This is a genomic window from Streptomyces caatingaensis, from assembly GCF_001187435.1.
Taxonomy (GTDB): Bacteria; Actinomycetota; Actinomycetes; order Streptomycetales; family Streptomycetaceae; genus Streptomyces; species Streptomyces caatingaensis.
The window spans coordinates 1-115,343 of the sequence record NZ_LFXA01000011.1 but is presented as its reverse complement, the minus strand read 5'-3'; the positions used below and the strand labels follow the sequence as shown (position 1 = coordinate 115,343).

At 72.1% G+C, this 115,343-nt stretch carries 94 protein-coding genes, 4 pseudogenes and 2 riboswitches (1 of these 100 running past the window's edge); of the genes and pseudogenes, 43 read left to right on the top strand and 55 right to left on the bottom strand.

Features of this window, described 5'->3' with window-relative positions; genetic code table 11:
- Positions 1-822: the 5' portion of a cysteine desulfurase family protein gene (locus tag AC230_RS17970; RefSeq protein ID WP_049717294.1), read on the bottom strand. The gene continues 348 nt to the left of window position 1, outside the view; the window shows 822 of its 1,170 coding nt (coding positions 1-822); it begins with the start codon at positions 820-822; its stop codon lies off the left edge, out of view.
- A gap of 231 nt (positions 823-1,053) precedes the next feature.
- Between AC230_RS17970 and AC230_RS17965 the strand changes: the two genes are divergently transcribed.
- Positions 1,054-1,638 carry a TIGR03086 family metal-binding protein gene (locus tag AC230_RS17965; protein ID WP_078871348.1) on the top strand — a complete coding sequence of 195 codons (585 nt, stop codon included), beginning with the start codon at positions 1,054-1,056 and terminating at the stop codon, positions 1,636-1,638.
- Between the two features lie 60 nt (positions 1,639-1,698).
- Here AC230_RS17965 and AC230_RS17960 read toward each other — a convergent pair whose 3' ends face one another.
- The 9 genes from AC230_RS17960 to AC230_RS17920 all read right to left on the bottom strand — a co-directional run bounded on the left by AC230_RS17960 (position 1,699) and on the right by AC230_RS17920 (position 11,076).
- Entirely contained in the window at positions 1,699-2,376 is a 678-nt protein-coding gene (locus AC230_RS17960) for a trimeric intracellular cation channel family protein (protein ID WP_049717293.1), read from the bottom strand.
- A 9-nt stretch (positions 2,377-2,385) separates the two neighbouring features.
- The gene (locus tag AC230_RS17955) at positions 2,386-3,435 is read right to left on the bottom strand and encodes an ABC transporter ATP-binding protein (protein WP_049717292.1); all 1,050 of its coding nucleotides are present in this window, start codon (positions 3,433-3,435) and stop codon (positions 2,386-2,388) included.
- Positions 3,432-4,484, bottom strand: a complete 1,053-nt coding sequence (locus tag AC230_RS17950; protein WP_049717291.1) for an ABC transporter ATP-binding protein — start codon at positions 4,482-4,484, stop codon at positions 3,432-3,434. Before AC230_RS17950 ends, AC230_RS17955 begins: the two co-directional genes overlap by 4 nt.
- Positions 4,481-5,479, bottom strand: coding sequence for an ABC transporter permease (locus tag AC230_RS17945; RefSeq protein WP_049717290.1), 999 nt, complete (start codon positions 5,477-5,479; stop codon positions 4,481-4,483). Before AC230_RS17945 ends, AC230_RS17950 begins: the two co-directional genes overlap by 4 nt.
- 132 nt (positions 5,480-5,611) lie before the next feature.
- Positions 5,612-7,384: an ABC transporter substrate-binding protein gene (locus tag AC230_RS17940; protein WP_049717289.1), complete on the bottom strand. Its 1,773-nt coding sequence runs from the start codon at positions 7,382-7,384 to the stop codon at positions 5,612-5,614.
- A gap of 51 nt (positions 7,385-7,435) precedes the next feature.
- Positions 7,436-8,422 (bottom strand): ABC transporter permease, encoded by a 987-nt coding sequence (locus AC230_RS17935; protein ID WP_049717288.1) that lies wholly within the window; start codon positions 8,420-8,422, stop codon positions 7,436-7,438.
- A gap of 241 nt (positions 8,423-8,663) precedes the next feature.
- Positions 8,664-9,422, bottom strand: a complete 759-nt coding sequence (locus AC230_RS17930) for an enhanced serine sensitivity protein SseB C-terminal domain-containing protein (RefSeq protein ID WP_241833267.1) — start codon at positions 9,420-9,422, stop codon at positions 8,664-8,666.
- Positions 9,423-9,547: 125 nt separating this feature from the next.
- Positions 9,548-10,303, bottom strand: a complete 756-nt coding sequence (locus AC230_RS17925; RefSeq protein WP_049717287.1) for an enhanced serine sensitivity protein SseB — start codon at positions 10,301-10,303, stop codon at positions 9,548-9,550.
- A 119-nt stretch (positions 10,304-10,422) separates the two neighbouring features.
- Positions 10,423-11,076, bottom strand: a complete 654-nt coding sequence (locus AC230_RS17920) for an AAA family ATPase (RefSeq protein ID WP_049717286.1) — start codon at positions 11,074-11,076, stop codon at positions 10,423-10,425.
- Positions 11,077-11,233: 157 nt separating this feature from the next.
- Positions 11,234-11,332, top strand: a riboswitch (glycine riboswitch).
- A riboswitch (glycine riboswitch) is annotated at positions 11,333-11,442 on the top strand.
- Positions 11,443-11,484: 42 nt separating this feature from the next.
- Between AC230_RS17920 and gcvT the strand changes: the two genes are divergently transcribed.
- From gcvT to AC230_RS17900, 4 genes are all read left to right on the top strand, one after another.
- Complete coding sequence (gene gcvT / locus AC230_RS17915; protein WP_049717285.1) at positions 11,485-12,615, top strand: glycine cleavage system aminomethyltransferase GcvT; 1,131 nt, start codon at positions 11,485-11,487, stop codon at positions 12,613-12,615.
- A gap of 84 nt (positions 12,616-12,699) precedes the next feature.
- Positions 12,700-13,077 carry a glycine cleavage system protein GcvH gene (gcvH, locus tag AC230_RS17910; protein WP_049717284.1) on the top strand — a complete coding sequence of 126 codons (378 nt, stop codon included), beginning with the start codon at positions 12,700-12,702 and terminating at the stop codon, positions 13,075-13,077.
- A gap of 33 nt (positions 13,078-13,110) precedes the next feature.
- Entirely contained in the window at positions 13,111-14,373 is a 1,263-nt protein-coding gene (glyA, locus tag AC230_RS17905; RefSeq protein WP_049717283.1) for a serine hydroxymethyltransferase, read from the top strand.
- Positions 14,374-14,607: 234 nt separating this feature from the next.
- A complete protein-coding gene (locus tag AC230_RS17900; RefSeq protein WP_049717282.1) occupies positions 14,608-15,990 on the top strand; it encodes an L-serine ammonia-lyase in 1,383 nt (460 codons plus the stop codon).
- Positions 15,991-16,038: 48 nt separating this feature from the next.
- Here the strand turns inward: AC230_RS17900 and AC230_RS17895 are convergent, their stop codons facing one another.
- Positions 16,039-17,067 (bottom strand): AraC family transcriptional regulator ligand-binding domain-containing protein, encoded by a 1,029-nt coding sequence (locus tag AC230_RS17895; RefSeq protein WP_049717281.1) that lies wholly within the window; start codon positions 17,065-17,067, stop codon positions 16,039-16,041.
- A gap of 279 nt (positions 17,068-17,346) precedes the next feature.
- On the opposite strand from AC230_RS17895, the gene AC230_RS17890 reads away from it, so the two are divergent.
- Positions 17,347-17,655: a hypothetical protein gene (locus AC230_RS17890; RefSeq protein WP_049717280.1), complete on the top strand. Its 309-nt coding sequence runs from the start codon at positions 17,347-17,349 to the stop codon at positions 17,653-17,655.
- Between the two features lie 21 nt (positions 17,656-17,676).
- On the opposite strand, the gene AC230_RS17885 is transcribed toward AC230_RS17890, so the two are convergent.
- From AC230_RS17885 to AC230_RS17860, 6 genes are all read right to left on the bottom strand, one after another.
- A complete protein-coding gene (locus AC230_RS17885; protein WP_049717279.1) occupies positions 17,677-17,892 on the bottom strand; it encodes an EF-hand domain-containing protein in 216 nt (71 codons plus the stop codon).
- A gap of 60 nt (positions 17,893-17,952) precedes the next feature.
- Complete coding sequence (locus AC230_RS17880; protein WP_049717278.1) at positions 17,953-18,627, bottom strand: N-acetylmuramoyl-L-alanine amidase; 675 nt, start codon at positions 18,625-18,627, stop codon at positions 17,953-17,955.
- Between the two features lie 379 nt (positions 18,628-19,006).
- Positions 19,007-19,510 carry an ATP-binding protein gene (locus AC230_RS17875; protein WP_049717478.1) on the bottom strand — a complete coding sequence of 168 codons (504 nt, stop codon included), beginning with the start codon at positions 19,508-19,510 and terminating at the stop codon, positions 19,007-19,009.
- A 310-nt stretch (positions 19,511-19,820) separates the two neighbouring features.
- Complete coding sequence (locus AC230_RS17870; protein WP_049717277.1) at positions 19,821-20,588, bottom strand: enoyl-CoA hydratase/isomerase family protein; 768 nt, start codon at positions 20,586-20,588, stop codon at positions 19,821-19,823.
- Positions 20,589-20,671: 83 nt separating this feature from the next.
- Positions 20,672-21,904: a L,D-transpeptidase gene (locus AC230_RS17865; RefSeq protein WP_049717276.1), complete on the bottom strand. Its 1,233-nt coding sequence runs from the start codon at positions 21,902-21,904 to the stop codon at positions 20,672-20,674.
- Between the two features lie 165 nt (positions 21,905-22,069).
- Positions 22,070-23,197 carry a L,D-transpeptidase gene (locus AC230_RS17860; protein ID WP_241833266.1) on the bottom strand — a complete coding sequence of 376 codons (1,128 nt, stop codon included), beginning with the start codon at positions 23,195-23,197 and terminating at the stop codon, positions 22,070-22,072.
- Between the two features lie 346 nt (positions 23,198-23,543).
- On the opposite strand from AC230_RS17860, the gene glgX reads away from it, so the two are divergent.
- The 6 genes from glgX to AC230_RS17830 all read left to right on the top strand — a co-directional run bounded on the left by glgX (position 23,544) and on the right by AC230_RS17830 (position 35,700).
- Positions 23,544-25,871: a glycogen debranching protein GlgX gene (gene glgX, locus AC230_RS17855; RefSeq protein WP_049717274.1), complete on the top strand. Its 2,328-nt coding sequence runs from the start codon at positions 23,544-23,546 to the stop codon at positions 25,869-25,871.
- A gap of 34 nt (positions 25,872-25,905) precedes the next feature.
- A complete protein-coding gene (locus tag AC230_RS17850) occupies positions 25,906-27,765 on the top strand; it encodes an ABC transporter ATP-binding protein (protein WP_049717273.1) in 1,860 nt (619 codons plus the stop codon).
- A complete protein-coding gene (locus AC230_RS17845; protein ID WP_049717272.1) occupies positions 27,762-29,612 on the top strand; it encodes an ABC transporter ATP-binding protein in 1,851 nt (616 codons plus the stop codon). Before AC230_RS17850 ends, AC230_RS17845 begins: the two co-directional genes overlap by 4 nt.
- A 326-nt stretch (positions 29,613-29,938) precedes the next feature.
- A complete protein-coding gene (locus AC230_RS17840) occupies positions 29,939-32,215 on the top strand; it encodes a M4 family metallopeptidase (RefSeq protein ID WP_049717271.1) in 2,277 nt (758 codons plus the stop codon).
- A 291-nt stretch (positions 32,216-32,506) separates the two neighbouring features.
- A complete protein-coding gene (locus tag AC230_RS17835) occupies positions 32,507-34,051 on the top strand; it encodes a M4 family metallopeptidase (protein WP_049717270.1) in 1,545 nt (514 codons plus the stop codon).
- A gap of 101 nt (positions 34,052-34,152) precedes the next feature.
- A complete protein-coding gene (locus AC230_RS17830; RefSeq protein ID WP_241833265.1) occupies positions 34,153-35,700 on the top strand; it encodes a M4 family metallopeptidase in 1,548 nt (515 codons plus the stop codon).
- A 210-nt stretch (positions 35,701-35,910) separates the two neighbouring features.
- Here the strand turns inward: AC230_RS17830 and AC230_RS17825 are convergent, their stop codons facing one another.
- From AC230_RS17825 to AC230_RS17815, 3 genes are all read right to left on the bottom strand, one after another.
- Complete coding sequence (locus AC230_RS17825) at positions 35,911-37,725, bottom strand: FG-GAP repeat domain-containing protein (RefSeq protein WP_241833264.1); 1,815 nt, start codon at positions 37,723-37,725, stop codon at positions 35,911-35,913.
- Between the two features lie 227 nt (positions 37,726-37,952).
- Entirely contained in the window at positions 37,953-38,990 is a 1,038-nt protein-coding gene (locus AC230_RS17820; RefSeq protein WP_157868597.1) for a hypothetical protein, read from the bottom strand.
- A gap of 446 nt (positions 38,991-39,436) precedes the next feature.
- On the bottom strand, positions 39,437-40,168 hold the full coding sequence (locus AC230_RS17815) for a hypothetical protein (protein ID WP_049717267.1): 732 nt from the start codon (positions 40,166-40,168) through the stop codon (positions 39,437-39,439).
- A gap of 809 nt (positions 40,169-40,977) precedes the next feature.
- Between AC230_RS17815 and AC230_RS17810 the strand changes: the two genes are divergently transcribed.
- The 5 genes from AC230_RS17810 to AC230_RS17790 all read left to right on the top strand — a co-directional run bounded on the left by AC230_RS17810 (position 40,978) and on the right by AC230_RS17790 (position 44,510).
- On the top strand, positions 40,978-41,889 hold the full coding sequence (locus tag AC230_RS17810) for an NADP-dependent oxidoreductase (protein ID WP_049717266.1): 912 nt from the start codon (positions 40,978-40,980) through the stop codon (positions 41,887-41,889).
- Positions 41,890-41,933: 44 nt separating this feature from the next.
- The gene (locus tag AC230_RS17805; protein WP_049717265.1) at positions 41,934-42,461 is read left to right on the top strand and encodes a hypothetical protein; all 528 of its coding nucleotides are present in this window, start codon (positions 41,934-41,936) and stop codon (positions 42,459-42,461) included.
- Between the two features lie 456 nt (positions 42,462-42,917).
- Complete coding sequence (locus tag AC230_RS17800) at positions 42,918-43,319, top strand: hypothetical protein (RefSeq protein ID WP_049717264.1); 402 nt, start codon at positions 42,918-42,920, stop codon at positions 43,317-43,319.
- Positions 43,316-43,765 (top strand): thiol-disulfide oxidoreductase DCC family protein, encoded by a 450-nt coding sequence (locus AC230_RS17795; protein WP_049717263.1) that lies wholly within the window; start codon positions 43,316-43,318, stop codon positions 43,763-43,765. Before AC230_RS17800 ends, AC230_RS17795 begins: the two co-directional genes overlap by 4 nt.
- A gap of 94 nt (positions 43,766-43,859) precedes the next feature.
- Positions 43,860-44,510, top strand: a complete 651-nt coding sequence (locus AC230_RS17790; protein WP_241833278.1) for a TetR family transcriptional regulator — start codon at positions 43,860-43,862, stop codon at positions 44,508-44,510.
- An 11-nt stretch (positions 44,511-44,521) separates the two neighbouring features.
- Here the strand turns inward: AC230_RS17790 and AC230_RS17785 are convergent, their stop codons facing one another.
- Positions 44,522-44,947 carry a hypothetical protein gene (locus tag AC230_RS17785; protein ID WP_049717261.1) on the bottom strand — a complete coding sequence of 142 codons (426 nt, stop codon included), beginning with the start codon at positions 44,945-44,947 and terminating at the stop codon, positions 44,522-44,524.
- Positions 44,948-45,108: 161 nt separating this feature from the next.
- Entirely contained in the window at positions 45,109-47,736 is a 2,628-nt protein-coding gene (glgP, locus tag AC230_RS17780) for an alpha-glucan family phosphorylase (RefSeq protein ID WP_049717476.1), read from the bottom strand.
- Positions 47,737-47,877: 141 nt separating this feature from the next.
- Between glgP and AC230_RS17775 the strand changes: the two genes are divergently transcribed.
- The 5 genes from AC230_RS17775 (at position 47,878) to glgB (ending at position 57,139) form a co-directional block, all read left to right on the top strand.
- On the top strand, positions 47,878-48,783 hold the full coding sequence (locus AC230_RS17775; RefSeq protein WP_049717260.1) for a helix-turn-helix domain-containing protein: 906 nt from the start codon (positions 47,878-47,880) through the stop codon (positions 48,781-48,783).
- A gap of 508 nt (positions 48,784-49,291) precedes the next feature.
- Complete coding sequence (locus tag AC230_RS17770; RefSeq protein WP_049717259.1) at positions 49,292-51,295, top strand: alpha-1,4-glucan--maltose-1-phosphate maltosyltransferase; 2,004 nt, start codon at positions 49,292-49,294, stop codon at positions 51,293-51,295.
- Positions 51,292-53,010 (top strand): maltose alpha-D-glucosyltransferase, encoded by a 1,719-nt coding sequence (gene treS / locus AC230_RS17765; protein ID WP_049717258.1) that lies wholly within the window; start codon positions 51,292-51,294, stop codon positions 53,008-53,010. Before AC230_RS17770 ends, treS begins: the two co-directional genes overlap by 4 nt.
- A 350-nt stretch (positions 53,011-53,360) precedes the next feature.
- Positions 53,361-54,800 (top strand): maltokinase N-terminal cap-like domain-containing protein, encoded by a 1,440-nt coding sequence (locus AC230_RS17760; RefSeq protein WP_049717257.1) that lies wholly within the window; start codon positions 53,361-53,363, stop codon positions 54,798-54,800.
- A gap of 32 nt (positions 54,801-54,832) precedes the next feature.
- Complete coding sequence (gene glgB / locus AC230_RS17755; RefSeq protein WP_078871344.1) at positions 54,833-57,139, top strand: 1,4-alpha-glucan branching enzyme; 2,307 nt, start codon at positions 54,833-54,835, stop codon at positions 57,137-57,139.
- A gap of 42 nt (positions 57,140-57,181) precedes the next feature.
- On the opposite strand, the gene AC230_RS33060 is transcribed toward glgB, so the two are convergent.
- Together AC230_RS33060 and AC230_RS33055 are read right to left on the bottom strand one after the other, a co-directional pair.
- Positions 57,182-57,466 carry a hypothetical protein gene (locus tag AC230_RS33060; RefSeq protein ID WP_049717256.1) on the bottom strand — a complete coding sequence of 95 codons (285 nt, stop codon included), beginning with the start codon at positions 57,464-57,466 and terminating at the stop codon, positions 57,182-57,184.
- Positions 57,459-57,680, bottom strand: coding sequence for a hypothetical protein (locus tag AC230_RS33055; RefSeq protein WP_198535553.1), 222 nt, complete (start codon positions 57,678-57,680; stop codon positions 57,459-57,461). Before AC230_RS33055 ends, AC230_RS33060 begins: the two co-directional genes overlap by 8 nt.
- A gap of 299 nt (positions 57,681-57,979) precedes the next feature.
- Between AC230_RS33055 and AC230_RS17740 the strand changes: the two genes are divergently transcribed.
- Positions 57,980-59,914: a hypothetical protein gene (locus AC230_RS17740; protein WP_049717254.1), complete on the top strand. Its 1,935-nt coding sequence runs from the start codon at positions 57,980-57,982 to the stop codon at positions 59,912-59,914.
- Positions 59,915-59,968: 54 nt separating this feature from the next.
- On the opposite strand, the gene AC230_RS17735 is transcribed toward AC230_RS17740, so the two are convergent.
- Positions 59,969-61,312: a cation:dicarboxylate symporter family transporter gene (locus tag AC230_RS17735; protein WP_049717253.1), complete on the bottom strand. Its 1,344-nt coding sequence runs from the start codon at positions 61,310-61,312 to the stop codon at positions 59,969-59,971.
- A 174-nt stretch (positions 61,313-61,486) separates the two neighbouring features.
- Between AC230_RS17735 and AC230_RS17730 the strand changes: the two genes are divergently transcribed.
- Both AC230_RS17730 and AC230_RS17725 read left to right on the top strand, forming a co-directional pair.
- Positions 61,487-63,136 (top strand): sensor histidine kinase, encoded by a 1,650-nt coding sequence (locus tag AC230_RS17730; protein ID WP_049717474.1) that lies wholly within the window; start codon positions 61,487-61,489, stop codon positions 63,134-63,136.
- Complete coding sequence (locus AC230_RS17725; protein ID WP_049717252.1) at positions 63,133-63,825, top strand: response regulator; 693 nt, start codon at positions 63,133-63,135, stop codon at positions 63,823-63,825. Before AC230_RS17730 ends, AC230_RS17725 begins: the two co-directional genes overlap by 4 nt.
- On the opposite strand, the gene AC230_RS17720 is transcribed toward AC230_RS17725, so the two are convergent.
- The 5 genes and pseudogenes from AC230_RS17720 to AC230_RS33795 all read right to left on the bottom strand — a co-directional run.
- Positions 63,801-65,240, bottom strand: a complete 1,440-nt coding sequence (locus AC230_RS17720; RefSeq protein WP_422125605.1) for a glycosyltransferase — start codon at positions 65,238-65,240, stop codon at positions 63,801-63,803. The genes AC230_RS17725 and AC230_RS17720 overlap by 25 nt on opposite strands.
- 238 nt (positions 65,241-65,478) lie before the next feature.
- Positions 65,479-67,707 (bottom strand): ABC transporter permease, encoded by a 2,229-nt coding sequence (locus AC230_RS17715; RefSeq protein WP_157868596.1) that lies wholly within the window; start codon positions 67,705-67,707, stop codon positions 65,479-65,481.
- Complete coding sequence (locus AC230_RS17710) at positions 67,704-68,408, bottom strand: ABC transporter ATP-binding protein (protein ID WP_049717249.1); 705 nt, start codon at positions 68,406-68,408, stop codon at positions 67,704-67,706. The genes AC230_RS17715 and AC230_RS17710 overlap by 4 nt, the downstream gene beginning before the upstream one ends.
- Positions 68,409-68,532: 124 nt before the next feature.
- Positions 68,533-68,880, bottom strand: a complete 348-nt coding sequence (locus AC230_RS33800) for a hypothetical protein (protein WP_049717248.1) — start codon at positions 68,878-68,880, stop codon at positions 68,533-68,535.
- Between the two features lie 513 nt (positions 68,881-69,393).
- A pseudogene (locus AC230_RS33795) lies at positions 69,394-69,594 on the bottom strand (GntR family transcriptional regulator); the annotation flags it as partial.
- Between the two features lie 509 nt (positions 69,595-70,103).
- On the opposite strand from AC230_RS33795, the gene AC230_RS17700 reads away from it, so the two are divergent.
- From AC230_RS17700 to AC230_RS17690, 3 genes are all read left to right on the top strand, one after another.
- Positions 70,104-71,357, top strand: coding sequence for an extracellular solute-binding protein (locus AC230_RS17700; protein ID WP_338399809.1), 1,254 nt, complete (start codon positions 70,104-70,106; stop codon positions 71,355-71,357).
- Between the two features lie 53 nt (positions 71,358-71,410).
- Positions 71,411-72,217: a carbohydrate ABC transporter permease gene (locus AC230_RS17695; protein ID WP_049717472.1), complete on the top strand. Its 807-nt coding sequence runs from the start codon at positions 71,411-71,413 to the stop codon at positions 72,215-72,217.
- A gap of 228 nt (positions 72,218-72,445) precedes the next feature.
- Positions 72,446-73,354 carry an MmyB family transcriptional regulator gene (locus tag AC230_RS17690; RefSeq protein WP_049717247.1) on the top strand — a complete coding sequence of 303 codons (909 nt, stop codon included), beginning with the start codon at positions 72,446-72,448 and terminating at the stop codon, positions 73,352-73,354.
- Here AC230_RS17690 and AC230_RS17685 read toward each other — a convergent pair.
- From AC230_RS17685 to AC230_RS17670, 4 genes are all read right to left on the bottom strand, one after another.
- Complete coding sequence (locus AC230_RS17685; protein WP_049717246.1) at positions 73,333-74,382, bottom strand: beta-ketoacyl-[acyl-carrier-protein] synthase family protein; 1,050 nt, start codon at positions 74,380-74,382, stop codon at positions 73,333-73,335. The two genes, AC230_RS17690 and AC230_RS17685, sit on opposite strands and share 22 nt — an antisense overlap.
- Positions 74,383-74,470: 88 nt before the next feature.
- A complete protein-coding gene (locus AC230_RS17680) occupies positions 74,471-75,298 on the bottom strand; it encodes an MmyB family transcriptional regulator (protein ID WP_078871342.1) in 828 nt (275 codons plus the stop codon).
- Positions 75,299-75,845: 547 nt separating this feature from the next.
- Positions 75,846-76,304, bottom strand: coding sequence for an MmpS family transport accessory protein (locus AC230_RS17675; RefSeq protein ID WP_049717245.1), 459 nt, complete (start codon positions 76,302-76,304; stop codon positions 75,846-75,848).
- Positions 76,305-76,440: 136 nt separating this feature from the next.
- A complete protein-coding gene (locus tag AC230_RS17670) occupies positions 76,441-77,226 on the bottom strand; it encodes a VOC family protein (RefSeq protein ID WP_049717244.1) in 786 nt (261 codons plus the stop codon).
- 253 nt (positions 77,227-77,479) lie between these two features.
- On the opposite strand from AC230_RS17670, the gene AC230_RS17665 reads away from it, so the two are divergent.
- On the top strand, positions 77,480-77,908 hold the full coding sequence (locus AC230_RS17665) for a CBS domain-containing protein (protein ID WP_049717243.1): 429 nt from the start codon (positions 77,480-77,482) through the stop codon (positions 77,906-77,908).
- A gap of 33 nt (positions 77,909-77,941) precedes the next feature.
- Here the strand turns inward: AC230_RS17665 and AC230_RS30360 are convergent, their stop codons facing one another.
- Positions 77,942-78,229 (bottom strand): SDR family oxidoreductase, encoded by a 288-nt coding sequence (locus tag AC230_RS30360; protein ID WP_053161233.1) that lies wholly within the window; start codon positions 78,227-78,229, stop codon positions 77,942-77,944.
- Between the two features lie 296 nt (positions 78,230-78,525).
- On the opposite strand from AC230_RS30360, the gene AC230_RS17655 reads away from it, so the two are divergent.
- From AC230_RS17655 to AC230_RS17640, 4 genes are all read left to right on the top strand, one after another.
- Positions 78,526-79,377, top strand: coding sequence for a carbohydrate ABC transporter permease (locus AC230_RS17655; RefSeq protein ID WP_049717242.1), 852 nt, complete (start codon positions 78,526-78,528; stop codon positions 79,375-79,377).
- Between the two features lie 178 nt (positions 79,378-79,555).
- Complete coding sequence (locus tag AC230_RS17650) at positions 79,556-80,341, top strand: ABC transporter ATP-binding protein (protein WP_049717241.1); 786 nt, start codon at positions 79,556-79,558, stop codon at positions 80,339-80,341.
- A gap of 61 nt (positions 80,342-80,402) precedes the next feature.
- Positions 80,403-82,934, top strand: a complete 2,532-nt coding sequence (locus tag AC230_RS17645; protein WP_049717240.1) for an ABC transporter permease — start codon at positions 80,403-80,405, stop codon at positions 82,932-82,934.
- 171 nt (positions 82,935-83,105) lie between these two features.
- Positions 83,106-84,086, top strand: coding sequence for a DUF1259 domain-containing protein (locus AC230_RS17640; RefSeq protein ID WP_049717239.1), 981 nt, complete (start codon positions 83,106-83,108; stop codon positions 84,084-84,086).
- Here the strand turns inward: AC230_RS17640 and AC230_RS17635 are convergent.
- Together AC230_RS17635 and AC230_RS31215 are read right to left on the bottom strand one after the other, a co-directional pair.
- Complete coding sequence (locus AC230_RS17635) at positions 84,083-84,745, bottom strand: pentapeptide repeat-containing protein (protein ID WP_049717238.1); 663 nt, start codon at positions 84,743-84,745, stop codon at positions 84,083-84,085. The genes AC230_RS17640 and AC230_RS17635 overlap by 4 nt on opposite strands.
- 395 nt (positions 84,746-85,140) lie before the next feature.
- The gene (locus tag AC230_RS31215; RefSeq protein ID WP_078871374.1) at positions 85,141-85,428 is read right to left on the bottom strand and encodes a DUF397 domain-containing protein; all 288 of its coding nucleotides are present in this window, start codon (positions 85,426-85,428) and stop codon (positions 85,141-85,143) included.
- Between the two features lie 90 nt (positions 85,429-85,518).
- On the opposite strand from AC230_RS31215, the pseudogene AC230_RS34690 reads away from it, so the two are divergent.
- Together AC230_RS34690 and AC230_RS17630 are read left to right on the top strand one after the other, a co-directional pair.
- A pseudogene (locus AC230_RS34690) lies at positions 85,519-85,662 on the top strand (RHS repeat-associated core domain-containing protein); the annotation flags it as partial.
- Between the two features lie 94 nt (positions 85,663-85,756).
- Positions 85,757-86,206: pseudogene (locus AC230_RS17630) on the top strand (alpha/beta hydrolase fold domain-containing protein); the annotation flags it as partial.
- 4 nt (positions 86,207-86,210) lie between these two features.
- On the opposite strand, the gene AC230_RS17625 reads toward AC230_RS17630, so the two are convergent.
- A complete protein-coding gene (locus AC230_RS17625; protein ID WP_049717236.1) occupies positions 86,211-87,236 on the bottom strand; it encodes an ATP-dependent 6-phosphofructokinase in 1,026 nt (341 codons plus the stop codon).
- Between the two features lie 263 nt (positions 87,237-87,499).
- Between AC230_RS17625 and pta the strand changes: the two genes are divergently transcribed.
- The 3 genes from pta to pyk all read left to right on the top strand — a co-directional run bounded on the left by pta (position 87,500) and on the right by pyk (position 92,368).
- Positions 87,500-89,596 carry a phosphate acetyltransferase gene (gene pta / locus AC230_RS17620; protein WP_049717235.1) on the top strand — a complete coding sequence of 699 codons (2,097 nt, stop codon included), beginning with the start codon at positions 87,500-87,502 and terminating at the stop codon, positions 89,594-89,596.
- Between the two features lie 41 nt (positions 89,597-89,637).
- Positions 89,638-90,855 carry an acetate kinase gene (locus AC230_RS17615; RefSeq protein ID WP_049717234.1) on the top strand — a complete coding sequence of 406 codons (1,218 nt, stop codon included), beginning with the start codon at positions 89,638-89,640 and terminating at the stop codon, positions 90,853-90,855.
- Positions 90,856-90,940: 85 nt separating this feature from the next.
- On the top strand, positions 90,941-92,368 hold the full coding sequence (pyk, locus tag AC230_RS17610; RefSeq protein ID WP_049717233.1) for a pyruvate kinase: 1,428 nt from the start codon (positions 90,941-90,943) through the stop codon (positions 92,366-92,368).
- A gap of 165 nt (positions 92,369-92,533) precedes the next feature.
- Here pyk and AC230_RS17605 read toward each other — a convergent pair whose 3' ends face one another.
- The 6 genes from AC230_RS17605 to AC230_RS17580 form a co-directional block, all read right to left on the bottom strand.
- Entirely contained in the window at positions 92,534-92,824 is a 291-nt protein-coding gene (locus AC230_RS17605) for a hypothetical protein (RefSeq protein WP_157868594.1), read from the bottom strand.
- 8 nt (positions 92,825-92,832) lie between these two features.
- Positions 92,833-97,185: a ricin-type beta-trefoil lectin domain protein gene (locus AC230_RS17600; protein ID WP_053161231.1), complete on the bottom strand. Its 4,353-nt coding sequence runs from the start codon at positions 97,183-97,185 to the stop codon at positions 92,833-92,835.
- Between the two features lie 318 nt (positions 97,186-97,503).
- Positions 97,504-98,688, bottom strand: coding sequence for a hypothetical protein (locus AC230_RS32615; RefSeq protein WP_206743348.1), 1,185 nt, complete (start codon positions 98,686-98,688; stop codon positions 97,504-97,506).
- A 143-nt stretch (positions 98,689-98,831) separates the two neighbouring features.
- Entirely contained in the window at positions 98,832-99,335 is a 504-nt protein-coding gene (locus AC230_RS17590) for a DUF6114 domain-containing protein (RefSeq protein ID WP_049717231.1), read from the bottom strand.
- A gap of 117 nt (positions 99,336-99,452) precedes the next feature.
- Positions 99,453-100,109, bottom strand: coding sequence for a DUF6230 family protein (locus tag AC230_RS17585; RefSeq protein ID WP_049717230.1), 657 nt, complete (start codon positions 100,107-100,109; stop codon positions 99,453-99,455).
- A 562-nt stretch (positions 100,110-100,671) separates the two neighbouring features.
- A complete protein-coding gene (locus AC230_RS17580) occupies positions 100,672-101,637 on the bottom strand; it encodes a tetratricopeptide repeat protein (protein ID WP_049717229.1) in 966 nt (321 codons plus the stop codon).
- 215 nt (positions 101,638-101,852) lie between these two features.
- Between AC230_RS17580 and AC230_RS17575 the strand changes: the two genes are divergently transcribed.
- Positions 101,853-102,503 (top strand): TetR/AcrR family transcriptional regulator, encoded by a 651-nt coding sequence (locus tag AC230_RS17575; protein ID WP_049717228.1) that lies wholly within the window; start codon positions 101,853-101,855, stop codon positions 102,501-102,503.
- A 21-nt stretch (positions 102,504-102,524) separates the two neighbouring features.
- Here the strand turns inward: AC230_RS17575 and AC230_RS17570 are convergent, their stop codons facing one another.
- The 9 genes from AC230_RS17570 to AC230_RS17530 all read right to left on the bottom strand — a co-directional run bounded on the left by AC230_RS17570 (position 102,525) and on the right by AC230_RS17530 (position 110,343).
- Positions 102,525-103,400, bottom strand: a complete 876-nt coding sequence (locus AC230_RS17570) for an SAM-dependent methyltransferase (protein ID WP_049717227.1) — start codon at positions 103,398-103,400, stop codon at positions 102,525-102,527.
- Positions 103,401-103,431: 31 nt separating this feature from the next.
- The gene (locus AC230_RS17565; protein WP_049717226.1) at positions 103,432-104,574 is read right to left on the bottom strand and encodes a serine hydrolase domain-containing protein; all 1,143 of its coding nucleotides are present in this window, start codon (positions 104,572-104,574) and stop codon (positions 103,432-103,434) included.
- Between the two features lie 84 nt (positions 104,575-104,658).
- Positions 104,659-106,359 carry a coenzyme B12-dependent isobutyryl-CoA mutase large subunit gene (locus AC230_RS17560; protein WP_049717225.1) on the bottom strand — a complete coding sequence of 567 codons (1,701 nt, stop codon included), beginning with the start codon at positions 106,357-106,359 and terminating at the stop codon, positions 104,659-104,661.
- Positions 106,360-106,479: 120 nt separating this feature from the next.
- On the bottom strand, positions 106,480-106,818 hold the full coding sequence (locus AC230_RS17555; protein ID WP_049717224.1) for a DUF3817 domain-containing protein: 339 nt from the start codon (positions 106,816-106,818) through the stop codon (positions 106,480-106,482).
- Positions 106,819-106,873: 55 nt separating this feature from the next.
- Positions 106,874-107,494, bottom strand: a complete 621-nt coding sequence (locus AC230_RS17550; RefSeq protein WP_078871340.1) for a MarR family winged helix-turn-helix transcriptional regulator — start codon at positions 107,492-107,494, stop codon at positions 106,874-106,876.
- A 163-nt stretch (positions 107,495-107,657) separates the two neighbouring features.
- Positions 107,658-108,131 carry a MarR family winged helix-turn-helix transcriptional regulator gene (locus AC230_RS17545; RefSeq protein ID WP_049717223.1) on the bottom strand — a complete coding sequence of 158 codons (474 nt, stop codon included), beginning with the start codon at positions 108,129-108,131 and terminating at the stop codon, positions 107,658-107,660.
- Positions 108,132-108,233: 102 nt separating this feature from the next.
- Positions 108,234-109,010 (bottom strand): AIM24 family protein, encoded by a 777-nt coding sequence (locus tag AC230_RS17540; RefSeq protein ID WP_049717222.1) that lies wholly within the window; start codon positions 109,008-109,010, stop codon positions 108,234-108,236.
- Complete coding sequence (locus tag AC230_RS17535) at positions 109,007-109,657, bottom strand: AIM24 family protein (RefSeq protein WP_049717221.1); 651 nt, start codon at positions 109,655-109,657, stop codon at positions 109,007-109,009. The genes AC230_RS17540 and AC230_RS17535 overlap by 4 nt, the downstream gene beginning before the upstream one ends.
- Positions 109,657-110,343, bottom strand: a complete 687-nt coding sequence (locus AC230_RS17530) for an AIM24 family protein (RefSeq protein ID WP_078871339.1) — start codon at positions 110,341-110,343, stop codon at positions 109,657-109,659. The genes AC230_RS17535 and AC230_RS17530 overlap by 1 nt, the downstream gene beginning before the upstream one ends.
- A 101-nt stretch (positions 110,344-110,444) precedes the next feature.
- On the opposite strand from AC230_RS17530, the gene AC230_RS17525 reads away from it, so the two are divergent.
- Both AC230_RS17525 and AC230_RS17520 read left to right on the top strand, forming a co-directional pair.
- A complete protein-coding gene (locus AC230_RS17525) occupies positions 110,445-110,789 on the top strand; it encodes a DUF3817 domain-containing protein (protein WP_049717219.1) in 345 nt (114 codons plus the stop codon).
- Positions 110,786-111,094, top strand: a complete 309-nt coding sequence (locus AC230_RS17520; protein ID WP_049717218.1) for an MTH1187 family thiamine-binding protein — start codon at positions 110,786-110,788, stop codon at positions 111,092-111,094. Before AC230_RS17525 ends, AC230_RS17520 begins: the two co-directional genes overlap by 4 nt.
- 21 nt (positions 111,095-111,115) lie before the next feature.
- Here AC230_RS17520 and meaB read toward each other — a convergent pair whose 3' ends face one another.
- Together meaB and AC230_RS17510 are read right to left on the bottom strand one after the other, a co-directional pair.
- Positions 111,116-112,072, bottom strand: a complete 957-nt coding sequence (meaB, locus tag AC230_RS17515; protein ID WP_049717217.1) for a methylmalonyl Co-A mutase-associated GTPase MeaB — start codon at positions 112,070-112,072, stop codon at positions 111,116-111,118.
- A gap of 11 nt (positions 112,073-112,083) precedes the next feature.
- Positions 112,084-113,301 carry an acetyl-CoA C-acetyltransferase gene (locus tag AC230_RS17510; RefSeq protein ID WP_049717216.1) on the bottom strand — a complete coding sequence of 406 codons (1,218 nt, stop codon included), beginning with the start codon at positions 113,299-113,301 and terminating at the stop codon, positions 112,084-112,086.
- Between the two features lie 145 nt (positions 113,302-113,446).
- On the opposite strand from AC230_RS17510, the gene mce reads away from it, so the two are divergent.
- Both mce and AC230_RS17500 read left to right on the top strand, forming a co-directional pair.
- Entirely contained in the window at positions 113,447-113,887 is a 441-nt protein-coding gene (mce, locus tag AC230_RS17505; protein ID WP_049717215.1) for a methylmalonyl-CoA epimerase, read from the top strand.
- Positions 113,888-114,056: 169 nt separating this feature from the next.
- Positions 114,057-115,343: pseudogene (locus tag AC230_RS17500) on the top strand (hypothetical protein); the annotation flags it as partial.

The following is a 115,343-nucleotide window of genomic DNA, read 5'->3' as shown; positions in this document are numbered from 1 at the left end:
CCGGTCGCGCAGGGCGCCGACGGCCCGCGCGAACTCCTCGCGGCGCTCCGCGGCGAGCGTGCCGGCCACGGCGAAGGCGGCGATGCCGGGGACGTCGAGCGTGCCGGAGCGCACGTGCCGCTCCTGGCCGCCGCCGTGCAGCAGCGGCACGGGCGCGTACCGGCGGCCCAGCAGCAGGGCGCCGACGCCGTACGGGCCGCCGATCTTGTGGGCGCTGACCGTCATCGCGGCCAGCCCGGAGTCCGCGAAGCGGACGTCGAGCTGGCCGACGGCCTGCACCGCGTCCGCGTGCAGCGGGACGTCGAACCCGGCGGCGACGTCGGCCAGTTCGCGGACCGGCATGACGGTGCCGATCTCGTTGTTGGCCCACATGACGGTGGCCAGCGCGACGTCGGACGGGTCGCGTTCTATCGCCTCGCGCAGGGCGTCGGGGTGCACGCGCCCGTACGCGTCGACGGGCAGGTACTCGACGGTGGCGCCCTCGTGCGCCGCGAGCCAGTCGACCGCGTCGAGGACGGCGTGGTGCTCGACGGGGCTGGCGAGGACGCGGGTGCGGGCGGGGTCGGCGGCCCGGCGCGCCCAGTACATCCCCTTGACCGCGAGGTTGTCGGCCTCCGTGCCGCCCGCGGTGAGGACGACCTCGCTGGGGCGGGCGCCGAGGGCCTCGGCGAGGGCCTCGCGGGACTCCTCGACGGTGCGGCGCGCGCGGCGCCCCGCGGCGTGCAGCGAGGAGGCGTTCCCGGCGACGGCGAACTGGGCGGTCATCGCCTGCACCGCCTCCGGGAGCATCGGAGTGGTGGCGGCGTGGTCGAGGTAGGCCATGGTGGGGACGATTCTACGAGCCGGAGCGGGGCGCCGTACCCGGCGGTTCCCCTCTCGGCGGCGGGCGCCCGGCCCGCGCGGGGCGGCCCTCCGCCCGGCCCCGGGCACCACCCCGCGCACCGCCCCCGGGAAGTTGGCCGAAAAGCACAGGACATCGGGGCGTCCCGCGGAGGCAGGCTTCCTGCGGCCGGGTTCCCGGCCGCCCGCCCGTACACCCGAGGAGAGCCGCCCGTGTCCGACGCCCGGCCCGTGACCGACCCCCGCCCGCAGCTCCGGGGCGCGATCGACCAGATGAACACCCTTGTGGCGGCCGTGGGGACCGATCGCCTCGGCGAGCGGACGCCGTGCGGCGACTTCGACGTGCGGGGGCTGCTGCGGCACCTCCTCGGCGCCTGGACGAAGTTCGCGGAGGGCGCCGCCGCCGGCGGGATCGAGCCAGGCCTGCCGTCCCTGCCGGAGGTGGCCGACGGCGCCTGGGCGGAGGTCTTCGCCGAGGCCGGCGCCCGGCTCGCCGCGGAGTGGGACGACGAGGCGCGGCTCGCCGGCCCGTTCAAGGCGCCGTGGGGCTCGGCCCCCGGCCGCGCCGCCGTCGCGTTCTTCGTCCTGGAGACGGTGACGCACGCCTGGGACCTCAACGAGGCGCTCGGCCGCCCTGTCGCGCTCGACCCGGAGCTGTCCGGCTTCGCGCTCGCCACGGCCGAGGCCGCGATCCCGGCCGAGGGCCGCCCGGGCGCCTTCGCCCCGGCCCGGCCCGCCCCCGAGGGCGCGGACGTGCACACCCGGCTGGCCGCCCGGACCGGGCGGGACGTGAAGTAGCGGGCCGCCGCCGGGCGCGGTTCCGCGGGCGCGCGAGCCGGCGGGACCGCGCCGCGGGGGCTATTCCCGGGCGGTCTCCAGTTTCTCCTCGGTGGCCGCGGAGCGCCGGTGCCAGGCGCGCGGGGCGCGCCAGTGGTACCGCATGGCCAGCAGCCGCAGGCCGCAGCCGACGAGGACGGGCACCGCGTTGGTGGGCCCGTGCAGCGCGCCCTGCCGCAGCATCAGCGCGGCGACCGCGGCACCGGCCATGGCCGGGACGGCGTAGAGGTCGCGGTCCCAGCGCAGCAGGGACGGCACCTCGTTCGCCAGGACGTCGCGCAGGACGCCGCCGCCGACGGCCGTCGCCAGGCCGAGGGTGGCGGACTGGGTCAGGCCCAGGCCGTGCCCGTACGCCTTGACGGTGCCCGTCACGCAGAAGAGGCCGAGGCCGGCGGCGTCGAAGGCGTTCACGGCGGTGGTGATCCGCTCCACCTCCGGGTGGAGGAAGAAGACGATGAGGGTGGCCAGCAGCGGGGTGAGGAAGTAGCCGAGGTCGGTGAACGCGGCCGGAGGGACGGCGCCGATGACCAGATCGCGGAAGAGCCCGCCGCCCAGGGCCGTGACCTCCGCCAGGACGGCCATGCCGAAGACGTCGAAGTTCTTGCGGACGCCGAGGAGCGCCCCGGAGATGGCGAACACGAAGATTCCGGCGATGTCCAGCCAATGCTGGACGGACGGCGTGAACAGGTCGGTGAGCACGCGACATTCTTACCGGCCGGGCGGGGTGCCCCCGTCCCGCCCCGGCCCCGCCCCGGAGGGGGTGTCCCGGGCGGGGGCCGCGTCCCCCTCCGGATGGTGGCACGCCACCACGTGCCCCGGCTCCGGCGCCCGCAGCGGCGGTTCCTCCGTCCGGCACACCTCGGTCGCCTTCCAGCACCGGGTGTGGAAGCGGCACCCCGCCGGCGGCGAGATGGGCGACGGCACGTCGCCCTTGAGCAGGATCCGTTCGCGCCGGGCGCGCCGCCGCGGGTCCGGTACGGGCACGGCGGAGAGGAGCGCCTTGGTGTACGGGTGGAGGGGGCGCGCGTAGAGCGAGGAGCGGTCGGTCAGTTCGACGATCTTGCCCAGGTACATGACCGCGATGCGGTCGGAGACGTGCCGGATGACGGACAGGTCGTGGGCGATGATGACGTACGTCAGCCCGAGCTCGTCCTGGAGGTCGTCGAGCAGGTTGACCACCTGCGCCTGGATGGAGACGTCCAGGGCGGAGACCGGCTCGTCCGCGACGACCAGCTTCGGCTTGAGCGCCAGCGCCCGGGCGATGCCGATGCGCTGCCGCTGCCCGCCCGAGAACTCGTGCGGATAGCGGTTGTAGTGCTCGGGGTTGAGCCCCACGAGCTCCAGCAGCCGCTGGACCTCCCGTTTGACGCCGCCCTCGGGCGTGATGCCCTGGAGGCGGAAGGGGGCGCCGACGACGGTGCCGACCGTGTGCCGGGGGTTGAGGGACGAGTAGGGGTCCTGGAAGATCATCTGGATGTCGCGGCGCAGCGGCCGCATGCCGGCGACCCCGAGGTGGGAGATGTCCCGGCCCTCGAACTCGACGGTTCCGGCGGTGGGTTCGAGCAGCCGCGTCACGAGCCGTCCCATCGTGGACTTGCCGCAGCCGGACTCGCCGACGACGCCGAGCGTCTCGCCGGCGCGCACGTCGAAGTCGATGCCGTCCACGGCGTGGACGGCGCCGACCTGCCGGCGCAGCAGCCCCTTGGTGATGGGGAAGTGTTTGGTCAGGCCCTCGACCTTGAGCAGGGTTTCCGTCATAGCTTGGGCGCAATCTCCTCGGTCCAGATCCGGTTCCGCTCGTCGGCGCCCAAGTGGCAGGCGAAGACGTGCCGTTCGTCGCCCGGCGCCGGCCGCAGTCCGGGCCGTTCGGTGCGGGTGACGCCGCCGGCGGGCAGGTCCGCGTAGGGGCAGCGGGGGCTGAAGGCGCAGCCCGGCGGCACGTTGATCAGGCTGGGCGGGGAGCCCTTGACGGGGATGAGGCGTTCGGTCTGCTCACGGTCGATGCGGGGCATGGAGCCGAGCAGGCCCCAGGTGTAGGGGTGCTGGGGGGCGGAGAAGACGCGCTCGGCCGGGCCGCGCTCGACGCAGCGGCCGCCGTACATGACGAGGACGTCGTCGGCGAGTTCGGCGACGACGCCCAGGTCGTGGGTGATGATGACGACCGCCGACCCGAACTCCTTCTGGAGGTCGCGGATGAGGTCGAGGATCTGCGCCTGGACGGTGACGTCGAGGGCGGTGGTGGGCTCGTCGGCGATGAGGAGGGCGGGGTTGTTGACCAGTGCCATGGCGATCATCGCGCGCTGGCGCATGCCGCCGGAGAACTGGTGGGGGTAGTCGTCCACGCGCCGGTCCGGCTGCGGGATGCCGACGCGGTCCAGCAGGTCGACGGCGCGCCGGCGGGCGGTGCGCCGGTCGGCGCCGGGGTGGTGGACGCGGTACGCCTCGGCGATCTGCGAGCCGACCGTGAAGTAGGGGTGCATGGCCGACAGCGGGTCCTGGAAGATCATCGCCATCTCACGGCCGCGCAGCCGGCGCACGGTCTCGGGGTCGGCGGAGAGCAGCTCGGTGCCGTCCAGCCAGATCTCGCCGGAGATGCGCGCCTTGCGGCGGCCGTACTGGCCGACGGTGTGCAGGCCCATGATCCCCAGCGAGCTGACGGACTTGCCGGAGCCGGACTCGCCGACGATGCCGAGGGTGCGGCCCTTCTCCAGCGAGAAGGAGAGCCCGTCCACGGACTTCACCAGGCCGTCGTCGGTGGGGAAGTGGACGCGCAGGTCGCGTACGTCGAGGTAGGGGGAGGACGTCACGAGAGCCTCACTCGGGGGTCGATCACGGCGTACAGCAGGTCCACCACGAGGTTGGCGACGACGACGGCGGAGGCGGCGACGAGGACGACGCCGAGGATGACGGGGAGGTCCTTGTTGCTGATGGCGGTGACGGCGGCCTGGCCGAGGCCGGGGAGGTTGAAGGCGCTCTCGGTGAGGATCGCGCTGCCGACGAGGGCGCCGAGGTCCATGCCGAGGATGGTGGCGATGGGGGTCATCGTCGAGCGCATGGCGTGCTTGCCGATGACCGTGCGTTCGGTGAGTCCCTTGGCGCGGGCGGTGCGGATGTAGTCCTCGCCGAGGACCTCCATCATGGTGGCCCGGGTGAGCCGCGCGTACATCGCGGCGAAGAGGAAGGCCAGCGCGACCCAGGGCAGGACCAGCCCGTCGAACCAGCCCGCCGGGTCCTCGCTCAGGGGTACGTACTCGGCGGTGGTCCAGCCGAGCCGGAACTTGAAGAGGGCGAGGAGCAGCAGCGCGGTGAAGTAGATCGGCAGCGAGACGCCGGCCAGGGCGGTCGTCATCGCGGCCCGGTCGATCTTCGTGCCCCGTTTGAGGGCGGAGACCACGCCGGCCGAGACGCCCACCAGCAGCCATACGACGCAGGCGCCGCCGGCCAGCGAGAGGGTCGGGGGCAGCCGGTCCAGGAGGATGGGCCAGACCGGCTGCTCGGTGCGGAAGGAGAAGCCGAAGCAGGGTGCCGGGCAGTGGTCGGTGGTGCCGCCGCCGGTGTAGTCGCGGCCGGTGAACAGGCCGGTGACGAAGTGCCAGAACTGCACCAGCACGGGGTCGCTGAGACCGAGCTTCTGGCGGATGCCCTCGATCGTCGCGGGGTCGGCCTGCTTGCCGACGTAGAGGGCGGCGGGGTCGGCCCCGGTGAGACTGGGGATGGTGAAGAAGATGAGGAAGGTCACCAGGGTGACCACGAGCAACATCACGATGACGGCGAACAGCCGTCTGACGAGGTATGCGAACACTGCGGTCGGCCCGGCGGCGGCCGGGCGGCCCCCGTCACCGGGGGCACCCGGCCGCCGCGCTCGGCCCTCACCTGCCCTTCGGGGCCTGGCGGCGGATGTGCCGGCGGGAGCGGAACGACGGTCGCCGCACGGTCACTTGACGACGCCCAGGGCGGCGTAGTCGTAGCGGCCGTTGTAGGCGTCGGTCGTGTAGACGTTGGTCAGCCGGGAGCTGCGCCAGATGATGTTCTTCTCGAAGGTGAAGGGCAGGTAGTAGGCGCCCTCCATGACCTTCTTGTTGGCCTCCTGGTAGATCTTCCCCGCCTTGACCGGGTCGGTCTCCGCGATCGCGTCGTCGATGAGCTTCTCGATCGCGGGGTCGTTGATCTCGGGGTAGTTCTGGTTGGCCGACTCCTGGATGAACCGCCCGTCCACGATGGGCTGGAGGTAGCCCTGGCCGCTGGGGAAGTCGGCGCCCCAGCCCTGGACGATGATGCCGTAGTTCTTGGCCTTGACGTTCTTGGGGGCGCCGATGACGGTCGCGTACTGGGCGCCGTCGTACGGGTCGACCTGCGCGTCGATGCCGATCTTCTTGAGGGACGCCTGGAGCGACTCGGCGGTGGCGACCTCCTGCGGCTTGTTGTTGCGCACCGCGATGGTGGTGGTGAAGCCGTCCGGCTTGCCGCACGCCTTGAGCTCCTCCTTGGCCTTGGCGGGGTCCGCCTTGCCCTGGGCGATGCCGTACGGGTCGTAGCCCTTCTCGAAGCCCTGGACGGCCGGGGGCAGCATGCCGGTGCCGATGTCGCCGCCCGCCTCGGGGCCGCCGCGCGCGGTCTGCAGCGAGGTGTGGTCGGCGCCGTAGATGACGGCCCTGCGGCAGTGGACGTTGTCGAACGGCGCGACGGACTGCGGGAAGGCCGCGTAGCGGATGAAGCCCGTCTGGGGGTTGTCGACGTTGCCCTTGGCGGTCTGGAGGGCCTTCTGCCGGCCGGCCGACCCCATGCCCGTGGCGTTGAGGTCGAGGTCGTAGTTGCCGGCGATCAGGTCGCTGTCCATCGCGTCGGCGTTGGTGGTGAGCTTGACGGAGATCCTGTCGGGCAGCGCCTTGCGGACGGGGTCGGAGTTCTTGTCCCACTTGTCGTTGCGGACCAGGACCAGGCTCTTGTTGGGGTCGTACGACTCGAACTTGTACGGGCCGCTGGAGAACGGCCGCAGCGCGTACTTCTCCGCCTTGTCCATGTCCTGCCGCACCGGGGCGGCCGCGGGGATGGCCAGCATCTGGAGGAAGTCGCCGTTGGGCCGGGCCAGATGGAAGACGATGGACCGGTCGTCCGGCGTCTCGATCGCCGACAGCCCCAGCTTGTCCTTGCTCGTGTCCTTGTAGGGGCCCTTGTACTTCTTGTCCGGGTCCAGGACCTGCATCAGCCAGGTCGGCCCGCCGGATATCTTGTCCTGGGCCCAGGTGCGCTCGATGCCGTACTTGATGTCCCGGCTGGTGACCGGCTTGCCGTCCTCCCAGGTGCTCCCGGGCCGCAGGGTGAAGCTGTAGGTCTTCTTGTCGGCCGAGATCTTCCCGGTGTCGGTGGCCAGGTCCGGCACGACGGCCCGGCTCTCGGCGCCGGGGCCGGGCTTGGGGGTGACGAGCGTACGGGTGTAGTAGCGCATGAAGTCCCAGGCGAAGCCGTAGTAACCCCGTTGCGGATCCCACGAGTCGGCGTCCTGGGTGGCGATGAACTTCAGCTCGCCGCCCTTCTTGTCGGAGGGGCTGGCGACCTTCCCGACGCCGGCGTCGAAGCCGGGCCCCTTGCCGCCGCCCCCGCCGCTCTTGCCGCCGCCCCCGCCGCAGGCGGTGACGCCGACCAGGGCCGCCACGACCAGCGTCGCACCGGCGACCGTTCTGCGCCTCGAAGTCCCTTGAGTGGTCAAGATGTCGCGACCTCCGTGGTCGGTGGTGGAGTGGTGGGTGACGGACCGCCGTCAGCGCGAGCCCCTGGGGTCGAGCGCGTCCCGTACGCCGTCGCCGAAGAGGTTGAAGGCGAGGACGGTGACGAAGATGGCGAGGCCGGGGAACACCATGAACATCGGGTCGCTCTCATAGGTGTTGACGGCCTTGGAGAGCATCTGCCCCCACGACGAGGTCGGCGACTTGACGCCGGCGCCGAGGAAGCTCAGCGCGGCCTCGGTGAGGACGTTGGTCGGGATCATCAGCGTGGCGTAGACGGTGATCGGCGCGACCAGGTTGGGCAGCAGCTCGCGGAAGAGGATGTACGTCCGCCCGGCGCCCAGGCTGCGCGCCGCCTCGACGTACTCGCGCTCCCTGAGCGAGAGCGTCTGCCCGCGGACGATCCGGCCGACGTAGGGCCAGCCGAAGAAGCCGATCACGGCGACGAGCACCGCCATCCGCACGCCCGAACCGCTCAGCCCCCACAGCTCGTTGGGGACGACGGAGACGAGGGCGATGATGAACAGCAGCTGCGGGAAGGCGAGCAGGGCGTCCATGACCCGGCTAATCAGGGTGTCCACCCAGCCGCCGAAGTAGCCGGCCACGATGCCGAGCACGGTGCCGATCGCCACGGCCACGACGGCGGCGAGGAACGCGACGAGGAGCGACACGCGGGCCCCGTAGACGACGCGGCTGAAGACGTCCCGCCCGTTGACGGGCTCGACCCCGAAGAGGAAGTCGCCGTCCATCCCGCCCCACGCCCCCTTCGGGGTGCCGAGCAGGGCGTCGATCCGCTCCTCGTGGTACTCGTTCGGCGGGTGGCCCAGCAGGTCCACGATCAGCGGCGCGAAGACCGCCACGAGGATCAGCAGGACGACCACGACGCCGCCGGCCAGGGCGAGCCGGTCGCGCTTGAGCCGGGTCCAGGCGATGCGCCAGGGCGAGCGCCCCTCGATGGCCTTCGGGGGCACGTCGGCGACGACGGCCCCGGCCGCGCTGGTGTCGGGAAGTGGTGCCGTCATCGCTGCGGACCCCTCTCGGCCGGGGCACCGGCCCACGCACAGGCCGCCCGCGGGGCGGCATGGTTGACATCACTGGGGGAAGTGGCGCTGTCGTGCGGCGGACCACCGGCGGGTCCTTGGAGCGGGAGTCTTCAACGCCCCCGCGATCACCCGCCAGCCCCGGTCCGCAAAGGATGCGCAACCGTGATGTGCGATGGGGGCTTCCGTTATCCGGAGCCCCGCCGGGGACGCCCCCGGGGGATCAGTGCGGGTATCCGTACCCCGCCAGCGGCGCCCGCGGCGCCCCCGTCTCCTGGCCGTAGAACGGCCGCGCGTGCGCCCGCATCCACATCCCCACGGGGTCGTACTCGTCCGACAGGGCGACGGTCGAGACGGGCAGCCCCTCCGGGGCGGCGCCGAGGGCCTGCCGCATCATCGACCGCACCGACTCCACGGCCCCCTCGGACGTGTCGTACAGGTCGAGCCCGATCGCCAGATACGCCGCGCCCACCGCGGGCTGCACCCACGCCCGCCGCAACGACCGCACGGCAGGCGTGTGTTGCGCGTGCCGCGCGAGCAGCGCGTAGAACTGCGGGATCTCCAGGACCGGTTCCGTGATGCGCAGCGGCCCGGCCGGCAGCCGGTCGAGTCCGCCGGCGATGCGCCGCAGGTCGAGCCAGGGGATGCCGACGCCGCCGCCGGGCGCGTGGGGGTTGAGCCACAGGCCCCAGCGGCCGGGGAAGAGGGAGGCGGCCAACGAGCGGCCGGGGACGACCTCGTGGGCCCGGTTCCAGCCGCTGGCGGCGAGCTCCCGCTCGGAGGTGACGCAGGGCGCGTAACCGAGGCCGTCGACCTCCATGTTCCCGTACTGGGCGTCGGGCGAGCCCGCGTGCCCGTGCCAGAGCAGCATCCACAGCCGGCCGTCGGCGACCGCGCGCAGCAGCGCCTCGTAGACGTCATAGCGTCCGGGCGCCACTTGGCGCAGCACCTGCTCCACGCCGCTCTCCGCGCCCGCGCTCACCTGACCCCGCCCCTTCTGCGGGCCGACGCGCACCCCGCGCCCGCCCCTTGCCTCACGGCGCGGTCGCGCCTCCCGTACGGTCGTCCAACCAGCTTACGAGCCCGCGGCGGCATGCAGGAGAGCAGTCAGCGGTCACGGTCGTAGAACGGTCCGACGCGGTCGCGCAGCCAGTCGACGACGGGATCCCGGGCGACGTCGAGGAGGACGAGCCGGACGGGCCAGGGCACGGGCACCTTGCCGAGGGCGCGGCCGAGGGCGTCGAGGGCGGCGGCGCGGCTCGCGTCGTCGGGGAGGTCGAGCTCGACGCCGACGAAGAGGGCGGGGGCGCCGCCCTCGACGCTCGCCAGCGCGCGGCGGGCGGTGCGCACCGCGCGGACGGCGGCGAACTCCAGCCCGGCGGCGGCGAGGAAGGCCGTCGGCTCGTCCTGCCAGTCGGGTTCGAAGAGGCGGACGCGGCCGCCGGTGGGCTCCCCCTCCAGCCGCAGCCGTCCCGCGCGGCACAGCTCGGCGACGGCGGCCGGGGGCAGCGGCGCGCCCACGGTGCCACCGGGGTTGAGCACGATGCCGGCCTGCGGCGGCAGTCCGCGGGCGAACTCGACGGCGGGCGCGACGGCGAACGGCATGTGGTCGCCGGCGCCGCGCAGGAACTCGGCGTGGGAGCTGAAGACGGGGACGTAGGCGCCGCCGTCGAGCTCCACGGTGGGCAGGTCGAGGTCGGCGCTGCCGGGCCCGCCGCCGTTGGGGAGGGGGATCCATACGCTGCTGCGGCCGAGGACCTCGACGATGCGGGCCCCGGCGCCGGGGTCGCCCAGTCCGGCGGCGAGGGTCCGCTCCAGTTCGTTGGCGGGCCAGTCGGGCCCGTGCTGCTCGGGGATGCTCATCCGTTCCAACCGTCGTCTCGTGTCCCTGGGGTCGCCCCGCGGGCCCGTGGTCCCGGCCCGGGGGCGGGAGTTGGCCCCGGGCGGACGCGGCGACCGCATCGCACCTTAACCGCCGGCCCTCACCCGCCGCCCGGCCGCCCGGCCGGGGCCGGGGCGCCGCCGAGGACGACGGCCCCGAGCGCGTCGGCCGCGGCGCGGTCGAGGAGGACGACGGAGGCCGCGCCGGCCGGGGCCCGGCCCGCGGCGGCCTCGCTGACGAGCCGTCCGAAGGCCCGGCGGTGGCGGGCGAAGGCGCCGGCCGAGACGGTGCGTCCCCTGGCGCGCTGGCCGGCGAGCGCGGTCTCCGGCGGCACGACGAGCAGCAGGACGTGCAGCCGCGTGCCGCGGCGGCGGGCCTCGCGGGCGAGGCGGCGGCGCACCCGGCCGGTCCGTCCGCAGTCGTGCACGATCACGCTCGCGCCGGAGCGCAGGGCGGCGCGCAGCCGCAGGTGGTGGGCGAGGCGGACGAAGGGGCGGTAGAGGCCGTACGGGAGGCGGGCGGGCAGGCGGCGTTCCAGGCGGGCGCGCGCGTCCTGGGAGTCGACGCGGACGACGGGCCGCCCGCGGCCGTCCAGCCCGGGCGCCACCCGCCGGATGAGGGTGGACTTGCCGCTGCCGGGCAGCCCGGAGACGACCAGCAGGTCGCCGGGCCCGTACCGGAGCAGGGGCGGGGCGGGCAGGGGGCCGCGCAGGTCGCGCACCGGCGCCGCCGCGCCGTCGTCCTGCGTCCGCACCGTCCCCGCCCTCTTCCCGCCCGCCCGTCGCGGTCGGTGTACCCGAACGCGGTAAAGGAAAAGTAATGCAATGCGATGGGGTCCGAACGGCCCATCGCACGCCCGTACGTGCAATGATGTGCGCGCCACCTGCACGACCAACTGCATACCGGCCGCTCGAATCCGCGCGGGAGAGTTCCGGCACGTCGCCGTGCCGGGCGCCGAAGGAGCAAGTTCCTCCCTTGAATCTCTCAGGCCCCGATACCGCACGGGCGAGGCAGATCTGAAAAGCGGGCCGCCGCGCGCGGCCCCACCCAAGGTGCAAGCCGGCCGCTCCTGACGGGCGTCCCGGTGAACCTCTCAGGTTCCGATGACAGATGGGGAGGCTGACTGAACGACGCCTCGCGACCGCCTGCCCGGGAGTTCCGTATGTCCCCTGAGAACGCCGCCCCCCGCCTCACCGCGCTCGACGCGCTGCACCGCGGCCTGGGCGCCACGATGACCGACTTCGCCGGCTGGGACATGCCGCTGCGCTACGGGAGCGAGCGCGACGAGCACGTCGCCGTGCGCACCCGCGCCGGCCTCTTCGACCTCTCGCACATGGGCGAGATCGCCCTCACCGGCCCGCAGGCCGCCGAGGCGCTCGACTTCGCCCTGGTGGGCAACCTCTCGGCGCTGGCCGTCGGCCGCGCGCGGTACACGATGATCTGCGACGAGCGCGGCGGCATCCTGGACGACCTGATCGTCTACCGGCTGGCCGACGAGGAGTACATGGTCGTCGCCAACGCCTCCAACGCCCAGGTGGTGCTGGACGCGCTCACCGAGCGGGCGGCGGGCTTCGAGGCGGACGTCCGCGACGACCGCGAGAACTACGCGCTGCTCGCCGTCCAGGGCCCGGCCTCCCCCGGCATCCTCGCGTCCGTCACCGACGCCGACCTGGACGGCCTCAAGTACTACGCGGGCCTGCCCGGCACGGTCGCCGGCGTCCCCGCCCTGATCGCCCGTACGGGCTACACCGGCGAGGACGGCTTCGAGCTGTTCGTCGCCCCCGCCGACGCCGAGAAGCTGTGGCGGGCGCTCACCGAGGCGGGCGCGGACGCCGGTCTGGTGCCCTGCGGCCTGTCCTGCCGCGACACGCTCCGCCTGGAGGCGGGCATGCCGCTGTACGGGCACGAGCTGACGACGGACACGACGCCCTTCGACGCCGGGCTCGGCCGGGTCGTCAAGTTCGACAAGCCGGGCGACTTCGTGGGGCGCGCGGCCCTGGAGGCCGCCGCCGAGCGCGCCGCGAGCGCCCCGCCGCGCAAGCTCGTGGGCCTGGTGGCCACCGGACGCCGGGTGCCGCGCGCCGGCTACCCCGTCGTCGAGACCGGCTCCGGCACGGTGATCGGCGAGGTCACCTCCGGCGCCCCCTCCCCCACCCTCGGCCGGCCCGTCGCCATCGCCTACGTGGACGCCGCCCACGCCGCGCCCGGGACGCCCGGCGTGGCCGTGGACATCCGCGGCAGCCACGAGGAGTACGAGGTCGTGGCGCTCCCCTTCTACCGGCGCGAGCGCTGATCCACTTCCTTACGTCCTCCCCTTCCGTCTCACCTGTCAAGACCCCTTGCACAAGCACCGTCCCGCGTACAGGAGAATCGACCCATGAGCAACCCCCAGCACCTGCGCTACACCAAGGAGCACGAGTGGCTGTCGGCCACCGACGAGAACGGTGTGGCGACGGTCGGTATCACCGAGTTCGCAGCCAACGCGCTCGGCGATGTCGTCTACGCCCAGCTCCCGGCGGCCGGTGACACCATCACGGCCGGCGAGACCTGCGGTGAGCTGGAGTCCACCAAGTCGGTCAGCGACCTCTTCGCCCCCGTCACGGGCGAGGTCGTCGAGGCCAACCAGGACGTCGTGGACGACCCGTCGCTGGTGAACTCCGCCCCGTTCGAGGGCGGCTGGCTGTTCAAGGTGAAGATCACGGACGAGCCGGCGGAGCTGCTGACCGCCGACGCGTACACCGACTTCGCCGGCTGACCCCGCCCCCTCCTCCTCGTCCAGGAAGAACTCATGTCGCTTCTGAACAGCTCCCTCCATGAGCTCGACCCCGACGTCGCCGCCGCAGTCGACGCCGAACTCCACCGCCAGCAGTCCACCCTCGAGATGATCGCCTCGGAGAACTTCGCCCCGGTCGCGGTCATGGAGGCCCAGGGCTCGGTCCTCACCAACAAGTACGCCGAGGGCTACCCGGGCCGCCGCTACTACGGCGGCTGCGAGCACGTGGACGTCGTCGAGCAGATCGCGATCGACCGGATCAAGGCGCTGTTCGGCGCCGAGGCGGCCAACGTGCAGCCGCACTCGGGCGCCCAGGCCAACGCCGCGGCCATGTTCGCGCTGCTGAAGCCGGGCGACACCATCCTGGGCCTCGACCTGGCCCACGGTGGTCACCTCACCCACGGCATGAAGATCAACTTCTCCGGCAAGCTCTACAACGTGGTCGCGTACCACGTCGACGAGCAGACCAACCTGGTCGACATGGAGGAGGTCGAGCGCCTCGCCAAGGAGCACCGCCCGAAGCTGATCGTCGCCGGCTGGTCCGCCTACCCGCGCCGGCTCGACTTCGCGGCCTTCCGCCGGATCGCCGACGAGGTCGGCGCGTACCTGATGGTCGACATGGCCCACTTCGCGGGCCTGGTCGCCGCCGGGCTGCACCCCTCCCCGGTGCCGCACGCGCACGTCGTGACGACCACCACGCACAAGACCCTCGGCGGTCCGCGCGGCGGTGTCATCCTCTCCACGGCCGAGCTCGCCAAGAAGATCAACTCGGCGGTCTTCCCCGGCCAGCAGGGCGGCCCGCTGGAGCACGTGATCGCGGCCAAGGCGGTGTCCTTCAAGGTCGCCGCGAGCGAGGAGTTCAAGGAGCGCCAGCAGCGCACGCTGGAGGGCGCGAAGATCCTCGCCGAGCGCCTGACGCAGGACGACGTCAAGGCGGCCGGCGTCTCCGTCCTGTCCGGCGGCACGGACGTGCACCTCGTCCTGGTCGACCTGCGCAACTCCGAGCTGGACGGCCAGCAGGCCGAGGACCGCCTCCACGAGGTCGGCATCACGGTCAACCGCAACGCCATCCCGAACGACCCGCGGCCCCCGATGGTCACCTCGGGCCTGCGGATCGGCACCCCGGCGCTGGCCACCCGCGGCTTCCGGGCGGAGGACTTCCGCGAGGTCGCCGACATCATCGCCGAGGCCCTGAAGCCGGAGTACGACGCGGCGGCGCTGCGCGGCCGCGTGACGGCCCTGGCCGCGAAGCACCCGCTGTACCCCGGCCTGAAGTAGGCCCGAAGCACCCGCTTCACCCACGGTCACGGGGCACCGCGCACACTGAGGAGTGCGGTGCCCCGCACCACGTGGGCCCGCGGCACCCGCCCCCGCGGCGAGCGGCCCGCGGCCCGTGACCGGGCGCACAGTACTGCCCGGTATCCGCGAAACGTCCCGCACACTGGAGTGTGCGCGACGGCTCGCGCCCCGTACCACCCCTCGTACCACCCCCCGACCCAAGGAGCTGCCACCGTGGCCATCTCCGTCTTCGATCTCTTCTCGATCGGCATAGGCCCGTCCAGCTCCCACACGGTCGGCCCGATGCGCGCCGCCCGCATGTTCGTGGGCCGGCTGAAGAAGGACGGCGTGCTGGCGCAGACCGCGTCCGTGCGCGCCGAGCTCTTCGGCTCCCTCGGCGCCACCGGCCACGGCCACGGCACCCCCAAGGCCGTCCTCCTGGGCCTGGAGGGCCACTCCCCGCGCACGGTCGACGTCGAGATCGCCGACGACGAGGTCGAGCGCATCCGCACCACCAAGCGCCTGCGCCTGCTGGGCGCGGAGATCGGCTCCGACCACGAGATCGACTTCGACGAGTCGGCCCAGCTGATCCTGCACCGCCGCCGCTCGCTGCCGTACCACGCCAACGGCATGACGCTCTTCGCCTACGACGAGAGCGGCGCGCCCCTGCTGGAGAAGACCTACTACTCGGTCGGCGGCGGCTTCGTCGTCGACGAGGACGCGGTGGGCGCCGACCGGATTGTCCTGGACGACACCGTCCTCAAGTACCCCTTCCGCACCGGTGACGAGCTGCTGCGCCTCTCCCGCGAGACCGGCCTGTCCATCTCCGCGCTGATGCTGGAGAACGAGAAGGCCTGGCGCACCGAGGAGGAGATCCGCGCCGGTCTGCTGGAGATCTGGCGCGTGATGGAGGCGTGCGTCACGCGCGGCATGTCCCGCGAGGGCATCCTCCCCGGCGGCCTCAAGGTCCGCCGCCGCGCCGCCGCCACCGCCCGCCAGCTGCGTGCCGAGGGCGACGCGCAGGCCCGCGCGATGGAGTGGATCACGGTCTACGCCATGGCGGTCAACGAGGAGAACGCCGCCGGCGGCCGTGTCGTCACCGCCCCCACCAACGGCGCCGCGGGCATCATCCCGGCCGTCCTGCACTACTACAAGAACTTCGTGCCCGGCGCGGACGAGGACGGCATCGTCCGCTTCCTGCTGGCCGCCGGCGCGATCGGGATGCTCTTCAAGGAGAACGCCTCGATCTCCGGCGCCGAGGTCGGCTGCCAGGGCGAGGTCGGCTCGGCCTGCTCGATGGCGTCCGGCGGCCTCGCCGAGGTCCTCGGCGGCTCCCCCGAGCAGGTGGAGAACGCCGCCGAGATCGGCATGGAGCACAACCTGGGCCTGACCTGCGACCCGGTCGGCGGCCTCGTCCAGATCCCGTGCATCGAGCGCAACGGCATGGCCGCCGCCAAGGCCGTCACCGCCGCCCGCATGGCCCTCCGCGGCGACGGCCGCCACCACGTCTCCCTCGACAAGGTCATCAAGACCATGAAGGAGACCGGCGCCGACATGAAGGTCAAGTACAAGGAGACCGCCCGCGGCGGGCTCGCGGTGAACGTCATCGAGTGCTGATCCGGCACGCCCGCCGAGGGCCCCGGGGCGGTCGCCGCCCCGGGGCCCTCACGCGTTCCGGAACTCCTCGTCCCCGGCCGACCAGCGGCGCATCGCGCGCCGCAGGGAACGCGGGTCGGAGTAGCCGAGCTGTCCGGCGAGGGAGGGGGAGAGGCGGCCGCCGGTGCGGCGGAGGCGGTCGGCGCGGCGGCGGCGGGCGGCGTCGAGTTCGGCGCGCCAGGTGGTGCCGGTCTCGGCGAGGCGGCGCTGGAGGGTGCGGCGGCTCATCAGGAGCCGCTGGGCGACGTGGTCGAGGGCGGGGGTGCCCTCGTCGAGGCAGGCGTCCAGCTCGCGTTCGAACTTCTCGCGCCAGTCGGCGGCGGGCGGCGGGGGCAGCAGTTCGGCGTAGCGGTGCAGGATGGCGCCCAGGCGCGGGTCGGCGGCGGGGATGGGCTCGCGCAGGTCGGCGGTGCGGAAGGTGACCGAGCCGCGGGCCTGGCCGAAGTCGATGCCGCGCTCGGCGCCGAGGGCCTCGGCGAGCGTGGCGTGGTTGCGCGGGGCGGCCTGGGCGAAGCCGACGTGCAGGGGGTGGACGGGGCGTCCGGTGACGCTCCGGGCGCGGGAGCAGAGGACGGCCATGGCGAACTGCTCGGCCAGCTCCATCTGGCGCGGTTCGCCCTCCCGGTAGTGGAACGAGAAGGTGGTCTCGCGCTCGTCCTCGGTCACCGTCGCCAGGCGGCCGTTGGTGGTGACGAAGTGCAGATAGCGGGTGCTGGTCTCGAACGCCTCGCCCAGGGTGCGGGCGTTGGCGAAGAGGTAGTCGAACAGGCCGAGGGCGCCCAGCTCGTACCAGCCGGCGATCGCGACGGGCGAGTCGGGCGTGCCCAGGGCCCGTTCGACCAGTTCCCACACGCGCATGGTGACGCGGGCGGGGATCATCACCTCGTCCTCGGTGAGCGCCCAGCCCGGCAGCCCGGCCTCCCGGGCCACGCGGTCGGGGTCGGCGCCGCCCGAACCGGCGGCGGTGAGCAGGAACTTCGACAGGACTATGGAGTCCTGCTCCCCCCGGGCGCCGGGGGCTGTGTGCGCGTCTGCCATGCCCTCCATCTTCGACGAAGGCTGGCACGTGATGTGCCACGGGTGGCACACCCGGTCCTATGCCCCGGCGCGTCCGGTGTCTCATGCTGGAGCGGTCCGGGCGCGCGTTCCGCCGCCCGTGAACGGTGGCCCGGAGTGCGGGCGGGTACGGGGGTCCGGCTCGCGCTCCCCCGCGTCATGCGACCGACGGCAAAGGAGGGGAGCCGTCGGGCGTCTGATGCCCCCGGCCGGTCCTTCTCCCGTGCGGCGTTGTCAGTGGTGCCGCGTACGCTCGCGGACATGGGTTACGCAGAACTGCGCGAGCTCCACAGCGCGCTCCACACCGCCACCGACATCGCCTACAACCTGGAGCCCACGCCCTCGGCCGAGGAGACGGAGCAGCTCCTGGACGCCCTGCGCCGGGCGATGGACGCGACGCGCGCCCTGGGCGCGGCCCACGGCGCCACGGGCTGCTCGCTGCATCCCCGGGGCGCCGTGGATCCGCTCTACGGCGACAAGCACGACCCGCTGCCTCCGGGCTGGGGCCGCTGTCTGCTGTGCAACGACAGCCGCCGCCGGGCCGGCGCGCAGCGCCGGGGCTCGCGCTGACCCGGGGCGGCCTGGGCGTGATCAGCCCTTGTTCTGGGACGCCCAGAACTCGTCGAAGGACATGAGGCCGTCGCCGTTGGTGTCCTTGGCGTTGATGACGGCCTGGGCCACCGTCTCGGTGACGTACGGGTCGCCGAGCTGCGCCATGGCGCTCTTGTACTCGGCGGCCGTGATGAAGCCGTCGCCGTCGGCGTCGAACCGGGCGAATATCGTGCGGGCTTCCTCGATGTCAGCCATGTGGGCCTCCCCTTGTGGTGCTGCGTGCTGTGTGCGCCGCGTGCTGATGTCCGGCACAGATTAGCGGCCCCGCGGGGCCTGACCGGTCACCAGATCCATGTAGCGGTCCCAGTCCCAGTAGGGTCCTGGGTCGGTGTGGGTGGAGCCGGGCACCTCGGCGTGGCCGATGATGTGCTCGCGGGTGCGGGGGATGCCGTAGCGGTCGCAGACGGCGGCGGTGAGGCGGGCGGAGGCGCGGTAGAGGGCGTCGGTGAAGTACTCGGGGCGGTCGACCCACCCCTCGTGTTCGATGCCGATGCTGCGGGTGTTGTAGTTCCAGTTGCCGGCGTGCCAGGCGATGTCCCGTTCGCGGACGAACTGTGCGACGTAGCCGTCGGCGGAGGCCACCAGGTAGTGGGCCGAGACCTTGGCCGCGGGGTTCTGGAAGATCTTCACGGTGTCGGGGAAGGTCTCCTGGGTGACGTGGACGACCACGTACTCGACCGGATAGGCGCCGGGTCTGGACGACACCGTGTAGTTGGCGGCGCTGGCCGGTATCCAGTGGGTGGGCGGGTAGGAGGGCCCCGGCGGCCGGGACTCGGCGGAGGCCGCGGGCCGGCCGACGCCGAAGGCGCCGGCGGCGGCCAGGGCCGCGGCGCCCAGGAGGGTCACGGCGCCGCCGACGGCGAGCCGGCGGGGCAGGGCGGGAACGGGTGAACTGTCCGAAGGCGCGTTGCCGGAGGGCGTCTCGTCCATGGGGTCTCCCGGGTCCGGACGTCGGAACACTCAGACGGGGACATGACACCCACCATCGGCACCGGCCGCAAGCACCGGCGCGCCACGACCTCCATACGGCGCATAAAAATAAGAGGCACAACGGATTAATTCATGGAATGCAAGGCGCGTGGCGCATCTCACCTTTGATTACCCTGAGTCAATGGGCGGGTTGCCCAGATATGCCCGCATACCGGCTTTGGCTCCGGCGCGTCCCGTCTGCCATAGTCGGTGGCACGACCCCCATTGACCCGGGCTCGGTCGTTCCGCCGCGGACCACACCCCACTTCCTCCGCGGCGCCATGAAGAGGCCCCCACCCGCCGTACTCCGGCGGACAGGGGCCTCTTGGCGTACCGGGCGTCAGCGGTCGGCGACGCGCATCTCGCACCAGACCGTCTTGCCCCGGGCCAGCAGGTCCACACCCCAGCGGTCGGACAGCCGGTCGACGAGGAACAGCCCGCGGCCGTTGGTGTCCGTCACACGCACCGGCAGCAGGCACGGGAGCCCCCGGGAGGGGTCGCGCACCTCCACGCGCACCCAGCCCCGCCGGCGGGCCATCCGCAGCCCGAAGTGGCGGGCCCCGGTGTGCTGTACGGCGTTGCCCACGAGCTCGGAGACCAGCAGCACCGCCTGCTCGGCCAGCTGCGCCGACAGGCCCCACTGCGTCACCACCACACAGCGCGTCAGCCGCCGCGCCGCGACCGTGGACTCCGGGCAGGAGGGCAGCCGGACCTCGCCGAGCGTGGGATCGCCGTACCGTTCGAGCGCCTTGAGCGCCAGTTCCTCGTCAACGGCCGGGGTCCACCGCGCCGCGGCCGTGGCCGCCGCCTGCCGTGGCCGCTCCGTTCCCTCCAGACCCGCCATGCCCCCCATGATGGCGGCCGAACGGCCCCCGGGGAGTGGAACCTTCGGATTCGGTTTTCCGGAAGCGATCCCTCCAGGGCCCCGCGCCGACATATGCCAGCGGCCGTCCCACCTCTGGCAAACCCCAACTGACCTGCGGCGACCGGGAAAAGCCGACCGGTCGGCGGAGGGTCGCGAGGAGGTCGCCCGAAGGGGTCGGCGCCGCCCGTGGAATTCCCCCACAAGAGGCAATGGGCCGGACGCCCCCCGCCGGGACCGTCCGGCCCGCGGCCGTCAATTCGCGCCCGCGCGGCGCGACTTCGCCTCCGCCTCAGACGAACTTGGCCTTGCCGGGACCGTCCTCGACGAAGCTGCGCATGCCGATCTCGCGGTCCTCGGTGGCGAACAGGCCCGCAAACCAGTTGCGTTCGATGGCGAGCCCGGTGTCGATGTCCGTCTCCAGCCCGGTGTCCACCGCCTCCTTCGCGGCCCGCAGCGCGATGGCCGGACCGGCGGCCAGCTTCGCGGCCCAGGCGTGCGCCTGCTCGTACACCTCGGCGGCGGGGACGACGCGGTCCACCAGACCGAGCGCGAGCGCCTCGTCCGCCTTCACCTGACGACCGGTGAAGATGAGGTCCTTGGCGCGGGAGGGACCGATGAGCCGCGCGAGGCGCTGGGTGCCGCCCGCGCCCGGGATGAGGCCGAGCAGGATCTCCGGCTGGCCCAGCCTGGCGTTGTCGGCGGCGACGCGGAAGTCCGCGCAGAGCGCCAGTTCGCAGCCGCCGCCCAGGGCGTAGCCGGTGACGGCGGCGACGACGGGCTTGGGGATGCGCGCGACGGCGGTGAAGGCGTCCTGCAGGGCGCGGGACCGGGCGATCATGCCGGCGTGGTCCATGTCCCGCATCTCCTTGATGTCCGCGCCGGCGGCGAACACCTTCTCCCCGCCCCAGATCACGACCGCGCGCACGTCGGCGCGGCGGGTCAGCTCCCCGGCCACCTCGGACAGCCGGTCCTGGGTGGCGATGTCCAGCGCGTTCATCGGCGGACGGTCGAGCCGGACGGTGCCGACGCCCTCCGCGACCTCTAGATGCACAGTCATGGCGCCAGGTTAGACGCGCGGGTGCGGCGGCGGCCCGGTGCGTCGCGTCACACGCACCGGGCCGCCGCCGCACCCGCGAGGGGTCAGCCGTTCTTCGTCCACTCCGGCCAGGGCATGTTCCAGCCGTTGAGGCCGTTCTCCGGCTGGATCGTCCTGTCGGGGGAGTTCTTGACCACGACGACGTCACCGATCAGGGAGTTCTTGAAGAACCAGGCGCCGGGGGCCGACGGGTCCCCGCCGCCGCGCTGGTCCTCCAGGCCGACGCAGCCGTGGCTGGCGTTGACGGAGCCGAACGTGTCCGAGCCCGACCAGTAGTTGCCGTGGATGAACGTGCCGGAGGTGGACAGGCGCATCGCGTGCGGCACGTCCTTGATGTCGTACTCGCCGCCGAAGCCGACCGTGTCGCCGTTCATCCGGGTCACGTCGTACTTCTCGCTGATGACCATCTGACCGTTGTAGGTCGAGTGGCCGGGGGCGCCGGCGGATATCGGGACGGTCCTGAGGACCTTCCCGTCGCGCTCGACCTTCATGGTGTGCGTGCGCACGTCCACGGTGCTGACCTGGCGGCGGCCGACGGTGAACCGCACGGTCTTCTTCTGCTTGCCGTAGACGCCCGGACGGCCCTCGACCCCGTCGAGATCGAGGCTCAGCGTCACCTTGGTGCCGGCGGCCCAGTACTTCTCGGGGCGGAAGTCGAGGCGGTCGTTGCCGAACCAGTGGGGCCGTATCTCGACGGCCGGCTCGGCGGTCACCTTGACCGCGCGCTCGACGGCCTTCGGGTCGGTGATGCCCCGGCTGAAGGTGAGCGAGACCGGCATGCCCACGCCGACGGTGCTGCCGTCCTCGGGCGTGAAGTAGGCGGCGAAGGTGTTCTGCGGGGTGAGGGTGGTGAAGCTGACGTGCTTGGCGGATGCGCGGCCCTCGTCGTCCTTGGCTATCGCGTCCACCGTGTACTTGGTGCCGGCGGCCAGATGGGTCGAGGGCTCCCAGCCGGACCCGCCGCCCGTCATCCGGCCCTCGACGGCCGCGCCCTTGTCGTCGGCGACCTTGACGGAGGCCAGAGTCCCCTTCTCCGCCGTGACCTTGAGCGCGCCGCTCGTCCGCACGTCCTTCGCGCCGTCCTTGACGGCTATGGACACCACGGCCCGCGACGGCCCGTCGGCGGGCTTCGCGCCGGCCTTCTTCGCGGCGCCGGATCCCCCTCCGTCACCGCCGCAGGCACTGGTGACGGTCAGCACCGTGCCGAGCAGCACGGCGGACAGCACACTCCGGCGGCCTCTCGACCTGGTTCTCCCGGATATCGGCTGCACGTTCACTACGGTTGTCTCCTATCGCACGGCCCGCCGCGACGCGGCGCCCCCGAAGCGCGGCATCCGCGCATGGCGATAGATAACCATACGCATCGGACACGTCCGGCCCCGTGATGGTCACCGTTGCATTCCAACCGGCCCCGGCGCGCCGGGCATACGGTGCCGACCGGGTCAATCCACCCCCAGCGCGGAGCCCGCGCGCCACTGTTCCCAGGTCAGGTTCCAGCCACCGAGCCCGTTGTCCGCGAGGGCCCTGCGCTGCCCGGAGTTGATCACCCGCACCAGGTCCCCGACGAGTGAGGCGCCGTAGAACCAGCCGGCCGGGGTGGCCGCCCCGCCGGGGTCGGTGTCGCGCAGGCCCACGCAGCCGTGGCTGACGTTGCTGACCCCGAACACCCTCGGCGGCGCCCAGTAGTTGCCGTGCAGGAAGGTGCCGCTGTCGGTCAGCCGCATGGCGTGCGGCACGTCCGTGATGTCGTACTCGCCGCCGAAGCCGACCGTGCCGCCGTTCATCCGGGTCACCTCGGACTTCTCGCTGATGACCATCGCCCCCGCGTACGTCTCGCGGCCGGGGCCGCCGGCCGTGACGGGCAGCGTCCGCAGCGTCCGCCCGCCGCGCACCACCTTCAGGGTGTGCGCGGCGGCGTCCACCGTGCTCACCTGGTCGCGGCCCACGAAGAAGACGGACTTGTGGCGTTGCAGCCCGTAGACGCCGGGCGCCGCCCGCACGTCGCGCAGCCGCAGGTCGACGGTGACCCGGCTGCCCGGGGCCCAGCGCCGGCGCGGCCGGAAGTCCAGCCGCGAGGGCCCGAACCAGTGCCCGGACACCTCCGTGACGGGCCGCGAGGTGATGCGGACGGCCCGCTCGACCGCGGCCCGGTCGGCCACCGGACGGCTGAAGGCGAACGAGACGATCATGCCCGTGCCGACCGTGGCGCCGGGGGCCGGGACGAAGGACGCGGTGAAGCGGTGCTCGGGCACGTAGGTCCTGAACTCGCTGTGCCGCACGGTCCGGTGGCCGGCCGCGTCCCGGGCGACGGCGTCGACGGTGTAGCGGGCGGCCAGCGCGACGGGGCCCTTGGGGTACCAGCTGTGCCCGTCCGGCGCGATGCGCCCCTTGACCGCCCTGCGGACGCCGTCGCGGATCCGCACCGCGCGCACCTTCTCCAGCCGGCCCGCCCGCACCCGCACCTCGAACCGGTCGGCCGCGCGGACGCCGCGCGCGCCGTCGCGCGGCAGCACGCGGATCAGCGCCGGGGCCGGGCGCGGGTCGTCCACGGGCGCCGTGGACGACGGCACGGGCCGCGGGGCCTCCCCCGCGGCGCACCCGCAGAGCACGGCGAGGACGGTGAGCGCGCACAGCCCGCGGAGGGAACGCGAAAGAGTGCGCGGAAGGGCACAGGGAAGGGCAAATCCTGTCACACCCGTCCCAACGACACGGCCCCTCCCGGGAAACGACAGGGCACTCGCTTGCTCCTCCCGCTCACACGTGTGAGCGCATGCGCGGAACCGGGCAGGAGTGGGAAGGAAACAGCACAAGAAACCCCACAAGGCCCCGGGACGAGGGGCGAGGCCGCACCGCCAGACACCGGGAACGGGATGCCGGGTGCCCGGCGCGCCGTCCGAGAGCCGCCGGAGGCGAAACGTGTCGAGCACACCCGAGCAAGAGACGGCATACGGCGTCCACTTCGAGGCCCGCGAGGCCGCGCCCCCGGCGCCCCGGGCCGGGCTCAACGGCCACCCGGTCGCCGACGGCCGCCGCCGCGCGGTGTGGCCGGGCAGCCCCGAGCCGCTCGGCGCCCGCTTCCGCACGGACGCCGGCGGCGTCGCCGGCACCAACTTCGCGCTGTGGGCCGGCGGGGCCGAGGCCGTCGAGGTCTGCCTCTTCGACGACGACGGCTCCGGCGGACAGCGCGAAACCCGCTGCTTCCTCGGCGAGTTGACCCACGAGATATGGCACGGCTTCCTGCCCGGCGTCCGCCCCGGACAGCGCTACGGCTTCCGCGTCCACGGCCGCTGGGACCCCTGGACGGGCGCCCGATGGAACCCCGCCAAGCTCCTCCTCGACCCCTGCGCCCGCGCCGTGGACGGCGACTTCCGCCTCCCGCCCGAGGTCTACGGGCACGTCCGCGACTGGCCCCAGCAGCACGTCGCCGACACCGTCCGGGACGAGCGCGACTCCGCCCCGTACGTCCCCAAGGGCGTCGTCGTCGCCGACGACGACGACTGGTCCGACGACCACCGGCCCGGGACCGCCTGGGCCGACACCGTCATCTACGAACTCCACGTGCGCGGCTTCACCATGCGCCACCCCGGCGTCCCCGAGCGGCTGCGCGGCACCTACGCCGGGCTCGCCCACCCCGCGGCCGTCGAGCACCTCACGCGGCTGGGCGTCACCGCAGTGGAGCTCCTGCCGGTGCACCAGTTCGCGCACGAGGACCACCTGCTCCGGCGCGGCCTGCGCAACTACTGGGGCTACAACTCCATCGGCTACTTCGCCCCGCACGCCGGCTACGCGGCCACCGGCACCCGGGGGCAGCAGGTCGGCGAGTTCAAACGGATGGTCCGCGCCCTGCACGCGGCCGGCATCGAGGTCATCCTCGACGTCGTCTACAACCACACCGCCGAGGGCGGCGAGCTGGGCCCGACCCTGTCGCTGCGCGGCATCGACAACCGGCGCTACTACCGCCTCGCCGACGACCCGCGCCGCTACACCGACTACACCGGCTGCGGCAACACCCTGCACGTCGTCCAGCCCAACGTGCTGCGCCTGATCACCGATTCGCTGCGCTACTGGGTCACCGAGATGGGCGTCGACGGCTTCCGCTTCGACCTCGCGGCGGCCCTCGCCCGGTCCATGCACGACGTCGACATGCTCTCCCCCTTCCTCGCCGTCATCGCCCAGGACCCGGTGCTGCGCCGGGTCAAGCTCATCGCCGAGCCCTGGGACGTGGGCTCCGGCGGCTACCAGGTCGGCGCCTTCCCCCCGCTGTGGACCGAGTGGAACGACCGCTACCGCGACGCCGTCCGCGACTTCTGGCGCGGCGCCCTGCCGGACGTGCGCGACCTCGGCTACCGGCTCTCCGGCTCCAGCGACCTCTACGCCTGGGGCGGCCGCCGGCCGTACGCCTCCGTCAACTTCGTCACCGCGCACGACGGTTTCACCCTGCGCGACCTCGTCAGCTACGGGCGCAAGCACAACGAGGCCAACGGCGAGGGCAACCGGGACGGCACCGACGACAACCGCTCGTGGAACTGCGGCGCCGAGGGCCCCACCGACGACCCCGCCGTCCTGCGCCTGCGCCGCCGCCAGATCCGCAACCTGCTGACCACCCTCCTGCTCTCCACCGGCGTGCCGATGCTGGTGGCGGGCGACGAGATGGGCCGCACCCAGGGCGGCAACAACAACGCCTACTGCCAGGACGGCGAGGTGAGCTGGGTCGACTGGTCGCTCCTGGAGGACCCCGGCTGGCGCGCCGTCGCCGCCCTCGCCACCCGGCTGCTGGCCCTGCGCCGCGCCCACCCCGTCCTGCGCAGCCGCGCCTTCTTCTCCGGCCGCCCGCAGTCGGTGGACGGGCTGCGGGACCTCGCGTGGTTCACCGCGCGCGGCACGGAGATGACCGAGGCCGACTGGTACGCGCCCGCCGCCACGCTCGGCATGTACCTCTCCGGCGGCGACATCCCGCAGCGCGGGCCGGACGGCCGTCCGGTGACCGACGACAGCTTCCTCGTCGTCCTGCACGCCGGCGACCGGCCCGTCGACCTGACCCTGCCCGGTCCGCCCTGGGCCGCGGCGTACGAACTCCTCGTCGACACCTCCCTGGAGGAGCAGACGGCGGCGCCGGGCACCCGGCACGAGGCGGGGGCGTCAATTCCCCTTCCGGAGCGCTCCGTTGCGGTGTGGAAGGTGCTGCCGGGGCGGGAGGTGAAGGAAGGTCCTACGGCCGGGGGACGGGGACGGAAAACCGAGTGAGCGGTGTCAGTGGCGAACCGTACGCTCACTCCTGATGACCGCACACCGCGATTCCTCCGCCGTCCGCTCGCTGCTGCGCCTGGCCCCCTTCGTCCGGCCGGCGCGCGGCCGGCTCCTCACGGGCGTGGCCGTGGCTGTGGTGGCCTCGTCCATGAGCCTGGTCATCCCGCTCGTCCTCAAGCAGCTCGTGGACGGGCCGATCGCCGGCCGCGACCCGTCGGGGGTGTGGCTGGGCGGGCTGGCGGTCCTGGTGCTCGGCCTGCTGGAGGCCGGGCTGTTCGGGCTGCGGCGGATGCTGCTGGCGCGTCCGCTCGCCGGGGTCGAGGCGGCCATGCGGTCCGCGCTGTACCGGCATCTGCAGCGGCTGCCGGTCGCCTTCCACGACCGGTGGTCCTCGGGCCAGTTGCTCTCCCGCGCCACGACGGACCTGATGCTGCTGCGCGTCTTCCTCGCGTTCGCGCTGACCTTCCTGGTGGTCAACGGGCTGACGATCGCGGTCGGTTTCGTCATCCTGCTGACGCAGCGGTGGACGCTCGGGCTGGTGCTCCTGGCCCCGGTCGTCCCGCTGATCGTCCTCTGCCGCCTGTTCGAGGAGCGGTACGCGCGGGCCTCGCGCACCGCCCAGGACCAGGCCGGCGACCTGGCCACGGTGGTCGAGGAGAGCGTCCTCGGCATCCGCGTCACCAAGGGCTTCGGCCGGCACCGCGCCCAGGAGCGCGCCTTCGCCGCCCTCTCCGCCCGCCTCCGCGGCACCGAGCTCCGCAAGGCCGGTCTCCTCGGCACCCTCTGGGCCGTCATCATGATCCTCCCCGAACTGGCCATCGGCGCGGCCCTCGTGCTCGGCGTCCAGCAGGTCGCCGCCCACACCCTCACCCCCGGCGCCCTCGTCGCCTTCCTCTCCACCGCCCTCGCCCTCCGCTGGCCCGTCGAGTCGATCGGCTTCCTCCTGGCCCTGGCGAACGAGTCGGCGACGGCGACGGAGCGCTACTTCGAGGTCCTCGACGCGGAGGCGCCCGGCGCGGACGGCGCCGGCGCCGGGCCGGAGCCCGTCGGGACCGGCAGACCCGACGCGGCAACTGCCGGCCGCACGCCCGGCGTCGGCGCCGCCCACCCGGCACCGGGCACCGAGCGCGGGCTCCGGTTCGAGCGCGTCACCTTCCGGTACCCCGACGCCGCACCCGACGCGCCCCCCGTGCTGGACGGAGTCGATCTGCACGTGCGGCACGGCGAGACCATGGCGCTCGTGGGGGCGACGGGGAGCGGGAAGACGACGCTGACGGCGCTCATCCCCCGGCTGTACGAGGCGACGGGCGGGCGGATCACGCTCGACGGGCAGGACATCGCCGGGATGCCGCGGGAGCGGCTGCGCGCCCTGGTGTCGATGGCCTTCGAGGAGCCCACGCTCTTCTCGGCCGACGTCGGGGAGAACGTGCTCATGGGGGCCGAGGGGGCGCACCAGGACGATCTGGAGCGGGCGCTGGCCGTCGCGCGGGCCGACGGTTTCGTCGCCGCCCTGCCCCACGGCCACCGCACCCAGGTCGGCGAGCAGGGCCTGAGCCTCTCCGGCGGACAGCGGCAACGGCTCGCCCTGGCGCGAGCCGTGATCGGCCGCCCCCGCTTCCTCGTCCTCGACGACCCGCTCTCCGCCCTCGACGTGCACACCGAGGCCCTCGTCGAACGGGCGCTGCGCGAGGTCCTGGCCACCACCACCGCCCTCGTCGTCGCCCACCGGCCCTCCACCGTGCTCCTCGCCGACCGGGTCGCGCTGCTCTCCCGCGGCCGGATCGCCGCCGTCGGCACCCACCACCAACTGCTGCGCGCCAGCGAGGAGTACGCCCGGCTGATGTCGGGCCCGCTCCCCGCGCGGCCCGCGGAAGGGGACGCGCCCCGATGACCTCCACCGTCTCCGGTCCCCCGGACACCGCCGGCGGACGGCAGGCTCCCCCGGCCGACGACCCCGTCGCCCGGGACGTGCTGCCCGCCCCCAGGGGCGCCTCCCTCGCCCTGCTGCGCTCCCTCCTCGCCCCCGTCCGGGGCCGGGTGCGGCTCACGCTGGCCCTGCTGCTGCTCCAGCAGGCGGCCGTGCAGGCCGGCCCGCTGCTCGTGGCGTACGCGATCGACCGGGCCGTGCCCGCCGTCCGCCGCGGCGACCACGGCCCGCTCACCGCCGCGGGGGCCGCCTACCTGGGGTGCGCGGTGGCCTCGGGCCTGCTCCAGCTGGCCTTCGTCCGGGTGTCGGCGCGCGCCGGCCAGGACGTCCTGCTCGACCTGCGCGCCCGCATCTTCCGCCACGCGCAGGCCCTCGGCGTCGACTTCCACGAGCGCTACACCTCCGGCCGGCTGACCTCCCGCACCACCACGGACGTGGAGAACCTCCGCGAGCTGCTCAACGACGGCCTGCAGGAGCTGCTGGGCATCGTCGCGTCGGTGCTCCTCGTCTCGGCGACGCTGCTGTGGCTCGACCGGGGCACGGGGGCGGCGGCGGTCGCCTCGTTCGTCCCCCTCGCCCTGGTCGTCCGCGCCTACCGCCGCCGCTCGCTGGAGGTGCACCGCCGGCGGTCCACGGCGACCGCCGCGCTGATCGTGAAGTTCACCGAGACCATGAACGGCATCCGCCCGGTGCAGGCGTTCCGCCGGGAGGCCGCCAACGAGGCGCACTTCGAGGAGCTCAACCGGCGCCACCGGCGCACCAACAGGGACGCGATGCTCGCCATGGGCCGCTATGTGATGACGTCCCGCGCCCTGTCCAACACGGCGCTGGCCGTGATCGTGCTCTGGGGTGCCCAGCGGGTCGCCGCCGGCTCCCTGGAGCTCGGCGTGCTGGCGGCCGCCGTGCTGTATCTGCGGCGCCTGTACGACCCGCTGGACCAGCTCGGCATGTTCCTCAACTCCTACCAGGCGGCCGCCGCCTCCCTGGAGAAGATCGCCGGGCTGCTGGCCCAGCGCCCCTCGGTGCCGGAGCCGGCCGTCCCGGCGGCGCTCCCCGAGCGCCCGGCCGGTTCCCCGGGCCGCGAGGTGGTCTTCGAGGCGGCGCGCTTCGCGTACCGCGCGGGCGGCGAGGTCCTGCCGCGCTTCGACCTCACGCTCGCCGCCGGGCGGACGGTGGCGGTCGTCGGCTCGACGGGCGCCGGGAAGTCCACCCTCGCCAAGCTCCTGGCCCGCTTCTACGACCCGACGGGCGGCCGCGTCCTGCTCGACGGCGTCCCGCTGCGCGACCTGTCCACCGCGGAGCTGCGGCGGAACGTGGTGATGGTGACGCAGGAGGCGTTCCTCTTCTCCGGCACGATCGCCGACAACATCGCCGTCGGCCGTCCCGACGCGACCCGTGCGGACGTCGAGCGCGCCGCGAGGGCCATCGGCGCCCACGACTTCATCGCCGCCCTGCCCGACGGCTACGACACGGACGTCCGCAAGCGCGGCGGCCGCATCTCCGCCGGCCAGCGCCAACTGGTCTCGTTCGCCCGCGCGTTGCTCGCCGATCCGGCCGTCCTCATCCTTGACGAGGCCACGTCCTCCCTGGACATCCCGGGCGAACGGGCGGTGCAGCGCGCCCTGCGCACGGTGCTGCGCGGACGGACGGCGGTGGTCATCGCGCACCGGCTGTCCACCGTGGAGATCGCGGACCGGGTGCTGGTTATGGAGGGCGGCCGGATCGTCGAGGACGGCACTCCGGCCGAACTCACGGCGGGCGGGGGCCGGTTCGCGGAACTGCACCGGGCGTGGCGGGAGAGCCTGGTCTGAGCGGGGGGCGGGTGCGGGTGCCGCCCCGACGCCGCTCCGACCGCTATGCGGACAGCGATCTTTGGCCAACGGACATTTTCCGGCCAACTTGTTGACGCGCTCCTGACAGGCTTCGGGTGTCGTGGCACTCTTCCCACGACCGGCGCTGGCACACCCCCCACAGGTTCACCCCCCACAGGTTCACCCCCACACCGGTCGGCACCTCTCTTCTCCTCTTCCTTTCTCCACTCTCCACTGGTTCTGCCGTGAACAGCGGACGGTCCCCACGCCGTCCCCCTCTCCCATCGGCCACCACCCCTCGCGTGGTCACCGCAGAAGGAGTCAGCGTGAGATCCACCCCCCCTAGGCGTGCCGTCGCCATCGGAGCCCTCGTCGCCGCCGGCGCGATGCTCACCGTAGGAGTCCAGACCACGTCCGCCACCGCCGGGACGGACACCGCCGGTTCCGCCCCCCGCCAGGCGATACACAAGGCGGACCCGGGCGCCCTGCCCGCCCGGCTGTCGCCCGCGCAGCGGACCGCGCTCGTGCGCCACGCCGACGCGGCCGAGGCGGAGACCGCGCGGACCCTGGGCCTCGGGCCCAAGGAGAAGCTCGTCGTCAAGGACGTCGTCAAGGACAACAACGGGGCGGTGCACACCCGTTACGAGCGGACGTACGACGGCCTGCCCGTCCTCGGCGGCGACCTGGTCGTCGACTCGACGAGCGCCGGCAAGGTCACGACGGTCGCCAAGGCGACCAAGCAGCGGCTGGCCCTCGCCACGACGACGCCCTCGCTCGCTCCCGCCGCCGCCGGGAAACAGGCCGTCGCGGCCGCCCGCGCCCACGGCTCCAAGGCGTCGAAGCCCGAGAAGGCGCCCCGCAAGGTCGTCTGGGCGGCCGACGGCAAGCCCGTCCTCGCCTACGAGACGGTCGTCGGCGGCATCCAGCACGACGGCACGCCCAGCCGGCTGCACGTGATCACCGACGCGGCGTCCGGGAAGAAGCTCTTCGCGTTCCAGGACGTCAAGACCGGCACCGGCAACACCCAGCACAGCGGCCAGGTGACCATCGGCACCACCAAGGTCGGCAACACCTACCAGCTGTGGGACCAGACCCGCGGCGGCCACAAGACGTACAACCTCAACCACGCCACGTCCGGCACGGGTTCGATCATCACGTCGCCCAACGACGTCTTCGGCAACGGCACCACCAGCGACCCCGCGACGGCCGGCGCCGACGCCCACTACGGCGCGCAGCTCACCTGGGACTACTACAAGAACGTGCACGGCCGCAGCGGCATACGCGGGGACGGCGTCGGCGCGTACAGCCGCGTCCACTACGGCAACAACTACGTCAACGCGTTCTGGGACGACAGCTGCTTCTGCATGACCTACGGCGACGGCAACGGCATCCCGCTGACGTCGATCGACGTGGCCGCCCACGAGATGACGCACGGCGTCACCTCCGCCACCGCCAACCTCACCTACAGCGGCGAGTCCGGCGGTCTCAACGAGGCCACCTCCGACATGTTCGCCACCGCCGTCGAGTTCTGGGCCGGCAACCCCAAGGACCCGGGCGACTACCTCATCGGCGAGAAGATCGACATCAACGGCGACGGCACGCCGCTGCGCTACATGGACAAGCCCAGCAAGGACCGCCGCTCCAAGGACGCGTGGTACTCCGGCCTCGGCGGCATCGACGTGCACTACTCGTCCGGCCCGGCCAACCACTGGTTCTACCTGGCCTCCGAGGGCAGCGGCGCCAAGGACATCAACGGCGTCCACTACGACAGCCCGACCTCCGACGGCCTGCCCGTCACCGGCATCGGCCGGGACAACGCCGCGAAGATCTGGTTCAAGGCGCTGACCGAGCGCATGCGCTCCAACACCAACTACGCGGGCGCGCGCGACGCCACCCTGTGGGCGGCCGGCGAGCTGTTCGGCGTGGGCAGCGACACGTACAACAACGTCGCCAACGCCTGGGCCGCCATCAACGTCGGCAGCCGCGCCACCACCGGCGTCTCCGTGACCAGCCCCGGCGACCAGACCAGCGTCGTCAACCAGGCCGTCTCGCTCCAGCTGAAGGCGTCCGGCACCACCGGCTCGCTGACCTGGTCCGCCACCGGCCTGCCCGCCGGCCTGACGCTCAACTCCTCGACCGGCCTGATCTCCGGCACCCCGACCGCCACGGGCACCAGCGACGTGACGGTGACGGTCAAGGACGGCGCCGGCAGGACCGGTTCGGCGTCCTTCAAGTGGACCGTCAACACCACGGGCGGCGGCAGCGTCTTCGAGAACGGCACCCCGGTGGACATCCCGGACGCCGGTGCCGCCGTCACCTCGCCCATCGTCGTCACCCGCAGCGGCAGCGGATCGCCGGCGCTGAAGGTGGACGTGAACATCAGCCACACCTACCGCGGCGACCTCACGATCGACCTGGTGGCCCCGGACGGGAAGACGTGGCGCCTGAAGGACTCCGACACCTGGGACTCGGCCGCGGACGTCAACGAGACGTACACCGTGGACGCGTCCGGCGTGACGGCGAGCGGCACCTGGAAGCTCAAGGTGCAGGACGTCTACGCGGGCGACTCGGGGCGCATCGACAAGTGGCGGCTGACCTTCTGAGCCCCCGCTGAACCCCTTCGAAGAGCCCCTCCCGTGCGAGCGGCACCGCTGAACCGGGCGCCGTCCGGGGTGAGCACGACTCCCCCGGGCGGCGCCTTCGCGCGTGCCGCACTACCAGTGGAATGAGCGATTCGCCCCAATTGCCCGCCACCTCCGAAAACTTCGGCGAATCTTTACCAAACCGCAGCCCCTGACGCCTCGATATTCACAGGAAAGCGCGCGCGGGTTCGAGCAAACTGACGCTCGGTCGTGACCTCCGCGACCGGCACTCTTCATCTGCCAGGAGCTTGTGTGCGCCACACCCGAATAGCCCGCCGTCCCGCCGTCGCGGCGAGCGCGGCCACCATCGCCGCCGCCCTGATCGCCGCCGGCTTCACCGGGGCCCCGGCCCAGGCCGCCGGCGCCGAGGACCCCGCCAGGGCCCTGCGCCTCGGCGCCAAGGAGAAGCTCGTCGAGCGCGGCACGATCACGGACGAGGACGGCACCGTCCACACCCGCTACGAGCGCACCTACGCGGGCCTGCCGGTCATCGGCGGCGACGTGGTCGTCGAGAAGTCGGCCGACGGCAAGGTCCAGGACGTCACCAAGGCCACCGAGGAGACCATCAAGGTCCCCACCACCGAGGCCAAGGTCCCGGCCCCGGCCGCCGGCCGCAGCGCCTTCGCGGCCGCGCGGAAGAGCGACGGCGCCGGCGCCTTCGTCCGCACCCAGGCCCCCCGCAAGGTCATCTGGGCCGCCTCCGGCAAGCCCGTCCTCGCCTACGAGAGCGTCATCGGCGGCGTCCAGCACGACGGCACGCCCAGCGAGCTGCACGTCGTCACCGACGCGACCACCGGCAAGAAGCTGGACGAGTACCAGGCCATCGAGACCGGCTCCGGCACCGGCGTCTACAACGGCAAGGTGCCCGTCAACTCGGTCAAGTCCGGCGGCAAGTTCTACATGTGGGACAAGGCCCGCGGCGGGCACGTCACCTACCACGCGAAGAACCGGGACGGCGGCAGCAGCTTCCCGGCGTTCGCCAACTCCCGTGACGTCTGGGGCAACGGCAAGCAGAGCAACGGCCAGAGCGCCGCCGTCGACGCCCAGTACGGCGCCGCCAAGACCTGGGACTACTACCTCAACGTCCACAAGCGCAAGGGCATCCGGGGCAACGGCAAGGCCGCCAACTCCTTCGTCCACTTCGGCAACAACTACGACAACGCCTTCTGGTCGGACGAGTGCTTCTGCATGGTCTACGGCGACGGCAAGGGCAACAAGAAGCCCCTGACCTCCCTGGACGTGGCCGGCCACGAGATGACGCACGGCGTCACCTCCGCCACCGCGCGGCTGCGCTACGCCGGTGAGTCCGGCGGCCTCAACGAGGCCACCTCCGACATCTTCGGCACCGCCGTCGAGTTCTACGCCCGCAACGGCAAGGACAAGGGCGACTACCTGATGGGCGAGCGGCTCGGCAAGCCGCTGCGCTACATGGACAAGCCCAGCCGCGACGGCCGTTCGGCCGACTACTGGAGCAAGAGCGTCGGCAAGCTCGACGTCCACTACTCCTCCGGCGTCGCCAACCACTTCTTCTACCTGCTCGCCGAGGGCAGCGGCAAGAAGACCATCAACGGCGTCGCCTACAACAGCCCGACCTGGGGCGGCAAGAAGGTCCGCGGCATCGGCCGCGGCGCCGCCGAGAAGATCTGGTACCGCGCCCTCACGCGCTACATGACCTCCACCACCAACTTCAAGGGCGCCCGCGCGGCGACCCTCAAGGCGGCCCGCGACCTGTACGGCACCAAGAGCGGCCAGTACAAGTCCGTCCAGGCGGCCTGGGACGGCGTGAACGTCAAGTAACCCCCTTACGGCGAGCGGTTGCCCCCTTCCCTCCCGGGGCGGCCGCTCGCCGTCTTTTTCCCTCCCTGTCTTCTCCTTCCCTTCCCCTCCCGGAGTCCCTCGTGATCCGTCCCTCCCTCGCCGCGGGCGCGGCCGGCGTCGCCGCCGCCCTCCTGGCCACCGGCCTCACCACGGCCCCGGCCGCACGGGCCGCCGGCCCCGACGACCCGGCCGAGGTCCTCCGCCTCGGAGCCGAGGAGAAGCTGATACCCCGCGGCGTCATCACCGACCCGGACGGCACGGTGCACACCCGCTACGAGCGCACCTACGACGGCCTCCCGGTCCTCGGCGGCGACCTGGTCGTCCACCGGAACCGATCCGGCAAGGTCGAGGACGTCGACAAGGCCACCGAGGCCACCATCAAGGTCCCCACCGTCAAGCCCTCGGTCGCCCCGCCCGCCGCCCGGCGCACCGCGATGGCCGCGGCCCCCGGCGCGCCCACCGTCGACAAGGCGCCCCGCAAGGTGATCTGGGCCGCCTCCGGCAAGCCCGTCCTCGCCTACGAGACGGTCGTCGGCGGCCGGCAGAAGGACGGCTCCCCCAGCCGGCTGCACGTCATCACGGATGCCACCACCGGCCGGAAGCTCTTCTCGTTCGAGGCCCTCAAGTCCGGCGTCGGCACCGGCCAGTACAACGGCAAGGTCACCATCGGCACCGTGAAGGCCGGCGGGAAGTTCCTGATGAAGGACACCGCGCGCGGCGGTCACGTCGTCCGCAACGCCAAGCAGTCCCCCGAGGACAGGGGCCCGCTCTTCACCAACGCGACCGACACCTGGGGCAACGGCAAGCCGTCGATGGCCCAGACGGCCGCCGTCGACGCCCAGTACGGCGCCGCCATGACCTGGGACTACTACCTCAACGTCCACAAGCGCAAGGGCATCCGGGGCAACGGCAAGGCCGCCTACTCGATCGTCCACTACCGGGACAGGGTCTGGGAGAGCTGGCTCAACGCCCAGTGGGACGACGACTGCTTCTGCATGCGCTACGGCGACGGCCTGGACGGCAAGTACCCCTTCACCGAACTCGACCTGGCCGCCCACGAGATGACCCACGGCGTCACCAGCGCCACGGCCGGGCTCCTCTACTCCGGCGAGTCGGGCGCCCTGGACGAGGCCACCTCCGACATCCTCGGCACGGCCGTCGAGTTCTACGCCGAGAACCCCAAGGCCCCCGCCAATTACCTCATCGGCGAGCGCGTGAACTTCCACGGCGACAACAAGCCGCTGCGCTCCATGGACAAGCCCAGCAAGGACGGCCACTCCGCCGACTCCTGGAGCCGCAAGTTCTTCGCCGACCCCGACTACGACGTCCACTACGGCTCCGGCATCGGCAACCACTTCTTCTACCTGCTCGCCGAGGGCAGCGGCAAGAAGACCATCAACGGCTTCACCTACAACAGCCCGACGGCGGACGGCAAGAAGGTCACCGGCATCGGCCGCGCCGCCGCCGAGAAGATCTGGTACAAGGCGCTGACCGCGTACATGACGTCGACGACGAACTACAAGGGCGCGCGCTCCGCCACGCTCAAGGCGGCGCGGGATCTTTTCGGCACCAAGAGTGGCCAGTACAGGGCGGTCCAGGCGGCGTGGGACGGTGTGAACGTCAAGTAGCCGGTCCGCTGCGGTGAGGGAACCGTGTCAGTGGTGTCGTTGTGGCCGTCGCATCGAAGTCCTCACATCCGGGGTGGCCGTTCTCCTCAGGAAATGCTCCTGGCCGGATTCGCCGACGTGACGACCCCGGCATCGAAGGACCCACCTGGTCACTGCTGTGTGCGCGCGTGCCGGAAGGATCCGGACACGCGCACATCAGCCCTGGTCGGGTCAGCCGGTTGAGGGCACGAGGTTGCGTTCCGTGCCGAGGTGTTCGGTGACGGTGTCCTGGTAGAGGGAGGTCTCACCGTCGGACCAGCGGATGACGAGGTCGTCGGTGCGGCCGTTGCCGGTGAAGTTTCCGGTGGTCATCACGGTGCTGTGCGTCCAGGTGCCGAAGTTGCCTCCGCGGACGGTGTGCGTGGCCCCCAACTTGCCGGTGGTGGTGCCCACATAGCTGTTGATCGAGCCGTCCTTCCAGCGCACCAGAAGGTCCCACTTGCCGCTTCCACCGTACTCACCTGCGGTCAGCAGGGTCGCGTCCTCCCATGCCTTGTTGCGGTCCTTGAGCTGGTGCTCCTCCGAGAACTTCTTCTCGGCCCCGACATTCGTGTAGAGGGTGAGCTCACCGTCGGACCAGCGGACCATGAGGTCGGTGACGTACTTGTCGGCGTTGAAGCGTCCTGCGGTGATCTGTGTGGCGTGCTTCCAGGTACCGGTCTTCTCCGGGTCGATCATCTGGACACCGGCCCAGTCCAGCCCCCTGGAACCGACGTCGCCATAGAGCGTGACTTCGCCATCCGACCAGCGCACCAGCAGGTCGAACTGGGACGAGCCGGTGAAGTCGCCGGCGGTGATCGCTTCGGCGTGCTTCCACGTGCCGTTCTTCCCCATCAACTGCCGCTCGCTGGTGAATCCCCCACGACCGTCGCTGTTGTAGAGGGTTACCTCACCGTCGGTCCATACCACGATCAAGTCGCTGCGCCCACGGCCGGTGAAGTCACCGGCGGACATCAGCTTGGCATGCTTCCAGGTGCTGGCGCCGCCCATGGTGTAGGGGACCTTGGGCTGGTGGTACTTGCCGTACTTGACGTGGCGACCGTGCTGGGCGTCGTCATAGAGGCGGAAGAAGTGATCCTGGTGCATCGGGCTGTACGTGATGCGGTTGTACATCGGGTCCTTGCTGTTCAAGATGCCACCCCCGTTCCAGCCGCCGACGTTCCCGATGATCTCACCGGTGCCCTTCTTGCCGTCGAGGCTGGAGAACCAGGGCCCTCCCGAGACGCCGCCCCACATGCCGGCACAGTCGATCGCCAGCTGGTTGTACCCCGGCAGTGGCTTCGTCCTGGTGGAACACCTCACCGCCATATCGGACTTGTTGTGGCCGATGGCCGGGTAGCCGACGATCGTGACGTTGTTGTAGAAGCTCTTGGTCCGGGCAAGGGTGTTGCCGCCCACCACGTCCTGCACGTTCTTGCCCTTGACCGGCTTCACCCGGGCGAATGCGAAGTCCAGGTCCGACTCCGCCCTTCGGTCATTGTGGATGTACGTCTCGTAGGTGAACCAGTCGGCCACCGGCCAGACCCCGTACGGCTGAGGCGTCAATCGAGTTCTGCTCGAGTCGTACTTCGGTACGAAGGCTGTCTTGTCGGTGGTTTTGCAGTGCCCCGCAGTGAGGATCAGGTTCTTCCCCGCACTCTGGACCACACTGGCCGAGCACTTGTGAGCCTGCATCTTCGCGTCGACGCCGAAGAGCATGCCGACGGACTTCACCCCGCCGAAGTGATCCGCCGCATCACCTGCGGCCGCTTTGGCCTGGGTCTTCGGCGGAGGTCCTCCCGAACGGCCCGAAGGATCGGTGGCGGAGGCGAGGCGCTCCGGTGTCCAGAATCGGATCAGCTCGTCTGCCTCCGCGTCGCCGTCCTCCGTGCTTTGCCCAGGAGCGGTCGGAGCTGTGGAGGCATCGCCTGTGAGGAGCGGTGACGACGGGCTCGGAGCGGAGGATGCGGTCGGGTCCGTGGAGGCCGACGTGTTGGATATGGGCATGGGCGCACCCGCGGCTGCCGCGGGGCCGGCGGAAAGAACAACAAGGCTTGTGGCAGCCATGACAGCACGCCGGAGGCGTGCTCCATACATAGACATGTGTTTTCACTGTTCGTTCAGAATGGATTCCCTGTTTTCAGGGAAAGCTGCGAAGCGCGTGACTGGAATGCGCGCTCGTCATGGATCCGTCGACCACGGGCAACGCCGAGTCAGCCGACTCGGCGCTCCGTTCAGACCGCGCCGGAGTCGCTGCACCGCCGGGCACGGACGATGAACGCGCCAAGGGTCACGAGGCCGACCGGGACAACGGCGACACCAACCCAGGTCCACAGCGTGGACCACCTGGGAGAATCCGATGGCGCGGATACGGGCCGGCCACTGACAATGAGGTTCTGTGTCACGGTGGGGAGGCCTCGTCCCGAGGACACGGTCACCGGGTAGATACCCTCCGGAAGATCCCGCCTGAGTCGAATGTGACCTGCGTACACCTTCACGAACCCGTCGTCCGACCGCAGTTGGGGGTCGTCGTCAGTTCCCGTGCGCAAGGCCACCGGCTGTTCGAAAGCCGATGACCGAGCCTGGAGGGCTTTGGGTCCGCTCGAGAAGACGCCGACGGACATCACGGCTGTCGCGCCGGGGTGTACCCGGTGTTCTGCTGCCGGGCCGGTGACGGAGCCGCCACGAGGGTAGACGTCGAAGCGGTACAGGTAATCGGCATGCGGAGCGTTTTCCACAGTGATCTCGGTGCTGGCGACCTCCCGGCCCCGGTAGTGTGCGGTGACCCGGTACCGGCCCGGCTCCCCCGTCACATGTTGTCCGTATTCGTCAGCGTTCTCCGTGGCGCGCCGATCGCGCGGGGAGACGTCGAAGGGTCCCAGGAAGAGCGACTTCGACCTGGGATCCGAGTCGATGGTGACCTTGTCCCAACCCGGGGCCATGCCGCTGAGCCGGACCGCGGCGATACCGCCGGCCCGTACCGATGTGTGCCCTTTCGGCCCCAGGCCGAACACTTCCAGCTTCGGTCGCGCGGACGATGTATCCGGCCCGGCGGACATGGGCGCGAGCGGCGCTGCCGCCGCGTGGCCCGACACCGGGGTGGCGAACAGCGCACACGCCGCGGCGGCGGCGATTCCCAGCGGGCGCAGGACAGGCCCGCCCAGTACGGCTTTGAGGCCGACTTCCCCGCCCCTGTGCGGACTTCCTGCCGGAGCGTCACACCCTGGGGTGCGACCGTGGTCACTCGAACACCGCATGACGTTCTCCTTCATGCCCACCCCTCGAACTACCGCCATGCCTACCGCACACCGCGTGGAATCCGGAACCGCAGGAAAACGAAGAGTTGAGTATCAGTTCCGGGAAACTTCAACTTGACTGGCCCAGGGCTACGTCGACGCAACGCCGACCAAGGACGGCTGCGCCGCCGGGCGCCGCAGCCGTCACAGGAGGTGCGGGCGAGGGAAGTCCCGCCCGCCTCCCGACCTGTCGTCGGCGTCACTGCGCCGACGCACGACTGAAGTCGCTACGAAGAAGCGGATCCGCTGCCGTTCCGGCCTCTACGATGGCGCCGGACAATGAAGACCACAGAGGCGATGAGCGCCACAAGCCATACCAGGAGCTCAAGACCGCCCAACCGGTCGGCGAGCAGCAGAAGAACCAGAACAAAGAAGGCAGATATGGCAACCAATTCTGCCGCGAGCGACTTCATGTTTTCCCCTTAAACTCCGGTCCCGTCGATCGCAGTCTTCCCCGTTCCATAGACCTTGACCTTGGCCCACGGGTGCAAGGTGGAGTAGCAGCCCCACTTGGTGACGCAGAGCTCGACTTCACGCTTCATCATCGACGTCCCCGACGTCGCGGGCGTGCGTGACTTGGTGTCCACCTGACGCCTACCGGTCTTGACCTGGGCCACACGGTCCTTGTCCTCGACGACGTCGTACCGTTGACCCCACTTCAGGACCTTGCTGCCGTTGTACTGGAACTCGGCGTATGCGTGGTACTTGAAAATGGTGGAACCCGTGTAGCTGCGGTGGGTGTAGGTGATGTGGGTCATCCTCCACTGAGGAGCGGCAGTTCGCATGGGAGTGCCCGTGGACTTCGGGTCCACGTCGGTCTCGACGGGAGTGACCAGGGTCCTGCTCGCGTCCTCGAGCTCCGCACCCTTCGGGAGGACGCCCTCTCCGGGAGCCACCGATCGCGTCTCAGTCTTCACCTCAGCAGGGCGGGTGACATCCTCGACCACGGCCGCGAGCGCCGGTATGGAGCGGATGAGTGCCACGTCCTTCTGCGTCCACGTCCCGTCACCATGACGCTTGAGAGCAGCGCTGATCTCCGCATCCGTGGGAGCAGCCGCATGTGCGGCGGGCGTCATCGTGACGGAAAGAGCCACCGCCGCGACAAATCCCCCGATGGCCGCAAAGGCCTTGGAGCCCGACTTTTCAACAAACAACAGAAAACCCTCTTTTACGTTCCAATGAAAGCAAGAAGCCCGACTCGGAAGCTTCAAACAAGCAACAATCCCAAGGAGTTTTACCTGCATCCCTCCGGTTGAGCCAGAGCATGAACATGCGCCAAGAATCCCAGGACAGTCGACATCGAAAGACACCCGGAGACACCCGAGGGATACGGCTCCGTTGCCGGCCGCAGATACGAATCCGCCCGGAACTGCAAAAAGACCAGGCCCGGCCGGCCCCTACCGAGCCATCACTTGAAACCGCGCCACGGCAGGGGTTCCGCCACTACGGCGAAAGCCGCCACAGCGGCGGCAACAGCCGCATGCCGACCCTTGCGTTCCTCCCCCGGCACCCCCCTTGTTGCAAATTCAACAGAGCCCTCGAAACCGGGGGGATTCCTTGCAGGCATAACTGCTTGCACCCCGACCAAAAGCGGAATGATCATGATCATAGCCAGGAGGCGTGGGACCCGCCACCTACCCTCCGCGTGAGCGCCGTTACAGAGCGGCATGGCCCACTCCGGGGTGCCGCTCCTTGCACGCCGCCGAACGGCCGACTCTTCCGGGCGATCGTGCGGGCCGGAGGAGTCGCCCCGGCCGCCCCCGTACAGCTGCCCGGTCCGGAGCGGCAAGCGGGTCGCGGGCATCGACGGTCGTATGGGGCACCACGAACATCGAGCAGCCGGGCTCGAACCCCTGCCCGATGATCTCCGCCACACCGCCCGGCCCGCGCATTGATCTCAAGTGCACTTGATATACGAGCCTGACGTCGCACGCCTTTCCCACGCGACGACAGGACGGTCCCCATGAAGGCAGCGGCAATCAACTCCCACGGCGGGCCCGAGGTCGTGGAGTTGCTCGACATACCGACTCCGCAGGCGGGGCCCGGGCAGGTGCGGGTGCGGGTGCGGGCCGCGGGGATCCAGCCGTTCGACTGCGCGGTCCGCCGGGGGCTGCCGGTCCGCGGCGGCGACCCGGACTTCCCGAAGAGGATCGGCAACGACTTCGCGGGGGTGGTCGACCAGGTCGGGGAGGGGGCCGAGGGCTTCCCCGTGGGGAGCGAGGTTCTCGGCTGGTGCCTGATGGCCTGCCACGCCGAGTACGTGGTCGTGCCCACCGAACAGATCGTGGCCAAGCCCGCCATGATGCCCTGGGAGGCGGCCGGGGCCTTCGCAGCGTCCGCGCAGACCGCGTCCACGGCGGTGGAGGACCTGGCCGTGCGCGCCGGCGACACCCTGCTGGTCCACGCCGCGGCCGGGGGCGTCGGCACGGTCGCCGTCCAGCTGGCGGCGGCCCTCGGCGCCACGGTCGTCGGGACCGCGAGCCCGCGCAACCACGACTACCTGCGGGCGCTGGGCGCGGTTCCGGTCGCGTACGGCGACGGTCTCGTCGAGCGCGTCCGGGCCGTCGCACCGGCCGGCGTCACCGCCGTACTCGACTGCGCGGGACGCGGATCGCTGGACTCCTCCGCCCCACTGCTCGCGCGCAGCGGCCGGATGGGCACCGTCGTGGACTTCGACCGCGCCGACGCCGTCGGCGCCCTGAAGATCAGCACCCGGCGCTCGGCGGAACGTCTCGGTGCGCTCACGGACCTCTGCGCCCGGGGCGCCCTGCGCATCGAGGTCTCCGCCGCCTTCCCCCTGGACCGCGCCGCGGACGCCCACCGCGCCGTGGAGACCGGGCACGCACGCGGCAAGGTCGCGATCGTGGTCGCCTGAGACGCGCGACGCCCGTTGTCAGTGACACCCCCTAGCGTGACCGCATGACCGTCACGACCGGCGACGACCGCCGTTTTCCCGCCGCCCTGGCGGCAGTTGCCCGCATCGAGTTCGACTACGCCGACGGCGAGGGCGTCGACTTCGAACCGTACGACGCCTTCGACTCCGCCGAGGAGACCACCGACTGGATCCGCCACTGGACGGGCAACCACGAGCTCGACGGCGCCGCCTACCGGGTCTTCGGCCAGGACGGCGCCGGCGGCCGCGCCGCCCTCTGGTGCGTCCGGGCGGGGCGGCCGCTCGCCGAGCAGCCGGTGGTGTTCCTCGGCTCCGAGGGCGAACGCGGCGTCGTGGCCGGCGGTCTCTCCGACTTCCTCTGGGTCCTCGCCGACGGCTACGGCCCCATGGAGGCCGCCCTCGACGACGAACTCGAATCCTGCCCGGACCCGTCCCTGGCCGGGCTCGCCGAGCGGTATGCGACGACACCGCGCCGTCCCGTCCGGGACATCGTCACCGAGGTCCGGGCCGCGTTCCCGTCCTTCTCCGACGACCTCGACGCGCTATGCCGCTGATCCGGGGGGAGCGCCCGCTCGCCGCCCCGCCGAGGCCCGTTGGGCCGCCACGGCATCGGTGCGGAGCTCGGGCTTCACCTCCGGGCCCGTGACACCAAGTCCGTCGAGTCCGAGTCGGACCCGGCTTCATGTCGATGCCCACCCAGACCGCTGGGCAGTGGTCATAGTCCGTGTCGGGGTCACTCCGGTGAACAGCAGCGACACGACTGCCTCCCGTGCCGGGCCCACTGCGGTCGGCCGCACGTGACGATCAGCCCTCCGACCCGCTCCGGTCAAGAGGGGCGTGCGCAGGGGGCTCGCGAGGCTGTCCCCGCCTCCACTCGGCCCCAAGGGCCGACCAGTTGCGCTGCGCCGAACCCTCACGCCCCCGACCCCCCGACTTGAACGCGTTCAAAAACAAGTCTACAGTCACCGCCATCAAGCTTTTTTGAACACGTTCAAGAAGGAGTGGGGACCTTGGACCTCACCGTCGTCGCCTACGTCATCTACCTCGCCGTCAGCATCGGCCTGACCGTCTGGGTGGCCCGGACGCTCAGCCGGAACGGGCGGGTGTTCCTCGGGGACGTGCTCCGGGGGGACGAGAAGCTGGCGGACGCCGTCAACCACCTGCTGGTGGTCGGGTTCTATCTCGTCAACCTCGGGTTCATCGCGCTCTATCTGCGGGAGGACGGCACGATCACCGACACCCGCGGGGTGTTCGAAACGCTGTCGCGGCAGCTCGGGGTCGTGCTGCTGGTGCTCGGGCTGATGCACCTGGGGAACGTCTTCACGCTCAACAAGTTCCGGCGGCGGGGGCTGCTGGACCGTGAGCAGCAGCCGCCGGTGCTGCCCCAGGCGTACACGCAGGTGCAGGGATGACGACGGCCGTCGCGGCCGGGGACGTCCGGGGCGTCGGAGGGGACGTCCCGGCCGTCCGCCGGCTGACCGTGCTGTACGACGCGCGCTGCGCGCTGTGTTCCTCCGTCCGCGACTGGCTCGCGCGGCAGCGGCAGCTCGTCCCGCTGGACCTGGTGCCGGCGGCCTCGGAGGAGGCCCGGCGGCGGCTGCCGCGGCTCGACCACTCCGCCTCCCTGGAGGAGATCACCGTGGTCGGGGACGGCGGGCAGGTGTACCGCGGGGCCGCCGCCTGGGTCGTGTGCCTGTGGGCGCTGGACGCGTACCGGCCGCTCGCCCACCGGCTCGGCACCCCGTCGGGCATGCGCCTCGCGCGCAACGCGGTGCTGGCCGCCGCGAAGTACCGCCGGGCACAGCTCGGCCGGCAGCCCGGGCCGGGGTGCGACAGCGGCTGTCCCGTGCCCGATTAGGCTCTGGACCGTGCCAGCACAGCCAGCAGAGAACGCCCCCCGGCCGCCGAAGGCCAAGAGCGAGCAGACCCGCACCCTGATCCTGGAGACGGCGATGCGGCTGTTCCAGGAGCGGGGCTACGACAAGACCACGATGCGGGCCATCGCCCAGGAGGCCGGGGTCTCCGTCGGCAACGCCTACTACTACTTCGCCGGCAAGGAGCACCTGATCCAGGGCTTCTACGACCGGATCGCCGCCGAGCACCAGGCGGCGGTCCGCGACGTCCTGGCCCGGGAGACGGACCTGGAGGCCCGGCTGGCCGGGGTGCTGCGGGTCTGGCTGGACATCGCGGCGCCGTACCACGAGTTCGCGGCCCAGTTCTTCAAGAACGCCGCCGACCCGGACAGCCCGCTCAGCCCCTTCTCGGCCGAGTCGGAGCACGCCCGCGAGGCGGCCATCGACGTGCACCGGGAGGTACTGGCCGGCTCGAAGGCCAAGGTCCCGGCCGAACTGGCCGAGGTCCTCCCCGAGCTGATGTGGCTCTCCCAGATGGGCCTCGTCCTCTACTGGGTCTTCGACCGCTCCCCCGGCCGCGAGCGCAGCCTCCGCCTCGCCGCCCGCGGCGCCCGCCTCACCGCCCTCGGCGTCTCCCTCGCCCGCTTCCGCGTCCTGCGCCCCCTCGTCCGCGAAGTCCACGAGCTGTTCACGGACTTCCTGCCGGGGATGGCGCAGACGGCGGCGGCGCGCAAGCGGCCGGCGGGCTGAGCACTCCGCCGTCAGCCGAAGACGTTCTTCCTCCCGCAGGAGCCGTGCGCGCTGCCGAGGACCGCCGAAGCCTGCTTCCCGGTGAGTTCGAGTTCCTGCTTGGTCTTCTTGACCTGGTCGACGAGGGCCTGTCCGTTGGCGAGGCAGAGGGCGTTGCCATGGGCGACGAGTGTGTCGTCGTCGACGCGGTCCAGGTCCGGGTGGTTCTTCCGGATCGTCCGGAGGTAGAGCTTGGCCGACAACCCGGTCAGCCCGCGTGCCTCCCCGGGGGCGGCCGACGGGCTCCCGGACGGGGCGGAAGGGGCGGACGGGGCGGCCGAGGCGGGCGCCGACGCCTTCGAGGCGCTCGCACCGCCGTCACCGGATCCGCCGCACGCCGAGGCGCCGAACGCGGCGGCCGCGAGACAGACGGCGAGCAGGGGCAGACGCTTGTGCATAAATCTCCTGGTACGTGGGTGAACCGAGAGATTCTCGCCCACGTCCGGCCCGTCGCACGAATCCTTGCCGCCCGGATCCCTGGGCAGGAGGGACGGCCATGAGGCGCACCGGCGGTAGTCCCGGCCGCCCCATGGCCGTTCACCGGCACCCCGTTAACGGCTCACCGCATCAGCACCCCCGCCGCCTCCCCCGACGCCTCCGCCGGGACCGCGACCAAACCCATCTCCGCGCCCTGGGCCAGGAGGCGGTGGGCGGGGAGGATGCGGACGGTGTAGCCGAAGGGGCCGGTGCGGTCGAAGGTGAGGGAGCCCTCGTAGAGGCGGCGGCCGTCGAGGGCGGGGGCCGCGGCGGGTTTGAGGGGGAAGGCGGAGGTGCCGGTGAGGCGGTCGTCGGCGTCGACGCGGCCGGCGAGGGCCTGGACCTCGACGTCCGAGGGTTCGAGGCCGCCGAGGGCGACGCTGACGCGGAGGGTGACGGTGGAGCCGAGCTCGGCCGTGCCGTTCAACGGGCCGTCGGAGACGGTCTCGACGTGGTCGACGGCGACGCCCGGCCACGCGGCGCGCACCCGCGCCTTCCAGGCGGCGAGTTCGCGGGCCGCGTCGGGGGTGAGCGCGCGCTGTGCCTCGGCGGCCGGGTGGTAGAGGCGGCCGACGTACTCGCGGACCATGCGGCCGGCGAGGACCTTGGGGCCGAGCGTGGCGAGCGTGCCGCGGACCATCTCGATCCAGCGGCCGGGCAGCCCGTCCGGGCCCCGGTCGTAGAAGCGCGGGGCGACGCGGTCGGCGAGCAGGTCGTAGAGGGCGGCCGCCTCCAGGTCGTCGCGGCGCTCCTCGTCCGTGCCGGAGCCGTCCGCGGTGGGGATGGCCCAGCCGAAGTCCGGCTCGTACCACTCGTCCCACCAGCCGTCCAGGACGGACAGGTTGAGGCAGCCGTTGAGGGCGGCCTTCATGCCGGAGGTGCCGCACGCCTCCAGCGGGCGCAGCGGGTTGTTGAGCCAGACGTCGCAGCCGGGGTAGAGCTTCTGGGCCATGCCCATGCCGTAGTCGGGCAGGAAGACGACGCGGTGGCGGACGGCGGGGTCGTCGGCGAAGCGGACGAGCTCCTGGACGAGCCGCTTGCCGCTGTCGTCCGCCGGGTGGGCCTTGCCCGCGACGACGATCTGCAGCGGGCGCCGCGGGTCGAGCAGCAGGCCGGTGAGGCGTTCGCGGTCGCGGAGCATGAGGGTGAGGCGCTTGTAGGAGGGGACGCGGCGGGCGAAGCCGATGGTGAGGACGTCGGGGTCGAGCACCCCGTCGATCCAGCCGAGTTCGGCGGTGCCGGCGCCGCGCTCGCGCCAGGAGGCGCGCAGCCGGCCGCGGACCTCCTCGACGAGCTGTTCGCGCAGGGTGCGGCGGAGCTCCCAGATGTCGGCGTCGGAGATCTCGGCCACGGAGTCCCAGTGTTCGGAGCCGCCGAGGGCCAGGGCGTCCTCGGCGCGGCCAGCCCCGACGCGGCGGGCGCCGAGGCGGAAGACCTCGGGGGCGACCCAGGTGGGGGCGTGCACGCCGTTGGTGATGGAGGTGATCGGCACCTCGTCGGCGTCGAAGCCGGGCCAGAGGCCGGCGAACATCTGACGGCTGACCTGGCCGTGCAGGGTGGAGACGCCGTTGGCGCGCTGGGCCAGGCGCAGGCCCATGACGGCCATGTTGAACAGGCCCGGGTCGCCGCCCGGATAGTCCTCCGCGCCCAGGGCGAGGATCCGTTCGGTGTCGATGCCGGGCAGTTCGGCGTCGTCGCCGAAGTGGCGGGCGACGAGGCCGCGGTCGAAGCGGTCGATGCCGGCGGGCACGGGGGTGTGGGTGGTGAAGACGGCGCCGGCCCGGACGCTCTCCAGCGCGGCGTCGAAGTCGAGCCCGCGGGCGGCGAGTTCACGGATGCGTTCGAGGCCGAGGAAGCCGGCGTGGCCCTCGTTGGTGTGGAAGACCTCGGGCGCCGGGTGCCCGGTGAGCCGGCAGTACGTGCGCACCGCGCGGACGCCGCCGATGCCCAGCAGCATCTCCTGGAGCAGCCGGTGCTCGCTGCCCCCGCCGTAGAGCCGGTCCGTGACGTCGCGTTCGCCGCTGGCGTTCTCCTCGACGTCGGAGTCGAGGAGCAGCAGCGGGACCCGGCCGACCTCGGCCTTCCAGATGTGGGCGCGCAGGGAGCGGCCGCCGGGCAGGGCGAGGGCGACGACGCCCGGCGTGCCGTCGGCCTCGCGCAGCAGCGTCAGCGGCAGCTCGTTGGGGTCGAGCAGGGGGTAGTGCTCCTGCTGCCAGCCCTCGCGGGAGAGGGACTGGCGGAAGTAGCCGTGCCGGTAGAGGAGTCCGACGCCGATGAGCGGGACGCCCAGGTCGCTGGCGGACTTCAGGTGGTCGCCGGCGAGGATGCCGAGGCCGCCGCTGTACTGCGGCAGGGCGGCGGTGATGCCGAACTCGGGCGAGAAGTAGGCGACCGCGGCGGGCAGTCCGGGCGGCTGCTCCTGGTACCAGCGGTTGCCGGTGAGGTAGTCGTGCAGGTCGTCGGCCGCGGCCGCGAGGCGCCGGCGGAAGCGGCGGTCGTCGGCGAGGGCGGCGAGCCGGGCGGCGGGCACGGCGCCCAGCAGCCGCAGCGGGTCGCCCTCGGCGGCCCGCCAGCCCTCGGGGTCGAGGGTCTGGAAGAGCTCTCGGGTCTCGGGATGCCAGGACCAGCGCAGATTGCGCGCCAGCTCGCTGAGCGGTCGTAGGGGCTCCGGAAGGACGGGGCGCACGCTGAATCGACGAATGGCCTTCACGTGCACGACGGTAGCGGCGCGCGGCCGCGGTCGCGGGCCAAGACGCCAAGTGCCCTCTTCCGCCTGACCCGGCCCGCCGTCTTCTGCCTGACCCTGCCAGGGGCAGGCACGGACGGGCCCGGGCGGGGTTGACTGTGGCCCATGGACAGATCTTCCGGACTGGGGAACTTCCTGCGCACCCGGCGCGCCCTGCTGCGTCCCGAGGACGTCGGGCTGCCGACGTACGGGGACCGGCGCAGGGTGCCGGGCCTCCGGCGGGAGGAGCTGGCGCTGCTGGCGGGGGTGAGCGCGGCGTATTACACCCGGCTGGAGCAGGGGCAGTCGTCCAACGCCTCGGACGGGGTGCTGGACGCGCTGGCGCGGGCGCTGCGGCTGGACGCGGACGAGCACGCGCACCTGCGGAACCTGGCCCGGCCGGGCCGCGCGGCCCGGCGCGCGGCGCCGCGCGCGGTGTCCGTGCGGCCCGGGGTGCGGCAGCTCGCGGAGGCGATGGGCGAGGTCCCGGTGGTGGTCCTGGACCACCGCTACGACGTCCTGCACTGGAACGCGCTGGGGCACGCGCTGATCGGCGGGCACGTGGCGGCGGACGCGCCGGCGCGGGCGGCGGAGCGGCCCAACGCCCAGCGGATGCTGTTCCTGGACCCGCACGCGCGGGAGCTGTACCCGCGGTGGGAGCTGGAGGCGCGGCGGGCGGTGGCGGCGCTGCGGCTGGAGGCCGGGCAGCATCCGGAGGACCGGGAACTGGCCGCGCTGGTCGGCGAACTGTGCATGAAGAGCCCGGAGTTCGCGGGGCTGTGGGCGCGGCACAAGGTGCTGTCGTGCACGAGCGGGACGAAGGAGTTCCACCATCCGCTGGTGGGGGCGCTGACGTTGTCGTACGAGATGCTGCGCGCGCCGGCGGCGGAGGGGGCGGCGCAGTCGGTGCTGGCCTACAGCGCGGAGCCGGGGTCGCCGTCGGAGGCGGCGCTGCGGCTGCTGGCGGCGGGCCTGCGGCCGGCCGGCGCACCGCGCGTGGAACGCGACCGCCAGCGGCCGACCGTGCGCTGATGCGCCGGTACGAGGGAGAAATACGCCCCGCCTACACCATGACGTTCCAAGGCCAGAAGTCGCTACGGCCTTCGAAGACCGGGCCGGGGCGCCGTTCCCCCATCCGGCCGTCGGCTACCCCCTTTCGTCACATTGCACACGATCGGCCCAGCGGGGAGACTCCCTACGTGTGACGGAGGTCCCGCCGCCTGCGCCGGGCGGCGCCAGGGGAACTACGCACCGGTAGGCCGGGCGGTGCGGGCATGCCCGCCAGGGCCGGGTGGGAAAGCTCCCCGGGTGTACGGGACCCCTTCCTCCGCCCCGCTCCGACGCAGAACGGCCCCTCGTGTGATTCCGCTTTCCCGCTCGTCAGGTTTACCGCCGCCCACCCGGGTGAACGCGGGCAGATGCGCCGTCGCCCGCGTCCGGCCGGGTGCCGGGGCAGCGGATAGAAAGAACAGAACGCGCCAGATCCCTCGTCAGCTTCCGGGCCTTGCCTCCGGTTTCCTCTCGGACCCCAGGTGATTGCATGATCGGTCGCATTCCCGTCCTGGACCTCGCCCCGCTGGTGGACTGCGGCCGCAGATCCGTGAAGGCGGTGGCGGGCGAGTCCTTCGAGGTCACCGCGACGGTGTTCCGCGAGGGCCACGACGCGGTGGGCGCCAACGTGGTGCTGCGGGACGCGACGGGCCGGTGCGGCCCGTGGACGCCGATGCGCGAGCTGGCGCCGGGCACCGACCGCTGGGGCGCCGAGGTGACCCCGGACGCGGAGGGCCGCTGGACGTACGCGGTGGAGGCGTGGAGCGACCCGGTCACCACCTGGCGCGACGCCGCCCGGATCAAGATCCCGGCCGGCATCGACACGGACCTCGTGCTGGAGGAGGGCGCCCGGCTGTACGAGCGGGCGGCCGCCGGCGTGCCCAAGAACGCGGGGCGCGAGGCGGTGCTGGCCGCGGTGGACGCCCTGCGGGACGCCCACCGTCCGGTCGCCGACCGGCTCGCGGCGGCGCTCGCCCCGGCCGTCTCGGCGGCCCTGGCGGAGCACCCGCTGCGCGAACTGGTCACGACGACGCGGCCGGTGCCGGTGCTGGTGGAGCGCGAACGGGCGCTGTACGGCTCGTGGTACGAGCTGTTCCCGCGCTCCGAGGGCGCGGTCGTCGAGGAGGGCCGGCCGCCGCGCAGCGGCACGCTCCGCACGGCGGCGAAGCGGCTGCCCGCCGTGGCGGCGATGGGATTCGACGTCGTCTATCTGCCACCGGTCCACCCCATCGGCACCTCCTTCCGCAAGGGCCCCAACAACGCGCTGAGCGCGGGCCCTTACGACGTGGGGAGCCCGTGGGCGATCGGTTCGGCGGAGGGCGGGCACGACGCGATCCACCCGGAGCTGGGCACGTTCGAGGACTTCGACCACTTCGTGGCGCGGGCGCGGGAGTTGCGCATGGAGGTGGCGCTCGACTTCGCCCTCCAGTGCTCGCCGGACCACCCGTGGGTGGACAAGCACCCGGAGTGGTTCCACCACCGGGCGGACGGCTCCATCGCGTACGCGGAGAACCCGCCCAAGAAGTACCAGGACATCTATCCGCTCGCCTTCGACGCCGACTTCGACGGGCTGGTCCGCGAGACGCTGCGGCTGCTGCGGCTGTGGATGGCCCACGGGGTGCGCATCTTCCGGGTGGACAATCCGCACACCAAGCCGGTGGTCTTCTGGGAGAAGGTCATCGCGGACATCGGCCGCACGGATCCCGATGTGGTGTTCCTGGCCGAGGCGTTCACCCGCCCCGCGATGATGCGCACGCTGGGCGCGATCGGCTTCCAGCAGTCGTACACCTACTTCACCTGGCGCAACAGCAAGCAGGAGCTGACCGATTACCTCACGGAGCTGTCGCGGGACGCGGCGGCGGTGATGCGCCCGAACCTCTTCGTCAACACCCCTGACATCCTGCACGCCTACCTCCAGGAGGGCGGCCGGGCGGCCTTCGAGATCCGGGCCGTGCTCGCCGCCACGCTCTCCCCGTCCTGGGGCGTCTACGCCGGTTACGAGCTGTGCGAGAACGTCCCGGCGCACCCGGGCAGCGAAGAGTACCTGGACTCCGAGAAATACCAACTGCGGCCGCGTGACTGGGAGTCGGCCGAGCGCGAAGGGCGCAGCCTGGCTCCCCTGATCACCGTGCTCAACCGGCTGCGGCGGCGGCACCCGGCTCTGCGCCGGCTGCGCAACCTGCGATTCCACCACGCCGACAACGACGCGGTCATCGTCTACTCCAAGCGCACCGGCGGCCCCTGCGGCGACTGCGTCCTCACGGTCGTCAACCTCGACCCCCACCACACCCAGGAGGCGACGGTCTCGTTGGACATGCCGGAGCTCGGCCTCGACTGGCACGAGTCCTTCCCGGTGCGCGACGAGCTCACCGGCGAGACCTATCACTGGGGCAGGGACAACTATGTGCGCCTTGAGCCGGGCCACGCGATCGCGCCCGCGCACGTGTTCTCGCTGCGACCGTCCTCACCGATCGGAGGGTCACCCACACCATGATCGTCAATGAGCCCGTACCGGACACGTTCGAGGACACCCCCGCGAAGGACCGGGATCCCGACTGGTTCAAGCGCGCGGTGTTCTACGAGGTCCTCGTACGGTCCTTCCAGGACAGCGACGGCGACGGCATCGGGGACCTGAAAGGGCTGACGGCCAAGCTGGACTATCTCCAGTGGCTCGGCGTCGACTGCCTGTGGCTGCCGCCGTTCTTCCAGTCGCCGCTGCGCGACGGCGGGTACGACGTGTCGGACTACACCTCCGTCCTGCCGGAGTTCGGCGATCTCGCGGACTTCGTCGAGTTCGTGGACGCGGCCCACCAGCGGGGGATGCGCGTCATCATCGACTTTGTCATGAACCATACGAGCGATCAGCACGACTGGTTCCAGCAGTCCCGCACCGACCCCGAGGGCCCCTACGGCGACTACTACGTCTGGGCCGACGACGACAAGCAGTACCAGGACGCGCGGATCATCTTCATCGACACCGAGACGTCCAACTGGACCTTCGACCCGGTCCGCAAGCAGTACTACTGGCACCGGTTCTTCTCCCACCAGCCGGACCTCAACTACGAGAACCCCGCCGTCCAGGAGGAGATCCTCGCGGCCCTGCGGTTCTGGCTGGACCTGGGCATCGACGGCTTCCGGCTGGACGCCGTGCCCTACCTCTTCGCCGAGGAGGGCACCAACTGCGAGAACCTGCCGCGCTCCCACGAGTTCCTCAAGCGCGTGCGCGCCGAGATCGACGCCCACTACCCGGACACGGTGCTGCTGGCCGAGGCCAACCAGTGGCCGGAGGACGTGGTCGACTACTTCGGCGACTACGCCAAGGGCGGCGACGAGTGCCATATGGCGTTCCACTTCCCCGTCATGCCGCGGATCTTCATGGCGGTGCGCCGCGAGTCGCGCTACCCCGTCTCCGAGGTCCTGGCCAAGACCCCGGCCATCCCGTCCGGCTGCCAGTGGGGCATCTTCCTGCGCAACCACGACGAGCTGACGCTGGAGATGGTCACCGACGAGGAACGCGACTACATGTACGCGGAGTACGCCAAGGACCCGCGCATGCGCGCCAACATCGGCATCCGGCGCCGACTGGCCCCGCTGCTGGACAACGACCGCAACCAGATCGAGCTGTTCACCGCGCTGCTGCTGTCGCTGCCCGGCTCGCCGATCCTCTACTACGGCGACGAGATCGGCATGGGCGACAACATCTGGCTCGGCGACCGCGACGGGGTGCGCACCCCGATGCAGTGGACGCCCGACCGCAACGCCGGCTTCTCGTCCTGCGATCCGGGCCGGCTGTTCCTGCCGACCATCATGGACCCGGTCTACGGCTACCAGGTCACCAACGTCGAGGCGGCGATGAGCAGTCCGTCGTCGCTGCTGCACTGGACCCGGCGGATGATCGAGATCCGCAAGCAGAACCCGGCGTTCGGCCTCGGCTCCTACACCGAACTCCCCTCCAGCAACCCGGCGGTGCTGGCGTTCCTGCGGGAGCACGGGGACGACCTCGTCCTGTGCGTGAACAATTTCTCCCGCTTCGCACAGCCGACCGAGCTGGATCTGCGGACGTTCAACGGCCGCCACCCGGTGGAGCTCATCGGCGGGGTCCGCTTCCCGGCCATCGGCGAACTGCCGTACCTGCTCACGCTGGCGGGCCACGGCTTCTACTGGTTCCGGCTGCGCCGCACGGCGCCCACGCCGGTCCCGGGCGCCTGAACGGCACCCGCCCCGCCGCCCCGTGCGCGCCCGCCCGGCCCGGCGCGCACGGCGGTTTCCCCCGCCGGACCCCGGGCACGCTCACTAAGGGATCCACCCCGCGGCCCGGGCCCGGCGCACCCGGGGGCCCGCGGTGCCGGCCGGGGGTCCGTTCCCGGCGGCACGGCGCGCGGCGCCGCACGAGGCACGGGCCGGCCCCGCCGCGCCCCGCCTCGCCGCACGGACGATCCTGGCGAGACACTCCCGTCGCCTTCGGCGGGGGAACCCCGACGCACCGCACACTGGCCAAAGCCGCAATCCGGGACACCGTGCCCCATCCGTCGTGTGCCCCGGGGAAAGGACGCGACGCCATGTCGGACGCTGCACCGCCCCGCCGCGAGGCCCCCCACCGGACGGCGAGCCCGGGGCCGCCGCCGTCCGGCCCGGGGCTGCTGCCCTCGCTGGCGCCCCTGCTCGCCCAGTGGCTGCCCCGGCAGCGCTGGTTCGCGGGCAAGGGCTGCCCGGTGACCGGCTTCGGCCTCGTCGCCGCCGCCGAGATCCTGCCGCCCGGCGGCACCTCCCCCGGCCTGCTCCACCTGCTGGTGCGCGCCCACCAGCCGGCCGCCGGCACCGACGACTGCTACCAACTCCTGCTGGGCGTCCAGGATCCGCTGCCGCACCGGCTGGCCCCCGCCCTCATCGGCCGCCCCGACGACGGCCCGCTGCGCGGCCGCGCCGTCTACGAGGCGCTGGCCGACCCCCGCCTCGCCGCCCTCCTGCTGGAACGGCTTCGCGTCCCGGGGCGGCTGGGCCCGCTGCGCTTCGCCCGCGAGCCGGACGCCACGATCCCCGCCGGGCTCGCCCCCCGGCCGCTGGACGCCGAGCAGTCCAACTCCTCGGTGGTGTACGGCGATACGTTCATCCTCAAGCTCTTCCGCCGCGTCGGCCCCGGCCTCAACCCCGACCTCGAACTCCCCCGGGCCCTCGCCCGCACCGGCTGCACCCGCGTCCCCGCGCCCGCCGCCTGGTTCGAGGCCGACTCCCCCGACGGCGGCGAGCCGATGACGCTCGGCATCCTCCAGCCCTTCCTGGCCGGCTCCGCCGACGGCTGGCAGCTCGCCCTCGGCTCCCTGGCCGTCGGCGCCGACTTCACCGCCTCCGCCCGCGCCCTCGGGCACGCCACCGCCGAGGTCCACCACGCCCTCGCCACCGCCCTGCCCACCGTCCTCCTGCACCGCGAACGCCTCGCGCGCATGGCGGACGCCATGTGCCGGCGCCTCGACGCCGCGGCCGAGGCCGTGCCCGCGCTCCGCCCCTACCGCCGGGCGCTGCGCAGTACGTACGACGAACTGACCGCCCAGCACGGCTCGGTGACGCCCTTCGCGATGCGCCGCGCCCAGCGGATCCACGGCGACCTGCACCTGGGCCAGACCCTGCGCACGGCGGCCGACGGGCGCTGGTCGCTGATCGACTTCGAGGGCGAGCCGGCCCGGCCGCTCGCCGAGCGCCGCCGCCCGCAGCCCGTCGAGCAGGACATCGCGGGCATGCTCCGCTCCTTCGACTACGCCGCGGCGGTCGGCCGGGCGGGCGGCACCTGGGCCGCGCGCACCCGCGAGGCGTTCCGCGAGGGCTACGCCGCCGGCCGGCCGGGGCCGGGCGAGGACCCCCGGCTGCTGCGCGCGCACGAGACGGACAAGGCGGTCTACGAGGTGGTGTACGAGGCGCGCCACCGGCCGGACTGGCTGCCCGTCCCGCTCGCCGCGGTCGCCCGCCTCGCCGCCCGGGCCGACGGCACGGCCCACCACACCTGACCACCGGCGAACTCCCCCTGGAGGAGCACCCCGTGACCGCACGACCGCCGTCCCGCGACCCCCGGCCCGGCTACGTCCCCGCCACCTTCCTGCCCGGCAGCCGGCGTGCCGGCAGCCCGCCCGCGCCCTCGCCCGGCCACCGGGGCGTACGGCCCGCCCCGCGCCCCGCCGAGGAGGAACGCACGCGGCTGCTGACCGGCGCGCACCACGATCCGCACGCCCTGCTGGGCGCCCACCCGGTGCCGGGCGGTGTCGTGATCCGCGCGCTGCGGCCGCACGCCCGCTCGGTGACGGTCGTCGCCGACGGGCTGCGGGCCGCGCTGCTCCCGGAGGGCGACGGGTTCTTCGCTGGCCTGCTGCCGCTGCGGGAGGTCCCCGGCTACCGCTTCCACGTCGTCTACGCCGACGCCGAGGTGGTGGCCGAGGACCCGTACCGCTTCCTGCCGGCCCTCGGCGAGCTGGACCTGCACCTGATCGGCGAGGGGCGGCACGAGCGGCTGTGGCGGGCGCTCGGGGCGGAACCGATGACCCACGCGGGCGTGGCCGGGACGCGGTTCACGGTGTGGGCGCCGAACGCGCTCGGGGTGCGGGTCGCCGGGGACTTCAACTACTGGGACGGCACGGCCCATCCGATGCGCTCGCTGGGTGCGACGGGCGTGTGGGAGCTCTTCGTCCCGGGCCTGGGCGAGGGCGAGCTGTACAAGTTCGACATCACGCGCCCCGACGGCTCTCACACCCTGCGCGCCGACCCCATGGCCCGCCGCACCGAGGCGCCGCCCGCCACCGCCTCGGTGGTGCACGCCTCGCACCACGTGTGGCGGGACGACGCGTGGATGGCCCGGCGCGGGGCCCGGCCGGCGCACGAGGCGCCGTTCTCCGTCTACGAGGTCCACCTGCCGTCCTGGCGCCCCGGGCTGGGCTACCGGCAGCTCGCCGAGCAGCTCCCCGCGTACGTCCGCGACCTGGGCTTCACGCACGTCGAGTTCCTGCCGGTCGCCGAGCACCCCTTCGGCGGCTCGTGGGGCTACCAGGTCACCGGCTTCTACGCGCCGACCGCCCGGCTGGGCACGCCCGACGACTTCAAGTACCTGGTGGACGCGCTGCACCGGGCGGGCATCGGGGTGCTGGTCGACTGGGTGCCCGCGCACTTCCCGCGCGACGACTGGGCGCTGGCCGAGTTCGACGGGTGTCCGCTGTACGAGCCGGGGGATCCGCTGCGGGCGGCCCATCCCGACTGGGGGACGCTGGAGTTCGACTACGGCCGCACGGAGGTGCGCAACTTCCTGGTGGCCAACGCCGTGTACTGGTGCGAGGAGTACCACGTGGACGGCCTGCGCGTGGACGCGGTCGCCTCCATGCTCTACCTCGACTACTCGCGCGGCCCCGGCCAGTGGACGCCCAACGCGCACGGCGGGCGCGAGAACCTGGACGCCGTCGCCTTCCTCCAGGAGATGAACGCCACCGTCTACCGCCGCTGTCCGGGCGTCGTGACCGTCGCCGAGGAGTCCACCGCCTGGGACGGCGTCACCCGCGCCACCCACCACGTGGGCCCCGGCGGCTTCGGCGGGCTGGGCTTCGGCCTGAAGTGGAACATGGGCTGGATGCACGACTCGCTGGAGTACCTGACCAAGGAGCCGGTCCACCGCAAGTACCACCACGACCGGATGACCTTCGCCATGGTCTACGCGTACAGCGAGAACTACGTCCTGCCCATCTCGCACGACGAAGTCGTGCACGGCAAGCGGTCGTTGGTCTCCAAGATGCCGGGCGACTGGTGGCAGCGGCGGGCCGACCACCGGGCGTACCTGGGCTTCATGTGGTCCCACCCCGGAAAGCAACTCCTCTTCATGGGACAGGAGTTCGCCCAGGGAGCGGAGTGGTCCGAGAGCCACGGCCCGGACTGGTGGCTGCTGGACCCCTCGTACGCCGCCGAGGCCGACCACCGGGGCGTACGGGACCTCGTCCGCGACCTCAACACCGTCTACCGCGCCACGCCCGCCCTCTGGGAGCGCGACACCCGCCCCGACGGCTTCGCCTGGCTCGTCGGCGACGCGGCGGAGGACAACGTCCTGGCCTTCCTGCGCTTCGCCGACGACGGCCCGCCGCTGCTCGCGGTGAGCAACTTCTCCCCCGTCGTCCGGCACGCCTACGGCCTCGGCGTCCCCGCCGGGCACCCCGTCTGGGAGGAGTGCCTCAACACGGACGCGACGCGCTACGGCGGCAGCGGCGTCGCCAACCCCGACCCGGTCAAGGCCCGCCCGGTGGCGCGGCACGGGCACCCGGCGAGCGTGGAACTGACGCTGCCGCCGCTGGCGACGGTGTGGCTGCGGCCGGCCTGAGGCGGTGCCCGCCGCGGGGGCCCACGGGGCCCGCCGGGGGGCTCACGGGGCGTCCTCGTACGCGCGGACGCACCGGACGAGGAGCGTCCAGGCGCTCCGCTCCAGGTGGGCGGTGCGCAGCATGCCGGGCCACTCGTCCCGGATGAGCTCGAAGGCCCGCTCCACGGCCTCCGCCGCCGCGGTGTCCGAGCCCAGCCGGGCGCGGGCGAAGCGCAGGTAGTCCGCGCGGCGGCCGAGGCGGAAGGCCCGGTACGCGAGCAGTTCCGCGTCCGGCCGGCGGGCGGGCGTGCCGGGGGGACCGGGGGTGCCGGTGCCGCGGTCAGCCATGGCCGCCCCCGTGCCGGCAGGGCGGCGGAGGGGGCGCCGCACCGCGCCGAGCGGGCGGCGGCGCCGCCGAGTGCCGCCCGCCGCCGACGAGCCCGGCGATGCCGACCCGCACGGCGGCGGCGAGCAGCCGGCGCAGCAGGCGGAACACGTCCGGGCCGAACGCCCGCAGGGTGACGGCGATGTGGAGCCAGTACGCCGCGTTCATGTGATGCACGTGTTTCTCCGTCGGTCCGCGTGGCGCGGGTGGCGGGAACACCGGCCCCGCGCCGCACCACTTCGTTCACTCGTGCGCAACGTCGGCGTATGACCCTGATTCCGCCCCGAGTTGCGCCGTGACCCCGTGCGCCGGGGGCGCGGGGCGTGCTTGAGTAGGAGATCCACCGGTGTCCTCCGGCGGATCCGCCTCCCGAAGCGAGGTTCGCCCCGCCGGAATCCGCTGGTCCACCGGTCCGGGCATCCGGCCGGACAAGCATGGACGAGATCCATTGCCATCGCGAAGACGGGAGAGGGAAGTTGGCCGAGGGACGGAGGCGGACACGGTCCTGGGGACCGCTGTACGGCGCCTCGGAGGACGCCAACCGAATCGCCCGCCTGCTGCGCTCCTGGCTGGACCGGGCGGGGCTGAGCCTGCGCGAACTGGTCGCCGCGCTCCAGCCGGAGCACTTCCGGGACAAGCACGTCCCGAGCCGGACCACGGTCTCCCAGCGCCTCGCCGGCGCCAATCCGCAGTGGGACTTCGTCGAGGCCGTCGCGGACGTGTGCTCGCGGGACGACGCCGAGCGGCGCCGGATGCTGGACGAGGCGCGCCCCGCCTGGGAACGCCTCTGCGCGGGACGGGCGGAGGAGCCCGCGGAGGCCGTCCCCGACCCGCTCCGCCGCGCGCTGGCCCGGGCCGCGGCGGCGGAACGGGAGCGGGGTGAGTGGCACCAGATGACCGTGGTGCTCCTGTCCCGGGTCGGCTCCCTGGAACGCGACCTCGCCGCCCTCCGCGAGGCCGGCCCCTCCCGCCCGTCCCCCGACCGCGGCCGCAACTGCCTGCCCCCGTGGGCCCGCCGCGAACTCGAACGCGGCGAGGCGGAACGCGAGCGCCTGATCGCGGAACTCCACCGCACCCGCCATCGCCCGCCGGCGCCGGCCCCCGCGCCCGCCCCCGCGCCTCACGGCGCCTCCCCGGCCCCCGCCTCCCCGGCCCCCGCCACGCCGGGACCCCGTCCCGCCGGGGCCGGTGCTCCGGGGACGTACGGCACGTCGGCGGCCCGGGGTGTTTCCGCAGCCCAGGGCGCGTCCGCGGCCCAGGGCACGTCCACGCCGGACCGGCCGGACAGCCGGACAGGACACGGACCTGTCCGGCTGTCCGGGACGAACGGGCCGGGCGAACCGGCCGGTCCGGCCCACCGGGCCCGGCCTGCTGAACCGGCCTGGGCCGGCGGGCCGGAGCAGCCGGACGGGGCGGACAGGGCGGACAGGGCGGACAAGGCGGCCTCGCCGCCAGGGGTGGCATCGGCGCAAGGGGTGGCATCGGCGCAAGGGGTGGCACCGGCGGCCCCGTCGGATCCGGCGAACTCGGCGAACTCGACGGCCCCGGCTGGCCCGACGGCCCCGGCTGCCCCGTCCGCCCCGCCGGACTCGGCACCCCCCGCATCCCCGCCAGTCGATGGCGACCCGGGACGCCGTGCCGGCGCCCCGCACAAGTCGCCCCTGGCGACGGCCCTTTCGCTGGCCGAGGCCCGTGAGCGGGGGCGGGGGGACGAGGCCCGGCGCGTCGCGCTCGCCGTGGGGCGGGACAGCACGCCGGGCTACGTCCAGCGGGTGCTGGCGCTGCTGGACGCGGACGGGCGGCCCGAGGAGTTCGACCTGGTGCTGTCCGCGGTGGTCCGCGAGCGCCCCGCGCGCCTGGTGCCCGCCGTGCTGACGGCGTTCGGCAAGGCGCACCGCGACCTGGACGCCACCCGGCTGCGCACGGCCCTCGCCCGCGTCCGCCCGGCGGAGCGGCTCCTGGCCGTCCTGGCCGCGCTCCGGGCGGACATGAAGCACACCGACGCGTACCTGATCCTGTCGGCCGCCGGCCGGATGCGGCCGGTCGCGGACATCCCGCCGCTGGTGAAGGTCCTGCGGGCGAAGGAGCGGCCGGACGACATCGGCTGGCTCATGCAGTTCGCGGGGAGCGACCGGTCGCCGACCGAGGCGAGGGCCCTGGCGGAGATCCTGCGCCGGGCCGGGGAGGGCGGGGCCGCGGAACTCCTGCTGGGGTGGCTGGAGGAGGGCCCGGGCGACCACGCCCCGGTGCCGGTGCCGGATCCGGAGCCCGTGCCGGACGGGGGCGGACAGTTCCCCGCCGCGCGGGATCTGGCGACCGCGCTCGTGCCCGTACGGGCGCCCGTCCTGGGCCGCCACTTCGCCCCGGCGCAGGGGGCGTACGCCCGGCGCGTCCGCCCGCCGAGGGCGTAGGGGCGGACGCGAAACGGAGAGGCGCTCACGCCGCCCGCGCTCACGCCCCCGCGCTCAGCCCCCGTGCCCGTCCGCCGCGAGCGTCGCCTCGTCGAACGGCAGCCGCCCCGCGAGGACTTCGCGCATGCGCGCCGCGTCGATCTCCTTCGTCCACGTCCCGATGAGCACCGTGGCCACCGCGTTGCCGGCGAAGTTCGTCATCGCGCGCGCCTCGCTCATGAAGCGGTCGATGCCGACGATCAGCCCGACGCCGTCGACGAGTTCGGGCCGGTGGGACTGGAGACCGCCGGCGAGGGTCGCCAGGCCGGCGCCCGTCACGCCCGCCGCGCCCTTCGACGCGACGACCATGAAGAGGAGCAGCGAAACCTGCTGGCCGAGGGCGAGCGGCTTCCCGAGCGCCTCGGCGATGAAGATCGAGGACATCGTCAGATAGATGGCCGTGCCGTCGAGGTTGAAGGAGTACCCCGTCGGCACGGTGATGCCGACGACGGGACGGCTGACGCCCAGGTGCTCCATCTTCGCGATGAGCCGCGGCAGCGCGGACTCCGACGACGACGTCGACAGGATCAGCAGGAACTCCCGTCCCAGGTACTTCAGCAGGGCGAAGATGCTCACCCCGGTGACCAGCCGCAGCAGTCCGCCCAGCACGACGACCACGAAGAGCAGACAGGTCACGTAGAAGCCGGCCATGATGACGGCCAGGGACTTCAGCGCGTCGACGCCCGTGGCCCCGACGAGTGCGGCGATGGCGCCGAACGCGCCCACCGGCGCGGCCCACATGATCATGGAGAGGATGCGGAAGACCAGCTTCTGGAGGTGCCCGATGCCGCGCAGCACCGGCTCGCCCGCCGGGCCCATCGCCTGGAGGGCGAAGCCGGCGAGCAGGGCGACGAGCAGCGTCTGGAGCACCTGGCCGCCGGTGAAGGCGGAGACGAGCGTCGTCGGGATGATGCCCAGCAGGAACGCGGTCGTCGACTCGTGCGCCCCCTCGGCCTGCTTCTCGCCGGCGTGCCGCGCGGCCTCCGTCAGGTGCAGTCCGCTGCCCGGCTCCAGGACGTTGCCGACGAGCAGGCCGATCGCCAGCGCGACGGTGGACATCAGCAGGAACCAGCCGAGCGCCAGCCCGCCCACCGCACCGACCTTGGCGGCCTTGCGCACGGAACCGATGCCGAGCACGATCGTGCAGAAGATGACGGGCGAGATCATCATCTTGATGAGGTTGACGAAGCCGGTGCCCAGCGGCTTGAGTCCGACGGCCGCCCCGGGCGCGGCGAAGCCGACGGCGACGCCCACGAGCACCGCGGCGATCACCGCCAGGTAGAGGTAGTGGGTGCGGTCCCGCCGGGCGGGCGGGGACGGGGGCGACGGCGGCGGCGCCGTGGGCGACTGCACGGTCATGGGGGGCTCCTCGGTTCGCGGCTCCTCGGTACACGACCCCGCCCGCCCGCGGCCCGCCCTCCCGACGGGCGGCCCCGGTGAGTTGGGGTCCCGGAGACTATGCACGCCCCTGTGACCGCGGTCACCCTTGCGTGCATTACGTTCACGGCCGCGGGCCGGGGCACACTGTGCGCCATGCGTCCACCCCGCCTCCCCCGCCCCCGCAGCCTGGCCGGCCAGCTCTTCGCCGTGCAGATCGCGCTGGTGGCGGCCGTCGTGGCGGGGTGCGCGGCGTTCGCGTACTTCTCCGACCGGGCCGAGGCCGAGCGGGCGGCCCGCCGCGAGGCGACCGCGGCGGCCACCGCCGTGGCCGCCTCCCCCGCCGTCCGCTCGGCGGTCCGCGGCCCGGACCCGGCGCGCGAACTCCAGCCGTACGCCGAGCGGGTCCGGCACGACACCGGCGTCGACTTCGTCACGATCATGAGCCCGCGCGGCGTCCGCTGGACCCACCCGGACCCCTCCCGGATCGGCGAGACCTTCCTCGGCCACACCGGACCGGCCCTCGGCGGACGGGTCTTCTCCGAGACCTACACCGGCACGCTCGGCCCGTCCGTCCGCGCGGTCGCCCCCGTCCAGGAGCCGGACGGCCGCGTCACCGCCCTGGTCAGCGCGGGCATCACGGTGGACACGATCAGCGCGCAGATCCGCCGGCAGTTCGCGGCGCTGCTCGGCGTCGCGCTGGCCGTCCTCGCCGCCGGCGGCGCCGGGACGTACCTGCTCAACGCGCGGCTGCGCCGGCACACGCACGGGATGAACGCGGCGGAGCTGGCGCGGATGCACGACTACCACCAGGCCGCCCTGCACGCGGTGCGCGAGGGACTGCTGATGCTGGACGGGGAGCGGCGGGTGGCGCTCGTCAACGACGGCGGCCGTGAACTCCTCGGTCTGCGCGGCGCGGACGTCGTCGGCCGGTCCGTCGCCGAGCTGGGCCTGCCCGAGCCGCTGACGCGCGCCCTGCTCGCGCCCGAACGGCGGGTGGACGAGCTGCACCTGACCGACGAGCGGACCCTCGTCGTCAACACCTCGCCCGTCTCCGGCGGGGAGCGCCGCGGCACCGTCGTCACCCTCCGCGACCACACGGAACTCACGGCGCTCTCCGGCGAGTTGGACTCCGTGCGCGGCTTCGCGGAGGCCCTGCGCGCCCAGGCGCACGAGGCCGCGAACCGGCTGCACACCGTCGTCTCCCTGATCGAACTCGGCCGCGCCGACGAGGCCGTCGGCTTCGCCACCGCCGAACTCGAGCTCTCCCAGGCCCTCACGGACGAGGTCGTGGCCGCCGTCGCCGAACCCGTCCTCGCCGCGCTGCTGCTGGGCAAGGCCGCGCACGCCGCCGAGCGCGGCGTGGAGCTGCTGTTGACCGCGGACACCACCGTGGACGACGGCCTGCTGCCGCCCGCCCTGCCCACCCGCGACCTGGTCACCGTCCTCGGCAACCTGGTCGACAACGCCGTCGACGCCGCCGGCCCCCGCCCGGACGGCGACCGCGCCCCCGCGGCGCCCCGGGTCTCCGTCACCGTCCGCCCGGACGGCGACGACCTGCTGCTGCGCGTCGGCGACTCGGGTCCGGGCCTCTCCCCCGAGGAGGCGGACGAGGCGTTCCGCCGCGGCTGGACGACGAAGGCGCCCGCCCCCGACGCGCCCTTCGCCCCGCACGGCCGGGGCCTCGGCCTGGCCCTGGTCCGGCAGGCGGCCGTCCGCAACGGCGGGACGGTCGCCGTCGGCCGGTCCCCGCTCGGCGGCGCCGAGTTCACCGTCCGCCTGCCCCTGCGGGGGGACGGCTCGTGACCGCGCCGCCGCCCGCGATCCGGGTCCTGGTCGTCGAGGACGACCCCGTCGCCGCCGACGCGCACGCCCTCTACGTCGGCCGGGTGCCCGGCTTCACCACCGCCGGAGTGGTCCACTCGGTCGGCGCGGCCACGAAGTTCCTCGCCCGCACCCCCGTGGACCTCCTCCTGCTCGACCTCTACCTCCCCGACGGCCACGGCCTGCGGCTGCTCCGCTCGCTGCGCTCCGCCGGGCACACGGCGGACGTGGTCGCCGTGACCTCCGCCCGCGACCTGGCCGTCGTCCGCGAGGGCGTCTGCCTCGGCGTCGTCCAGTACGTCCTCAAGCCCTTCACCTTCACCACCCTCCGCGACCGCCTCGTGCGCTACGCCGAGTTCCGCGCCGCCGCCGGCGAGGCCGGCGGGCAGGACGAGGTCGACCGCGCCCTCGCCGCCCTCCGCGCCCCGCACCCCGCCGCCCTCCCCAAGGGCCTGAGCGCCGACACCCTCGCCGCGGTCACCGACGCCCTCCGCGCCGCGGGCCCCGCCGGCCTCGCCGCCGGCCCCGCCGGCACCGCCCTCGGCATCTCCCGCATCACCGCCCGCCGCTACCTCGAACACCTCGTCACCACCGGCCGCGCCACCCGCACCCCCCAGTACGGCCAGGTCGGCCGCCCGGAACTGCGCTACCGGTGGGGGACGCGGGGCTGATCCGCGCGGGATCGGCGCAGCGTGACCAGGGTGGCGGTGCCGAGCGACCCGGAGGTGGGAAGGGTGCGCACCACTGTTCCGCGCCGCCCCGTCTCCGTCCGCAGGGCGTCCGCGCCGGGCTGGAGGCGCCCGTGCTCGAAGAGCACGAAGGTGATCTCCGTCGGCGGGGGCGGCTCCCGCTTCCGCCGACGGTACTGGGCGAAGGTCACGGCGTCGCAGCCCGAGTACCACCCCATCTCCGGCTCGTAGCCGGTGACGAGCAGGCAGGGCCTCGTACCGGACAGCAGGCGTGCCACCGGGACGGTCGAGTCGCTCAGCCGGTCGGGGCCGCGCATCGCACCGCGGGCTATGACCTGAGCGGTGCCGAGCACCGTGAGCAGGGCCAGGAGGACGACCGCCGCCGACAGCCAGGCCCTGCCCGGGCCGGCGAGCGTCGCCAGCCGCTGGACGCCGAGAACGGTGAGGAGCACGACGGAGAGGTAGACGAACCGCGGCTCGCCGTGCGTCGTGGTCCCGAGGACGACGAAGTTGAGCAGCGCCGTCCCGCCCAGGAAGACGGTTCTCCGGTCCTCACCGGCCGGCGTCCGGCGCCCGTCCGCCCGCCGGTCCGCCCACGCGCGGCGGCCGGCGGCGACGGTGGCCCAGATGCCCGCCGCCATCACCACGCCGCCCAGATCGCCGGCGAGCCGGTACGGGAAGGTGGCGGCGTAGTAGAGGACTCCCTCCCCCAGGAACTCCCTGTTGGACTGGGACGTGGCGAACGTGACGATGCCCAGCGGCGATCCCGTCGCGCGGGCCGCGTGGAGGAAGTGCGGCAGAAGGCCGGCGAGGAGCACGACCGCGACGCCCGCCCACCGGCGGCCCGCCGCACGCCACGCCCCCGGCCCGTAGGCGAGCAGCGCCGCCACCACCACGGCCAGGAGACTGCCCAGGACCCCGTACCGCAGGTAGAAGGCGGCGAGGACAGCCACAGGGAGGGCCCACATCGCTCGGGACCGCGGCTGCTCCAGGACGCGGACGAGCAGGTGGACCACGACCAGGAGCAGTCCGGTGCTCCCGATGTCGTTCAGGAACTCCGGCGCCCTCCGCAGGAAGCCCAGCCCGCTGAGGACGAGGAGGGTACTGACAGCGGCGCGCGCGGGCGTGGTCCAGCGGGCGGCGACCGCGTACGTGGTGGTGAGGGTGAACAGGAGGAGCAGGAGGGCCACCGCGCGCAGCGCACCCACGTCGTCGTGGACGGCGAGGGCCAGGTATCCGAGGAAGGCGAGGCCGGGAGGCCGGTAGACGCCCCACCCGGCGTCGGCCGTGCCGTTGAGCCACGAGCGGGCCTTGTTCGCGTACACCGCCTCCTCATGGCCGATATGCGGCTCGCCGCCCTGCAGTGCCGCCCACACGGCCGTGGCCAGCAGCAGCACGCCCAACAGCAGTGCTCCGGCGGGGGGTTGGCCGGCACGGCACCCGGAACGCCCCCGTCGGCACCGCCCACCGGGCCCCCCTGAGAGGAGCAGAAGGGGGGCAGCAACCAGCAGACAGGGCCACGGCTGCCGCCCCGGAAGCCAGCCGCCCCCGCCCAGGGCCAGCATCACCTGCTGCCCGGCCGCCAAGACCACCAGGGCGACGCCCACGGGCCGCCCGAAGCGGACGACGCGCCTGTCAATCGCCATAGGGCCGCCACTGTCCGGCCTGCCGGACGGCCGTACGCGCTCCCCACCACCACATGACCACGGACAGCGTGGCCAACACCCCGGCAGCCCCCGTGAGCATGCCCAGGGACAGGGTGATGCCCCGGTCCGGGCTCTCCTGCGGCGCGGCGAGCCACACCGACACCAGGAAGCTGGTGCCGATGGCCGCGAGCAGGGGTGCGAGCAAGGACCAGGCCGCTGTGCCGTAGTACAGCCGACGGCTCCCGGTGAGGACACTCAACGGCGCGACCACCGCACTGAAGCGGACGAACTCGGAGACGTTGGCCAGCGCCAGGGCCAGGGCGAGCAGTACGACACCCGGAACACCGAGAAAGATCACCCATCTTCCGTGGGCCACGGCCAGGTTGGCGCCGAGGACCCAGCGCGCTCCCAGGACGTCCACGTCCGCCGAGCCGATGGGCAGGTCGTCCCTCACCAGTTGCTTGAGGCGTGACACGGGGAGTTCCCGGCCGCTGGGCGAGGTCAGGAGAAGCGTCGCCGGTACGGTCGTCGGGCCGTCCAGGACGGATCCTTCCTGCACGTACAGCCCGTCCGCCACCGGACCGGTCCAGCGGACGGCCTGGGCCACACGCGGGTCCGTCTCGCGGGTGGCGACCTTCACGGGACGCGCGGTGCAGGGCAGGCTCACCGACCGCAGGGCGGTGCAGGGCCCCTTGAAGAGGGTTCGCGGTTCCGAGGAGCCCGGCTCCGTGCGGGCCGCGAGGGCCTCGATGCCCACGGGCAGGTCCCGGAGGACGGATTCGAGCCGCTCGCGGCTCACCTTGGCCGGCCGCAGCTCCATCAGCAGCAGACCGGCACCCACCTTCCGCATGGTGGCCTTGGCCTGTGCCGCCGATTCACCGAACTGGGAACTGGTCAGCTGTATCTGGCTGACGACGACCATGGCCATCGCCACTCCGGCGACGACCCGGGCGGTGACGCCCGGATGCGCGGCCGCATGCCGGCCGGCGACCAGGAGGGCGGCGGCACCGGTACGCCGGGCGGCCCGGGCGAGCCGCTGCCCGGCGGCCGCGGCCGCGAGGGCCACCACGGCGGGCAGCGTGACGAGCACGGCGGCGACGCCGGTGTCGTACAACTGGCCGCGCAGATCGGCGTACTGCTGGGGGTCGAGCCGCCCCGGCCCCCATACGGTCGCGAGGACGAGCACGGGGCAGGCGACGGCCGCCCACCGCAGGATGCCGTGGCCGCGTGCCACGGCCCGGGGGGACCGGACCCGGCGGCTTCCGCCTGTGCGGTGCATCAGGCATACGAGCAGCAGGACGGCCGCCGCGGCGAGGACACCGGACAGGAGCAGCCCCCACCACCAGTGCCGCAGGTCTGCGGCGGACAGCCGGTAACCGATCCATGGAAGCCGCACGTTGCCGGTGACCGCCACGGCCGCTCCCGGGAGGGCCCCGAGGACCGTACCGGCGAGGACCGGGGGAGCGGCCTCCCCCATGTTCAGCCAGAAACGGGCGCGCCAGGTGCCGCCCAGAGCGCTCACCACGGCCGTGCGTTTGTCCCGGGCCGCCGAACCCATCCGGGCCGCGACCACGGCGAGGGCGACGGCCGGCAGCAGCACCAGAAGGAGGGCGTCCATGAGGTGACCGCGATCCTTGATGAACATGACGTCACCGAACCGGTCGCCCCGGGGGCCGCCGAAGCCGACGGCGGGCCGGAAGGACGCCCCGGCCGCCTGCCGGTCGGTCGGATTGACGTAGCCCATTCGTTCGCCGGGACTCGCCAGCCCGTCGTCACCGATCCGCCCGATCACCTCGCCGAACCTGCCCGTTGCCCCCTCTTCCTCCAGGGCGCGGACGAGGCCCGGCGACAGAACCGCCTGCCCCGGAGCGGGCCAGGTGTCGACTCCGGGCGGCAAGGGTGCGTCCGCGGTGAGCGGCCGCACGTAGACGACGCTGTGCTGAAGCCCGCCGACCTCGTCGAAGCCGTCGATCGCCAGCAGCGTCGGACGCTCGCCCGGCTTCGCGTCCCGGAACTGCAACGAGCGTTTCTCCGTCCGCACGTGGATGCCGTCGTAGGAGGCATGGAGTGCGACGACGGACGAGAGGCCCAGGGTGAGGAAGAGCCCGGCCAGCAGCAACGCCACCGCCCGTATCCGGCCTCCGCCCGATCGCCGGCCGGCCGACCGGCCGATCCGGTAGAGCTGACGGCGCAGGCCCGAACGTTCCGTCGTCATCATCCGGCGCCACCATCCCGCCGCTTGAGCTTCGCGTCGGTCAGCTCAAGGCACTCGTCGGCCCGTCGGGCGACCGTTTCGTCATGGGTGACCACGACCAGAGCGCATCCCCACCGGTGCGGCACATCGAAGAGCGTCGACGCCACGTTGTCCCTCGTCGAGGTGTCGAGGGCGCCCGTGGGTTCGTCCGCGAGGAGCACGGCCGGCTCGTTGATGAGAGCGCGCGCCACAGCGGTCCGCTGCCGCTCCCCACCCGAGAGGCGCGCCGTGGACGCGGCGTCGGGCACCCCCAGATCCTCCAGCAGCCGCGCCGCCCTGGCATAGGCGACGTCCGGCTTGCCTCCCGACAACAGGGCGGCCAGCGCAACGTTCTCGACCGGCGTCAACTCGGGGAGCAGCTCACCGAACTGGAACACGACGCCCATGTGGCGGCTGCGATGCCTCTCGAGGGAGCGCCGCCTCATGCGCACGATGTCCTTGCCCGCGACCCGTACGGATCCCGCGGATGGGCGGACCAGTCCCAGCAAGCATCCCAGGAGGGTGCTCTTGCCGCTGCCGCTCGGCCCGACGACGGCCACCGAACGGCCCGCCGGGACCTGGAGGTCCACGTCGTCCAGGAGCAGCCTCCCCGCGACCTCGTAACGCAGCCCTTCGGCCGACAACGCATCACCGTCGGGTGCGCGGAAACCTCCGACGTCGCCCATTCCACCCCTTCTTCTCTTGTCCGGGAACACACTTCAGGGGGCGGGAGAAGCGGCCGGAAAAGGCCACCCCTCCCGCCCCCGGCGGCCATCGCCCCGGTCGGTCGGGCGATGATGACGGAATCGGTTACCGGTACTGCCAGCTACCGCAGTTGTCGTCGTTCTTCGGGACCCATTCGCAGACCCGAAGCTTGTAGATCGTGGCGCCGGAACCACTTGATGTCGTCTGCCCCGGTCCGCGCTTGTTCCACAGGTGATACGCCCCCTCGGACCCGTCGCCACGGTAGTAATCCGCGTGCGACGAACCGTCCGAGACCTGCTGCAGCCAGACGCGGGTGTCCGAGTAACCCGTGGCCGCCCACGCCTTGCCGTTCGGGGAGTATGCCGAGATGTCCGCGAAGGCGGGCGGAGCCCCCAGCAGCGCCGCACCCGACAGTGCCAGAACGGCGAGCCTGCGCCCTGTCGTTCTCTTCATCCGAGTATCCCTTCCTGCTCGATGTGCAGGCATTTCCGAATGGTTCGGCAGACGGGAAACAGAATGCCGCCCGCCACGGCACATCCTTCTTGCCGGGGCATCGGCGCTCAAGGATCGGCAGGCCGCCGTCACATCCGGCGAACGAGGACAACGGCTCGCGAAGGCCGGCCTCGCCCACGGCATCCCCGCTGGTCGGCCCGGCGGCAACGGCAAACTCCGCGGCGCCGGCCTCCGCCTCAAGTCCCCTGGCTTCATAGGTCCATTGCTGACGGAGTGTGGTGGTTCCCTTGGCACCGACGGCATCGCTGCCGTTCGGTGCCGGACCTGTAACCAGCGGACGACGGCCCCGCGTTCACGGGGCCGCGCCGGAACCGCCGGCGGCATGCGCCGTATGACATCGACGACCGACATGCGGGAAACACCCGCGGCATCCGCGAGGTGGACGATCCGTCGCAGCTGCTCGTACAGGTCGGCACGATCGACCGGTTTCGCAGCCGCGATCACCACCGCAGGCCGGCCCCGGCCGAAGTCGATCAGTCCTTCACTGCGCAGCATACGGAGCGCACGCAGAACCGTGTTCTTTGTCGCACCGTACTTCCTTCCCAGTTCACCCGCCGACGGAAGGCGGGTGCCCTCGGGGTGTGCACCACTTTGGATCGCCCACTTGAGCTGCGCCTTGATGCGCAGGTAGATCGGTGGTTCCGCTCCTGACATATCCCCGCCGGCGCGGTCACCCTCGCTTCCTTCCTTGGGCCCGGGCAGTCGAGATACCGGCAAATCCTTCCCCTCCCCGTGAAAGCACATGCTCGATGCGTATCGGCCACCCCGCACACTCCTCGGTCTTCCCGCCCCGAGCATGCAAAAAGTGGCCGTCCTGCGGTTACTTGAAAGCTGCACCTTGCTTCGTCGTTGCCCCGGCCGGGCATCGGCGACATCCTAAGCACATCCAAATGATCGATTTTGGCTTCCGCCGGGGAGTTTTTCCAGGGTGGTTCCGGCCCGGAATACCCGCCCGCACACGCCGCTCCGGACATCGGATCCGCGCCGCCCCGCGGAGTTCGGACGGCCGCCGGCCCGGGAACGTAACCGGATGCCACCGAGGTCCCGGACCGTGGGAGGTCGTCGTGCGCCGCTGGTTGCGTACCGTGCCGGCCGTCGTTCTCGTCGTCGCGCCGCTCGGGGGGTGCGGGGATCCGGGGGGCGATCCGGACACGGTGAAGGTGGTGTATCAGCGCAGTACGGACAACAAGTACCGGATCATGGACGACTATCTGGCGGGCGTGAAGGCGGAGTTTGAGCGCGCGCATCCGGGGAAGCGGCTGAGGCTGATGCCCGTGCAGGCGGGGGAGAGCGACTACGCGGTCAAGGTGCAGCAGATGATGCGGTCGCCGCGGACGGCGCCGGATCTGGTGCGGGAGGACTCGGCGGTCCTCGACTCGGACGTGGCGAGCGGGTACTTGAGACCGCTGGACGACAAGCTGGCCGGGTGGGCGGACTGGGCCCGGTACCTGCCCGCCGCGAAGGAGCCGGTGCGGGCGGAGGACGGGCGGACGTACGGGGTGCCGGACGGCACGGACACGCGGGGGCTGTGGTTCAACAAGGAGCTGTTCGCCCGCGCCGGGCTGCCCACGGACTGGCGGCCGCGGTCCTGGCGGGACGTCCTCGACACCGCCCGCACCCTCAAGCGCCGCCTCCCCGGGGTGATCCCCTTCCACCTCTACACGGGCAAGGGACCGGGCGAGGCGACGTCGATGCAGGGCTTCGAGATGCTGCTGTACGGGACGGGGAGGGATCCGCTCTACGACCCCGGCCGGAAGAAGTGGCTGACGGGGAGCCGGGGGTTCCGGGACGCGCTGGAGTTCGTCCGCACCGTGTACGCCGAGGAGCTCGGCCCCGAGCCCGCCGACGCGCTCGACCCCGCGGTGAGCACCCGTGTCAGCACCGACTGGCTGCCCTCGGGGCGGCTCGCGATCGCCCTCGACGGCAACTGGCTCCCCAAGGTCTGGGAGCGGAACGGCGCCCGCCCGTGGCCCGGTTGGGAGCGGGTGATGGGCCGCGCCGCCTTCCCCACGCGGGACGGCGCGGCGCCCGGCCGGGTCAGCCTCTCCGGCGGCTGGACCTGGGCGATCAGCGCGCGCTCGCGCAAGGCGGACCTGGCCTGGCAGGTGATCGAGACGCTGCAGTCGCGGCGGAACGCGCTGGAGTGGACCGTGCGCGACGGGCAGATCGCGGTCCGGGACGACGTCGCGGCGGACCCCGCGTACCGTTCGTACGTCCCTGGCATCGCCTTCTTCACCGCGCTGGTGCCGTACACGCGCCACCGCCCGGCGCTGCCGGTCTACCCCCAGGTCTCCGGGGCGATCCAGGAGGCGACGGAGGCGGTCGCCACCGGGGACGCGTCCGTGGCCGGGGCGGCCCGGGACTACGACGAGGCGCTGCGCTCCTTCGCCGACACGGCGGCGGAGGGCGGCTCGTGAACGGCCGTCGCCCGGTACTGCGCTGGCTGCCGCTCGCCCCGGCGACGGTCCTGATGCTGCTCTTCCTCGCCGGGCCCGTCGTGTGGTGCGTGCTCCTCGCCTTCACCGACACGCGGCTGACCGGGCAGTCGTCAGCGTCCTGGGTGGGCCTGGCCAACTTCCGGCACGCGTTCGTCGACGCGGGGTTCCGCAACGCGGTCGTGCTCACGGTCGTCTTCACGGCCGGGTCCTCGATCGTCGGCCAGAACGCGCTGGGCTTCGCGCTGGCCGCGCTGATGCGGCGGGCGTCGCGGCCGGTGCGCACGCTGACCGGTACGGTCGTCGTCGCGGCCTGGGTCCTTCCCGAGATCGTCGCGGGCTTCCTCCTCTACACCTTCTTCCACCGCCGCGGCACGCTCAACGCGATCCTTTCCCAGCTCCATCTCCCGCCGCAGAACTGGCTGTTCACCCTGCCCCTCCTCGCCGTGTCCCTCGCCAACGTGTGGCGCGGGACGGCGTTCTCGATGCTGGTCTACTCGGCCGCGCTCGCCGAGATCCCGCGGGACGTCCACGAGGCGGCCCTCGTGGACGGCGCGACGGGTCTGCGCCGCTTCTGGCACATCACCCTCCCCCTCCTCCGCCGCTCCATCGGCACCAACCTCATGCTCAACACCCTCCAGACCCTGTCGGTTTTCGGCCTCATCTGGGCCATGACCCGCGGCGGCCCCGCCGCCCGCAGCCAGACCCTCCCCGTCTTCATGTACGACCAGGCGTTCCTCAAGTCGCTGATCGGCTACGGGACGGCGGTGGCGCTGCTTCTGCTGGTGGTGGGGGCGGTGTTCTCGGGGGTGTATCTGCGGTTGTTGCGGGAGGAGGGGTGAGGTGAGGAGCCGGCGGGGAGGCCGTCGGCCCGGACGAGCGGAGGGGGCGCAAATCGGCCACCGCTCCCCCTTTCCGTCCAGAATTCGCCTCGGGGATTACTCCGCGAATACACTCGACCCCGCTCCGTCCGCAGCGAGCGTACCGCCTTACCATCGGCCCGGGCCTTTTTCAGGTGTCATCCGCACCTCGAAAAGCCATAGGCCCGGGTGTAGAAAAGGAGTCACTTCATGGACGCGGAGGTCCTCCGCCAGATGCTCACCGAGCGTCGGGCGGCCATCAAGCCCGAGAGCCTTGGCCTGATACGCCTCGACCCTCGGGGCAGGAAGTCCCCCGGGCTGACCCAGGCCCAGATGGACGACCTGCTCCTCCGTGCACCCGGTACCTACGGAAAGCTGGAGCGTGGGGTCCTGGACAACCCGACTCCCGAATACTTGCGGGACGTTGCGGACATCCTGGGGCTCACGGAGGAGGAATGGGTCGTCTTCTACGGATACGCGCGGGGGGAACAACCGCCGTACCCCCTCACCAGGGACGGCGAGGTGAGCGTACCCGCCCACTGGATGCAGACGATGAACGCCTTCTCGGGCATCTCCTACCTCTGCGACCTGGAATGGAACGTCCTCGCCTACAACGAGGCGTTCGCCGCGATCTTCCCGGGCCGGCGCGCCCCGCACAACACCATGCACTGGATGCTGTTCCACGAGGACGCGCGCAGCCGGGTGCTGACCGACTGGGAGAAGAGCTGGGCGCCGCTCGTCGCTCCCCAACTGCGCGCCGCCCTCGCCCAGGACAGCAAGAACCCGACCCTCCGCGCACTGGCCGAGCAGTGTCTGGCCGACCCCAGGACCCGGGACATGTACACGAGCATCCCCCCGGGGCACGCCCACCCCGACGGGGCGGAGCGGCCGCTGCACCACACGGAACTGGGTCCGGGATGGGTGACCATCTCGGTGTGCAAGCCGATGGGTTCCTGGGGAACGGTGCTCTACAAGCTGCTGTTCCGGCCCGAAGGGACTCCCCGGCCGCCCGCGTTGCCGAGTCGCTGGCCCGTGGCGGGACGCGATCCGGCCGGACTCTTCCCGGCGCTGTCACCACGGTCGCAGGCGCGGGCGGATCAGTCGCACCAGACGCCGTGACAGGCGGCGGCGAAGAACCCCGGACCGAAGGCGGTCAGCAGCCCGGGCGCTCCCGGCTCCGGCGGTTCCCGGTAGGTGCGGGCCAGGACGTCCAGCACGGACACACCGCCGAGGTTGCCGCACTCCTCCAGGCTGTCCCAGGAGTGGCGCAACACCTTGTCCTCGACGCGGAGTTCCCTGGCCGCGTCCTCCAGGATGCGCGGACCGCCGGCGTGGACGGCGGTCCATTCGGGATGCCGTCCTCCTTGGCGCTCCAGCCAGCGGAGGAGCGGCGCCATCACCTCGGCGGCGGCACCGGCGCCCTTGGGCGTGGACTCGAAGTGGAGGCCCAGTTCGTCCACCGTACACCAGTACCGGTCGAGGCTGTCCGAGAGCAGGTACTCCCAGGACCTGTCGATACGGAATCCGGGGCCGAGCGGCACGTCGGTGACGACGCACGCCCCGGCGCCGTCCCCGAACAGCGCCTTGTAGATCATGGATCCGAGTGTGTCGTCCTCGTGACGGTAGACGGTGCTGAGCGTCTCGGCGGCGACGACGAGCACCCGGCTGCCGGGGTAGGCGGTGACGTCGTCGGCGGCGCGCACCAGGGCCTGGGCGCCGCCGCCGCAGCCCAGCGAGGCCATCGGGGTCCGGCGCACGTCGGGCCGCAGGCCCAGCGCGTTGACCAGGTGGACGTCGAGGCCCGGCGTCGTCCAGGACGTGGTGTGGCTGGTGACGAGCGCGTCGATGTCCGACAGTTCCAGGCCGGCGTTGGCGACGGCCTCCCGGGCGGCCTCTTCGGCGAGCCGCGCGGAGTCCTCGAAGGCCACGAGGTTCCGCTCCGCGATGGTGGCCGAGCCGGAGACCGTGGGTGAGGCGAGGGGGCGCGTGAACCTGCGGGTGTGCACACCGGCGGCCTTCGCCACCCTCAAGTAGGTGGTCAGGCGCGGATGGTGGGTGTGATGGCGGGCGATGTCGTCACAGATGTCGTCCAACGTGACCACGTGTTCGGGCAGGGCTATGGCGGGGCGCGCAACGAATGCGGACAACGGACCCTCCACGGATCGGTGAGGCGGGTAACTGGCCCAGGCCGCAGGGGAGTTAAATCCCCCGCGTCTGTGTCGGGAGTTTTCTTGTTCACGGCGCTCGCAGAACGGTCTGGGGGGCGTTCCGGCGTTCTTCGCCCGGATGAAAAATCATCACCATCAGGCGCACGCGGGGATGGGACAGCGGTTCGGCCGCGCAGAGCGTCACCCAGCCCTTTCCGAGTTCCGCGTGATTCAAGGGCCGTTCGTCGCCGTCGGGATGGGCGAACGCGCCGCCACCACCCGCTTTGTACAGCGGCCCGGCGATCGGATCCGCGAGGATGTCCGCCTCCAGCTCGGCGAGGATCTCGTCGTGCGGCAGCGCCGCGACGGCGGCCCTCATCTGCGGCAGGGCCATCGGCAGCCAGTGGTCCTCCCAGCCTGCGAGCACGTCGCGGGCGGAGGGGTCGAGCACCATCCAGCGCATGGTGTTCGCACAGACCTTCCGGCCGGGGAACATCGCCGCGAAGGCGTCGTTGTACGTCACGACCTGCCAGCTCTGGTCGCTGATGTACGCCATGTGCGAGATGCTCTGCACCACCGTTCCCCACGCGTCGCGCACCTCCGTGCCGGAGGTCGGGTGGAGGGGGGTGGGAGGGTCGCGGTGCATGGTGTAGAGCCAGAGCAGCGTCCACTCGTGTTCGTTGAACGCCAGCAGCCGGGCCACATCCCGCAATAATTCCTCGGGCGGGTTCGGATAGTTTCCCGCTTCCAAACGGTTGTACGTCCCGTGAGTGCGGTGCAACAGTTGGTCCATCTGCGATTGGCTCAGACCAGGTGCGCGTCGTCCCTGTCGCGAGGGACGGGTCAGCCCGTACTCTTCCGGGGTAACGGCGGCCCTGCGCTCGCGCAAGAGTTGCTGGAGCGCTCCTTTGTCCATGTGCTCCCCCCTTACCACGGCCCACCCGCAAAAGGAAGCCGCTTTCGTCGCATGATTTTTCCGGGGAAAAGTTCCCCGAAGTAATGATCGCACCCCTCCTGCATCATCGAACCCAGGGTTCGGCCTACGGGGGTGATCGAACCCTTTCCTCGCGCACCGCGAGTAACCCAGTTGTTACGGGAGGGGAAGATGCGGTCATCGTTCGACGGGAAATGGCGGCAGTGGGCGGAGTTGATACGGCGGCAGTTACCACGTTCCGGTTTACGCCCCCGCTCCGGGCCTCTCTTCACGGCTTGCGACGTTAGCCCCACCGCCGCCGGCTGAAAAGACGCCCCCGCGAAGTGACGGCCGGCCTTCCGAGCACCGCGGGACGGACCCCCGGTCCTCGACCGCCGTCACCGCCTGCCTCTCGGCACGGCAAGCAGGAAATCCCCTGCCCTTCGGGGCAGTTGAAACGGCCGGCAGCGGACCCCCCACGCCGCACCCGCCGGGCCGGCGGCACCCTCCCCCAGGGGCGCCCCCGCCCGGCCCGCGCCCCGGGGGCGCGCTACGGACGGGGTGCGACCGCCACGCAGGTCGCGATCGCGGTCTCCCCCTTCGCCGTCTGCTCCTTGATGACCTTGCCCTGGTGGAGGATGCGGCAGGTGACCGGGCCGGCGCCGGCGTCGCCGGCCGCGGCCGTCGCCATGACGCTCGGGGGCGTCATGTCCTTGAGGGTGACCGTCGCCCGCCACGGGGACCGGGGGGAGGACACCGACTTCTGCGCGGCGCCGCCGTTCTCGTACTCGACGGACTCCAGCGGGCGGTCCGCGGTGACCTCGTAGGTGACCTCGAAGGGCGCGTTGGCCTGCTTCTCGACCTCCTGGACGGCCTTCTTCACGGAGTCCCCGGAGCCGTCGGAGGAGCATCCGGCCGAGGCGGCCACGGTGACGAAGGAGGCGAGGGAGACGAGAGAGAGCGTTGCGAGGCGGGCAGGGCGAACGGAACGGGGGGCGGGGCGCTTCACGGAACGGCAGATCCTTCGGGGTGGACAGAGGGGGAAGCGGGCAAGGGGCCGACGCGGACTGCGGCAGGAGCGAGCCTGATCTAAACGCAAAGCGAAGGTAAAGACAAGCCCAAGCCCCGACCGGCCGTCCGCCCGCCTACGCCGCGGCCGCCGGCTGGTCCGGCCGGATCACCGCGAACGCCGCTCCGAACGGATCCGCGATCCAGGCGATCCGCCCGACCCCGGCCACGTCCGCCGGAGTCATCGGCACCGAACCACCGCCGCTCTCCGCCGCGGAGCCCACCGCGTCCGGGTCGCCGACGCAGAAGTACGGGATCCAGCGCGCCCGCTCGCCCCGCTGGAGCGGTGCCATGCCGCCGAAGGACGCCTCCTGCTGGTCGCCCTCGGCGGTGGACAGGACCTTGTAGACCAGCCCGGGCACCTCCATGTCGACGGAGCGCCAGCCGAACACGCCGCGGTAGAAGGCGTATGCGGCGGTCGGGTCGGGGACGTGCGCCTCGACCCAGCACAGCGCGTTGTCCTCGGAGACCCGCTCCAGGCCGCCGACCCCGGCCGGCTGCCAGACGGCGAAGTCCGCCCCGCCGGGGTCGGTGAAGCAGCCCATGCGCCCGGCCTCCATGACGTCGAACGGTGCGACGCGGACCGTACCGCCGCTCATCTCCACGGACTTGGCCGTGGCGTCCGCGTCCGGGGTCCGGAAGTACACGGTCCAGGCGGACGAGGCGCCCTCCTCCGTCAGCGGGCCGAGGGCGGCGACCGTCGCGCCGTCCGCGCGGAAGAAGCCGTAGCCGCCCGACCCGGGGCCCGCGGGGACGAAGTCCCAGCCGAGGACGGAGGCGTAGAAGGCGGCGGCCCGCCCGGTGTCGGGGCTGCCCAGGTCGATCCAGGTGGGCGCCCCGGTGGCGAAGTCGGTGGTGAGCATGGGGAACGCGCCCCCTCTCCGCAGGCGACGGCACTCTCCGTCCCAGTCTGGCACCGGGCCCCGTCCCCCGCCCGGTCGCCGAACCCGGACGGCGGGGCGACGATGGAAGGGATGGATGGAGTGTGCCCCGCCCGGGCGTCGAGGCGCACCGGCGGGGCACCCGCACGGAGAACGGACTACGAGAACGGACTACGAGAACGGAGCAGAGAACGCAGCACCGGAGAGGCGCACCGCCCCGAACAGGAGGGACACCATGACCACGGCCAAGGACATCATGCACGAGGGCGCACAGTGGATCCCCAAGACGGAGTCGCTGCTGCACGCCGCGCAGCGGATGCGCCGGCTCCACGTCGGCGCGCTGCCCGTCAGCGACGAGAACGAGCGGCTGTGCGGGATCATCACCGACCGCGACATCGTCGTGAAGTGCGTGGCCGAGGGCCACGACCCGTCGCAGTGCACCGCCGGCGACATCTGCGAGGGCACACCGCGCTGGATCGACGCCAACGCCAGCGTGGAGGAGGTCGTCCACGAGATGGGCACCCACCACATCCGCCGGCTCCCGGTGATCGAGAACAAGAAGCTCGTCGGGATGATCAGCGAGGCGGACGTGGCGCGGAGCCTGCCGGAGGACAAGGTGCACGCGTTCGCGGCACAGGTCTACCAGGCGCCGCCGCAGACGTGAGGCGGACGGGCGGCGGGCGCCGGGCCCGGCGCCTCACGCCGGCGAGCCGCCGTCCACGTCGAGGACCGCGCCGGTCACGAACGACGCCTGGGGGCCGGCCAGGACCGGCGGACGAGGCGTAGCCGATCGCGACGTCCGCCCCGCCCCGGCCGGCATTCGCGCCGTCGCCGCCCCGGTCCCCCGCGAACCCCCGGTGACGAGCGCGACCTTGCCGCGGAGCACCTTGCCGAGCCCACGGCGCGCGCCGTCGCGGAAGCGCTGCTCCGCGGGACGGCCGCCGCCGCGACGGCCGGGGACGCCCCGGGGTGCCTGATGGTGCACGGCGCGCTCGCCACCGGCGACCAGGCCGGCGCCGTCCGCGACGAGACAGCCGCCCGGCGGCGCGCCTCCGAGGCCGCGCTGCGCCGCCGCTTCGAACAGGCCCGGCGGGACGGGGACTTGGCCGAGGACGCCGACGCCGGGGGCCGGCCCGGTACGTGTGCCTGGTCCGGTACGGCATCGCCGTGCAGGCGGCGGGCGGGGCGACGGCGGAGGAACTGCACCGCGCGGTGGATGTCGCGATGAACGCCTTCCCCGCGCCCTGACCGCGTCGCTACCCTCCGGGCAGTGGAGGTGCCATGCGTCGGCCCGTGCGTCTGCGGCTCCTTGCCCGCCCCACCCGCCGCCGGCTCGCCGCGGACGCGGCGCTCGCCGTCGTGTGCGGCGCGTTCGCGCTGCCGCTGCTGTGGCTGGTGCTGGCGTCGGTGGACGGGCGGGCGGGGCTGAGCGTACGGGCGCCCTCGCCGGTGACGGCGGAGAACTTCTCCGCCGTCCTGACCGACGAGATCACGTTCACACCGATGCTCAACAGCCTGCTGCTGTGCGGCGGGGGAACCGCGCTGACGGTGGCCTGCGCCGCCCTCGCCGCGTACCCCCTCTCGCGCTTCCGCTCCCGCCTCGTGCGTCCGTACCTGCTGACCGTCCTGTTCACCACCTGCCTCCCGATCACCGCGATCATGGTGCCGGTCTACGGGCTGTTCGTCCGGGTGAACCTCATCGACACCATGGGCGGCACGATCCTCTTCCTGTCCGCCGCCCAACTCCCCTTCGCCATCTGGCTGATGAAGAACTTCATGGACGGCGTCCCCCGTTCCCTGGAGGAGGCCGCCTGGACGGACGGCGCGGGCTGGCTGCGCACGCTGACGGGGGTCGTGCTGCCGCTGATGGGGCGCGGTGTGGGGGTCGTCGCGGTCTACTGCTTCGCGCTGATGTGGGGGAACTTCTTCGTCCCCTTCCTTCTGCTGCTCTCCCCCGACCGGCTTCCCGCCTCCGTCACGGTCTTCACCTTCTTCGGCAGCTACGGGCAGGTGGCGTACGGGCAGCTCGCCGCGTTCTCGATCCTCTACTCGACGCCGGTGGTGCTGCTGTACGGGGTGCTGTCGCGGCGGGTGGGCGGGGGGTTCGCGCTGGGGGGTGCGCTGAAGGGCTGAGCCCGGGATCCCGCCCGGTTGTCCCTCTCCCCTCCCCCACCCCGTCCGTCTCAAGGACTACGCCGCCCCCTTCCCCACCCCAAAGGGGGACCTCGCATTCCGGTCCCTCGGCCGACGCCGGGGCGCGCCCCGGCCCGGAGGATGGGAAGCGATCCCCGCCCCGATCCGAGGAGCACCCATGCCCGCAGCCGCCCCGCCGGCCACCCCCCGAGCCCGCACCGTCGTCGCCCGTGCGACCGCCCTGAGCAAGGTCTACGGCCACGGGGAGACCCGGGTGACCGCACTCGACTCGGTCTCGGTCGAGTTCCACCGGGCGGAGTTCACGGCGATCATGGGCCCCTCCGGTTCCGGCAAGTCGACGCTCATGCACTGCATGGCCGGCCTCGACACCGTCTCCTCCGGCTCCGCCCGCATCGGCGACACCGAACTCGCCTCGCTCGGCGACCGGCAGCTGACCCGGCTCCGCCGCGACAAGGTGGGCTTCGTCTTCCAGGCGTTCAACCTCCTGCCGACCCTCACGGCGCTGGAGAACATCACCCTGCCGATGGACATCGCCGGCCGCAGGCCGGACCCGGAGTGGCTCGGCCAGATCGTGACGACGCTCGGCCTCTCCGGCCGCCTCGGCCACCGCCCGAACCAGCTCTCCGGCGGCCAGCAGCAGCGCGTCGCCGTGGCCCGCGCGCTCACCGCCAAGCCGGAGATCATCTTCGCGGACGAGCCGACGGGCAACCTCGACTCCCGCTCCGGCGCCGAACTCCTCGGCTTCCTCGCGGAGTCGGTCCGGGCCCTCGAACAGACCGTCGTCATGGTGACGCACGACCCGGTGGCCGCCTCGTACGCGGACCGCGTCCTCTTCCTCGCGGACGGCCGCATCGTCGACGAGCTGCATCGCCCGACCGCGGACGCGGTCCTCGACCGCATGCGGAGCCTTCCCGGGGCACACGCCCCGGACCCCCGCTCCTGAGGCCACGGGCCGTACCGGCCAAGGCCACCGAGCGCCCCGACCACCACCCACAGGACACCCGTTGCTGCGCACAGCCCTCCGCAACCTCCTCGCCCACAAGGCCCGCCTGCTCATGACCGCCCTCGCGGTCCTCCTGGGCACCGCCTTCGTCTCCGGCACCCTCGTCTTCAGCGACTCCGTCGGCTCCGCGTTCCGCAACAGGACGGCGAAGAGCCTCGACGACGTCGCCGTCTCCGTGACGGCGGGCGGCGGCCCGGCGGACACCGGCCGGCTCGACGCCAGGGCCGCGGCCGCGGTCCGCGCGGTCCCCGGCGTCACACGCGTCCGCCCGTCCGTCCACGGCACCGTCACCGTCGCCGACAGGGACGGCAACCCCGCCGGCCGCGAATGGGGCAGCCAGGGCGCCAACTACAGCCCCGACGACGGCGGAAAGGACGGCAAGGACAGCCGCTATCCGCTCCGCACCGGCCGCGGCCCCTCCGCCCCCGACGAGGTCGCCCTCGACGCGCGGACGGCGGAGCGGACCGGCGCCCGGCTCGGCGGCACCGTCCGCCTCGCCGTCGACGGACCGGTGATCACCAAGAAGCTCGTCGGCACGGTCGGCACCGACGACCCCCGCGTCGAGTCCGGCGGCAGCCTCGCGCTCTTCGACACCCGGACCGCTCAGCAACTCCTCGGCACCAAGGGCGAGTTCACCGAGCTCGTCGTCTCGGCCGCGCCCGGCACCGACCAGGACGCCCTGGCCGCGAAGGTGCGCGCCGCCCTTCCCCAGGGCCTCCAGGCCCAGAGCGGCAAGGCCCTCGCCGCCGAGCAGTCGAAGGTGATCGACAAGGAGACCAAGTCGATCCGGAACACCTTCCTCGTGTTCGCCGGCATCGCCCTCTTCGTCGGCGTCTTCATCATCGCCAACACCTTCACCATGCTCATCGCCCAGCGCACCCGGGAGATCGCGCTGCTGCGCGCGGTGGGCGCCTCGCGCCGGCAGGTGGTGCGCTCGGTGCTCATCGAGGCGGGGGTGCTCGGCCTCGTCGCGTCCGCCGTCGGCTTCGTCCTCGGCCTCGGTATCGCCGTCGGCCTGCGCTCCGTCCTCGACGCGAACGGTGCGAGCCTGCCGGACGGCCCGCTGGTGATCGAGCCGTCGGCCGTGCTCTCCGCCCTCGCGGTCGGCACCGCGGTGACCGTCCTCGCCGCCTGGCTGCCCTCCCGCAAGGCCGCACGCATCGCCCCGGTCGAGGCCCTGTCCGCGGTGGACCAGCCGGCGGCCCCCCGCAGCCTGGTCCTGCGCAACGCCATCGGCGGCGTCCTCACCGCGCTCGGCGTCGCGATCATGCTGTACGTCACGACGATCCGCGACTCCAGCGGGCTCCAGACGGCGATGGCGGGCTCGGCGCTCACCCTCACCGGCGTGATCGTCCTGGCCCCGCTGCTCTCCCGCCCGTTCGTCGCCCTCTTCGGCCGGCTCACCGCCCGCTTCTCCGGCGTCAGCGGCACGCTCGCCCGCCGCAACGCGCTCCGCAACCCGCGCCGTACGGCCGCGACCGCCTCGGCGCTGATGATCGGCCTCACCCTCATCACCGGCTTCACCGTGGTCGCGATCTCCGCCGACCGGGGCGTCGACCGGATGGGCGCCCAGGACCTGACCGCCGACTACAAGGTCACCTCCACCGGCTTCGGCGGCATGTCCCCCGAGGTCGCGCGGACCCTGGGCGGGCAGCCGGGCGTCGACGCCGCCGTCCCGATCCGGATGACCGGCTTCACGTCGCACGGCGCCCCCGCCGGCCTGCGCACCACGAACCTCGGGTCACTCACCAAGGTCACGGACCTCAAGGTGCGCGAAGGTTCCCTCGCGGCGGTGCGCGGCACGTCCGTCGCCGTCTCCGACGAGTACGCCGAACAGCGCGCGCTGCGCGTCGGTTCGTCCCTCCCCATGGAGTTCTACGACGGCAAGAAGGCCACCGCGCGCGTCGCCGCCGTCTACGCGAAGAACGACGTCCTCAGCGACGCCCTCGCCGCGCCCTCCTTCGTCAACCCCCACCTGGACAAGGTGCTCGACCAGGAAGTGCTGGTGAAGGCCGCCCCCGGCGCGTCCGGCGACCTCCCCGCCACCCTGCGCAAGGCGCTCGGCGCCAACCCGATCATGAAGATCCAGAGCCGGGACGACCTGCGGCGCGAGAGCGCGGGCAACATCGACGACGTCCTCTACCTGATGTACGGCCTGCTGGGCATGGCCGTCGTCATCGCGGTGATCGGCGTCGTCAACACCCTGGCCATGTCCGTCTTCGAGCGCACCCGCGAGATCGGCATGCTCCGCGCGATCGGCCTGGCGCGCGCCGGGGTGCGGAGCATGGTGCGCCTGGAGTCCGTGATGATCGCGATGTTCGGCGCGGTGCTCGGCGTCGGCCTGGGCGTCTTCCTCGCCTGGTCGGGCGGCCACCTGCTGCGCTCCTCGTTCCCGCAGTACGAGATGGTCGTCCCCTGGGCCCGCATCGGCGTCTTCCTCCTCCTCGCCCTCGCGGTCGGCGTCCTGGCCGCGGTCTGGCCGGCGCGGCGGGCGGCGCGGCTGAACGTGCTGGAGTCCATCGGCAGCCAGTGAGCGCCGCGGGCGCGGCGGGCGCGGGGCGCCCGCCGCGCCCGGCCCTCGTACGCCCCCGGCCCCACCGTCGCGGTACCGGCTGTTTGCCCCGCCGGAACGAGGGAACTCGTCGCGCACCTGCGGGCTCTCCCGAGCCCCGGATCTTCCCCCGGAGGCGCGAGGTACCCGGAGATGAGCACTCAGCAGCCGCGCGAGAACGGAATACGCCGGAGAAACCTGCTGGCCGTGGCCGCGCTGACCCCCGCGGCCACGGCGCTGGCGTTCCCCGGCTCCGCCGCTGAGCCGGGCCGGACGGGCCGCGCGGCGGCCCCCGTGGCCTCGAACCTCTCCACCTGGTCCGGCGTCGCCTCGGCCCTCGGCCGCGGCGGCAACATGATCCGCGGCCTCTACTACCACACGCCCTTCCCCCGCTGGGACCTCCACGTCGTCTCCCACGGCGTCACCGTCACCCCCGGCCTCGCCCTCGGCTCGCACGTCTCGTTCGTCCGCTACGACGACGGGAGCACCCTCGTCATGGGCGACATGATCGTCACGGAGTGCCGGCTGCAACGGCTCAACGACGCGTTGCACGAGCACGGATTCGCGCAGACCGCCATCCACAAGCATCTGCTGGCGCACGACCCGCCCCTGTGGTGGACGCACATCCACCGGCACGGCCACGACCCCGTCCACCTGGCCCACGGCCTGCGTGCCGTCGTCCGGGCGACCGGCACCCCGCCCCCTCCCCCGCCGGCCCGGCCGCGCCCGCTCGACCTCGACACGGCCGGCATCGACGCGGCGCTCGGCGTCCCCGGCACCACGGCCAACGGCGTCCACGTCTGCACCTTCATCCGCCGCGAGACCGTCGTCGACCACGGCCGCGCCCTCCCGCCGGGCCTCGGCGCCACCACGGCCTTCACCTTCCAGCCGCTGGGCGGCGGACGCGCCGCGCTCAGCGGCGACTTCGCCATGGTCGCCGGCGAAGTGCACGACGTCCTCGTCGCGTTGCGCCGCGGTGCGATCGACCTCGTCGAGCTGCACAACCACGGCCTCACCGAGGAGCCGCGCCTCTTCTTCGTCCACCTCTGGGCCACCGGCGACCCCGTCGCCCTCGCCCGGTCCCTCCGCCGGGCCGTCTCGCTGACGAACGTCGCCCCCGCGCCAGGGTCCTAGTCCGTGTCCCTGACCGTCAGCCCGACGTGCTGCGCCAGGGCCGGGGCCAGGTCGAACAGCTGAGGGCTGCTGATCACCGCCCCCTTGAGGGCCTCCACCGACCTGATCCCCAGCGAGACGGCCCCGCGCAGATCCACCCGCGACAGCTTCGCCCGCGCGAAGTCCACGCGCTCCAGCGTCGTGCCCGGGAACGACACGTCGGTCAGCGTCGCGCCGCCGAAGTCCACGTCCCTCAACAGGCAGTCCACGAAGTCTACTTCACGCAGCGCGGCCACCCGCAGGTTCACCGAGTCGAATTTGCAGTGGTGGAACACCACGCGCCGCATCTCCGCCCCGTGGATCTCCGCTCCCGCGAGCAGCCCCGCCCCGCACTCCACGTCCAGCCATCTGCTCTCGGCGAAGTCGCTGCCCACGGCACGGAGATGGTGCAGCCACACGCCGTCGAACAACGTCCGCCGGTACCGCCCCCGCGTGAACGTCACCGACGACAGCGCGGACTCCGTGAAGTGCGCACTGCCCCCGTCGACCTCATCGAACTCCCGCCCGTCGACGTGCACCCACTCGTACGAGCGCTCCCGCTCCAGCTCCCCGCCGAACGGCTCCAGCCGATGGGCGTACGGCAGATCGGCGAGCTCTCGGGGCTCGGGCACGCGGCGCATGGCATTTCCTCCCGGGGTCGTAGAAACCTCCCCCGGACCCGATCCTGCATCACCGGGGAACGCCTCCATGCTTACCCGCGCCGGCCCCGTCCGCCCAATCGGCCCGAGGCCCCCGAGAGGCGCCCCGGAACGGCTCCGTCACGCCGACCCGCACCCCTTATTCCCTCACAAAGGGGGCAAATGCCTCCCTCGGATGGCGCTCCTCCCACCCTCCAGGACCGAGCGGCGACACCCCCGGATACGCCAACACGACTGGCTCCCTGCCGAGTTGACCGCTCAGCGCGAGCTGCGCATGTCGCCGCACCCGCGTTCACCCAAATTCATTCTGCGCTCCGGCCCGCAATGTGCCGTTTGAGGGGCCGGCGCTCTCCTCGCTTCCTGGCGAAGCCGGGTGATCATTGGGGCCGGGCCGGCCCCTGGAGAAAGGAGGCCAATGCGGGCCTCGGTATCAGGAATGCGGGGCCGTTGCGTTGTTTGGAGTCTCGAACGCCGATCCGTTCGGGGAGTTCGGCGACGGATACACAGGCTCCGGCGTTGTTCTCGTTGCTGTACGAGGATGTGAACCAGGGTTCTCGTCGGCTACTTCGAGAGCCGTCAGCTGAGCGTTGATGGTGATCGACCTCTCTGGCGAGTCGGTGCAGGAATTCGGGTGTCGCCGCCGGAGGCAGCGCCCCGTCACGCATGGCCTCGAACTTCCGCACGTAGCAGCGCGCTTCGCGCGACCTGCCCGTCACCGTCATCACGGATGATCCCTCTTCCATGGCCACCGGGTCGAGACCGGATTCAACCGCCACTACGACCCCGGACTCGGCCGGTACATCACGCCCGACCCCCTCGGGCTCGCCCCTTCGGCCAACCACTATGCCTACGTTCCCAACCCGTTCATTTTCACCGACCCGTTGGGGCTTGCAATCTGTTCTGCATAACCCAAAACCCGACGAACAGTCCACTTATGCGAGATCTTGAAAAGGCGATATACAACGCAGTGGCCGGTGATCCGGGGCGAAGGCGGCGGCCGTGGCCGCGCTCGTCCTCCGGGACGAACGGCGGCCGCCGGCCGCCCAGTTGGCGGCCTGTCCGGCGACGGACCGCACGCGGCCGTATCCGTCCCCGGCGGAGACCGTCGAGGGGCCGCCGCTGGACGGCAGGATGGTCGACGAGCTCCAGCGGGTCTACGCGGGCGACGACCCGGAGACCCTCCGCGCGTGGCGGATCTCCCCGCTGCCCGCCCCGGAGCTCGGCGGCGTCGCCCCGGCCGTCGTCGGGACGGCGGAGTACGACCCGCTGCGGGACGAGGGCCGGGCGTACGCCGAGGCCCTCGCACGGGCGGGAGTGGAGGTCTTCCACCGGACGTACGAGGGCCTGGCGCACGGCTTCATCGGCCTGTTCGAGCAGTCGCGGGCAGCGGACGCCGCGACGGCGGAGCTGTTCGCGGAGTTCGCGAACCGGCTGCGCGCCTGAGGGCTCAGAAGACGGACTCCGCCTCGTCCATCCGGTCCTCCGGCACCCGCTTCAGCTCGGTGATCGCGTCCGCGAGCGGCACCATCTCGATGCTGGTGCCGCGCAGCGCGGTCATCATGCCGAACTCGCCGCGGTGGGCGGCCTCGACCGCGTGCCAGCCGAAGCGGGTGGCGAGGACGCGGTCGTACGCGGTGGGGGTGCCGCCGCGCTGGACGTGGCCGAGGATGACCGGGCGGGCCTCCTTGCCGAGGCGGCGCTCCAGTTCGTGGGCGAGGGCGGTGCCGATGCCGGCGAAGCGCTCGTGGCCGAACTGGTCTATGGCGCCCTTCTGGTAGTTCATCGAGCCCTCGGCCGGGTGCGCGCCCTCGGCGACACAGATGACGGCGAACTTCTTGCCGCGGGCGAAGCGTTCCTCGACCATCTTGACGAGGTCGGCGGGGTCGAAGGGCCGCTCGGGCAGGCAGATGCCGTGGGCGCCGCCGGCCATGCCGGACTCGAGGGCGATCCAGCCGGCGTGGCGGCCCATGACCTCGACGACCATGACGCGCTGGTGGGACTCGGCGGTGGTCTTGAGGCGGTCGATGGCCTCGGTGGCGACGCCGACGGCGGTGTCGAAGCCGAAGGTGCGGTCCGTGGAGGAGATGTCGTTGTCGATCGTCTTGGGCACGCCGACGACGGGCAGGCCGGCGTCGGAGAGCATCCGGGCGGCGGTGAGGGTGCCCTCGCCGCCGATGGGGATGAGGACGTCGATGCCGTGCTCGCGGGAGAAGTCCTTGGCGTTCTCGCACGCCTCGCGGAGCCGGGCGCGCTCCAGGCGGGCGGAGCCGAGGATGGTGCCGCCGCGGGCCAGGATGCCGCTGACCGCGTCGAGGTCGAGCTTGCGGAAGCGGCCGTCGAGCAGGCCCTTGAAGCCGTCCTCGAAGCCGATGACCTCGTCACCGTGTTCCGCGATGGCACGGTGCACCACTGAGCGGATGACGGCGTTCAGGCCGGGGCAGTCGCCGCCCGCGGTGAGGACTCCGATGCGCATCGTGCTGTGTCTCCTGCTCGCTACTGGTACCTGTGAGCCGGACCCGATTGTTCCATGGGCCCGCCGGTGCTGGGCTTCCCCGGCCGTGTCCACGGCCCTGTCGGCAACCGCTTCCCACCGGGGCCCGCCTGACGCGCGCCTTATCCAGGGTCGCAGGTATTGTCAAGAGGGCAAGACCACCCTAACGGGTATTTTCACGGGCCGGGCAACGAACAGATGAACGGCCTGTACCCACCTCACGGCATGGAGCAAGGAGAGCACACGTGACGCGCAGCGTGTACGTGACCGGGACCGATCGCGGCGACGGACGCCAGGTCATCGAGCTGGGAGTCATGGAGCTCCTGACCCGCCAGGTCGACCGGGTGGGCGTCTTCCGCCCGCTCGTCCACGGGGACGGTCCGGACCGCCTCTTCGACCTGCTGCGGACCCGCTACCGGCTGGAACAGTCACCCGAAAGCGTCTACGGCCTGACCTACGGCGAGGCCGCCGCCCTCCAGGCCGAGAAGGGCACGGACGAGCTGGTCTCCCGCATCGTCGAGCGCTTCCACGCCGTCGCCCGGGAGTACGAGTACGTCCTCGTCCTCGGCACCGACTTCATCGGCAGCAACCTGCCGGACGAGCTCGCCCTCAACGCCCGCCTGGCCAACGAGTTCGGCGCCGCCGTGATCACCGTCGTCGGCGCCCAGGGCCAGGCCGCGGAGTCCGTACGGGCCGAGGCGCGCAACGCCTTCCGCGCCTACGAGGCGCTGGGCTGCGACGTCGTCGCCCTGATCGTCAACCGGGTGACGCCCGCCGACCGCGAGGCCGTGGCCGAGGGCCTGTCCGCCGGCCTGCCGGTGCCCTGCTACGCGCTGCCCGAGGAGGCGTCGCTCTCCGCCCCGACCGTCGCCCAGATCGTCCGCAAGCTGGGAGCCGACGTGCTGCTCGGCGACGAGGCGGGCCTGAACCGGGACGCGAAGAACTTCGTCTTCGGCGGCGCCATGCTCCCCGCCTTCCTCCCGGCCCTGACCGACGGCTGCCTGGTGGTCACCCCCGGCGACCGCGTCGACCTGATCGTCGGCGCGCTGGCCGCGCACAGCGCCGGCGCCCCGCCCATCGCCGGCCTGCTGCTCACCCTGGACGAGCGCCCCGGCCCGGACATCCTGGCCCTCGCCGACCGGCTCGCCCCCGGCACCCCGGTCGTCTCCGTGCCCGGCGGCTCCTTCCCGACCGCGGCCGAGCTCTTCGCCATCGAGGGCAAGCTCGACGGCTCGTCCCCGCGCAAGGCCGAGACCGCGCTCGGCCTCTTCGAGCGCAACGTCGACACCGGCGACCTGGCGGCCCGCATCTCCGTGGCCCGCTCCAGCCGCGTCACCCCGATGATGTTCGAGCACGAGCTCATCGAGCGCTCCCGCGCCGCCCGCCGCCGCGTCGTCCTGCCCGAGGGCACCGAGGAGCGGGTGCTGCGCGCCGCCGACGTGCTGCTGCGCCGCGACGTCTGCGACCTCACGCTGCTGGGCGAGGAGGACGCGATCCGCAAGCGCGCCGGCGAGCTCGGCATCGACCTGGGCGAGGCCCAGCTCATCGACCCGCAGACCTCGCCGCTGCGCGAGCGCTTCGCCGAGATCTACGCCAAGGCCCGCGCCCACAAGGGCATGACGCTGGAGCTGGCGTACGACGTCGTCGCCGACGTCTCGTACTTCGGCACGCTGATGGTCCAGGAGGGCCTGGCCGACGGCATGGTCTCCGGCGCGGTGCACTCCACCGCGGCCACCATCCGCCCCGCCTTCGAGATCATCAAGACCGCGCCGGGCGCGCAGATCGTCTCGTCGGTCTTCTTCATGTGCCTGGCCGACCGGGTGCTCGTCTACGGCGACTGCGCGGTCAACCCCGACCCGAACGCCGAGCAGCTCGCGGACATCGCCATCCAGTCCGCCGCGACCGCCACCCAGTTCGGCGTGGAGCCGCGGATCGCGATGCTCTCGTACTCCACCGGCACCTCCGGCTCCGGCGCGGACGTCGACAAGGTCCGCCGGGCCACCGAGCTGGTCCGCGAGCGCCGTCCCGACCTGCTGGTCGAGGGCCCGATCCAGTACGACGCCGCGGTGGACGCGGCCGTGGCCGCCACCAAGCTGCCGGGCTCCGAGGTCGCCGGCAAGGCCACCGTCCTGGTCTTCCCCGACCTCAACACGGGCAACAACACCTACAAGGCCGTGCAGCGCTCGGCCGGCGCCGTCGCGGTGGGCCCGGTCCTCCAGGGCCTGCGCAAGCCGGTCAACGACCTGTCGCGCGGCGCGCTCGTCCAGGACATCGTCAACACCGTCGCGATCACCGCCATCCAGGCCCAGGGCGAGCAGCGCGGCGACCGCGTCGAGCCGTGAGCCCCGGCATGCCCTCTGTTCCCCCCACCACGGAAAGCCCCATGACTGCCAACGCCAACGCGACCCGCGTCCTCGTCCTCAACTCCGGCTCCTCCTCGCTCAAGTACCAGCTGCTCGACATGGCGGACGGCGCCCGCCTCGCCGTCGGCCTGGTCGAGCGCATCGGCGAGGACACCTCGCGGCTGGCCCACACCCCGCTCGCGACCGGCGGCACCAAGCGCGAGATCACGGAGCGGATCGCCGACCACACCGCCGCGCTGAACGCCGTCGCCGCCGAACTGGCCGCCGACGGGCTGGGCCTGGACTCCCCCGAGCTGGCCGCGATCGGCCACCGCGTGGTCCACGGCGGGAGCGAGTTCACCGAGCCGACCCTGGTCACGGACGAGGTGCTGGCGCACATCGAGCGGCTGGTCCCGGTGGCCCCGCTGCACAACCCGGCCAACATCACCGGCATCCGCACCGCCCAGGCGCTCCGCCCCGACCTGCCGCAGGTCGCGGTCTTCGACACCGCCTTCCACACGACGATGCCGGAGCACGCGGCCCGCTACGCGATCGACACCGCGACCGCGGACGCGCACATGGTCCGCCGCTACGGCTTCCACGGCACCTCGCACGCCTACGTCTCCCGCGAGACGGCGAAGCTGCTGGGCAAGGACCCGTCCGAGGTCAACGTGATCGTCCTGCACCTGGGCAACGGCGCCTCCGCCTCCGCGGTCCGGGGCGGCCGCTGCGTGGACACCTCCATGGGCCTGACCCCGCTGGAGGGCCTGGTCATGGGCACCCGTTCCGGTGACATCGACCCGGCGGTCATCTTCCACCTGTCCCGCAACGCCGGGATGTCGACCGACGAGATCGACTCGCTCCTCAACAAGAAGAGCGGTCTGATCGGACTGTGCGGCGACAACGACATGCGCGAGATCCGCCGGCGGATCGACGAGGGCGACGAGCGGGCGAAGCTCGCCTTCGACGTGTACGTGCACCGGCTGAAGAAGTACATCGGCGCCTACTACGCCGTGCTGGGCAAGGTCGACGCGGTCGCCTTCACGGCGGGCGTGGGCGAGAACGCGGCGCCCGTCCGCGAGGCCGCCGTGGCCGGTCTGGAGGAGCTGGGCCTGGCCGTGGACGCGGAGCTCAACGCGCAGCGGGGCGACGCGGCGCGGCTGATCTCCCCCGAGTACGCCCGGGTCGCCGTCGCGGTCGTCCCGACCGACGAGGAGCTGGAGATCGCCACCCAGGCGTACGCCCTGGTCAGCGCCTGATTCCTCAAGGAATCCAGGCTTCCGCTCCTGTCCTTTCCCACAGCTCGAATATTCCGCTCCGAAACAAACCGATAGGATCTGCCCCATGCGCCGTTCCAAAATCGTCTGCACCCTGGGCCCCGCCGTCGACTCCTTCGAGAAGCTGAAGACGCTGATCGAGGCCGGCATGAACGTGGCCCGCTTCAACATGAGCCACGGCTCCCACACGGAGCACGAGGAGCGGTACCACCGCCTCCGCAAGGCCGCGGACGAGACCGGGCGCGCGATCGGCGTCCTGGCCGACCTCCAGGGCCCGAAGATCCGCCTGGAGACCTTCGCGGACGGCCCGGTGGAGCTGGTGCGCGGCGACGAGTTCACCATCACCACCGAGGACGTCCCCGGCGACAAGACCATCTGCGGCACGACCTACAAGGGCCTGCCGGGCGACGTCGCCAAGGGTGACCAGATCCTGATCAACGACGGCAACGTCGAGCTGCGCGTGACCGAGGTCGACGGCCCCCGGGTCAGGACCATCGTCATCGAGGGCGGCGTCATCTCCGACCACAAGGGCATCAACCTGCCCGGCGCGGCGGTCAACGTCCCGGCCCTGTCCGAGAAGGACGTCGAGGACCTCAAGTTCGCGCTCGCGATGGGCTGCGACATGGTGGCCCTGTCCTTCGTCCGCGACGCCAAGGACGTCCAGGACGTCCACCGCGTCATGGACGAGGTCGGCCGCCGCGTCCCGGTGATCGCCAAGGTCGAGAAGCCGCAGGCCGTCGAGAACATGCAGGAGGTCGTCATGGCCTTCGACGGTGTGATGGTGGCCCGTGGCGACCTGGCGGTGGAGTACCCGCTGGAGAAGGTCCCGATGGTGCAGAAGCGGCTCATCGAGATGTGCCGCCGCAACGCCAAGCCGGTGATCGTCGCGACCCAGATGATGGAGTCGATGATCACCAACTCCCGTCCCACGCGCGCCGAGGCGTCCGACGTCGCCAACGCGATCCTGGACGGGGCGGACGCGGTCATGCTCTCCGCCGAGTCCTCGGTCGGCGCCTACCCGATCGAGACGGTCAAGACGATGTCCCGCATCGTGGAGGCCGCCGAGCAGGAGCTCCTCTCCAAGGGCCTCCAGCCCCTGGTCCCCGGCAAGAAGCCGCGCACCCAGGGCGGTTCGGTCGCCCGCGCCGCCTGTGAGATCGCCGACTTCCTCGGCGGCAAGGCGCTGGTCGCGTTCACCAAGTCCGGTGACACGGCCCGCCGCCTGTCCCGCTACCGCACGGTCCAGCCGATCCTGGCCTTCACCACGGACGCCGCGACCCGCAACCAGCTCGCGCTGAGCTGGGGCGTCGAGACGTTCGTCGTCCCGCACGTGGACACCACGGACGCGATGGTCGACCTGGTCGACGCGGAGCTCCTGAAGCTCCACCGCTACAACGACGGCGACACGATGGTCATCACCGCCGGCTCGCCGCCCGGTGTCCCGGGCACGACGAACATGGTGCGGGTGCACCACCTGGGCGGGGAGAACCGCTAGTTCGCTGGTGCGTAGCACACGGCTGTGGCCGTCACCCTCACGGGGGTGACGGCCACAGCCGTTTCGTCTCCCGGACCGGCTCCCGGCTCCGGGACCACGTCGTTGCGTTGGTGCGCGGCTTGCCTTCCTGAGCCCCAAGAAGGCAAGCCTCAGCGCTCAGCCGGTTCAGTCCCCCACGAAGTACAAGTAACCGTGCCGCGCAATGGCCTGCTCCGCGAGGTCGATCACCTTGCTGATTGCCACAGTCCTGCGCTCATCGGGGGTCTCTCGCAACTCCTGCAAAAACGGCTCCAATTGGAGCTCATTGAACATGGTGTCACCCCATGGGTGGACCATGCGCATGAACGACCCATCAGGCGCATCCTTGCATGCCTCGATGAAGCTCTCATCAGCATCGTCGCAGACGTGCGCTATGCGCTCGTGCAGGCGGTTCTCCAGGTAGACACCCACTGCCATGGTTCTCCTCACGTAGTCGGCTTGGTGATCGGGTACATCGTCCTCACCCCGCCATACTTGTCTTGGACGAGTTTGAACCACGACGTGGGCTGTCGCCCCGTCATCTCGGACGTGAGGCCTATCAGCCGCCGCGCGTCTACATCCCGCTCGAAGAAGCCACTCTTGTTCGGGCCCACAGGATGCGAGGCAAGAGACATCTCGACCAGCTCGTCAAGGTCGATGTCAGCGTCGAACACGCCCTTCTCATGGGTGACGTTCTTACCGCCGACGACATGCTTCGCCACAACGTACGCCTCGCTCTCGTCATCCAGGAGAGGCGGCATGCACTCCAACGGATTGCCCGCCATGGCAACACGTCTGATCGTCGCAGCCCTGACGATCTTGCAGCCCGCCGACGTCCTTCTCGCGTCGTTCACCCTCTTGCCGACGCCGGCAAGAACATCGCCCTTCAGTCCGGCGGCCTTGGCCGCCTTCCAGGCACCAGCGACGCCGACCCCTGTCTTCAGCGCCTCGTCAAGTTTGATGAGTGCCTTGACCGCTGCTGCAATTTTCTCGCCCGGCACGAACGCGACGGCCGCCCAAGCGCATCCGGAAGCGCTGCCATGCCAGCAGTCCACGAAGTCCTGGGTGAGCGCGCCCCAGATGCCCTTGAGGAACGCCTTGTCGACCTCCTTGACGATGTCCCAGTTCGAGAAGTGCTTGGTCATCTTCTTGGTCAGGCCCCTTTGGGTCTGGGTGCCGAGGAAGACGGTGTCGGACTTCGGGCAGCCGGCTTCGGTGGCGGGAACATCGGGATTGATGCACAGGTAGAAGCTGATGACGGCGTCGAAGCGCAGGGTGTACGTCACGTCGCAGCCGCTGTTGCCCATCCCCAGGACACACGTGGTCGACTCGGGATCGCCGTTCGGCGTGACCTTGTCCACGACATAGAAGGTGCGTTCAATGCCGGTTCCGGCTCCTGTGGAAACCTGCTTGTTCGCCTGTTTCCGCACGGCTTCTTCGGCTGCCTTCTGTGCGTCCTCAGCGGCCTTGTGCGCGTCCTTGGCAGCCGCCTCGGCAGCAGTGGCCTGGGCATCGGCCCTATCGGCGGCGGCGCGAGCGCTCTTCGCTGCCTCTTCCGCCTCGGCCGCCGCCTTGCGTGCACCTTCCGCGTCCAGCGCCGCTTGGTCGGCGGAACTCCGCGCGTCCTTCGCATGGCCTTCGGCGTTGGTCGCGGCCCTGTCCGCGGCATCGGCGTCTGCCGTGGCCTGCCTGTCGTGCTCGATGGTGCGGGCCAGTGACTTCGCCGCATCCGCTGCCGCCTTCGCCGCCTCGGCGGCATAACCGAGGGCTTCCTTCGCGGACTTGCGGGCGTCGGCGGCATGTCCGGCCGCGTCGGACGCAAGGACGTACGCGGCCTTCGCATCGCCCTTCGCCGCATTCGCAACGCTCCGCGCCTGCTCGGCCGCCTTCTTGGCGTTCTCGGCGTGCGCCTCGGCGACGGCCAATTGCTGCTCGGCGATCGCCTTCGACGACTGCCCCGTCAACACCGCCAAACCTGCGGCGTAGTCGGTCGCCATATAGGGAGAGCCGAGCTGGATCGCATCGTTCGCCGGTGCGGCAACCTGCTGTGCCGCGCTGCGGGCATCCTCTGCTGCTTGCGCGGTGGTGTGCGCGTGGCCGGCTGCCTCAGCGGAGCCCGCTACTGCCTTGGCCGCCTCGGCCTTGGCCGCATCGGCGTGCTTCCTGGCCTGGACCGCCTCCTTCTCGGCATCATCGGCCAGCTTGACAGCGGTTCGGGCCGCCATGGCCGAGTCCTGGGACGCTCTGATCGCGTCTGCCGCCGTGCTCGTCGCCGTCTTCACGGCGGCGTCCGCCCTCAGCTTGGCCGACTTCGCGGCATCGGCATCGGAACGGGCACGCTTGGCGGCGGCCTCGGCACGCGTCGCGGCCGCATCCGCGTCGGCGGCTGCCTGCGTCGCCGCATCGGCCTCGGCACGTGCCGACTTCGCGGCTACCTCCGCTTCGTTGGCGGCCTTGTCCGCTTCGTTCGCCGCCGCTCGAGCGTCCTTTGCGTTGTCATCGGATTCGTGCGCCTGGGCATAGGCGTCCTTGGCATCGGCCTTGGCCCTGGCCGCGTCCGCCTTCTGTGCCGCGTCCCAGGCGTCACTGCGCTTGGCCTGCGCCTTGTCCCGCGCCTCCTCGGCGGCCTTGCGCTTCTCCGCGGCGGTGGATTCGGCAGCCTCAGCCCTGCCCTTGGCATTCTCGGCCGTTGTCGCGTAGCCCTCGGCGCTCTTCCTGTGCTCCGCGGCCTCGGCTTGCTTCTGCGCGGCGATCTCCTTCTCCGCCTTCGCTGTTGCCTCTTCCTTCTCCGCCGCGAGACGCTTCGCGTGAGCCGTGGCCGCCGCGGCCTTCGCGTCCGCTTCGGCCTTCTCCGTCTCGGCGAGTTTGGCCCTCGCGGTGTCGCGCGCGTCCTTCGCGGCCTTGGCCTGGACCGCTGCGGCGTTGGCGGCAGCCTTGGCCTGTGCGTTGGCCTCCTGCGCGGCGGCCGTCCGGAATGCGGCCTTCGACGCTGCGGCCTGTGTCAGTGCACGTGCGGCGACGGTCGCGCTGTCCCCGGCGGCCGCACGAGTTGCGGCATAGGCTGTTTCGCCGGCCTTGGCCATCGCTTCAAGTGCAGCGGCAGCAGCTTTCGTCACCTGCGCCTTCTGCCGCCCGACCAGTAGGCCACGCCCTCTGGGGGCACCCGCCTTGTCAGCAATCGTGTAGGCGGCCTGCTCGGCGGTGTCCACGGCAGCGGCAGCCTTCTTGGCCACGGCGACCTGGGCCTTGATAAGGCCGAGCTGTTTCACCGCCTCGGCCTGGGTGGCCATGACGCCCTTCTTCGCCTGGTCGAACTCCCCCTGTTGCGGGTAGCGAAGCACATTGTCGGCGCCGTTGTGGCCGGACGGGACGATGTCGAACTTCTGCGCAGCGGTGCCGTTGCAATCCCAGACCCATGCGTCACGGCCATTGCTGAACGTATGCATATCAAGGCAGTTGCCTGTGCCAATGCTGCGCAGACTGGTCGTGCCGTGTGTGGAGTACCGCCAGTTCTGTGCCTTGGTGCCATTGCAGGTCCAAAGCTGAACCGCCGTGCCGTTCGCGGTACCGGACCCCTTGACATCCAAGCACTTGCCGGAGTCCAGGTTCCGCAGCGCGTCTCCGTCGATTACCCACTTCTGTGCACCGGTGCCGTTGCACGTGTAGAGCTGGACCGCAGTGCCGTTGGCCTTCTTCCCTCCCTGTACATCCAGGCACTTGTCGGGCGCACCGTGCGCATGCACGATCACCGGGCTGTCCCCGATCCAGCCGGGACCGCCGGGGGACCAGTAGTCCTGCCAGATAGCGAGATGGTCGGCGATCCAGGACTGGCCGAGCATCTCTCCCAAGGACTTGGCTCCTGCCGCCAGGGCCCTGGTTGCAGCATGGTTGGCGCTGAGAATCTGATTGCGCTGGAGGGCCTGCGAGGCGATCTCCTGCTGCCATTCCTGCGATGCTGCCGCAACTTCCTTGCCGAGGACCGCGCTCGGGTCGGGCGGGGTGCGCCAGGCGCAGGTGGCGAAACGGGACTTCAGGTCCTCGACTGCGAGCCGGAACTCAAGGCTGCCCGGCTCGGGCACGGTACGCGGGAACCCGCCGGCAGTGAGGAAGATTCGCGCGTCGTCCGCACCCGTCGGATCCATCGACCAGTTCACCAGACGCTCCCACGCCTGGCGTTCGGCGAAGGCCTGCTGCCACTGCGGGTTCGGGAGCCCCGGATCCGGGTCCTTGCCGTAGAGAGGGGTACCGACATCCTTGACGGCCTTGACCGTCACGTCGTCCGCTCGAGGTGTCGGATCCTTGTAGAAGTCGCCCTCGTCCTTCCAGAACTGCTGCCCGAGCCACCGTGACAGGCCAGTCTGGTCGAAGAAGTCATCTCCTATGGGGAGCCCAGGGGGCACGTGGAACCCGGACTCACTGAACCCGTCCGGGGTGGACAGACCGGCCAGCGGTATCTTCCAGGCTTGGAGACGGTCGTCGACAGCTCCTTCCTTGGCCGCGATCTCTTTGTCCTTATCGAATGCTTTGGCAAGCGGGGTGTGCTCCCAGTACTGTCGGTCCGCCGCCAAGTGCAGTTTGTCCGGTGACTGGTTCAGCGCATCCTGCGCATGGGCGAACATGGTCGGCCCGCCCGTGCGCAGCACGGTGGCCATCAAGCACTGGTCCTGCCTCAACTGTTCGGCGGCGCTTGCATCGAAGCCGTCGTAGCTGTCCCCTGCCGGCCGGGCATCCGTAAGCCTGTCGAGCGCATCCGGCCGTACGACCAGAGCAGCCAGAACAGCCAGTGCCAGGAGAACCATGGCGGCCGCAGAAGCGAGATGGCCCGGTCTTCGCGATGCTGGTACAGGAATCCCTGATCTGAAACGCAACCTTGTCCCCTCTACATAAGAAGGATGAGCTGTGAGAATCCAGCCGAACTGAGAGGGGCGGCCAGGCCAAGGAGGTGCGTGAACGACGTTCTTTCTCTGCGAGGCGAAGGCCCCGACACCCTGCAATGCGGGCCGCTGGTACGTCAGTTGACTGGCAGGCGGGCCCGGAAGAACGATCCGAGCCCGCCGAGCGCGGCGATCACCTTACGTACCGGTACGTGGGAGACACAAGGGGTTACAGTGCCGACTTCAGGGATACGTCCCATCCGTGATGTACACCTTCATGTTCGGGATGGTGAGCGTCCCGCCGAACTGGCCCGCCTGGCGGACCTTGACGTTCGTGTAGCTGATGGGGATCGGCAGCTTCAGGCCGGGGATGAGGGGTGGGGGGTGCGAGGCATTGACCGTCATCGGGATGCCGAGGAGCTTGCCCTTCAACTCCTCCGTGTAGAGGGTGACTTTGCCGCCTCTGATCGTCGGGACCTCCGGGCCCGGGCCGCGCTGGTGGAAGACCTTGCCCCGGTCGTTCACCAGCGCGTGGAGGTCCTTGATGTCCAGGCCGTCGGCCGTGAACTTCACGACAGACTTCTTCTTCCCGCCGGTCGTGGTGATCTCCTTGATCCCTTCGTAGGTCAGCCCGCGCAGCGTGAGCTTGCTGGCCTCCAGGAACCAGGGGTTGTCGGCGAAGGCGGGCTGCGCCTTGTCGGGCCCGGCCTTGGAGGTCGGGCAGGGCTTGGGGGTCTTCTCCCCAGTGGCCGTAGGCGTGGGCGTGGGCGTCGGGGACGAGGGCGTCGATTGTGTCGGTGATGGTGACGCGCTGCCGGACGCGTCCGGGGTCGGGGTTGCCTCCGGGGTCTCCGGGACGTCCAGGGACTTGCGGGGGCGAGGCGTCGCCTTCGCCGTGGGCGTGGGGGACGCCTTCTTCGCCGCGTCATCGGACGGCGTCGGGGTGGGAGTTGGGGTCGGCGTCGGCGTGGGGGTCGGCGTGGGCGTCGGGGGCGGCGAGGCCGTCCTGGACGGGAGGGGCCACGGGATCGGGGGCAGCGGGAGCCGTCCCGGGAGTTTGCCGCGGTCCCGCTCGGCGGGGCTCTCCGTGGGGGACGGCGTCGATGACGGCGTCGGCTGCGGCTTCGCCTTCGGGGAAGGTGACGGCGGAGGCGTCGTTCTCCCGGGCGACTTGGGCTTCTCCGCCCTGCCCTCGTCCTTGTCCTTGTCCTCGGCGTCGGCGGTCCGGCTCGCGTCCGGGCTCGGCGACGACGCATCGGGCGACGGGGTGCCGGGCGTCGCGCCCGGCGACGGCGACGTGCCCGCAGACGGAGAACCCTCCGGCTTCGTCAGGCAGAACGCCTCGCCGAACGGATTCGGCGGCTCCACCGGCTTCGCCTGCGCCAGTTGGGGCGTGAAGCCCATCCCCATGAGCACGGCGGTGGGCATCGCCGCGAGGGCTATAGCCTTGCCGGCGGGCATGTGCAACCGGGCCAGCAGCGGCCTTCTCGGCGCGGCGTGGCGAGGACCCGTCTTCGCCCCCGGGGCTTCGCCGGTGGACTCAGTGGACTCTGTGGACACGGTGGCCCCATTCATTCCTTCAGCAGGGACGGACCGCCGGGCGCGGCCGATGCGCCGGAGGGCCCGTCGTCGGCGGCGCCCGGCGGCTCGTCCGCCGGTTCCTCCTCGACCGGCTTCCCGGGCGCCCAGGACACGCCCAGCCCGCCGCCGACGAGCGCCAGCAACAGCCCGATGATGAAGGCGCCGAAGTTCGAGACGACCAGGGAGACCAGCCCGAGCAGGATCGTCGCGACGCCCGCGAAGACCCTCGACTGCGGCTGGAACCACATGGTCAGACCGAGGACGATGAGCAGCACCCCTATGATCAGCGAGCCCGCGCCCGCCGTCGTGGCCAGGCGGATGTGCAGGTCGCCGAGGGTCATGGTCTGGTACGGGATGTACATGATCGGGATGCCCGCCAGGATGGTCCACAGCCCGCCCCAGAACGGGCGCCTCCCCCGCCATCCGCGAAAGGCGCAGCGGGCGCGGCCAAATGAGCCTGAGCCTGACGGCAGGGATCGCGTGTCGGCGCTCATGCGTAACGCTCCTCGGGGCTGACGAAAGGTGGTTCGGACGCTCAAGGCAGCCGGTTCCGGCGGGAGTTGCCGTCCGGGCGCGGAGGACGGACCGTCCCGCTCCCCACGCCCGTCCGGTCAGTCGTCCGGCCTCTTCAGGACCTTCGGGTCGAAGCACTCGTTCTTCCCGAACTTGATGTCCATCTTCAGGCCCTTGAGCTCGAAGGTGCCCGCCGAAGTCGCCCATGCCTGCTGCTTGGCGTTGGTGAAGACGACGCTCTTGGCCTGCTGGGCGAAGGAGCCGGGGACATAGTGGTCGCCCTTGGCCGGCCCGGGGCCCTTGGGGGCGTTGTCCACCGGAACGCCGATGTCGATGTCCTCGAACTTGGCGTTGGCGTTGAGGATGTCGGCGTCGATGTAGAGGTTGCCCGCCTTGACCTTGTCCGCTTCATCCGGGCCCTGTCCGGCCCGCAGTTTCATCGACACGTCCTTGTTGATGACCGGGACGCGGACGGACACCGACTGGCACAGGTTGCTGATCGTCGCCTCATGGACACCGACGACCACGACGGGGTGGGCGCCCTGCTTGTTCTGGTCGAGGGATCCGTACTGGACGAAGCCCTTGCCCCTCATCTCGCCGGCCTCGATCTGGAACTGCTGACCCGAAACACTGAACGACGCCGCCAGCGCGCCCTGTGCGATCGCCATCGTGACCGCGGCCGCCGCGCCGACGCTCGGGACCATGACGACGGCGAACCGCTTCCATCTGGTCCCACCGCGTGCCTGGGACTTCATGACTTGCCTCCTTCTCGGACGTACACCCCGGGCAGGGGCCGGTGTCGGCCCCGGTCCGGGGTGGGAGACGTGCTACGTCCTCGGGAAGGGGAACGCCGCGGCGCGCGACGGCGTCCGACGCCTAGCCGCGACCGGTGCACCGACGATCACCCCCGAGCGACAACCACGTGGCCACGCCTGTGCGCAACCTCCGGGACAGGCCCAGCCGTTGGCGGCGGGGACCCCCCTGTCCCACGGCCGGCGGACGGCCGCCGGCCGGCCCGGTGGGGACCCAGCTCCCGTGACCCCGGCGGGATGCCGGGCCGCGGTGCTGGACCGGGTGCCGCCGATCGTGGTGCATTCGGGAGCGGGGCACAAGAGGTTCATTACTAGCGAGTAATTCGAAAGGTGAACGGGAGGGGGCACCCCCGCATCCGGCGGACACGGCACGTGTCCGGCCCCCGCCTCACCCGGGGGTGAACAACGGGAAAAACCCGGGCGAATACCCGGGCTTCCCTTACCCACCGTAACGGCGGGCGCGTTTATAAAGATTTGATATAGCGCGACCGGTGTTTCCCCTGGGTCAGAACAGGGCACGGGACAGCGCCGTGCGCGCCGCCGAGACCCGCGGGTCGTCCGCGCCGATCACCTCGAAGAGCTCCAGCAGCCGGACGCGCGCCGCGTCGCGGTCGTCACCGGCGGTCCGCCGGATGACGTCGATCAGCCGCCCGAAGGCGTCCTCGACATGCCCGCCGACCAGATCCAGGTCGGCCGCCGCGATCTGCGCCGGCACGTCGCCGGGCGCCTCGGCCGCGGCCTTGCGCACCTGCTGCGCGTCCATGCCCTGGACCCGCTGGAGCAGCTCCGCCTGGGCCAGGCCGAGCTTCGCCTCCGGGTTGGCCGGGTCGTCGGAGAGCACGTTCTTGTAGGCCTGGATCGCACCGCCCAGGTCGCCCTTGTCGAGCGCCTCGTGGGCCGCGCCGAGCGCCGCGTCGTACGGACCGGCGGGAACCGGAGCGGCGGCGGCCTCCTCGCCCCCGGCCTCCGCCGGCGCGCCGACGATCCCGAAGCGCTCCTCCGCCACCTGCACGAGCTGGTCCAGCACCTGCTGCACCTGGGCCTTGGGCTGGGCGCCCTGGAACAGGGGCAGGGCCTGGCCCGCCACGACGGCGAAGACGGTCGGCACCGACTGCACCCCGAACTGCTGCATCAGCAAGGGGTTCTTGTCGATGTCCACCTTCGCCAGGACGAAGCGGCCCGCGTACTGCGCGGCCAGCCCCTCCAGCACCGGCATCAGCTGCTTGCAGGGCCCGCACCATTCGGCCCAGAACTGAATGACGACGGGCACCTCGGCGGAGCGCTGGAGGACGTCCGCCTCGAAGTTCGTCTCGTCTGCGTCGAAGACCAGGCGCCCGGCGCCGGCCGCCGGCGCGCCACCGCGGCGCGCGGCCTCGGCCCGCGCCTGCTCGGCCTTCTGCTTGGCCTCCCCGGCCGCCTTCACCGCGGCGAGGTCGACCACTCCACTCATGGACATGTTCCGTGGCTGCATGGTCCTATCCTCCCCCTTCCGCGGCGCGATCGGAAAAGTACGCAGCGGAATCGGCAACGCCAGGTCCCCACCCGGCGCCCGTGGTCGTCGCTCGGGCCTCTTTCGCTACGGGTCGTAGCGTAACGGGAAGGGCGGGCGCGGCGGCAGGGGGCCTCGGCGGATCCCCCGGTGATCTACCTCATACCGGCTTGACTACCCGGCGGTAAGGTCGGCCCATGACCCCTCCACCCCCCGGCTCCCCCTCCGGCGCACGCACCGGCCGGCCGCGCAGCGCCGCGGCCGACCGCGCGATCCTGGACGCGACCCGGGCCGCCCTGGTCGAGCTGGGCTGGTCCAAGCTGACCATGGGCGACGTCGCGGCGCGCGCCGGAGTGGCCAAGACCACGCTCTACCGCCGCTGGGCCGGCAAGAACGCGCTCGTCGTCGACGCCGTCGCCGACCTCTTCGACGAACACCTCGAACTCCCCGACCGCGGCAGCCTCCAGGCCGACATCGAGGGCGTAGTCCTCCGCTTCGCCGCCCTCCTCGACCGCCCCGAGACGAAAACGGCCCTGATGGCGGTGGTCGCCGAGTCCACCCGCGACGAGGCCCTCCGCGAACGCATACGCTCCGCCATAGTCGACCGCCAGAAGGGCCTCGTCCTCCTCGGCCGCGAACGCGCCCAGGCCCGCGGCGAACTCCCCCGCGAGGACGAGCCCGCCGCGGCCGCCCGCACCGCGGACCTGATCTTCGACGTGATCGCCGGCGCGGTCGTCCACCGCACCCTCGTGAGCGCGGAGCCCGTGGACGGGGAGTGGGCGCGGGGGTTCACGGCGCTGCTGATCGGGGGGCTGGCGGGGGCGGCGGCGGGGCTCCCGGGGCGGTGACGCAGGGGTGGCGCCGGTCGGTCAGGACACGCGTTCCGCGAAGGCGAACACGGCGCTGCCCGCGACGTGGGACGGTCCTTCGAGGGGCCGCCCGTAGCGCCGGGCCACGTCGACCATGGGCTCGTCCCGCGTCCGCCAGGAGAGCCCGGCCAGGCGCTCGCCGGGGGTGGGGCGTTCGTCGGTGTGGATGAGGGTTTCGAGCTGGGCGGCCCACTCGCGCGAGCGGCCCGAGACGCCGTCGAGCGCGCCACGCATGTCGGGGTAGTACTCCACGGCGAGGAGGCTGCCGGGGGCCGAGAGCCGGTGGATCTCCGCGAACAGCGCCTCCTCGGCCTCCGGGGGGAGGTAGGGCAGCAGCCCTTCGGCGAGCCAGGCGGTGGGGCGGGAGCGGTCGAAGCCCGCGTCCTCCAGCGCGCCCGCCCAGTCGTGTCGCAGGTCGACGCCGACGGGGCGGTGGACGGGCACGGTCGGGGCCGCGCCGTGCCCGCGCAGGACGTCCAACTTGAAGCCGAGGACGAGGGGTTGGTCGATCTCGTAGCAGACGGCGTCCGCCGGCCAGCGCAGCCGGAACGCCCGGGTGTCGAGCCCGGAGGCCATGACGACCGCCTGGGTCACCCCCGCCTCCGCCGCCCGCTCGAAGTGCTCGTCGAAGACGCGGGTGCGGACACCGGCGTACGTGGCGAACGCGGGCCAGCCCTCCGCCCCTTCGAGGCCCTCGGCCTCGGCGGCGCTGGCCGGCAGGGGATACGGCGGGCGGGCCGCCTCGACGAAGCGGCCCGCGTAGGGATCCCTGGCCAGGGCGTCGGGGCGACTGGACTCGACGGCTCTGGCGGACGCCACCGCCAGGGCCGTGATGCCGACTCCCGAGACGATGTCCCACTGTCGTTCCGTGCTCATGAGCACCTCCCGGAACGATTGAAGCAGCCCGTCAGCCGCCGAGACACCCCTTGAGCGCCGCCACCAGACGCCCCGCCCGCTCGTCGCCCTCGCCGATCATGCGGTTGGCGACGTAGCCGAAGCCGACGCCGAACTCGTCGTCGCCGAAGGCGAGATGGCCGCCGGCGCCGTCGTGGCCGAAGCTGCGGGGACCGAGCATCGGGACCTGGGGGGCCGAGTCGAGGTGGAAGCCGCTGCCCCAGCGGACGCCCAGGTCGGGGAAGCCGGACCAGGAGACGCCGGAGGACTGGACGCGGAGGGCGTCGGTCACGGTGTCCTCCGACAGCAGGCGGCCCGTGCCGGTGACGTCCGTGACCGCCGCCGCGTACGCCGTCGCCAGGCCGCAGGCCGTGGAGACGCCTGCCGTGCCGGGGATCTCGGCGGTGAGCAGGGCCGGGGAGTTCCAGCCACGGGGGTCGTCCACACCCGGGAAGACCAGCTCGCCGTTCATCGTCAGGATGCGGGCGAAGAGGGAGTCCGGCGGGAGCTGCGGGGCGGGGCCGTCGGCCGCGAGGCGGGCCAGGCCCGGGAGTTCGGACGCCGGGACGCCGATCCAGGCGGTGAGGCCCAGGGCGTCGGCGAGCGCCGAGCGGAAGAACGCGCCGGGCGTCAGGCCGGTGACGCGGCGGATGACCTCGCCGGCCAGCCAGCCGTAGGTGTGGCCGTGGTACTCGTGCGCCGTCCCCGGCTCCCACAGCGGCTTCTGCTCCTCCAGGGCGCGGACGACGGGCGTCCAGGCGAGGATCTCGTCGAAGGACGGGGTGGCGTCCAGGACGGGCAGGCCCGCGCGGTGGCCGAGGATCATGCGGGTGGTGATCCCCTCCTTGCCCTCGCGGGCGAACTCCGGCCAGTGGCGCGCCACGGGCGCGTCCAGGTCGAGGCGGCCCTCCTGGGCGAGGAGGTGGACGAGGAGGGCGACGACGCCCTTGGTGACGGACATGACCGGGACGGGCGTGTGCTCCTCCCAGGCCCGGCCCGTGCGCTCGTCCGCGACACCGCCCCACAGGTCGACGACCTTGCGGCCGCCGACGAAGACGGTGACGGCCGCGCCCAGCTCCGTCGTCCCGGCGAAGTTGCGCGCGAAGGCGTCGGCGACTGCGCCGTACCCCTCGTCGGCGTGGCCGTGGCACTGCATGTCCTGCTCCCCCTGGTTCCGAACGAATGGCCTGGTCACCCTATGCGCCACGACCGGGCCACTCGAACGAATTACCGGGGCGGCTCAGAAGCCCGCCGGCTCCGTGTACGTGCCCCACTCCCCCCGCAGCGCGTCGCAGATCTCGCCCAGCGTGGCCTCGGCGCGGACCGCGTCCAGCATGGGGGCGATCATGTTGGAGCCGTCGCGGGCGGCGGCGAGCATCCCGCCGAGGGCGGCGGCGACCGCCGCGTCGTCCCGGGCCGCCCGGCGCCCGGCCAGGACGCGGACCTGCTCGCGCTCGACCTCGTGGCTGACGCGCAGGATCTCCAGGTCGCCGGTGACGGAGCCCGTGTGGCAGTTGACGCCGACGACCTTCTTGTCGCCCTTCTCCAGGGCCCGTTGGTAGCGGAAGGCGCTCTCGGCGATCTCGCCGGTGAACCAGCCGTCCTCGATGCCGCGCAGGATCCCGGACGTGACGGGGCCGATGGGGTGCCGCCCGTCCGGGTGGGCGCGGAGGCCGCGCTCCTTGATCTGCTCGAAGATCTTCTCGGCGTCGGCCTCGATGCGGTCGGTGAGCTGCTCGACGTACCACGAACCGCCCAGCGGATCCGCGACGTTGGCGACGCCGGTCTCCTCCATCAGCACCTGCTGGGTGCGCAGCGCGATCTCGGCGGCCTGCTCGCTGGGCAGGGCGAGGGTCTCGTCCAGGGCGTTGGTGTGCAGGGAGTTGGTGCCGCCGAGGACGGCGGCGAGGGCCTCGACGGCGGTGCGGACGACGTTGTTGTACGGCTGCTGGGCGGTGAGCGAGACGCCGGCGGTCTGGGTGTGGAAGCGGAGCCACTGCGCCCTGTCGGTCCGGGCGCCGTAGACCTCCTTCATCCAGCGGGCCCAGATGCGGCGCGCCGCGCGGAACTTGGCGATCTCCTCGAAGAAGTCGACGTGGGCGTCGAAGAAGAAGGAGAGGCCGGGGGCGAAGGAGTCGACGTCGAGGCCGCGGGAGAGGCCGAGTTCGACGTAGCCGAAACCGTCGGCCAGGGTGTAGGCGAGCTCCTGCGCGGCCGTCGCGCCCGCCTCGCGGATGTGGTAGCCGGAGACGGAGAGGGGCTTGTACGCGGGGATCTCGCGCGCGCAGTGCTCCATCAGGTCGCCGATCAGGCGCAGATGGGGCTCGGGGCCGAAGAGCCACTCCTTCTGCGCGATGTACTCCTTGAAGATGTCCGTCTGCAGTGTGCCGTTGAGGACGGACGTGTCGACGCCCTGGCGTTCGGCGGCGACGAGGTACATGCAGAAGACGGGGACGGCGGGGCCGCTGATCGTCATGGAGGTGGTGACGTCGCCGAGCGGGATGTCCTTGAAGAGGATCTCCATGTCGGCGGCGGAGTCGACGGCCACGCCGCAGTGGCCGACCTCGCCGAGGGAGCGGGGGTCGTCGGAGTCCCGGCCCATCAGGGTCGGCATGTCGAAGGCGACGCTCAGCCCGCCGCCGCCGTTGGCCAGGATCATCTTGTAGCGCTCGTTGGTCTGCCGGGCGTTGCCGAAGCCGGCGAACTGGCGGATGGTCCAGGTGCGGCCGCGGTAGCCGGTCGCGTACAGGCCGCGGGTGAAGGGGTACTCGCCGGGCCAGCCGATCCGCTCGAAGCCCTCGTAGGTGTCGCCGGGGCGGGGGCCGTAGACCGGCTCGACCGGGTCGCCCGAGAGCGTGCCGAAGTCCGCCTCGCGCTTGCGGGCCGCGTCGTAGCGGGCCTGCCAGCGGGCGCGGCCCGCCTCGATGGATGCTGCGTCCATGGTGGTGCCGTCCGCCTCTCCGCGTTCCCGCGTGGGTCTCCACTTACTAGGACGTCCTAGTAAAGGGTCGCGCAAGAACGCCCCGGACACAAGGGGCGTCCGGGGCGGTGTCGGAAGGGCTCAGACCTTCGCCGGGGCGGCGGCCCCGTCCACGAGGAGGGGCTCCAGCTCGCGGGTGGCCTTGCGCTCGACGAAGAAGGCCGCGGTGGGGATCGTGCCCGCGATCAGCACCCAGGCGAGCTTGCCGAACGACCACTTGGCCTTGGAGCCCATGTCGAAAGCCAGGACCAGGTACACGACGAACAGCCAGCCATGGGCGATGGCGACGACGCGCAGGGGGCCTGCGACACCGTCCATGCCCAGCCCGTACTTGGCGATCATGCCCAGCGTCAGGAGGAGCAGGAGGACACCCGTGATGTACGCGAGGGCGCGGTAGCGGGTCAGCACGGCTTTCTTCATGACGTCGAGCGTAGCGGTACGTTCCGGGCGGATCTTGACGACCCCCGGGCGGGCGCTACACCTCTTCGCCGGCGTCGGGGGATTCCGCGGCGTCGGGGGATTCCGCGGCGTCCGGGGATTCCGCGGCGTCCGGGGATTCCGCGGCGTCCGGGGATTCCGCGGCGTCCGGGGATTCCGTGAAATCGCCGGCCGCGACGCGGAGGGGCCGCAGCATGTCGAAGATCGCGCCGCACTGCCCGGCGTCGTAGACGCCCAGCCCGAAGTCCATCGCCATCAGGTCGCGGGTGGCCGCGTCCACGACCTCCCGGCCCTTCTCGGTGATCGACGCGAGGGTGCCGCGGCCGTCGCGGGGGTTGGGGCGCTTGTCGACGAGGCCGGCCGTGACGAGGCGGTCGACGGTGTTGGTGACGGAGGTGGGGTGCACCATCAGCCGCTCACCGATCTTGGACATCGGGAGCTCCCCGGCCCGGGAGAAGGTGAGGAGGACCAGCGCCTCGTAGCGGGCGAAGGTCAGCCCGTACGGCTTGACGACGGCGTCCACCTGTCCGAGCAGGATCTGCTGCGCCCGCATGATCGAGGTGATCGCGGCCATGGAGGGAACGGCGCCCCAGCGCTGCCGCCACAGCTCGTCGGCGCGGGCGATGGGGTCGAAGGGGAGGCTGAGGGGCTTGGGCACGTCATGAGCGTACCGCCAGGCGATGTTGCGCTCGGGGCCGTCTCGGAGTCCGGACCGTGCGCTTCAGGGGGTGCCCGGGGCCCCGGCCGCGCGGGGCCGGGGCGGAGTGCCGGAGGGACGGTAAGGGGGCGCGGAGGGGGCCACTCCCCCCGCGCCGAGGGGGCTACTTCCCCCGCGCGGAGCGCAGATGGTCGGCCACCGGCTTCAGGGAGGCGTGCAACGCCCGCAGCCCCTCCGGCGAGAGCAGGTCGATGAAGTGCTCGCGCACGGACGCCACATGGTGCGGCGCGACCTTCCGCATCGTCTCCCACCCCTGCTCGGTCAGCACGGCGAACAGCCCCCGCCGGTCCGACTCGCAGTTCTCCCGCCGGACCAGCCCGGCGTTCTCCATGCGGGTGATCTGGTGCGAGAGACGGCTCTTGGACTGGAGGGTGGCCGCGGCGAGGTCGCTCATCCGCATCCGGTGGTCCTCCGACTCGGACAGGTTGACCAGGATCTCGTAGTCGTTGTTGGTCAGGCCGAACGGCTGGAGGTCCCGTTCGAGCCGGTGCATCAGCAGCCGGCTGACGTCCAGGTGAGCCCGCCAGGTGCGCTGTTCCTCGTCGCTGAGCCAGCGTGTGCCGTTCTCGGTGTCCATAGAGAGATTCTACCTAAGAATGTTGAAAAGCGGACCAATTGGGAGGGGAGGAAGCCGGAACGAGAGGTCAAGCGTTCGACGTCACACTCCGCAGGGTACCGCTCACAGTCCGAAGCGGCGCTGGAGGTCCCCGAGCTGGCCGGGGAGACGCGGTGTACTTGGCTGGTTCGCAGTCGTTGACGGCGTCCCGCCCTGCGGGACACCGGCCTCGTCCGGCGGCGTCCCCGTGGGCCGCTCCTCCATCAGCCGCTCGCTGGACTGCAGCAGCACCGTCCCCGCCCCCACGAACTCGAACTGGTGCTCCTCGCCGGACGCCCCGCCGAACCCGGTGAGCATCCGCACCCCGCCCAGCACGCCCCGCATGTACTGGTGGTCGTAGTGGTGGCAGGGCGACGGGCAGTCCGCCCAGCCCACCAGCGCCTGCGGGTCCACGCGGATCGGCGGCTCGGCGAAGACCACCGGACCGTTGGACGCGGCCACGAACTTCCCGGTCCCGATGAGCGTCACGAACCCCGGAATGATCGACTGCTTGAGCGCCAGCGACGGCTCGAACGCCAGCAGATTGCCCGAGCGAACGGTGAGGTTGCCCTCCTCCAGGTCGTAGGAGTTGACGTCGAACGCCCGGTCCGCGAGCACCATCCTGCCGTGCCCCTCGGCCACCACCCAGTCCTGCGCGTGCAGCGGCGAGTGGAAGCTCGCCTGGATGATCCGGTCCAGCGGACCGTGCCCGATGCCGTGGAAGGCGATCTGCCCGAAGTAGGCGACCATCTTCCCCTTCTGCAGGAACCACTGGCCGTTCAAGTCCACGCTGAACGCGTAGGGGTTGACGTTGTCGTTGACGGGCAGCGTCTGCGCGTCATGGATGACCGGGCCGTTCACAGCTTCTCCTCCGACGCCTGCACGTACACCGTCCCGTTGCCCGACAGCTCCAGCTGGAACGCCTCGCCCGAGCCGCGGCCGACGAACTCCCGCCAGCCGAGCGCCGTCGAGAGCTTGTTACGGACGTCGCCGCGGTGCGCGACGTACGCCTGCGGGTCCACGTGCACCGGCCGCCCGGGGTGGATCGGCAGCTCGATGAAGCCGCCGTGGGCCATGACCGCCACCGCGCCGTGACCCGAGAGCGTCGTGGTGAAGAGGCCCTGTCCGGTCACCTGGCCCCGCACCATGCCCATCACGCCGCCCTGCGACCCCATGAACATCGTGCCCTGCTGGAGGGAGCCGTCGAAGGCCAGCAGCCGGTCCGCCTCCACGTAGAGCGTCTCGCCGGAGAGTTCGATCACGTGCACGTGGTGGCCGCCGTGGCCGAACATCACCGAGCCGTTGCCCTCCACCGTCATCAGCGGCGTCGCCTCGCCCGCGACGCGGCGGCCGATCATCCCCATCACACCGCCCTGCCCGCCGGTGATGCTGGGCGTGAACGACACGTCGCCCGTGTACGCGATCATCGCGCCGCGCTGGCTGAACAGCCGCTGCCCGGGGACCACCTGGGCCTGCACCAGCCGTGAGTTGAGGAGCCGGAACGCCATCACACGTCACCCCCGAACGTCGTCCGCTCGCTCGGCTGCACGTACACCAGCCCGTCGCCCTCGAACCGGATCTGGAACGCCTCGCCCGACCCCTCGCCGAGGAACGTGCGGAAGTTGACCCCCGACTGGAAGTGCTGCCGGAGCCGGCCGGTGTGCGCGATGTACGCGCCCGGGTCCACGGACAGCGGCGTCTGCGGCGTCACCCGCAGCACGATCGCCGTGCCGTCGGAGAGGAGCGCCGCCTGGCCCGTGCCCTCCACGGTCGTGGTGAACAGACCGTTGCCCTGCGAGGCGCCGCGCAGGCCGGTGAAGCTGGTGCCCGTGCGCAGTGTCGCCTCCGTGCACAGCAGGTTGCTCGCCTCGACGTACAGCGTCTCGCCGGTGAGGCTCACCAGGTTGATCTCGCTGGCCCGGTCCGCGAAGTAGCAGGTGCCGTGTCCCTTCACCTCCATCACGGTCATCTGCTCCCCCGTGAGGCGGCGGGTGACCATGCCGCGCAGGCCGTCACCGCCGCCCGTCATCTTCTTGAACGTCATGTCGCCCTCGTACGCGACCATGGACCCGTTCTTGGCCTTGACCGCGTCGCCCGTCATGTCGACGGCGAGGACCTTGCTCCCCTGGAGCCGAAACTGTGCCACGGACCGGAACGTTAGCGAGCGTCCCGGCCGCTGTGACAGGCCCCTCATTCCACGAGGGCCGCCGGATGCGACAATGGTCCGACTTGTGAATGTACGCGCAAGCTGTCTCGACCGTCCGTCCGCCCTCCCGAGCAAAGGTGTGCTTCCCCGTGGACCTCAAGACCGCCTCCGCCCTGCGCCGGCTCCGACTGGTCTCCGCCCCGGAGGCCGTTTCCTTCCTGCTGCTGATCGTCTGCTCGGTCCTCAAGCGGACCACCGACTTCAACGCGGTCCCGGCGATGGGCATGATCCACGGCGTTCTGTTCGTCATCTACGTGCTCTTCTGGGCCGACGCCTGGAACCGCACCAAGTGGAACCCGAAGACCGCCGCGCTCTACTTCGTCCTCTCCGTCCTGCCGACCGGCGGCTTCTTCGCCGACCGCATGCTGCGCCGCGAGGCCGAGGCCAGTGTCATGGCCGCCCGCGCCCGCAAGGAGGGTGTGGTCAACGCGTGATCGCCGCCTTCTCCATCACACCGATCGGCGCCGGCGAGGACGTCGGCGCGTACGTCGCCGAGGCGGTCCGCGTCGTCCGCGCCTCGGGGCTGCCCCACCGCACGGACGCGATGTTCACCTCCGTCGAGGGCGAGTGGGACGAGGTCATGGACGTCGTCAAGCGCGCCGTCGAGGCGGTGGAGGCCCGCTGCGGCCGGGTCTCCCTCGTCCTCAAGGCCGACATCCGCCGGGGCGTGACCGACGGGCTGACCAGGAAGGTCGAGACGGTCGAGCGCTACCTCGGCGGCGGGGACGGGCAGGGCTGACGGACAGGGCGGGGCGGGGGCTCATCCCTGGGTGAGGCCGGCCACGAGTTCGTCCGCGGCCGCGTACGGGTCGAGGGAGCCGGACACGACGCGCGCCGCCAGCGCGCCCAGCCGGCGGTCGCCCGACAGGTCGGCGATGCGGGAGCGCAGCGCGGCCACGGCGAGGCGTTCGATCTCGTGCGCGGCCCGCGCGGTGCGGCGCTCGGCGAGGACGCCCCGCTCCTCCATCCAGGCGCGGTGCTTCTCCAGGGCGTCGATGACCTCGTCCGTGCCCTCCCCCCGCGCGGCGACCGTCTTGATGATCGGGGGACGCCAGTCGCCGGGCGCGCGGGCCTCGCCCAGGCCGAGCATGTGGTTCAGCTCGCGGGCCGTCGCCGCCGCCCCGTCGCGGTCGGCCTTGTTGACGACGTAGAGGTCGCCGATCTCCAGGATCCCGGCCTTGGCGGCCTGGATGCCGTCGCCCATCCCCGGCGCCAGCAGCACGACCGTCGTGTCCGCCTCCGAGGCGATCTCCACCTCGGACTGGCCGACCCCGACCGTCTCGACGAGGACGACGTCGCAGCCGGCCGCGTCCAGGACGCGGATGGCCTGGGGGGCGGCCCAGGCGAGCCCGCCGAGGTGGCCGCGGGTGGCCATGGAGCGGATGTAGACGCCGGGGTCGGAGGCGTGGTCGGACATCCGGACGCGGTCGCCGAGGAGGGCGCCGCCGGAGAACGGCGAGGAGGGGTCCACCGCGAGGACCCCCACCCGCTTGCCGCGCCGCCGGTAGGCGGAGACCAGCGCCGAGGTGGACGTCGACTTGCCGACGCCCGGCGAGCCGGTGAGGCCGACGACGTACGCGCCGCCGGTGAGCGGCGCCAGCGCGGCCATCACCTCGCGCAGTCGCGGGGACGCCCCCTCCACCAGGGAGATCAGCCGGGCCACGGCCCGCGGGCGGCCGGCCCGCGCCTGTTCCACCAGGGTGGTGACGTCCGCCACGGCGGCTCCCCCTACTTGCCGTTGCCCGGGACGCGGATGATCAGCGCGTCGCCCTGGCCGCCGCCGCCGCACAGGGCCGCCGCGCCCGTCCCGCCGCCGCGGCGCCGGAGCTCCAGCGCGAGGTGGAGCACCGTACGGGCGCCGGACATGCCGATCGGGTGGCCGAGCGCGATGGCACCGCCGTTGACGTTCAGCTTTTCCGGGGACACTCCCAGATCCTTCATTGACTGCACCACCACGGCGGCGAACGCCTCGTTGATCTCGATCAGGTCGAGGTCTTCGACGGTGAGCCCCTCCTTGCCGAGCGCGTGCAGGATCGCGTTGGACGGCTGGGACTGCAGCGAGTTGTCGGGGCCGGCGACGTTGCCGTGGGCGCCGATCTCGGCGATCCACTGCAGGCCCAGCTCCTCGGCCCGGGCCTTGCTCATGACGACGACGGCGGCGGCGCCGTCGGAGATCTGCGAGGCGGTGCCGGCGGTGATGGTGCCGTCCCGGCCGAAGGCGGGCCGCAGCTTGGCCAGGCCCTCGACGGTGGTGTCGGGGCGGACGCCCTCGTCCTTGCTGAAGACGACGGGCTCGCCCTTGCGCTGCGGGATCTCGACGGGGGTGATCTCGGCGTCGAAGAGGCCGTTCTTCTGGGCGGCGGCGGCCCGCTGGTGGGAGCGCGCGCCCACCTCGTCCTGCTCGGAACGGCGGATGCCGAGGCGGGTGTTGTGCTTCTCGGTGGACTCGCCCATGGCGATGCCCTCGAAGGGGTCGGTGAGCCCGTCGTGGGCCATCGCGTCGAGCATCTCGATCGCACCGTACTTGTGGCCCTCGCGGGACTTGGGCAGCAGGTGCGGGGCGTTGGTCATCGACTCCTGGCCGCCGGCGACGACGATGTCGAACTCCCCGGCGCGGATGAGCTGGTCGGCCAGCGCGATGGCGTCCAGGCCGGACAGGCAGACCTTGTTGACGGTCAGGGCGGGGACGCTCATCGGGATGCCGGCCTTGACGGCCGCCTGGCGGGCGGGGATCTGCCCGGCGCCGGCCGTGAGGACCTGACCCATGATCACGTACTGCACCTGGTCGCCGCCGATGCCCGCCCGGTCCAGCGCGGCCTTGATGGCCAGGCCGCCGAGGTCCGCGGCGGAGAACGTCCGCAGCGAGCCCAGCAGACGGCCCATGGGCGTCCGCGCGCCCGCGACGATCACGGAGGTGGTGCCGGTCGAACCGTTCGTGCCAGACATGGACGGGGCTCCTTCGGGCGGGGGTTGACGTCGGTGTCGAGGGTGGTTTCGTCAATGTACTGAGCGGTACCCACGCGGTCACCGGCCCGTCGGTGTGATCGCGCGCACGTTGCGTGACGGCTCCGCGCGGCGGTGCACTGGTCCCATGCTGACGCGTATCGACCACATCGGGATCGCCTGCACCGACCTCGACGCCACCGTCGAGTTCTACCGTGCCACCTACGGCTTCGAGGTGTTCCACACCGAGGTCAACGAGGAGCAGGGGGTCCGCGAGGCCATGCTCAAGATCAACGGAACCTCGGACGGGGGCGCCTCCTACCTCCAGCTCCTCCAGCCCCTGCGCGACGACTCGCCGGTCGGCAAGTGGCTGGCGAAGAACGGCGAGGGCGTCCACCACATCGCCTTCGGCACCGCCGACGTGGACGGCGACGCGGAGGCGATCCGGGACAAGGGCGTACGCGTGCTGTACGACGCCCCGCGCACCGGATCGATGGGATCGCGCATCACCTTCCTGCACCCCAAGGACTGTCACGGGGTGCTGACGGAACTGGTCACCTCCGCGCCCCGCCCGGCCGAGGAGCACTGACCCACCCCCGCCCCGGCCGGTAGAGTGCAGGTTCGGCCGGGGTACGGGTGGGGCCCGGCCCAGGCTGTGCCGATGATCTGACACCATTTCTTCGGAAGGGCGGGCTCCGGGTTCCACCACCACGCACGGGGCCGGCCACCGACGCGACCAGGGACGGATGGACCGCGCAGTGCGGGGCTACGAGCGCCAGGACAGCCAGCGGGCTGAAACCGACCACCTCTCGCAATTCGAGGCCGAGATGGAGCGGCTGAAGAAGGAGCGGGAGAAGGCGGTCCAGCACGCCGACGACCTCGGCTACCAGGTCGAGGTGTTGCGCGCCAAGCTCCACGAGGCGCGCCGCGCCCTCGCCCACCGTCCCGCGTACGACGCGGCCGGACTCGACTACCAGGCCGAACAGCTGCTGCGCAACGCGCAGATCCAGGCCGACCAGCTCCGCGCGGACGCCGAGCGCGAGCTGCGCGAGGCCCGGGCCCAGACCCAGCGCCTCCTCCAGGAGCACGCCGAGCGGCAGGCCCGCATGGAGGCCGAGCTGCACGCCGAGGCCGTGGCCCGGCGCCAGCGGCTGGACGAGGAGCTCAACGAGCGCCGGGCGACCGTCGAGTCGCACGTCAACGAGAACGTGGCCTGGGCCGAGCAGCTGCGCTCGCGCACCGAGGCGCAGGCCCGGCGGCTGATGGAGGAGACCCGGGCCGAGACCGAGCAGACGCTCGGCGCCGCCCGCGCCGAGGCCCAGCGGCTGACCGAGCAGGCCCGCACCCGGCTGGCGGCCGCCGCCGAGGAGGCCCGGCCGAAGCCGAAGCGATCCTGCGCCGGGCGCGCACGGACGCCGAGCGGCTGCTGACGGCCCGCGTCCCAGCAGGCCCAGGAGGCCACCGACCACGCCGAGCGGCTGCGCACCGAGGCGGGCACCGAGTCCGACCAGGCGCGGACGGCCGCCGCCGAGCTGACCCGGGCCGCCGAGGCGCGGATGCAGGAGGCCGAGACGGCGCTGCGCGAGGCGCGCGCCGAGGCGGAGAAGCTCGTCGCCGAGGCCGAGCGCACCGCGGCCGGCCGGCTGGCCGCCGCCGAGGCGGAGAACGAGCCAGCGCACCCGCACGACGCGGGCGGAGATCGCCCGGGTCGTCGGCGAGAAGACCAAGGAGGCCGAGGCCCTGCGGGCGGAGGCCCAGCAGCTGCGCGACGACGCGGCGGCCGAGGCCGAGCGGCTGGTCGCCGAGACCGCGGAGAAGGCCCGCAGCAAGGCAGCCGAGGACTCCGCCGCCCAGCTCGCGAAGGCCGCCCGGGCCGCCGAGGAGATGCTGGCCAAGGCGTCGGAGGACGCCCGGGCCGCCACGAAGGCCGCCGCCGAGGAGGCCGAGCGCATCCGCACGGAGGCGGAGGCCGAGGCCGAGCGGCTGCGGGCGCAGGCGGAGGAGTCCGCCGAGCAGCTCAAGGCCGGCGCGAAGGACGACACCAA

Coding starts and splice junctions, on each gene's coding strand:
- AC230_RS17555 (WP_049717224.1), bottom strand. CDS start 106,818: ATGAAGAAAGCCGTGCTGACCCGCTACCGCGCCCTCGCGTACATCACG.
- AC230_RS17870 (WP_049717277.1), bottom strand. CDS start 20,588: ATGACTGTGCATCTAGAGGTCGCGGAGGGCGTCGGCACCGTCCGGCTC.
- AC230_RS17680 (WP_078871342.1), bottom strand. CDS start 75,298: ATGGACAAAGGAGCGCTCCAGCAACTCTTGCGCGAGCGCAGGGCCGCC.
- AC230_RS17715 (WP_157868596.1), bottom strand. CDS start 67,707: ATGATGACGACGGAACGTTCGGGCCTGCGCCGTCAGCTCTACCGGATC.
- gcvH (WP_049717284.1), top strand. CDS start 12,700: ATGAGCAACCCCCAGCACCTGCGCTACACCAAGGAGCACGAGTGGCTG.
- AC230_RS17730 (WP_049717474.1), top strand. CDS start 61,487: ATGCGTCCACCCCGCCTCCCCCGCCCCCGCAGCCTGGCCGGCCAGCTC.
- glyA (WP_049717283.1), top strand. CDS start 13,111: ATGTCGCTTCTGAACAGCTCCCTCCATGAGCTCGACCCCGACGTCGCC.
- AC230_RS17890 (WP_049717280.1), top strand. CDS start 17,347: ATGGGTTACGCAGAACTGCGCGAGCTCCACAGCGCGCTCCACACCGCC.
- pyk (WP_049717233.1), top strand. CDS start 90,941: ATGCGCCGTTCCAAAATCGTCTGCACCCTGGGCCCCGCCGTCGACTCC.
- AC230_RS17670 (WP_049717244.1), bottom strand. CDS start 77,226: ATGCTCACCACCGACTTCGCCACCGGGGCGCCCACCTGGATCGACCTG.
- AC230_RS17875 (WP_049717478.1), bottom strand. CDS start 19,510: ATGGCGGGTCTGGAGGGAACGGAGCGGCCACGGCAGGCGGCGGCCACG.
- AC230_RS17605 (WP_157868594.1), bottom strand. CDS start 92,824: ATGGCAGTGGGTGTCTACCTGGAGAACCGCCTGCACGAGCGCATAGCG.
- AC230_RS17695 (WP_049717472.1), top strand. CDS start 71,411: ATGCTGCTCTTCCTCGCCGGGCCCGTCGTGTGGTGCGTGCTCCTCGCC.
- AC230_RS17545 (WP_049717223.1), bottom strand. CDS start 108,131: ATGGACACCGAGAACGGCACACGCTGGCTCAGCGACGAGGAACAGCGC.
- AC230_RS17650 (WP_049717241.1), top strand. CDS start 79,556: ATGCCCGCAGCCGCCCCGCCGGCCACCCCCCGAGCCCGCACCGTCGTC.
- AC230_RS31215 (WP_078871374.1), bottom strand. CDS start 85,428: ATGCGTGACGGGGCGCTGCCTCCGGCGGCGACACCCGAATTCCTGCAC.
- AC230_RS17770 (WP_049717259.1), top strand. CDS start 49,292: ATGATCGGTCGCATTCCCGTCCTGGACCTCGCCCCGCTGGTGGACTGC.
- AC230_RS17825 (WP_241833264.1), bottom strand. CDS start 37,725: ATGCCCATATCCAACACGTCGGCCTCCACGGACCCGACCGCATCCTCC.
- AC230_RS17580 (WP_049717229.1), bottom strand. CDS start 101,637: ATGCAGCCACGGAACATGTCCATGAGTGGAGTGGTCGACCTCGCCGCG.
- AC230_RS17785 (WP_049717261.1), bottom strand. CDS start 44,947: ATGCACAAGCGTCTGCCCCTGCTCGCCGTCTGTCTCGCGGCCGCCGCG.
- AC230_RS17510 (WP_049717216.1), bottom strand. CDS start 113,301: ATGTCTGGCACGAACGGTTCGACCGGCACCACCTCCGTGATCGTCGCG.
- AC230_RS17735 (WP_049717253.1), bottom strand. CDS start 61,312: ATGACCGTGCAGTCGCCCACGGCGCCGCCGCCGTCGCCCCCGTCCCCG.
- AC230_RS17600 (WP_053161231.1), bottom strand. CDS start 97,185: ATGGTTCTCCTGGCACTGGCTGTTCTGGCTGCTCTGGTCGTACGGCCG.
- treS (WP_049717258.1), top strand. CDS start 51,292: ATGATCGTCAATGAGCCCGTACCGGACACGTTCGAGGACACCCCCGCG.
- AC230_RS17775 (WP_049717260.1), top strand. CDS start 47,878: ATGGACAGATCTTCCGGACTGGGGAACTTCCTGCGCACCCGGCGCGCC.
- AC230_RS17710 (WP_049717249.1), bottom strand. CDS start 68,408: ATGGGCGACGTCGGAGGTTTCCGCGCACCCGACGGTGATGCGTTGTCG.
- AC230_RS17760 (WP_049717257.1), top strand. CDS start 53,361: ATGTCGGACGCTGCACCGCCCCGCCGCGAGGCCCCCCACCGGACGGCG.
- AC230_RS17795 (WP_049717263.1), top strand. CDS start 43,316: ATGACGACGGCCGTCGCGGCCGGGGACGTCCGGGGCGTCGGAGGGGAC.
- AC230_RS32615 (WP_206743348.1), bottom strand. CDS start 98,688: ATGCCCACCGCCGTGCTCATGGGGATGGGCTTCACGCCCCAACTGGCG.
- AC230_RS17810 (WP_049717266.1), top strand. CDS start 40,978: ATGAAGGCAGCGGCAATCAACTCCCACGGCGGGCCCGAGGTCGTGGAG.
- AC230_RS17805 (WP_049717265.1), top strand. CDS start 41,934: ATGACCGTCACGACCGGCGACGACCGCCGTTTTCCCGCCGCCCTGGCG.
- AC230_RS17565 (WP_049717226.1), bottom strand. CDS start 104,574: ATGCAGTGCCACGGCCACGCCGACGAGGGGTACGGCGCAGTCGCCGAC.
- AC230_RS17655 (WP_049717242.1), top strand. CDS start 78,526: ATGCGTCGGCCCGTGCGTCTGCGGCTCCTTGCCCGCCCCACCCGCCGC.
- AC230_RS17955 (WP_049717292.1), bottom strand. CDS start 3,435: ATGACGGAAACCCTGCTCAAGGTCGAGGGCCTGACCAAACACTTCCCC.
- AC230_RS17535 (WP_049717221.1), bottom strand. CDS start 109,657: ATGGCGTTCCGGCTCCTCAACTCACGGCTGGTGCAGGCCCAGGTGGTC.
- AC230_RS17895 (WP_049717281.1), bottom strand. CDS start 17,067: ATGGCAGACGCGCACACAGCCCCCGGCGCCCGGGGGGAGCAGGACTCC.
- AC230_RS17665 (WP_049717243.1), top strand. CDS start 77,480: ATGACCACGGCCAAGGACATCATGCACGAGGGCGCACAGTGGATCCCC.
- AC230_RS17570 (WP_049717227.1), bottom strand. CDS start 103,400: ATGAGCACGGAACGACAGTGGGACATCGTCTCGGGAGTCGGCATCACG.
- AC230_RS17625 (WP_049717236.1), bottom strand. CDS start 87,236: ATGCGCATCGGAGTCCTCACCGCGGGCGGCGACTGCCCCGGCCTGAAC.
- AC230_RS17615 (WP_049717234.1), top strand. CDS start 89,638: ATGACTGCCAACGCCAACGCGACCCGCGTCCTCGTCCTCAACTCCGGC.
- AC230_RS17845 (WP_049717272.1), top strand. CDS start 27,762: ATGACCTCCACCGTCTCCGGTCCCCCGGACACCGCCGGCGGACGGCAG.
- AC230_RS17880 (WP_049717278.1), bottom strand. CDS start 18,627: ATGGACGAGACGCCCTCCGGCAACGCGCCTTCGGACAGTTCACCCGTT.
- gcvT (WP_049717285.1), top strand. CDS start 11,485: ATGTCCCCTGAGAACGCCGCCCCCCGCCTCACCGCGCTCGACGCGCTG.
- AC230_RS33060 (WP_049717256.1), bottom strand. CDS start 57,466: ATGGCTGACCGCGGCACCGGCACCCCCGGTCCCCCCGGCACGCCCGCC.
- AC230_RS17585 (WP_049717230.1), bottom strand. CDS start 100,109: ATGAAGTCCCAGGCACGCGGTGGGACCAGATGGAAGCGGTTCGCCGTC.
- AC230_RS17850 (WP_049717273.1), top strand. CDS start 25,906: ATGACCGCACACCGCGATTCCTCCGCCGTCCGCTCGCTGCTGCGCCTG.
- AC230_RS17560 (WP_049717225.1), bottom strand. CDS start 106,359: ATGGACGCAGCATCCATCGAGGCGGGCCGCGCCCGCTGGCAGGCCCGC.
- mce (WP_049717215.1), top strand. CDS start 113,447: ATGCTGACGCGTATCGACCACATCGGGATCGCCTGCACCGACCTCGAC.
- AC230_RS17885 (WP_049717279.1), bottom strand. CDS start 17,892: ATGGCTGACATCGAGGAAGCCCGCACGATATTCGCCCGGTTCGACGCC.
- AC230_RS17935 (WP_049717288.1), bottom strand. CDS start 8,422: ATGACGGCACCACTTCCCGACACCAGCGCGGCCGGGGCCGTCGTCGCC.
- AC230_RS33800 (WP_049717248.1), bottom strand. CDS start 68,880: ATGAAGAGAACGACAGGGCGCAGGCTCGCCGTTCTGGCACTGTCGGGT.
- AC230_RS17820 (WP_157868597.1), bottom strand. CDS start 38,990: ATGAAGGAGAACGTCATGCGGTGTTCGAGTGACCACGGTCGCACCCCA.
- AC230_RS17530 (WP_078871339.1), bottom strand. CDS start 110,343: ATGAGGGGCCTGTCACAGCGGCCGGGACGCTCGCTAACGTTCCGGTCC.
- AC230_RS17635 (WP_049717238.1), bottom strand. CDS start 84,745: ATGCGCCGCGTGCCCGAGCCCCGAGAGCTCGCCGATCTGCCGTACGCC.
- AC230_RS17640 (WP_049717239.1), top strand. CDS start 83,106: ATGAGCACTCAGCAGCCGCGCGAGAACGGAATACGCCGGAGAAACCTG.
- AC230_RS17590 (WP_049717231.1), bottom strand. CDS start 99,335: ATGAGCGCCGACACGCGATCCCTGCCGTCAGGCTCAGGCTCATTTGGC.
- AC230_RS17925 (WP_049717287.1), bottom strand. CDS start 10,303: ATGAGCATCCCCGAGCAGCACGGGCCCGACTGGCCCGCCAACGAACTG.
- AC230_RS17575 (WP_049717228.1), top strand. CDS start 101,853: ATGACCCCTCCACCCCCCGGCTCCCCCTCCGGCGCACGCACCGGCCGG.
- AC230_RS17690 (WP_049717247.1), top strand. CDS start 72,446: ATGGACGCGGAGGTCCTCCGCCAGATGCTCACCGAGCGTCGGGCGGCC.
- AC230_RS17790 (WP_241833278.1), top strand. CDS start 43,860: ATGCGGCTGTTCCAGGAGCGGGGCTACGACAAGACCACGATGCGGGCC.